Source organism: Mycolicibacterium litorale, assembly GCF_010731695.1.
Lineage (GTDB): Bacteria > Actinomycetota > Actinomycetes > Mycobacteriales > Mycobacteriaceae > Mycobacterium > Mycobacterium litorale.
In genome coordinates, this window is the sequence record NZ_AP022586.1 from 2,343,874 (window position 1) to 2,456,401 (window position 112,528).

The 112,528-nt window shown below is 69.7% G+C and carries 114 protein-coding genes (1 of these 114 cut by a window edge); 34 read left to right on the forward strand and 80 right to left on the reverse strand.

Features of this window, described 5'->3' with window-relative positions:
- Window positions 1-3: 3 nt before the first annotated feature.
- Window positions 4-921: an allantoinase PuuE gene (gene puuE, locus G6N30_RS11045; protein ID WP_134052715.1), complete on the reverse strand. Its 918-nt coding sequence runs from the start codon at window positions 919-921 to the stop codon at window positions 4-6.
- Window positions 922-1,028: 107 nt separating this feature from the next.
- Here puuE and G6N30_RS11050 point away from each other — a divergent pair, with 107 nt between their 5' ends.
- Complete coding sequence (locus G6N30_RS11050; protein WP_134052717.1) at window positions 1,029-2,369, forward strand: cryptochrome/photolyase family protein; 1,341 nt, start codon at window positions 1,029-1,031, stop codon at window positions 2,367-2,369.
- A gap of 72 nt (window positions 2,370-2,441) precedes the next feature.
- A complete protein-coding gene (locus tag G6N30_RS11055) occupies window positions 2,442-2,696 on the forward strand; it encodes a DUF2631 domain-containing protein (protein WP_134052718.1) in 255 nt (84 codons plus the stop codon).
- Here G6N30_RS11055 and G6N30_RS11060 read toward each other — a convergent pair.
- Together G6N30_RS11060 and G6N30_RS11065 are read right to left on the reverse strand one after the other, a co-directional pair.
- A complete protein-coding gene (locus tag G6N30_RS11060; protein ID WP_234880102.1) occupies window positions 2,693-3,259 on the reverse strand; it encodes a hypothetical protein in 567 nt (188 codons plus the stop codon). The genes G6N30_RS11055 and G6N30_RS11060 overlap by 4 nt on opposite strands.
- A 117-nt stretch (window positions 3,260-3,376) precedes the next feature.
- On the reverse strand, window positions 3,377-4,810 hold the full coding sequence (locus G6N30_RS11065) for a WS/DGAT/MGAT family O-acyltransferase (RefSeq protein ID WP_134052722.1): 1,434 nt from the start codon (window positions 4,808-4,810) through the stop codon (window positions 3,377-3,379).
- Window positions 4,811-4,987: 177 nt separating this feature from the next.
- Here G6N30_RS11065 and G6N30_RS11070 point away from each other — a divergent pair, with 177 nt between their 5' ends.
- On the forward strand, window positions 4,988-5,671 hold the full coding sequence (locus G6N30_RS11070; protein ID WP_134052724.1) for a DUF427 domain-containing protein: 684 nt from the start codon (window positions 4,988-4,990) through the stop codon (window positions 5,669-5,671).
- On the opposite strand, the gene G6N30_RS11075 is transcribed toward G6N30_RS11070, so the two are convergent.
- Window positions 5,658-6,578, reverse strand: a complete 921-nt coding sequence (locus G6N30_RS11075) for an LLM class F420-dependent oxidoreductase (RefSeq protein ID WP_134052726.1) — start codon at window positions 6,576-6,578, stop codon at window positions 5,658-5,660. The genes G6N30_RS11070 and G6N30_RS11075 overlap by 14 nt on opposite strands.
- A 117-nt stretch (window positions 6,579-6,695) precedes the next feature.
- On the opposite strand from G6N30_RS11075, the gene G6N30_RS11080 reads away from it, so the two are divergent.
- Window positions 6,696-7,628: an LLM class flavin-dependent oxidoreductase gene (locus G6N30_RS11080; RefSeq protein WP_134052728.1), complete on the forward strand. Its 933-nt coding sequence runs from the start codon at window positions 6,696-6,698 to the stop codon at window positions 7,626-7,628.
- Here the strand turns inward: G6N30_RS11080 and G6N30_RS11085 are convergent, their stop codons facing one another.
- Window positions 7,629-8,810 (reverse strand): acyl-CoA dehydrogenase family protein, encoded by a 1,182-nt coding sequence (locus tag G6N30_RS11085; protein ID WP_134052730.1) that lies wholly within the window; start codon window positions 8,808-8,810, stop codon window positions 7,629-7,631.
- Between the two features lie 85 nt (window positions 8,811-8,895).
- Here G6N30_RS11085 and G6N30_RS11090 point away from each other — a divergent pair, with 85 nt between their 5' ends.
- Window positions 8,896-9,378, forward strand: a complete 483-nt coding sequence (locus G6N30_RS11090; protein ID WP_134052732.1) for an SRPBCC family protein — start codon at window positions 8,896-8,898, stop codon at window positions 9,376-9,378.
- A 12-nt stretch (window positions 9,379-9,390) separates the two neighbouring features.
- Here the strand turns inward: G6N30_RS11090 and G6N30_RS11095 are convergent, their stop codons facing one another.
- The 8 genes from G6N30_RS11095 to G6N30_RS11130 are packed head-to-tail and all read right to left on the reverse strand — an operon-like array spanning window position 9,391 to window position 16,652.
- Window positions 9,391-10,317 (reverse strand): alpha/beta hydrolase, encoded by a 927-nt coding sequence (locus G6N30_RS11095; RefSeq protein ID WP_134052734.1) that lies wholly within the window; start codon window positions 10,315-10,317, stop codon window positions 9,391-9,393.
- An 8-nt stretch (window positions 10,318-10,325) separates the two neighbouring features.
- The gene (locus G6N30_RS11100) at window positions 10,326-10,733 is read right to left on the reverse strand and encodes a hypothetical protein (RefSeq protein WP_134052736.1); all 408 of its coding nucleotides are present in this window, start codon (window positions 10,731-10,733) and stop codon (window positions 10,326-10,328) included.
- Complete coding sequence (locus tag G6N30_RS11105) at window positions 10,730-12,253, reverse strand: flavin-containing monooxygenase (RefSeq protein WP_134052738.1); 1,524 nt, start codon at window positions 12,251-12,253, stop codon at window positions 10,730-10,732. The genes G6N30_RS11100 and G6N30_RS11105 overlap by 4 nt, the downstream gene beginning before the upstream one ends.
- On the reverse strand, window positions 12,250-12,972 hold the full coding sequence (locus G6N30_RS11110; RefSeq protein ID WP_134052740.1) for an SDR family NAD(P)-dependent oxidoreductase: 723 nt from the start codon (window positions 12,970-12,972) through the stop codon (window positions 12,250-12,252). The genes G6N30_RS11105 and G6N30_RS11110 overlap by 4 nt, the downstream gene beginning before the upstream one ends.
- Window positions 12,969-13,754: an HpcH/HpaI aldolase family protein gene (locus tag G6N30_RS11115; protein ID WP_134052742.1), complete on the reverse strand. Its 786-nt coding sequence runs from the start codon at window positions 13,752-13,754 to the stop codon at window positions 12,969-12,971. Before G6N30_RS11115 ends, G6N30_RS11110 begins: the two co-directional genes overlap by 4 nt.
- Window positions 13,751-14,716: a zinc-binding dehydrogenase gene (locus G6N30_RS11120; protein ID WP_134052743.1), complete on the reverse strand. Its 966-nt coding sequence runs from the start codon at window positions 14,714-14,716 to the stop codon at window positions 13,751-13,753. The genes G6N30_RS11115 and G6N30_RS11120 overlap by 4 nt, the downstream gene beginning before the upstream one ends.
- A gap of 2 nt (window positions 14,717-14,718) precedes the next feature.
- Window positions 14,719-15,933 carry a cytochrome P450 gene (locus G6N30_RS11125; RefSeq protein WP_134052745.1) on the reverse strand — a complete coding sequence of 405 codons (1,215 nt, stop codon included), beginning with the start codon at window positions 15,931-15,933 and terminating at the stop codon, window positions 14,719-14,721.
- Between the two features lie 14 nt (window positions 15,934-15,947).
- A complete protein-coding gene (locus G6N30_RS11130) occupies window positions 15,948-16,652 on the reverse strand; it encodes an NIPSNAP family protein (protein ID WP_134052747.1) in 705 nt (234 codons plus the stop codon).
- Window positions 16,653-16,766: 114 nt separating this feature from the next.
- On the opposite strand from G6N30_RS11130, the gene G6N30_RS11135 reads away from it, so the two are divergent.
- The 3 genes from G6N30_RS11135 to G6N30_RS11145 are packed head-to-tail and all read left to right on the forward strand — an operon-like array spanning window position 16,767 to window position 18,791.
- Window positions 16,767-17,585: an SMP-30/gluconolactonase/LRE family protein gene (locus G6N30_RS11135; protein ID WP_134055159.1), complete on the forward strand. Its 819-nt coding sequence runs from the start codon at window positions 16,767-16,769 to the stop codon at window positions 17,583-17,585.
- Window positions 17,585-18,397, forward strand: a complete 813-nt coding sequence (locus G6N30_RS11140) for a thioesterase family protein (protein WP_134052749.1) — start codon at window positions 17,585-17,587, stop codon at window positions 18,395-18,397. The genes G6N30_RS11135 and G6N30_RS11140 overlap by 1 nt, the downstream gene beginning before the upstream one ends.
- A 16-nt stretch (window positions 18,398-18,413) precedes the next feature.
- A complete protein-coding gene (locus G6N30_RS11145; RefSeq protein WP_134052752.1) occupies window positions 18,414-18,791 on the forward strand; it encodes an NYN domain-containing protein in 378 nt (125 codons plus the stop codon).
- 20 nt (window positions 18,792-18,811) lie between these two features.
- Here the strand turns inward: G6N30_RS11145 and G6N30_RS11150 are convergent, their stop codons facing one another.
- Window positions 18,812-20,065: a cytochrome P450 gene (locus G6N30_RS11150; RefSeq protein WP_134052754.1), complete on the reverse strand. Its 1,254-nt coding sequence runs from the start codon at window positions 20,063-20,065 to the stop codon at window positions 18,812-18,814.
- 38 nt (window positions 20,066-20,103) lie between these two features.
- Between G6N30_RS11150 and G6N30_RS11155 the strand changes: the two genes are divergently transcribed.
- Window positions 20,104-20,631, forward strand: coding sequence for a TetR/AcrR family transcriptional regulator (locus G6N30_RS11155; RefSeq protein ID WP_134052756.1), 528 nt, complete (start codon window positions 20,104-20,106; stop codon window positions 20,629-20,631).
- A 12-nt stretch (window positions 20,632-20,643) separates the two neighbouring features.
- On the opposite strand, the gene G6N30_RS11160 is transcribed toward G6N30_RS11155, so the two are convergent.
- The gene (locus tag G6N30_RS11160; RefSeq protein ID WP_134052758.1) at window positions 20,644-21,813 is read right to left on the reverse strand and encodes a CaiB/BaiF CoA transferase family protein; all 1,170 of its coding nucleotides are present in this window, start codon (window positions 21,811-21,813) and stop codon (window positions 20,644-20,646) included.
- 103 nt (window positions 21,814-21,916) lie between these two features.
- On the opposite strand from G6N30_RS11160, the gene G6N30_RS11165 reads away from it, so the two are divergent.
- The 4 genes from G6N30_RS11165 (at window position 21,917) to G6N30_RS11180 (ending at window position 25,831) form a co-directional block, all read left to right on the forward strand.
- Window positions 21,917-23,077 (forward strand): phosphotransferase, encoded by a 1,161-nt coding sequence (locus G6N30_RS11165; RefSeq protein WP_134055161.1) that lies wholly within the window; start codon window positions 21,917-21,919, stop codon window positions 23,075-23,077.
- A gap of 88 nt (window positions 23,078-23,165) precedes the next feature.
- A complete protein-coding gene (locus G6N30_RS11170; protein WP_134055163.1) occupies window positions 23,166-23,720 on the forward strand; it encodes a TetR/AcrR family transcriptional regulator in 555 nt (184 codons plus the stop codon).
- A 186-nt stretch (window positions 23,721-23,906) separates the two neighbouring features.
- Window positions 23,907-25,403, forward strand: a complete 1,497-nt coding sequence (locus tag G6N30_RS11175; protein WP_134052760.1) for an aldehyde dehydrogenase family protein — start codon at window positions 23,907-23,909, stop codon at window positions 25,401-25,403.
- Window positions 25,400-25,831 carry a nuclear transport factor 2 family protein gene (locus G6N30_RS11180; protein WP_134052762.1) on the forward strand — a complete coding sequence of 144 codons (432 nt, stop codon included), beginning with the start codon at window positions 25,400-25,402 and terminating at the stop codon, window positions 25,829-25,831. Before G6N30_RS11175 ends, G6N30_RS11180 begins: the two co-directional genes overlap by 4 nt.
- Before the next feature lie 15 nt (window positions 25,832-25,846).
- On the opposite strand, the gene rlmN is transcribed toward G6N30_RS11180, so the two are convergent.
- Entirely contained in the window at window positions 25,847-26,956 is a 1,110-nt protein-coding gene (rlmN, locus tag G6N30_RS11185; protein WP_134052764.1) for a dual-specificity RNA methyltransferase RlmN, read from the reverse strand.
- 13 nt (window positions 26,957-26,969) lie between these two features.
- Entirely contained in the window at window positions 26,970-27,821 is an 852-nt protein-coding gene (locus tag G6N30_RS11190; protein WP_134052766.1) for a LysR family transcriptional regulator, read from the reverse strand.
- A gap of 154 nt (window positions 27,822-27,975) precedes the next feature.
- Between G6N30_RS11190 and G6N30_RS11195 the strand changes: the two genes are divergently transcribed.
- Window positions 27,976-28,968 carry a DMT family transporter gene (locus tag G6N30_RS11195; protein ID WP_407664725.1) on the forward strand — a complete coding sequence of 331 codons (993 nt, stop codon included), beginning with the start codon at window positions 27,976-27,978 and terminating at the stop codon, window positions 28,966-28,968.
- On the opposite strand, the gene G6N30_RS11200 is transcribed toward G6N30_RS11195, so the two are convergent.
- From G6N30_RS11200 to G6N30_RS11215, 4 genes are all read right to left on the reverse strand, one after another.
- A complete protein-coding gene (locus G6N30_RS11200; protein ID WP_134052768.1) occupies window positions 28,859-29,713 on the reverse strand; it encodes a phosphatidate cytidylyltransferase in 855 nt (284 codons plus the stop codon). The genes G6N30_RS11195 and G6N30_RS11200 overlap by 110 nt on opposite strands.
- 26 nt (window positions 29,714-29,739) lie before the next feature.
- Window positions 29,740-30,297 carry a ribosome recycling factor gene (frr, locus tag G6N30_RS11205; protein WP_134052770.1) on the reverse strand — a complete coding sequence of 186 codons (558 nt, stop codon included), beginning with the start codon at window positions 30,295-30,297 and terminating at the stop codon, window positions 29,740-29,742.
- A 46-nt stretch (window positions 30,298-30,343) separates the two neighbouring features.
- The gene (gene pyrH / locus G6N30_RS11210; RefSeq protein WP_134052772.1) at window positions 30,344-31,102 is read right to left on the reverse strand and encodes a UMP kinase; all 759 of its coding nucleotides are present in this window, start codon (window positions 31,100-31,102) and stop codon (window positions 30,344-30,346) included.
- 130 nt (window positions 31,103-31,232) lie between these two features.
- Window positions 31,233-31,913, reverse strand: coding sequence for a class I SAM-dependent methyltransferase (locus G6N30_RS11215; RefSeq protein ID WP_134052774.1), 681 nt, complete (start codon window positions 31,911-31,913; stop codon window positions 31,233-31,235).
- A gap of 37 nt (window positions 31,914-31,950) precedes the next feature.
- On the opposite strand from G6N30_RS11215, the gene G6N30_RS11220 reads away from it, so the two are divergent.
- The 3 genes from G6N30_RS11220 to G6N30_RS11230 are packed head-to-tail and all read left to right on the forward strand — an operon-like array spanning window position 31,951 to window position 34,492.
- Entirely contained in the window at window positions 31,951-32,385 is a 435-nt protein-coding gene (locus tag G6N30_RS11220; RefSeq protein ID WP_134052776.1) for a MarR family winged helix-turn-helix transcriptional regulator, read from the forward strand.
- An 11-nt stretch (window positions 32,386-32,396) separates the two neighbouring features.
- Window positions 32,397-33,362 carry a 2-hydroxyacid dehydrogenase gene (locus G6N30_RS11225; protein ID WP_134052778.1) on the forward strand — a complete coding sequence of 322 codons (966 nt, stop codon included), beginning with the start codon at window positions 32,397-32,399 and terminating at the stop codon, window positions 33,360-33,362.
- Window positions 33,359-34,492 carry a glycerate kinase gene (locus G6N30_RS11230; protein ID WP_134052780.1) on the forward strand — a complete coding sequence of 378 codons (1,134 nt, stop codon included), beginning with the start codon at window positions 33,359-33,361 and terminating at the stop codon, window positions 34,490-34,492. The genes G6N30_RS11225 and G6N30_RS11230 overlap by 4 nt, the downstream gene beginning before the upstream one ends.
- 28 nt (window positions 34,493-34,520) lie before the next feature.
- On the opposite strand, the gene G6N30_RS11235 is transcribed toward G6N30_RS11230, so the two are convergent.
- The 8 genes from G6N30_RS11235 to rpsB all read right to left on the reverse strand — a co-directional run bounded on the left by G6N30_RS11235 (window position 34,521) and on the right by rpsB (window position 43,869).
- On the reverse strand, window positions 34,521-36,536 hold the full coding sequence (locus G6N30_RS11235; protein ID WP_134052782.1) for a primary-amine oxidase: 2,016 nt from the start codon (window positions 36,534-36,536) through the stop codon (window positions 34,521-34,523).
- Window positions 36,537-36,543: 7 nt separating this feature from the next.
- Window positions 36,544-38,064 carry an APC family permease gene (locus G6N30_RS11240; protein ID WP_134052784.1) on the reverse strand — a complete coding sequence of 507 codons (1,521 nt, stop codon included), beginning with the start codon at window positions 38,062-38,064 and terminating at the stop codon, window positions 36,544-36,546.
- Between the two features lie 15 nt (window positions 38,065-38,079).
- Window positions 38,080-38,802: an ABC transporter ATP-binding protein gene (locus G6N30_RS11245; protein ID WP_134052786.1), complete on the reverse strand. Its 723-nt coding sequence runs from the start codon at window positions 38,800-38,802 to the stop codon at window positions 38,080-38,082.
- Between the two features lie 2 nt (window positions 38,803-38,804).
- Window positions 38,805-39,371, reverse strand: a complete 567-nt coding sequence (locus tag G6N30_RS11250; RefSeq protein ID WP_134052788.1) for an ABC transporter permease — start codon at window positions 39,369-39,371, stop codon at window positions 38,805-38,807.
- Complete coding sequence (locus G6N30_RS11255) at window positions 39,371-40,543, reverse strand: ABC transporter permease (RefSeq protein ID WP_134052790.1); 1,173 nt, start codon at window positions 40,541-40,543, stop codon at window positions 39,371-39,373. Before G6N30_RS11255 ends, G6N30_RS11250 begins: the two co-directional genes overlap by 1 nt.
- 114 nt (window positions 40,544-40,657) lie before the next feature.
- The gene (locus G6N30_RS11260) at window positions 40,658-42,070 is read right to left on the reverse strand and encodes an amidase (RefSeq protein ID WP_134052792.1); all 1,413 of its coding nucleotides are present in this window, start codon (window positions 42,068-42,070) and stop codon (window positions 40,658-40,660) included.
- 93 nt (window positions 42,071-42,163) lie between these two features.
- Window positions 42,164-42,991: a translation elongation factor Ts gene (gene tsf, locus G6N30_RS11265; protein ID WP_134052794.1), complete on the reverse strand. Its 828-nt coding sequence runs from the start codon at window positions 42,989-42,991 to the stop codon at window positions 42,164-42,166.
- 11 nt (window positions 42,992-43,002) lie between these two features.
- The gene (gene rpsB, locus G6N30_RS11270) at window positions 43,003-43,869 is read right to left on the reverse strand and encodes a 30S ribosomal protein S2 (protein ID WP_134052796.1); all 867 of its coding nucleotides are present in this window, start codon (window positions 43,867-43,869) and stop codon (window positions 43,003-43,005) included.
- Window positions 43,870-44,147: 278 nt separating this feature from the next.
- On the opposite strand from rpsB, the gene G6N30_RS11275 reads away from it, so the two are divergent.
- Together G6N30_RS11275 and G6N30_RS11280 are read left to right on the forward strand one after the other, a co-directional pair.
- On the forward strand, window positions 44,148-44,660 hold the full coding sequence (locus G6N30_RS11275) for a M23 family metallopeptidase (RefSeq protein WP_134052798.1): 513 nt from the start codon (window positions 44,148-44,150) through the stop codon (window positions 44,658-44,660).
- A 66-nt stretch (window positions 44,661-44,726) separates the two neighbouring features.
- Window positions 44,727-45,695: an LLM class F420-dependent oxidoreductase gene (locus tag G6N30_RS11280; protein WP_134052800.1), complete on the forward strand. Its 969-nt coding sequence runs from the start codon at window positions 44,727-44,729 to the stop codon at window positions 45,693-45,695.
- 49 nt (window positions 45,696-45,744) lie between these two features.
- Here G6N30_RS11280 and G6N30_RS11285 read toward each other — a convergent pair whose 3' ends face one another.
- The 10 genes from G6N30_RS11285 to G6N30_RS11330 all read right to left on the reverse strand — a co-directional run bounded on the left by G6N30_RS11285 (window position 45,745) and on the right by G6N30_RS11330 (window position 56,476).
- Window positions 45,745-46,380, reverse strand: a complete 636-nt coding sequence (locus G6N30_RS11285) for a cyclase family protein (protein ID WP_134052802.1) — start codon at window positions 46,378-46,380, stop codon at window positions 45,745-45,747.
- A complete protein-coding gene (locus G6N30_RS11290; RefSeq protein ID WP_134052804.1) occupies window positions 46,373-47,740 on the reverse strand; it encodes a purine-cytosine permease family protein in 1,368 nt (455 codons plus the stop codon). The genes G6N30_RS11285 and G6N30_RS11290 overlap by 8 nt, the downstream gene beginning before the upstream one ends.
- 27 nt (window positions 47,741-47,767) lie before the next feature.
- Window positions 47,768-48,670, reverse strand: coding sequence for a tyrosine recombinase XerC (locus G6N30_RS11295; protein WP_134052806.1), 903 nt, complete (start codon window positions 48,668-48,670; stop codon window positions 47,768-47,770).
- 31 nt (window positions 48,671-48,701) lie between these two features.
- On the reverse strand, window positions 48,702-49,862 hold the full coding sequence (locus tag G6N30_RS11300) for a lactate 2-monooxygenase (protein ID WP_134052808.1): 1,161 nt from the start codon (window positions 49,860-49,862) through the stop codon (window positions 48,702-48,704).
- A 49-nt stretch (window positions 49,863-49,911) separates the two neighbouring features.
- A complete protein-coding gene (locus G6N30_RS11305) occupies window positions 49,912-50,772 on the reverse strand; it encodes a siderophore-interacting protein (protein ID WP_134052810.1) in 861 nt (286 codons plus the stop codon).
- A 62-nt stretch (window positions 50,773-50,834) separates the two neighbouring features.
- Window positions 50,835-51,956 carry a DNA-processing protein DprA gene (gene dprA, locus G6N30_RS11310; RefSeq protein ID WP_134052812.1) on the reverse strand — a complete coding sequence of 374 codons (1,122 nt, stop codon included), beginning with the start codon at window positions 51,954-51,956 and terminating at the stop codon, window positions 50,835-50,837.
- Window positions 51,953-53,464 carry a YifB family Mg chelatase-like AAA ATPase gene (locus G6N30_RS11315; protein WP_134052814.1) on the reverse strand — a complete coding sequence of 504 codons (1,512 nt, stop codon included), beginning with the start codon at window positions 53,462-53,464 and terminating at the stop codon, window positions 51,953-51,955. Before G6N30_RS11315 ends, dprA begins: the two co-directional genes overlap by 4 nt.
- Window positions 53,464-53,829, reverse strand: a complete 366-nt coding sequence (locus G6N30_RS11320; RefSeq protein WP_134052816.1) for a YraN family protein — start codon at window positions 53,827-53,829, stop codon at window positions 53,464-53,466. The genes G6N30_RS11315 and G6N30_RS11320 overlap by 1 nt, the downstream gene beginning before the upstream one ends.
- A 124-nt stretch (window positions 53,830-53,953) precedes the next feature.
- Window positions 53,954-55,135: a Cmx/CmrA family chloramphenicol efflux MFS transporter gene (locus tag G6N30_RS11325; RefSeq protein ID WP_134052818.1), complete on the reverse strand. Its 1,182-nt coding sequence runs from the start codon at window positions 55,133-55,135 to the stop codon at window positions 53,954-53,956.
- A 357-nt stretch (window positions 55,136-55,492) separates the two neighbouring features.
- Entirely contained in the window at window positions 55,493-56,476 is a 984-nt protein-coding gene (locus G6N30_RS11330) for a S1C family serine protease (RefSeq protein WP_134055167.1), read from the reverse strand.
- A 220-nt stretch (window positions 56,477-56,696) separates the two neighbouring features.
- Here G6N30_RS11330 and G6N30_RS11335 point away from each other — a divergent pair, with 220 nt between their 5' ends.
- Window positions 56,697-57,521 carry a DUF1206 domain-containing protein gene (locus tag G6N30_RS11335; protein ID WP_134052820.1) on the forward strand — a complete coding sequence of 275 codons (825 nt, stop codon included), beginning with the start codon at window positions 56,697-56,699 and terminating at the stop codon, window positions 57,519-57,521.
- A gap of 63 nt (window positions 57,522-57,584) precedes the next feature.
- On the opposite strand, the gene G6N30_RS11340 is transcribed toward G6N30_RS11335, so the two are convergent.
- Window positions 57,585-57,974, reverse strand: coding sequence for a hemophore-related protein (locus tag G6N30_RS11340; RefSeq protein WP_308205076.1), 390 nt, complete (start codon window positions 57,972-57,974; stop codon window positions 57,585-57,587).
- 416 nt (window positions 57,975-58,390) lie between these two features.
- Here G6N30_RS11340 and G6N30_RS11345 point away from each other — a divergent pair, with 416 nt between their 5' ends.
- The 4 genes from G6N30_RS11345 to G6N30_RS11360 are packed head-to-tail and all read left to right on the forward strand — an operon-like array spanning window position 58,391 to window position 64,517.
- Window positions 58,391-59,407 (forward strand): iron ABC transporter substrate-binding protein, encoded by a 1,017-nt coding sequence (locus tag G6N30_RS11345; protein WP_134055169.1) that lies wholly within the window; start codon window positions 58,391-58,393, stop codon window positions 59,405-59,407.
- On the forward strand, window positions 59,408-60,988 hold the full coding sequence (locus G6N30_RS11350; protein ID WP_134052825.1) for an ABC transporter permease: 1,581 nt from the start codon (window positions 59,408-59,410) through the stop codon (window positions 60,986-60,988). It abuts the gene before it with no gap.
- On the forward strand, window positions 60,985-62,031 hold the full coding sequence (locus G6N30_RS11355; protein WP_134052827.1) for an ABC transporter ATP-binding protein: 1,047 nt from the start codon (window positions 60,985-60,987) through the stop codon (window positions 62,029-62,031). Before G6N30_RS11350 ends, G6N30_RS11355 begins: the two co-directional genes overlap by 4 nt.
- On the forward strand, window positions 62,028-64,517 hold the full coding sequence (locus G6N30_RS11360; RefSeq protein WP_134052829.1) for an AMP-binding protein: 2,490 nt from the start codon (window positions 62,028-62,030) through the stop codon (window positions 64,515-64,517). The genes G6N30_RS11355 and G6N30_RS11360 overlap by 4 nt, the downstream gene beginning before the upstream one ends.
- On the opposite strand, the gene G6N30_RS11365 is transcribed toward G6N30_RS11360, so the two are convergent.
- From G6N30_RS11365 to G6N30_RS11435, 15 genes are all read right to left on the reverse strand, one after another.
- Window positions 64,486-65,301: an acyl-CoA thioesterase gene (locus G6N30_RS11365; RefSeq protein ID WP_134052831.1), complete on the reverse strand. Its 816-nt coding sequence runs from the start codon at window positions 65,299-65,301 to the stop codon at window positions 64,486-64,488. The two genes, G6N30_RS11360 and G6N30_RS11365, sit on opposite strands and share 32 nt — an antisense overlap.
- Complete coding sequence (locus G6N30_RS11370) at window positions 65,298-66,515, reverse strand: CoA transferase (RefSeq protein ID WP_134052833.1); 1,218 nt, start codon at window positions 66,513-66,515, stop codon at window positions 65,298-65,300. The genes G6N30_RS11365 and G6N30_RS11370 overlap by 4 nt, the downstream gene beginning before the upstream one ends.
- Window positions 66,516-66,535: 20 nt before the next feature.
- The gene (locus G6N30_RS11375; protein WP_407664747.1) at window positions 66,536-68,605 is read right to left on the reverse strand and encodes a thiamine pyrophosphate-dependent enzyme; all 2,070 of its coding nucleotides are present in this window, start codon (window positions 68,603-68,605) and stop codon (window positions 66,536-66,538) included.
- A 150-nt stretch (window positions 68,606-68,755) separates the two neighbouring features.
- Window positions 68,756-69,916 (reverse strand): acyl-CoA dehydrogenase family protein, encoded by a 1,161-nt coding sequence (locus tag G6N30_RS11380; RefSeq protein ID WP_134055171.1) that lies wholly within the window; start codon window positions 69,914-69,916, stop codon window positions 68,756-68,758.
- Between the two features lie 40 nt (window positions 69,917-69,956).
- Complete coding sequence (locus G6N30_RS11385; RefSeq protein WP_134052837.1) at window positions 69,957-71,186, reverse strand: amidohydrolase family protein; 1,230 nt, start codon at window positions 71,184-71,186, stop codon at window positions 69,957-69,959.
- Window positions 71,183-72,229: an FUSC family protein gene (locus G6N30_RS11390; RefSeq protein WP_134052839.1), complete on the reverse strand. Its 1,047-nt coding sequence runs from the start codon at window positions 72,227-72,229 to the stop codon at window positions 71,183-71,185. The genes G6N30_RS11385 and G6N30_RS11390 overlap by 4 nt, the downstream gene beginning before the upstream one ends.
- On the reverse strand, window positions 72,229-72,720 hold the full coding sequence (locus tag G6N30_RS11395) for a (2Fe-2S)-binding protein (RefSeq protein WP_134052841.1): 492 nt from the start codon (window positions 72,718-72,720) through the stop codon (window positions 72,229-72,231). Before G6N30_RS11395 ends, G6N30_RS11390 begins: the two co-directional genes overlap by 1 nt.
- On the reverse strand, window positions 72,713-73,588 hold the full coding sequence (locus tag G6N30_RS11400) for an FAD binding domain-containing protein (protein ID WP_134052843.1): 876 nt from the start codon (window positions 73,586-73,588) through the stop codon (window positions 72,713-72,715). The genes G6N30_RS11395 and G6N30_RS11400 overlap by 8 nt, the downstream gene beginning before the upstream one ends.
- Window positions 73,585-75,846: a xanthine dehydrogenase family protein molybdopterin-binding subunit gene (locus G6N30_RS11405; protein WP_134052845.1), complete on the reverse strand. Its 2,262-nt coding sequence runs from the start codon at window positions 75,844-75,846 to the stop codon at window positions 73,585-73,587. The genes G6N30_RS11400 and G6N30_RS11405 overlap by 4 nt, the downstream gene beginning before the upstream one ends.
- Before the next feature lie 41 nt (window positions 75,847-75,887).
- Complete coding sequence (locus G6N30_RS11410) at window positions 75,888-76,667, reverse strand: ABC transporter permease (protein ID WP_134052848.1); 780 nt, start codon at window positions 76,665-76,667, stop codon at window positions 75,888-75,890.
- On the reverse strand, window positions 76,664-77,515 hold the full coding sequence (locus tag G6N30_RS11415) for an ABC transporter permease (protein ID WP_134052850.1): 852 nt from the start codon (window positions 77,513-77,515) through the stop codon (window positions 76,664-76,666). The genes G6N30_RS11410 and G6N30_RS11415 overlap by 4 nt, the downstream gene beginning before the upstream one ends.
- A complete protein-coding gene (locus G6N30_RS11420; protein ID WP_234880104.1) occupies window positions 77,512-78,318 on the reverse strand; it encodes an ABC transporter ATP-binding protein in 807 nt (268 codons plus the stop codon). Before G6N30_RS11420 ends, G6N30_RS11415 begins: the two co-directional genes overlap by 4 nt.
- Before the next feature lie 39 nt (window positions 78,319-78,357).
- Entirely contained in the window at window positions 78,358-79,341 is a 984-nt protein-coding gene (locus G6N30_RS11425) for an ABC transporter substrate-binding protein (protein WP_134052852.1), read from the reverse strand.
- Window positions 79,342-79,399: 58 nt separating this feature from the next.
- Window positions 79,400-79,687 carry a hypothetical protein gene (locus G6N30_RS11430; RefSeq protein ID WP_134052854.1) on the reverse strand — a complete coding sequence of 96 codons (288 nt, stop codon included), beginning with the start codon at window positions 79,685-79,687 and terminating at the stop codon, window positions 79,400-79,402.
- On the reverse strand, window positions 79,684-80,682 hold the full coding sequence (locus G6N30_RS11435) for an LLM class flavin-dependent oxidoreductase (RefSeq protein ID WP_179965579.1): 999 nt from the start codon (window positions 80,680-80,682) through the stop codon (window positions 79,684-79,686). The genes G6N30_RS11430 and G6N30_RS11435 overlap by 4 nt, the downstream gene beginning before the upstream one ends.
- 95 nt (window positions 80,683-80,777) lie before the next feature.
- On the opposite strand from G6N30_RS11435, the gene G6N30_RS11440 reads away from it, so the two are divergent.
- Window positions 80,778-81,383: an SRPBCC family protein gene (locus tag G6N30_RS11440; RefSeq protein WP_234880105.1), complete on the forward strand. Its 606-nt coding sequence runs from the start codon at window positions 80,778-80,780 to the stop codon at window positions 81,381-81,383.
- A 2-nt stretch (window positions 81,384-81,385) separates the two neighbouring features.
- Here the strand turns inward: G6N30_RS11440 and G6N30_RS11445 are convergent, their stop codons facing one another.
- The 3 genes from G6N30_RS11445 to G6N30_RS11455 form a co-directional block, all read right to left on the reverse strand.
- Window positions 81,386-81,847 (reverse strand): RidA family protein, encoded by a 462-nt coding sequence (locus G6N30_RS11445; RefSeq protein ID WP_134052856.1) that lies wholly within the window; start codon window positions 81,845-81,847, stop codon window positions 81,386-81,388.
- Window positions 81,844-82,575, reverse strand: coding sequence for a GntR family transcriptional regulator (locus G6N30_RS11450; RefSeq protein WP_134052858.1), 732 nt, complete (start codon window positions 82,573-82,575; stop codon window positions 81,844-81,846). The genes G6N30_RS11445 and G6N30_RS11450 overlap by 4 nt, the downstream gene beginning before the upstream one ends.
- 66 nt (window positions 82,576-82,641) lie before the next feature.
- Window positions 82,642-83,415, reverse strand: a complete 774-nt coding sequence (locus G6N30_RS11455) for an HAD-IIA family hydrolase (protein ID WP_134052860.1) — start codon at window positions 83,413-83,415, stop codon at window positions 82,642-82,644.
- A 90-nt stretch (window positions 83,416-83,505) separates the two neighbouring features.
- Here G6N30_RS11455 and G6N30_RS11460 point away from each other — a divergent pair, with 90 nt between their 5' ends.
- Window positions 83,506-84,672, forward strand: a complete 1,167-nt coding sequence (locus G6N30_RS11460) for a serine hydrolase domain-containing protein (protein WP_234880106.1) — start codon at window positions 83,506-83,508, stop codon at window positions 84,670-84,672.
- A 16-nt stretch (window positions 84,673-84,688) separates the two neighbouring features.
- Here G6N30_RS11460 and G6N30_RS11465 read toward each other — a convergent pair whose 3' ends face one another.
- The 4 genes from G6N30_RS11465 to rplS all read right to left on the reverse strand — a co-directional run bounded on the left by G6N30_RS11465 (window position 84,689) and on the right by rplS (window position 87,116).
- Window positions 84,689-84,994 (reverse strand): DUF2469 domain-containing protein, encoded by a 306-nt coding sequence (locus G6N30_RS11465; protein ID WP_011559372.1) that lies wholly within the window; start codon window positions 84,992-84,994, stop codon window positions 84,689-84,691.
- Between the two features lie 75 nt (window positions 84,995-85,069).
- Window positions 85,070-85,789, reverse strand: a complete 720-nt coding sequence (locus G6N30_RS11470) for a ribonuclease HII (protein WP_134055179.1) — start codon at window positions 85,787-85,789, stop codon at window positions 85,070-85,072.
- Between the two features lie 93 nt (window positions 85,790-85,882).
- A complete protein-coding gene (gene lepB / locus G6N30_RS11475; RefSeq protein WP_134052864.1) occupies window positions 85,883-86,722 on the reverse strand; it encodes a signal peptidase I in 840 nt (279 codons plus the stop codon).
- A gap of 52 nt (window positions 86,723-86,774) precedes the next feature.
- A complete protein-coding gene (gene rplS / locus G6N30_RS11480) occupies window positions 86,775-87,116 on the reverse strand; it encodes a 50S ribosomal protein L19 (protein WP_059093674.1) in 342 nt (113 codons plus the stop codon).
- 321 nt (window positions 87,117-87,437) lie between these two features.
- Here rplS and G6N30_RS11485 point away from each other — a divergent pair, with 321 nt between their 5' ends.
- Window positions 87,438-88,364, forward strand: a complete 927-nt coding sequence (locus tag G6N30_RS11485) for a serine hydrolase (RefSeq protein ID WP_134052866.1) — start codon at window positions 87,438-87,440, stop codon at window positions 88,362-88,364.
- On the opposite strand, the gene trmD is transcribed toward G6N30_RS11485, so the two are convergent.
- Genes trmD through rpsP form a run of 4 tightly spaced genes read right to left on the reverse strand, consistent with a single transcriptional unit; the run spans window position 88,361 to window position 90,368 of the window.
- A complete protein-coding gene (trmD, locus tag G6N30_RS11490) occupies window positions 88,361-89,044 on the reverse strand; it encodes a tRNA (guanosine(37)-N1)-methyltransferase TrmD (RefSeq protein WP_134052868.1) in 684 nt (227 codons plus the stop codon). The genes G6N30_RS11485 and trmD overlap by 4 nt on opposite strands.
- Window positions 89,045-89,057: 13 nt before the next feature.
- Entirely contained in the window at window positions 89,058-89,579 is a 522-nt protein-coding gene (gene rimM, locus G6N30_RS11495) for a ribosome maturation factor RimM (RefSeq protein ID WP_134052870.1), read from the reverse strand.
- Between the two features lie 16 nt (window positions 89,580-89,595).
- Window positions 89,596-89,838 carry an RNA-binding protein gene (locus tag G6N30_RS11500; RefSeq protein ID WP_003928628.1) on the reverse strand — a complete coding sequence of 81 codons (243 nt, stop codon included), beginning with the start codon at window positions 89,836-89,838 and terminating at the stop codon, window positions 89,596-89,598.
- 8 nt (window positions 89,839-89,846) lie between these two features.
- Complete coding sequence (gene rpsP, locus G6N30_RS11505; protein WP_134052872.1) at window positions 89,847-90,368, reverse strand: 30S ribosomal protein S16; 522 nt, start codon at window positions 90,366-90,368, stop codon at window positions 89,847-89,849.
- A gap of 180 nt (window positions 90,369-90,548) precedes the next feature.
- Here rpsP and G6N30_RS11510 point away from each other — a divergent pair, with 180 nt between their 5' ends.
- Window positions 90,549-91,190: a class I SAM-dependent methyltransferase gene (locus G6N30_RS11510; RefSeq protein WP_134052874.1), complete on the forward strand. Its 642-nt coding sequence runs from the start codon at window positions 90,549-90,551 to the stop codon at window positions 91,188-91,190.
- 3 nt (window positions 91,191-91,193) lie between these two features.
- Here G6N30_RS11510 and G6N30_RS11515 read toward each other — a convergent pair whose 3' ends face one another.
- Window positions 91,194-91,613, reverse strand: a complete 420-nt coding sequence (locus G6N30_RS11515; RefSeq protein WP_134052875.1) for a nuclear transport factor 2 family protein — start codon at window positions 91,611-91,613, stop codon at window positions 91,194-91,196.
- Between the two features lie 30 nt (window positions 91,614-91,643).
- On the opposite strand from G6N30_RS11515, the gene G6N30_RS11520 reads away from it, so the two are divergent.
- Entirely contained in the window at window positions 91,644-92,519 is an 876-nt protein-coding gene (locus G6N30_RS11520; RefSeq protein WP_134052877.1) for a D-alanyl-D-alanine carboxypeptidase family protein, read from the forward strand.
- Between the two features lie 102 nt (window positions 92,520-92,621).
- Window positions 92,622-93,449, forward strand: a complete 828-nt coding sequence (locus G6N30_RS11525; RefSeq protein WP_134055181.1) for a D-alanyl-D-alanine carboxypeptidase family protein — start codon at window positions 92,622-92,624, stop codon at window positions 93,447-93,449.
- Window positions 93,450-93,475: 26 nt separating this feature from the next.
- Here the strand turns inward: G6N30_RS11525 and G6N30_RS11530 are convergent, their stop codons facing one another.
- On the reverse strand, window positions 93,476-94,144 hold the full coding sequence (locus G6N30_RS11530) for a response regulator transcription factor (protein ID WP_134052879.1): 669 nt from the start codon (window positions 94,142-94,144) through the stop codon (window positions 93,476-93,478).
- Between the two features lie 131 nt (window positions 94,145-94,275).
- On the opposite strand from G6N30_RS11530, the gene G6N30_RS11535 reads away from it, so the two are divergent.
- The 3 genes from G6N30_RS11535 (at window position 94,276) to G6N30_RS11545 (ending at window position 96,694) form a co-directional block, all read left to right on the forward strand.
- Window positions 94,276-94,557 (forward strand): GlsB/YeaQ/YmgE family stress response membrane protein, encoded by a 282-nt coding sequence (locus G6N30_RS11535; RefSeq protein ID WP_134052881.1) that lies wholly within the window; start codon window positions 94,276-94,278, stop codon window positions 94,555-94,557.
- Window positions 94,558-94,660: 103 nt separating this feature from the next.
- The gene (locus G6N30_RS11540) at window positions 94,661-94,999 is read left to right on the forward strand and encodes an STAS domain-containing protein (protein ID WP_234880107.1); all 339 of its coding nucleotides are present in this window, start codon (window positions 94,661-94,663) and stop codon (window positions 94,997-94,999) included.
- A 96-nt stretch (window positions 95,000-95,095) separates the two neighbouring features.
- On the forward strand, window positions 95,096-96,694 hold the full coding sequence (locus tag G6N30_RS11545; protein WP_134052885.1) for a diflavin oxidoreductase: 1,599 nt from the start codon (window positions 95,096-95,098) through the stop codon (window positions 96,692-96,694).
- Here the strand turns inward: G6N30_RS11545 and G6N30_RS11550 are convergent.
- From G6N30_RS11550 to ftsY, 6 genes are all read right to left on the reverse strand, one after another.
- A complete protein-coding gene (locus tag G6N30_RS11550; RefSeq protein ID WP_134052887.1) occupies window positions 96,691-97,800 on the reverse strand; it encodes an amidohydrolase family protein in 1,110 nt (369 codons plus the stop codon). The genes G6N30_RS11545 and G6N30_RS11550 overlap by 4 nt on opposite strands.
- Window positions 97,800-99,368, reverse strand: coding sequence for a signal recognition particle protein (ffh, locus tag G6N30_RS11555; RefSeq protein ID WP_134052889.1), 1,569 nt, complete (start codon window positions 99,366-99,368; stop codon window positions 97,800-97,802). Before ffh ends, G6N30_RS11550 begins: the two co-directional genes overlap by 1 nt.
- A gap of 53 nt (window positions 99,369-99,421) precedes the next feature.
- The gene (locus G6N30_RS11560) at window positions 99,422-101,923 is read right to left on the reverse strand and encodes a [protein-PII] uridylyltransferase (protein WP_134052891.1); all 2,502 of its coding nucleotides are present in this window, start codon (window positions 101,921-101,923) and stop codon (window positions 99,422-99,424) included.
- A 66-nt stretch (window positions 101,924-101,989) separates the two neighbouring features.
- Window positions 101,990-102,328: a P-II family nitrogen regulator gene (locus G6N30_RS11565; protein WP_011559357.1), complete on the reverse strand. Its 339-nt coding sequence runs from the start codon at window positions 102,326-102,328 to the stop codon at window positions 101,990-101,992.
- 33 nt (window positions 102,329-102,361) lie between these two features.
- The gene (locus G6N30_RS11570; RefSeq protein ID WP_134052893.1) at window positions 102,362-103,702 is read right to left on the reverse strand and encodes an ammonium transporter; all 1,341 of its coding nucleotides are present in this window, start codon (window positions 103,700-103,702) and stop codon (window positions 102,362-102,364) included.
- Window positions 103,703-103,875: 173 nt separating this feature from the next.
- Window positions 103,876-105,267 (reverse strand): signal recognition particle-docking protein FtsY, encoded by a 1,392-nt coding sequence (gene ftsY, locus G6N30_RS11575; protein ID WP_134052895.1) that lies wholly within the window; start codon window positions 105,265-105,267, stop codon window positions 103,876-103,878.
- A 73-nt stretch (window positions 105,268-105,340) separates the two neighbouring features.
- Here ftsY and fni point away from each other — a divergent pair, with 73 nt between their 5' ends.
- Window positions 105,341-106,348 carry a type 2 isopentenyl-diphosphate Delta-isomerase gene (gene fni, locus G6N30_RS11580; RefSeq protein WP_179965623.1) on the forward strand — a complete coding sequence of 336 codons (1,008 nt, stop codon included), beginning with the start codon at window positions 105,341-105,343 and terminating at the stop codon, window positions 106,346-106,348.
- Between the two features lie 6 nt (window positions 106,349-106,354).
- Here fni and smc read toward each other — a convergent pair whose 3' ends face one another.
- The 6 genes from smc to G6N30_RS11610 all read right to left on the reverse strand — a co-directional run.
- Entirely contained in the window at window positions 106,355-109,942 is a 3,588-nt protein-coding gene (gene smc / locus G6N30_RS11585) for a chromosome segregation protein SMC (RefSeq protein WP_134052899.1), read from the reverse strand.
- 15 nt (window positions 109,943-109,957) lie between these two features.
- A complete protein-coding gene (locus tag G6N30_RS11590) occupies window positions 109,958-110,242 on the reverse strand; it encodes an acylphosphatase (protein ID WP_134052901.1) in 285 nt (94 codons plus the stop codon).
- Window positions 110,226-110,642, reverse strand: coding sequence for an OsmC family protein (locus tag G6N30_RS11595; RefSeq protein ID WP_134052903.1), 417 nt, complete (start codon window positions 110,640-110,642; stop codon window positions 110,226-110,228). Before G6N30_RS11595 ends, G6N30_RS11590 begins: the two co-directional genes overlap by 17 nt.
- A gap of 82 nt (window positions 110,643-110,724) precedes the next feature.
- Entirely contained in the window at window positions 110,725-111,582 is an 858-nt protein-coding gene (gene mutM / locus G6N30_RS11600; protein ID WP_134052905.1) for a bifunctional DNA-formamidopyrimidine glycosylase/DNA-(apurinic or apyrimidinic site) lyase, read from the reverse strand.
- Between the two features lie 6 nt (window positions 111,583-111,588).
- Complete coding sequence (rnc, locus tag G6N30_RS11605) at window positions 111,589-112,296, reverse strand: ribonuclease III (protein WP_134052907.1); 708 nt, start codon at window positions 112,294-112,296, stop codon at window positions 111,589-111,591.
- A protein-coding gene (locus tag G6N30_RS11610) for a YceD family protein (protein ID WP_134052909.1) crosses the window boundary here: on the reverse strand, window positions 112,293-112,528 show its final stretch. Its footprint extends 331 nt past the window's final position; only the last 236 of its 567 coding nucleotides appear in the window; its start codon lies beyond the right edge, outside the window; the stop codon is at window positions 112,293-112,295. The genes rnc and G6N30_RS11610 overlap by 4 nt, the downstream gene beginning before the upstream one ends.

A 112,528-nucleotide genomic window follows, 5' to 3' on the forward strand; every position in this document is an offset into this window, starting at 1 on the left:
GGCTCATCCGGGCGGGAAGTGCTCGATCCAGTGCCGGGCGATGTCGGCGCGCCGGGTGATCCAGACCTTGTCGTGCGACTGCACGTGGTCGAGGAAGCGTTCGAGCGCCGCCGTGCGGGCGGGACGTCCGACGAGCCGGCAGTGCAGGCCGATCGACAGCATCTTCGGGCTTCCGGCCTCCCCCTCGGCGTAGAGCACGTCGAAGGCGTCGCGCAGATGAGTGAAAAACTCGGTGCCGCTGGGGAATCCGCCGGCGACCGCGAACCGCATGTCGTTGGTGTCCAACGTGTAGGGCACGACGAGATGGTCCCGTCCGTGCACCGCGGTCCAGTACGGCAGGTCGTCGGCATAGGAGTCGGAGTCGTAGAGAAAGCCGCCGTGCTCCACGACGAGGCGACGGGTCTGCGGTGAATCGCGGCCGGTGTACCAGCCCACCGGGGCGCTGCCGGTGAGCTCGGTCAACAGGGCGACCGCCTCCGCCATGTGCGCGCGTTCGACCTCCGGCTCGACGAGTTGGTAGCTGATCCACCGCAGGCCGTGACAGGCGATCTCGTCGCCGCGTTCGGTGAACGCCGCGACCGCCTCGGGGTTGCGCGCCAAGGCGAGCGCCACCCCGAACACCGTGAGCGGCAGGCCCCGTCGTTCGAAGACCCGCAGCACACGCCACAGGCCCGCCCGCGAACCGTATTCGTAGAACGACTCCATACTCATGTGACGATTCGGGAACGCCTGCGCCCCAACGATTTCCGACAGGAAGGTCTCGGATGCGGGATCGCCGTGCAGAACGCTGTTCTCGGCGCCCTCCTCGTAGTTGAGCACGAACTGCACCGCGATGCGGGCGTCGCCGGGCCAGCGCGGGTGGGGAGGACGGGGCCCGTAGCCCACCATGTCGCGCGGATAGTCGGCGGCGCTGGCAGTCATGGTGGGGATTCTGGCAGGCGTCGCACCAGTGCGCCGGGTCCGCGAGGGTCACGATTCCGTCATCGGCGCCGGGTTTCCCACGCCGGGCAGCGGGGCAGCAACTGGTCATGCCCACGGTGTTGTGGTTCCGCCGCGATCTGCGGCTGCGTGATCTGCCGGCTCTGGTCGACGCGGCGCAGGGTGACGGCCAGGTGCTCGCCTGCTACGTCCTCGACCCCCGGCTGCACAGGTCGTCGGGACCACGGCGGCTCCAGTATCTGCACGACGCGCTGCGCGACCTGCGCGACCAGCTCGGCGGACGGCTGCTGGTCACCCGGGGCCGCCCCGAGGAGCGCATCCCCGCCGTGGCGAGGCTCGTCGGCGCCACCGCGGTGCACGTCTCCGAGGACTTCACCCCCTTCGGCCGGCGCCGCGACGAGGCCGTCCGCGAGGCGCTGGGCGATGTCGCGCTGGAAGCGTCCGGTTCGCCCTACCTGGTGTCACCGGGACGCATCGCCAAGGGGGACGGATCGCCCTACAAGGTGTTCAGCCCGTACTTCACGGCGTGGCGCAGACACGGCTGGCGGGCGCCGGCGCAGAGCGGTGAGGAGACGGCCGGCTGGATCGACCCGGCCGACGTGACCGGCGCCGGAGACCTCGAGGCCGACATCCCCGACAACGGCGTCGCCCTCGACATCCCGTCGGGTGAGCGCGCCGCGCTGCAGCAGTGGCGAGCGTTCGTCGCCGACGACCTCGACGGCTACGCCGACACCCGCAACCGGCCCGACCTCGACGTCACCAGCCGGATGTCGGCGCACCTGAAGTTCGGCGCCATCCACCCCCGCACGATGGTCGGCGACCTCGGGCGCGGCGACGGCGCACAGGCGTACCTGCGGGAACTGGCGTTCCGCGACTTCTACGCCGCGGTGCTCTACGAGTGGCCGCACAGTGTGTGGTGGAACTGGAACACCGGGTTCGACGCGATCAGAGTCGACGAGGGCACGGTGGCCGAGGAACGCTTCGATGCGTGGAAGCGGGGCCGCACCGGATTCCCGATCGTCGATGCGGGCATGCGTCAGCTCGCCGAGATCGGATGGATGCACAACCGGCTCCGGATGATCGTCGCGTCGTTTCTGGTCAAGGACCTGCACCTGCCATGGCAGTGGGGGGCGCGCTGGTTCCTCGACCAGCTGGTGGACGGCGATATGGCCAACAACCAGCACGGCTGGCAGTGGACGGCGGGCTGCGGCACCGATGCAGCGCCCTTCTTCCGGGTGTTCAACCCGTCGACACAGGGCGCGAAGTTCGATCCCGACGGCACGTACGTGCGGCGCTGGGTGCCCGAGCTGCGCGAGGTGGCCGACGTGCACTCGTTGGGCGCCGACCGACCCGAGGGCTACCCGGCCCCGATCGTGGACCACGCCGGCGAGCGGGCCGAGGCGCTGCGCCGGTACGCCGAGATCAGCTAGGGCACGCCGGTTACGACACACCGTCGTATGTCAGAATGTGCCCAGTTGCGATTCGACTGTGAGGAGCACCCTGTGGCCAACACCGAGGTGGAACGACACACCGGCGTCGACGTCGAGGACGTGCCGTCCGCGGAGTGGGGCTGGAGTAAGGAGAACCCGCGGGTCATCCACATCGCACTGCTGCTCGGCGCCGCTTTCCTGCTGGTGATGCTCCGCGGCAACCACACCGGTCACGTCGAAGACGCCTTCCTCATCGGCTTCGCCGCCCTGCTGGTCGGCTGGGTCGCGCGCGACTGGTGGATGCGCCGTCGCGGCTGGACCCGCTAGCCGCCGGCCGCGATCAGGTCGGAGTCGACGGGGCGGTAGCCCCCACACAGCAACAGTTCGGTCTCGTCCGCGCCGTGCGGGCAGTCCGCCGCGGCCAGCGCGTGGCGTTTGAAGATCCGCGCCGCCGCGCTGAGCCGGTACCGCACCGGCTCGCCCCGGCCGCCCAGGTGATCCGGCCAGCGCCCACCGAAGAGCACCACTTCGGTGCGTCCGGACGTCAGCGCGCTGCGCACCTCGTCGCGTAGGCATCCGTCGGAGACCACCAGACCCGCCGAGACCGCCAGACCCACGGGAACCGCCTCGGCGGTGCCTTCGGCGCCGGGTCGGAGCCGGTGGCCCCGCACGCCCAGCACCTGCAGCGGGCGCAGATCGCCGGCCTCGAGCAGCCAGGCGTGGACCCGCCATCCGGCCATCGCCCGGTCGAACATCCACCCGCCCGCGGAGCGGACCACGTCGGCGGGATCGGCGCCCAGCACGTCGAGCCGGTACTCCAGCCGGGTCGCCGCCGCGCCGGCGATGCGCGAGGGGCGGTTCGCGTCGTCGATGAGGCGAGACTGGGTCACCACTGGCAGCTCCGTTCAGCGTCGGATGGATGGCCCCAGCGTGACACTATCGCGACGATCTGTAAAGTCTCGATTCAGTCGCCGAACATCACGGCCGCGTCGAGCGAGCCGGCGCGGTCACGGCGCGGCGCCCGCGAAGGGCAGCGCTGCGGGCACATCGGTGAGCGGGCCGGTGATCCCTGCCGCAGCACGTAATTCAGCGAACGACCGCACCATGGCATGGGTCGCCTCGTGCGGATCGTCGAGGGTCTGGTCGTCGGTGAGCACCGAGATGCTCAGCTGGTCGACGTAGCTCCACACGGTGATGTTCATTCCGCTGCCCACCACCAGCGGTCCGACGGAATAGATCTCGTCGACGGACGCGCCGGCGACCAGCCCGAGTTCGCGCGGACCCGGAACGTTGGAGATGGTCAGATTCATGATCATGCTCGATTCACGCCGCTGGGACTGCCACCGGAAGACGGGCGGGACCAGCCGCGGCGGCAGATAGTTCAGCCAGGATGCGATCACGGTCGGGCCGAGGAGGTGGTGGTTCTCCTTGGCGATCTGTGTCGCCACCGACGTCAACCGCACCCGCTCGAGCGGATCCTCGACGTGCACCGCCAACGACGGTGTCATGTAGGAGAACTCGTTGCCCGACAAACGGTCCGGTGAGGTGTTGAAGGCGATCGGCACTCCGGCGATCAGCGGTGCGTCGGCGCGCCCGTCGTAGCGCAGCTGCAGTTCGCGCAGCGCACCGGCCGCGGTCGCCAGCACGATGTCGTTGAGCGTCACACCGAGTGTGCGGGCCAGCAGTTTGGCGTCGGCGAGCGCCACCGGCGCGGTGGCGAAGCGGCGCGCCGGGGTGACGACGTGGTTGAGGAAAGTCCGAGGCGGCGCGAAGTTGCGCGCGAGATCGGGTTGGGCGCCGCGCTCCCTGCCCTTGCGGTAGACCTGCGACACCCCCGCCGCCGTGTCGCGGACCAGTGCGGGCAGTCGGCGGATCTGCCGCAGGTGGTCCTCTCCGGCCGCGCGCAGCAGTTGGGCCGGGCTGTGCGCCGTGTGGCCGGTCGAGTCGTCCTCGCACCCGACCGGGCCCTGCGGGGAGATCACGCGCGACATCTGATTGGCCGACGCGACCCCGTCGGCCAGCACGTGGTGCACCTTGTGCACGATCGCGACCCGGTCGCCGGTCAACCCCTCGACGACGTACATCTCCCACAGGGGTTTCGACCGGTCCAACGGTGTGCTGGCGATCCGGCCGATCAGCTCGTCGAGCTCACGCCGCCCACCCGGGGCGGGGACCTCGACGAAGCGCAGGTGGTAGTCGAAATCGATCGTCGGGTTCTCCACCCACATCGGATGGTGCAAACGCCCGGGGATCTCGACCAATTGCCGCCGCAGCGGGGGCAGCGCGAGGAGCCGGGGCGCGGCCACCTTCCGCACGAACTCGTGGCTGTATCCCCCGGCGACCTCGGAGATGTCGAGCACGCCGACCTTCAGCGTGTGCATGTGGATCTCGGGCGTCTCGCTGTAGAGCATCAGGGCATCGACGCCGTTGAGTCGCTTCACACTTCACCCCGTCCGTCGTTGTCACCATCGTGTGCCCCCGGCTGGCGAATCTCACACACTGTGTCACGCCGGCCGCCGCTGCGCCGCCCACACGATTCGGTCCGGCCGACGTCTCACGTGACAGTGAGGCGGTATTTTGTCAATCCACGAGCCCGACCACCGCCCGAGGAGCGCAGCATGACACTCACCGCCGGACGCGGTCCGCTGAGCGCCGATCCCGCGGGATGGTTCAGTCCCCCGCTGCCCGACGGCGCGGTCTACGCCGAACCGCACCCTCGGCGCGTCGTGGCGGTGCGCGCGGGCCGCACCGTCCTGGACACCGAGGACGTGGTGATGGTGCACCGCCGCGGTCACCCGCTGAGCTACGCGTTCCGGCCCGACGCCGTCGCAGATCTGCCGCATGAGCCCGCCGCGGAGGCGCCCGGATACGTCTACGTGCCGTGGGATGCGGTGGACACGTGGTTCGAGGAGGGCCGGGAACTCGTCCACTACCCCCCGAACCCGTACCACCGGGTGGACTGCCGACCGACCGAACGCGGTCTGCGCGTCACCGTGGCGGGCACGGTGCTGGTGGACACGAGGCGCACCGTGGCCGTGTTCGAGACCGCGCTGGCGCCGGTCCTCTACGTCGATCCCGCGCACGTGCGGGTCGACGCGCTCCGTCCGAGCGCCACCACCAGCTACTGCAACTACAAGGGGTGGGCGACGTACTGGTCGGCGGTGGTCGACGGCGCCGTCGTCGAGGACCTCGCCTGGTCGTATGCGGAGCCGTTCGCCGAATGCGCCGTCATCGCAGGGTTTTTCAGCTTCGACGCGACGCGGGCCGAGGTGCGCGCCGAGCTGCCGGTCAGCCCCGTTTGATCACCTGGGTACCGAACCGGTCGAGCACCTCCCGCGCATGGGCCACGCTGTCACCGGGGATCGTCACCTGAAGCCAGGTCACGCCCAGGCGCTCGAGCGCCGCGACACCCTCGAGGTAGCGGTCGGGGTCGAAGTCGTCGCCGCCGGGGTCGCCACCGCCGAGGTTGGTGAACGTGACGTCGATCGTGGCCGGGTCACGTCCTTCGGCGTCGCACCGGCGGCGCAGATCGTCGATCGCCTCGCCCAGTCGTGACACCGAGTCGAGGGGCGCGGTGCGTGCGGTCTGCGCCAGCACGGCGGGCGCCGGAAACGGACACCAGCCGTCGCCGAACGTCACGACGCGGGCGCGAGCCGCGGCCGTGTTGCCGCCGATCCAGATCGGCGGGTGGGGTGCGCTGAGCGGACGGGGATGAGCGGTGATGCCGTTGGCGCGGAAGTGCCGGCCCTCGAACGAGACGTCGTCGGACGTCCACACCGCGCGGATCACCGACAGCGCCTCGGTGAACAGGTCGGCGCGCTCCTCGTAGTCGACGCCGAGCGCGGCGAACTCGCGTTTGAGATAACCCACGCCGACCGCCAGCGTGAACCGTCCGCCGGAGAGCAGGTCCAGTGTCGCACCGGATTTCGCGACCACGAACGGGTTGCGGTACGGCAGCACCACGATGTTGGGGATCAGGCGCAGTGTCGTGGTGTGGGCGGCCGCATACCCCATCGCCACGAAGGGGTCGAGCGCGTCGTGTCCGCCCGCGTCGAGCCAGCGCTGGGTGGGCGCCGGGTGGTCGGTGAAGCCGAAGCCGGCGAATCCCGCCGCCTCCGCCGCCATCGCCACCGCGGCCACCCCTTCCCCGGTCACGAACTCCGGGTTGTAGGGATGGGTGTGCATGGGGTGGGTGATGGTGAAGTGCACCTCGCGCTCCTCGCTTCGCCGGACGGGCCGTCGGCATCGTTGTGCCGACCGTCTGATGAGAATACGATTCTCGTCGACGGCGAATCCCACTTTCGCCGAGGTGGGAGCACGCAGGTCATGGCGGATCTGGACGTCGGTGTCTATGTGCCTCAGATCGGATTCACCTACCGTGACATGCTGCACCGGGCGCTGCGGTGCGAATCCCTCGGCATCGGTTCACTCTGGCTCTACGACCACCTCTACGCGCCCGGCGCACCGGAGTACCCGTCGATGGAGGCCTGGACCCTGGCGACCGCGCTGCTCTGCGGCACCGAGCGACTGCGCGTCGGACACATGGTGCTGTGCAACCAGTTCCGGCATCCCGCCGTGCTGGCCAAGATGGCCACCACGCTCGATCACATCTCGGGGGGCAGGTTCCAGTTCGGCATCGGCAGCGGGTCCATCGAGGACGAGCACCGGCGGGCGGGGCTGGAGTGGGGTTCGTTCGCCGAACGGTCCGAGCGCCTGGCCGAGACGCTCGAGATCGTCACCCAGGCGTTCGCGATGGGCCGGATCGACGCACAGGGCAGGCACTACCGCGTGCGTGACGTACCGATCACCCCGGGACCCCGCGAGGGCGCCCGGCCGCCGATCGTCGTCGGTGGGGTGGGCGAGAAGTACACGCTGCCGCTGGTCGCCCGGTACGCCGACGTCTGGAACGTGCCCACCTACGCGCTCGGCGATCTGCGCCGCAAGGTCGAGGTGCTCCGCGGGATCTGCGCGGACGTCGGCCGCGACCCCGACACGATCGTGATGTCGGTCGAGGTGGTGATGGCGCTCGCCCGCGACGACGCGTCACTGCCCGAGGTCCGCAGGTTGGCCGAGAAACGTTTCGGCGGTAAGGGTTTCGGATTGCACGACGGTGGCCTGATCGGCACCGCGCCCGCGATCGCGGACCGCCTCCACGAACTCGCGGACATCGGTTTCACGCAGGTGGTGCTGTTCACCCACGACCGCGCCTCCGACGAGACCCTCGACCTGCTCGCCGGGGAGGTCATCGCGCGGCTGTAGTCAGCGCGGGGGCGAGTAGTTCGGCCGGCCGAGCCCGAGCGCGTGCTGGGCGATCATGTTGCGGAACACCTCGAGGGTGCCGCCGTAGATCCCGGTCGGTCCCGCGAGGCGGAACACGTACTCGGCGCCCCCGTCGTCGGCCGCACCCGGCGCCCCTGCCGGTAGGGCCGCCGCCGCGCCCAGGACGTCCATCAGATCCGGCGAGACGTCGCGCATCGTCTGGGCGATCGCCACCCGGCCGAACATCTCCGGCGTGCTCATCGCCGCCTCCATCCGGGCGATACCGCGACCCAGCCGGTAGGCCACCGAGGCGTCGTCGATGCGTCGGCGCCCCGCTGCGTCCGGCGTCGCCACGCCGGCCGCGACCCGGTCCACCGCGTCGGCCATCACGGTGATGTGCTCGGTCATGACCGCGATCTTCTGCAACCCGTCGGCGTCGCGTTCCACCGTGCCGTGTTCGACGTCGAGCGCACCGCGCAGCACCGACCACCCGGCGTTGACGTCACCGACGCGGTAGCGGTCGCTGATCCGGACGTCGCTGTAGTAGGTGATGTTGGTGCGGTCACCGTCGACGGTGCGGATCGGCTGGATCTCCACGCCGGGCGAATCGAGCGGCAGCAGGAACATGGTGAGGCTCTTGTGCTTCGGCGCTGCCGGGTCGGTGTTGGTGATCAGGAAGACGTAGTGCGCGTTCTGGGCATTCGACGTGAACATCTTCGAGCCGTTGACGATCCAGCCGTCCCCGTCGCGCACCGCCCGGGTCTTGCATGTCGCGACGTCGGAACCACCCTCGGGTTCGGTGTAGCCCAGGCACAGCCGCAGCCGGCCGGAGACGACACCGGGTATGACCTCGTCCGCGAGTTCGGGTGAGCCGAACCGTTCGACGGTGTGCGCCACCATCGCCGTGGTGCCCCAGTGGAACCACGGGGTGTGCGCCCGTCCGATCTCGAGATCCCAGATCCGCCGGCGCACCGGCGAGAAACCGCCGTCGGCCTCGCTGCGGTAGTCGGCCGCGAGATATCCCGCGTCGCCGAGCGCGAGGTGGACACCCTCGTCGAAGTTCTCGCCGGTAGCGCGGTCGCGCGCGCGCACCTCGTCGGTGACCACCGCGGCCAGGAACTCCCGCAGTTCGAGCTGGAAGGCCCGGTCCTCATCGGACAGGTCGACGACGGAGAAGTCCATTCCCTGAGCGTGACATTCGTTCCGCCGTCTGTAAAGGTGAGGGGACACCCGCGCCGCGGTCGGCGCCGCACAGGAAGGCAGGCTGTTGGGCATCGTCACGACCAGTTCGGACACCGCGTTCACCCATGCGCCCGAGGTGATCTACGACTTCGTCACCAACCCCGCGAACTGGACCAAGACCTACCCCGGCAGCAGCTACGTCGGCCGCCTCGAGAAGCTGCCGTTGCAGGTCGGTGACACCTGGGAGGAGGGTGGCCCCGACAGCGACAAGATCTTCACCTGGCAGCTCGCGATGGCCGTACGCCCGCGACAATGGGTGTTCACCTCGGTCGGCCGCCTGGGCCACGACCGGGATGGCAACGGCGGCATGGACGGCCGCATCACCGTGGAGTACCAGTTCACCGAACCCGGCGCAGGCGTCACGCTGTTCGGTAGGACGATGACGATCGAGGCGCCCAAGAGCGCCCCGATGCCCGACGGGTTCTTCCGGATCGTCAACCCCGCGAACATCGACCGCTACCACGCCGCGGTCGCCCGGGAACTCGACGCGCAGCGTGTCACCGCCTGACGTCATCGAGGGTCAACCGTGCAGAGCCCGCCTCAGGGCAGCGGTCTGCAGATCGAGCAGTTGCCGACTGATGTCCCAGTCCGGCAGCAGCGAGTCGAATCCGTGGCACGTCCCGGCGAACACATGCAGTTCGGTCGAGACACCGGCGTGGAGCAGGCGCTGCGCGTAGCCGAGCGCTTCGTCCCGCAGCGGGTCGAGTTCGGAGCAACTGATGAACGCCGGGGGCAGGCCGGCAAGGTCGGCGCTGCGCGCGGGAGCCGCCCCGCCGCCTGTGGTTCCGGTGTGGAGGTAGTGTCGCCACATCTGCTCGGCGGCGGGGCCGTCGAAGCCGGGTGTCGCGGTGAACTCCCGCCGTGACGGGGTGGGCTGGTCGTCGAGCACCGGTTGGTGCAACAGCTGGAACACCACGGGTGGGGCGCAACCCGTCGCGGCCGCCTGTGCCAGCCGCGCCGCCAGCGCTCCCCCGGCGCTGCTGCCCGCCACCGCGATCCGCGACGCGTCGACGCCGAGGCCGGCCGATTCCGCGGCCACCCAGCGCAGCACCGTCAGCACGTCGTCGAAGGCGGCCGGATACGGGTGCTCGGGGGCCAGCCGGTAGTCGACCGAGACGACGGTGCACTGCACCCGCCGGGCGAACTCGACACACTGCAGGTGGTCGGTGTCGAGGTTGCCCAGCACGAAGGCGCCGGAATGGCAGTACACCACCGGCGGTGCGACCCCGCCACGGTAGATCCGGACGCCCACCGTCTTCCGCTCGAATTGCGCTGTGCGGTCCTCGATGTCGACACCGGACGCGTCGATGGCGGCGGCGGCCTCGCGTCGCCGGCTGTCGAGTGACTGCCGGACCGCGTGCAGTGTGTTCGGCGACAAGTCGGTCCTGGCGGCCGCGAACCGTCGCAGGGCAGGGTGCAGCCGCGCCACCACATCGGGTTCTGTCATGTCCTGGCTCAATGCTCGTTCTGTGCGCCGGCGCCCGTCAGCGCGTAGGCCGCGACCACACCGAACAGCGATGCGCTGAGCGCGGTGGTGGTCCTGGTCCGCGCGTCGAGCGCGGGTGAGCGCAGCGCGGTGGCCACCTCGACGGCGGTCAGGCCGATCGTCGCTGCGAGTACCGATTTCGCGCCGGCGCCGCTGACCAGGATGGCGCCCAGCGCGGCTTCGCGCATCGAGTACATCTGGGTGAGGTGATGCCGCTCGGCGACGGTGTCCGTGGACCTGCTACCGGGTTCGGACGCCGACGTGCCGCTGAGGCGATTGGGCGCGATCGTGCCGACGATCCCCACTCCGAGCATGAGCGCGCCCATGACACCCTGGACGCGGCGGGAAGTGGAAGCACTGGCGGGAATGGTCATCATGGCGAGCTCCTCGTGAGGTCGGTGTGCGTGTGCACGGCGATGGGCGGTACGTGGGCCGGTGGGTCGAACGTGTAGTCGGCGGAGCGGAATCGCCGGGTGATCGCCCAGAACGCGCGGGCGCTGCGTGGCCACTGGGTGACCACGCGGCCGTTGGCCGCGCGAAAGTAGTTGCTGCACCGCGTGGTCCAGACGGTCCCCGACATCCAGCCGTCGATCTTGGCGATGTAGTCGACCATCGTCTGCGGCCGCACCGCAACATAGGTCCTGCCTCGGCGGCGCAGGTGCTTCAGCGCCCGCACGATGTAGCGGGCCTGCGCCTCGAGGATGAAGATCACGCTGTTGGACCCGACATTGGTGTTGGGCCCGTAGAGCATGAAGAAGTTCGGGAACCCGGGCACCGCCATCCCCAGATAGGCGTACGCACCGTCGCGCCACTTGTCCCGCAGCGGCCCGTCCTCGCCGACCACCTCGATCTGGCCCAGATAATCGGCCGCGGCATAACCGGTCGCACATACCACCACGTCGACGTCGAGCTCGGTGCCGTCCTCGGTGATCAGGCAGCCGGCCCGCAGGGCGCGGGCGGCACTCGACACGACCTCGACGTGCGGTTGGGTCAGGGCCTGCAGGTAGTCGTTCGCGAACACCAGCCGCTTGCAGCCCAACGGGTGCGCGGGTGTCAGGGCGCGCCGCAGGTCTTCGTCCGGCACCGTCGCCTCGAGCACCCGGGTGGCGATGCCGGTGAACTCCTGCGTCTTGTCGCTGCCGTGCTCGATGACCGAGATGTTCCGTTCGCTGCGCAACCACAGCCGCGTCCGGTAGATGCGCTTGGCGAGCGGGATGTGGGAGAACACCCACTTCTCGCGATCGGTGTACGGGCGGTCGGGTTTGGGCAGGATCCACGTCGGCGACCGCTGCACGGAGTACACCTTCGCGGCGACCTTGGCGACCTCCGGAAGCAGCTGTGCTGCAGTCGAACCCGTGCCCAGCACTGCCACCCGTGCACCGCCGAGGTCGACCGAGTGGTCCCACCGTGCGGTGTGCATCACGACACCAGTGAACGGTTCCTCCTCCACCAGGTCCGGCATCACCGGCTGGGTGAACATGCCGACCGCGGAGACCACCACGTCGAAGCGGTGGCGCTCACCGTCGGTGGTCAGCAGTTCCCAGTCCCGCGACACGGCATCCCAGCGCGCGGAGACGATCTCGGTGCGCAACCTCAGGTGGTTCTCGAGTTGGTGTCGGCGCGCACACGTCTCGAAGTACTCGAGGATCTCCGGTTGGGCCGACCACAGCCGCGACCAGTCGGCGTTGAGGTCGAAGGAGTAGGAGTACAGGTGCGACTTCACATCACAGGCCAGACCCGGATAGGTGTTGATCCGCCAGGTGCCGCCGACCCCGTCCTCGCGGTCGAAGATCGTGAACTGCTCGAATCCGGCTCTCTTGAGGAAGATTCCGAGCGCCAGACCGCCCGGGCCGGCGCCGATGACTCCGACGGACAACTGTTTCGCCAACGCACTCATCCGATCTGCAGGCTCTGGCCGCCGTCGACGACGAGTTCGCATCCGGTGATGAACGACGCCTGCTCCGAGACCAGGAACGCCACGGCGTCGGCGATCTCCCCGGGTCGGCCGATCCGGCCCAGGGTCGCTCTGGCCGCCAGCCTGTTCTGCGTGTGCGGATCGAGCATGGGGGTTTCGACGGGTCCGGGCAACACGGCGTTGACCCGGATGCCCGACGGCGCGAGCTCCGCGGCGGCCACCTGGGTCAGCCCGCGCAGCGCCCACTTCGAGGATCCGTAGGCGGCGTGGTGCGGAAAGGGCCGGATCGCACCGGTGCTGCAGGTGTTGACGATGGCGGCGCCGTCGGTCCGCCGCAGCTGCTCCACCACCGCCTGGATGCCGAGGAACGGTCCCAGACAGTTCACCCGCCAGCTGTTCTCGAAGCCCTCCGGCGTCTCGTCGACGATCGCCGCGCGGTGCAGGATCCCGGCGTTGTTCACCAGCGTCGTCAGCGCGCCGAACCGCTCGACGGTCTCGGCCACCGCCGCCGACCACTGCTGCGGTGAGGTGACGTCCATTCGAATCGGGATCACCGCCTCTCCGTATCCCTCGACACTGGAGCGCAGTTCGTCGGCCCGCACGTCGCAGGCGGCCACCCGGAATCCGTCGGCGTGCAGCCGCGCCACGATCGCCGCGCCCTGGCCGCGTGCCGCGCCCGTGACGAGGGCCACCCGGTTCACCGGTAACCTCCCGTGGTCTGTGCGTCAGGCGGTTCGGTGGCCTTCGCCTCGGCCAGGTGCACGGCCGCGCCGCGCCGCAGCGCCTGGGACTCCGAGGCGAGGGTGATCATCTGAAACCCCATGCGGGCCGCGTGGTTTCCGAGCGCACCCGTACCGGCGTGGACGCCGGCCACCAGATTCCCGGCGCGCGCGGCGGTCACGATCTGCGCCATGGCGTCGCGGACGTCCTGCCTGCGCCACGCCGACGTCGGGTCGTGGCCCATCGAGATGGCCAGATCGGCGGGGCCGACGTAGAGACCGCTCAGACCCCGCACCGCGCTGATGTCGGCGAGCGCGGCGACTCCGCGGGCCGTCTCGATCATCGCGAACACGTTCACCCGCCCCTCCAGCTCGGACGGGACATGCCCGAGCCCGGCCCGCAGCGGCCCGAAACTCCGCACCCCGGCAGGCGGGTACCGGGTCGCGGCGACCGCGGCCGCCGCCTCGCCGGCCGATTCGACCATCGCGATCACCACCGCGTCGGCGCCGGCGTCGAGCACCCGGCCGATCGGCGCGGCGTCCGCGGTGGGTAGCCGGACCACGGTCGCCACGGGCACGTGCGCCAACCGCCGCAGCATCATCGCGGCGGCGGCGTCGTCGAGATATCCGTGCTGCAGGTCGATGCCGACGTAGTCGTATCCGGCAGTCGCGAACTCCTCGGGCCCGATCGCGGTCGGGCCGACCACCCAGCCGCCGAAGATGGGCGATCCCGCATCCAGCGCGGCGTGCACCCGGCCGGTCATCCGACGATCGCGATCTTGACCCGGCCGGGAGTCGGCAGGCAGGCCAGTTCGAACGCTGACTGCACGTCGGCGACGCCGAACGTGTGGGTCACATAGGTGGGCAGCAGCGCGGGGTGGGTCCTGACGAATTCGTCGGCGGACGACAGCATCCGCCGGCGCTCGAGCGTGACACCGGATTTCAGGGTGAGGTTGTTGCGCAGCATCAGCCGCATGCTGATCGGGTAGGTGTCGTCGTCGGCGACGCCGAAGTAGAAGACCGTTCCGCCGAGCGCGACCGCCTCGATCGCATGGTTCAGCGTGGCCACCTGATGGCCGACGGCTTCGATGACCACGTCGGGCCTGTCCTCGCCGAGGTGGCTGAGCCAGCGATCACTGGTCGCCCGCACCACGGTGTCGACCCCGAACGTGGGTCCGACCGCGGTGCGGTCGATGGGGTCGACCCCGGTGACATGCTGGGCGCCCGCGGCTTTCGCGACGTAGGAGAACAACAGCCCGATGGAACCCTGTCCGATGACGGCGACGTGGCGGCCACTCAGGTCGGGAAGCTGTTCGGCCGCGTACAACACGCACGCCAGTGGTTGCAGCGCGACGGCGTCGTGGGGCGAAAGCGCGGGATCGTAGGCGGCCAGGCCTTCGCCGTCGGCGACGACGAACTGCATCAGACCGTCGAATCCCGAGGCCCAGCCGACGACGCGGTCACCCGGCCGGTGCGCCGGGTGCCGGCTCGCCACGACCTCGCCGACGATCTCGTGGATCGGGAAACCGTTCATCTCCGCGGCGCTGACGCCGGTGTCGCCGGGGAGCCTGCCCTTGGCACCGCGGAAGGCGGGCAGGTCGCTACCGCAGATCCCCGCCGACAGGAACCGCAGCAGCACCTGTCCGTCGCCGAGCCGATCCGCCGACGGCTCGGGCAGGTCCAGCTTCTCGAAGGTGTACGGCGCCACCAGCCGATACGCCCACACGGTCAGACCTCGACCGGCACGTTGTTCCAGCCCCACTGGAAGCTCGACGGCGGGCGCGACGCATGGTCGGTGTCCACGCCGAAATCCGGTACTCGCCTGAGCCATTCGGTGACCATGACGGTGATCTCCAGGCGGGCGAGGTGGACGCCGAGGCAGAAGTGCTGTCCGCGGCCGAACGCCAGCATCCGCTCGATTCGCCGGTCCCAGACGAATTCGTCCGGCTCGGGATACTCCCGCTCGTCGCGGTTGGCCGACGCCAGCAGCGTGATGACGCGCTGTCCGGGTTCGATGGTGGTGCCGTGAATCGTGAACGGTTTACGCACCGTGCGGGCGAACCACTGCGCGGGTGCGCAGAACCGGATCATCTCCTCACGCGCCACGGGTACGTTGGCGGCCGGATCGGCGCGCACCTGCGCCATCTGAGCCGGCCGGCGTTCGAGCTCCCACAGCCCGTGGGCCACGATCTTCGGCACCGTCTCGGTTCCTCCGATGAAGACACCGAGCATCTGCACGGCGGCCTCCATGTCGGTCAGCGGTGTCCCGTCGGGTTTGCGGTAGTCGAGGAGCGCGTCGGCGATCGGCATGTCCGCACCGGACCGGTCGGCGCGCCGGCGCTCGACCAGCGGGGTCAGGTATTCGAGATAGCCGGGGCGGGCATTGGCGACGTCGACGCCGCTGCCGGGCTGGGCCAGGCTGCCGGCGTTCACGGTGGCGAGTACGTCGGAGGCGAGTTCTGTGGGCAGGCCCAGCAATTCGCACACCATCGTGGCGGCGACCATTCCGCCGTAGTCCTGGGTGAGGTCGAACCGTCCCTGCGGCAGCAGTTCGTCGAGGCGCTCGCTGGCCAGTTCCCGGATCCGGTCGGCGAGCCGGCTGACCGACCGTGGCCGAAAGGGCCCGGATGTGCACCGCCGCACGTCGGTGTAGACGGGGGCGTCGAAGTTGGCGTGGAACGGCATGGGAGACAGCGGCGGATCCGGTACCGGGCCGCTGTTGTGGGTCCCCAGCACCGCGGTCGACGGCAGGGTGCCTTCGGAGGCGACGAATGTCCCGTCGTTGACCTCGAGCACGTGCCAGATGTCGTCGAACCGCGAGAGCGCGTAGGTGTCCCACTGGTCCACGTAGTAGAGCGGGTACTCGTCGCGCAATGTCCGGTAGAACGGCAGCGGGTCGGCCATCACGGCCGCGTCGAACGGATCGTAGGAGAACGGTCGCATCAGCGCTGCCCCGTTCACTGCAGCGGGGAGGGCGGTAGGGCCTGCAGGATGGAGTCCTCCCACCCGTCGCGCAACGCAGGCGCGACGCTCATCCAGGTGACGATCTCCGCAGGAGGGCTGTCCTTCCACGACGGATAGTGCTCGGCGAAGCAGTCCCATCCGCCGTCGAGCGCCCAGTAGTGAATGACCTCGTTGAATCGGAAGGTCGTGATGAACGATCCGAGCCAGCGCTTACCGGTGCGCTCCGACCACGGCACGTAGAGGCGTTCCAGTTCGCGGATGTAGTCGTCCTGGCGGCCGGGTTTGGTCTGCATGATCTCCTGGATCACCACGCCCGCACCGAATTTCGCGTCCTGAAGTTGGGCGAGCGTGCGGTTGCTACGGCCGGCGTACATGATCCGGCCCTCGCCCGAGGAGCCGGTCTCGGCCAGGAATCGCGACCAGGCGGTCGCGGCGTCGGCATGGGTGCCGCCGGCTCGTTGCGCCGTGCCGATGCGGGCGTAGTCGGCGAATGCGTCGATCTCCCAGATGATCGTGACCTGGGGCCAGTGCCCGTTGTACGGCGTGCTCTCCCAGATCGCGAAGAGCCGGGCGCCGAGCTCGGCCATCATCGGGTGGTAGACGTTCTGGAAGGTCTCGGTGAAGCGATCACTGCGTCCCGACCCCAACGCGATCGTCTCGTGGAGGTAGAGCAGGGTGTGGCTGTAGTACTTCTTCATGGCGCGCCAACGCCGCAGGTGGTTGACAGTGGCACCTAGGGAGCGTGACACTTGTCGCGTGTTTTGTAAAGGTGTGATGTGACGGCACGCGAAATCGCCGACGAAGCAGGGCTCGTGGCGCTCGAACCACTGGCCGACGGGTTCTGCTTCGGGGAGGGCCCGCGATGGTTCGAAGGGCTGCTGTGGTTCTCCGACATGCTGGGCGAGGCGGTGCACACCGTCGACCTCAGCGGGTCGATGACCACCCTGGCGCTTGCCGGCCACGCACCGTCGGGACTCGGTTTCCGCCCGGACGGGTCGCTGCTCATCTCCTCCTCCAGGCACAGGCAGGTGCTGCGCTATGACGGTGAGACCGTCGCGGTCGTCGCTGACTTGACCGGCCTGGTGCCCGCCGATCTGGGGGACATGGTCGTCGACGACGCGGGCCGCGCCTACATCGGGTCGCAGGCGCGCAAGGACGGGGTCATCGTCCGCCTCGATCCCGACGGAACACCGACGGTCGTCGCCGACGAACTCGACTTCCCCAACGGGATGGCGATCACCGAGGACCGCACGACGTTGATCGTCGCCGAATCGACCGGGCGGCGCCTCACGGCGTTCCCCGTCGACGCCGACGGCAGCCTGGGTGCCCGCCGGGTCTTCGCCGACGGACTCGACGGACCACCCGACGGCATCGCGATCGACGCCGAGGGCGGGGTCTGGACCGCGATGACCCTGGCCCACCAGTTCCAGCGGGTGGTCGACGGTGGCGACGTGACCGATCGCCTCGACGTCGGTGAGCGCATCGCGATCGCCTGCGCGCTGGGCGGCCCCGAGCGGCGCATGCTGTTCCTCGTCACCGCCACCGACGCCTACCCCGAACGTCTTTCGGGCACCCGGCTGGCGCGCATCGACACCACGATCGCCGACATCGCCGGGGCGGGGCTGCCCTGATGTCGGATTCGTACTACGAGTTCGTCGGTGCGGACACCTACGGCGAGAAGTTCGTCGCCACCGATCTCGTGCGCAGCACCTGGTCGGCGGCGATCCAGCACGCGGCACCGGTGTCCGCGCTGCTGGTGCGCGCACTGCAACGCTGTGAACCGCGCGACGACACCCGGCTGAGCCGCGTGATGGTCGACCTGCTGGGCCCGGTGCCGGCTGAGGGCGACCTCTGGGTCAGCGCGCACCTGGAGCGGACGGGTAAGCAGATCGAACTGGTCAGCGCGCAGATGTCGGCGCCGGGCCCCGACGGCGCACCGCGGCCGGTGGCGCGGGCGAGCGGATGGCGGCTGCAGCAACGGGACACCACGGAGGTGGAGCACGCGGGCGCACCCCCACTGCGCCCGGTGTCGCAGGCCCGCAGCCGCGACATGGCGAAGGACTGGGACCGCAACTACGTCCACAGCCTCGACTGGCGCTGGCTCACCAGACCGCTGAACGACGGGCCGGGCGAATCGTGGATCACTCCGACCGTCGACCTCGTCAAGGGCGAAGCGATGACACCGCTGGAGCGGTTGTTCGCGGTGGCCGACGACGCGAACGGCATCGGCGCGAAACTCGACATCCGCCGGTGGACGTTCCTCAACACCGACCTGGTGGTCCATGTGCACCGGATCCCGGAGGGCCGGTGGATCGGCATCCGGGCCGAAACCAGTTACGGGCCGGACGGAATAGGCACCACGAGCGGGACGCTCTTCGACGAGAGCGGCCCGGTCGGCGCGATCCAGCAGTCGGTACTGGTGCGGCCACGACCCAGCCCGTAGCGCCTAGGCTGGTGCGGTGCGGTGGATCGTCGACGGCATGAACGTGATCGGCTCCCGCCCGGACGGGTGGTGGCGTGATCGCCGCGGCGCGATGGGCCGTCTCGTCGTTGCGCTCGAGGAGTGGGCGCGTACCGAATCCGCCGAGGTGACGGTGGTGTTCGAGAAGCCGCTGTCGCCACCGTTGACCTCCGACACCGTCACCGTCACCAATGCGCCGGCCTCCGCGCCGAACTCGGCCGACGACGAGATCGTCCGCCTGGTGCACGCGGCCGATGATCCGGGTGAGATCCGCGTCGCGACGTCGGACCGCACGCTGATCGAGCGGGTGCGCGCCGCCGGCGCGTCGACCTATCCCGCCGATCGCCTCCGAAACGACATCGATCCCGGGTCGTGATCCGGCATGGTTCCCCCGGCTCAGCGGACGACGGCCGGAAGGCGTTTGACGCCATGGACGAACGTGCTGTGGAGCAGGTCGGGCTCACCGAACTCGATGTCGTTCAGTCGCGTCAGCAGCTCCCGGAACAGTTGCCGCAGTTCGGTTTTGGCCAGCTGATGGCCCAGACAGAAGTGCGGTCCGCCGCCGCCGAAGCCCAGATGCGGGTTCGGTGACCGGCTCAGGTCGAAGACCTGGGGATCGGTGAACACCGCCTCGTCGCGGTTCGCCGAGCAGTAGAACAGCCCCACCTTGTCGCCCGCGCTGACGGGCGCGCCGTTGATCTCGGTGTCGGCGGTGGCGAACCGCGCGAACTGCAGGACCGGGGTCGACCACCGAATGAATTCCTCGATCGCGGTGCCGATCCGGCCGTCGAAGTCCGCGGTCAGCCACTCCCGCTGGGCGCGATGGTGCCAGAGCGCCAGCATCGCGTGCGTGGTCGTCTGCTTGGTGGTGTCGTTGCCTGCCGAGGCCAGCAGGATGAGGAACGCGCCGATCTCCTCGTCGGTCAACCGTTTCCCGTCGACCTCGGCGTTGACGATGCTGGTCATCAGGTCGTCACCGGGGTGGCTGCGCCGGAATCTGGCGAGTTCTACCCCGGTGGCGGACAGCAGCATGATCTCGTTGACCGTGTCGGCCGCGCGCTCCTCGAGCGTGCTGTACTCGTCGTCGCTCATCGAGAACAGCTTCTCGGCGGCGTTGGCCACGGCGGGCTGGTCGGCCGCGGGCACGCCGAGCATCTCCATGATGGTCAGCATCGGCAACCGCGCCGAACACGCCGCCACGAAATCGATTTCACCGGCTCCGACGAGGTCGTCGACCACCGCGACCGCGTTGTCGTGGATCTGTTGTTCGATCCGCCGGACATTGCGCGGGGTGAACGCCGAGCTGATGAGTCGCCGGTACACGGTGTGTTCGGGTGGGTCCATCGTCAGGAAGAACGACGCGAAGCGCTGCACTTCCGCCGGCATCGGGTCGAGCGCCACCCCCTGCGCGGAGGTGAACAGTTCGGGATGCTGGCTGACGAACACGATGTCGGCGCGCCGGGTGACCGCCCAGAACCCCTCTTCCTCCATCGGGAACAGCGACGACAGCGGGCGATGCCAGCTCAGCCCGCCGGCCGCACGCAACTGCGCGAACACCGCGTCGCGGCGGGGGAACGGCTGCTGCCAGAACGACGCCGAGGTGATGTCGACCGAGCTGAACTCACGGGCCGCCGCTGATGGGGACGTCACCGAATCAGCGTGACAGTTGACGCAAAATTTGTAAAGCTATGGCGGTGACCCCGGGGGCGCGCGACGAGAACACCACCCGTGAGCGGATCCTGGCCGCCACCGCAGAGGTGCTCGGCCGCAACGGGATGACGAAGCTCAGCCTGTCGCAGGTCGCCGCGCAGGCCAGGGTGTCGCGGCCCACGCTCTACCGCTGGTTCCCCTCGAAGCAGGATCTGCTGGCGGCCTTCGTGGTGTGGGAGCGCTCGATCTACGAGCGCGCGGTCGCCGCGGCCGCCGACGATCTGCCCGCCGGCGAACGCCTGGACGCCGCGTTGCGCATCATCGTGGAATACCAGCAGTCCTATCCGGGCCTGCGCATGGTCGACATCGAGCCCGCGCAGGTCATCGACCGCCTCTCTCACATCCTTCCGCGCATGCGTGATCGGTTGCAGCGCAACATGCCCGGCCCCGACGCCGCGGTGGCCGCGTCGACCGCGGTGCGCGTGGCGATCTCGCACTATCTCGTGCGCAGTGACGACGGCGACGATTTCCTCGCGCAGTTGCGCCACGCCGCCGGACTCACGTGACCGGGCGTCCGGTCAGGTGAGCCACGCCGCCTGCGGATCGGCCAGCACGTCATCGGTGTGTTCGCCGAGCCGCGGTGCCCCGGAGCGTGGCGCGCACGGCGTGCCGTGGAAGTCGGCGGGTGTGGCGACCATCGGAACGGCGCCGTCGCCGTCGGGCACGTAAACGGCTCCCCCTGCCTCGTGGAACTGGTCGTCGGAGACCACGTCCTCCAGTGAGTTGATCGGCGACCAGAACAGATCCGGTTCGGCCGCGAAGATCTCCGCCCACTCGGCCAGCGGCCGGGTGGCGAAGACGGCGTCGAGTTCGGCGATGAGTTCCCGTGCGTTGACCGCACGTGCTCGGCCCGTGGCGAACCGGTCGTCGGTGAGCCAGTCCTCGCGTTGCACGCTGCGGCACAGCGCCGGCCAGTGCCGCTCCCCCTCCAGGCCGACGATCCAGAACCGGCGTCCGTCGCGCGCGACGTAGTTGTTCATACACGGGTTGCCCATCGATTCGCGCTGACCGATCGCGATTTGCCGCCCGGTCAGCAGGAACGTGTTGAGGTCGAAACTGATCGTGTAGGCGCCCTGCCGGTAGAGCGACGTGGTCACCAGTTGGCCGGCTCCGGTGGTGGCCCGCGACACCAGCGCCGCGCACACCGCGGCCGCCAGCGTCATTCCCACCGAATGGTCCCCCATGCCGCCACGCTGGAACGGAGGGTCCTGACCGGGAGGGGTGAGCAGATGCGCCAGCCCGGCGCGCGCCCAGAACGCGGCCACGTCGTACGCCGCGCGGTCGGCGTCGGGTCCGGCCGTGCCGTATCCGGTGATGAGTCCGTAGACCAGCCGCGGGTTCCCGGCGGCGACGCTCTCGAAGTCCAGCCCGAGCCGGCGCAGCGCGGACGGCCGCACGTTGGTCACGAAAACGTCTGCGGTGCGCAGGAGTTCGCGCACGACGGCCTGCCCGGGCGCTGAGGTCAGATCCGCGACCACACTGCGTTTGGACCGGTTGTCCATCTCGAACGGCGGGTTCACCTCGTCGCCGAGTCCGAGCATCCGCCCGAACGTCCGCGCCGGGTCACCGGACGGCGGCTCGACCTTGATCACGTCCGCACCCCAGTCGGCGAGGATTCCGCCGGTGGCGGGCGCGGCGACCCAAACGCCCAGCTCGACGACCTTGACACCGTCCAGTGGTCCGGACATCGGCACTCCCCTTTGACGTACGACGAAACTGGTTTACAGTCTGAAGCTCATTTGTAAACCGCCCCGAGTATGGTGGCCCAAGGAGGCTCTCACGGTGACGAACATGTTCGGTATACCGGCACGCGCCGCGTGGGCCGTCAACCGGGCGACACTGGCCGTGGGCCTGACCGCACACCTCGGCCGCGGGGTGCAGCGCGTGGTGACCGACGCCGTCCTGCGGGGCGCGCGACGGTTCCCCCGCGCGGTCGGCGACCTCGACGCGCCGACGCTGGGCCGCCTGATGAATGCCGCCGTCGCCTCGGTGTCGGTGATCGGCGGCGACGCAGGCACTTCGTCGCGGGCGCGGCTGGCGCTCACGGGTGAGAACGTCCCCGAGACGGTGTTCGTCAAACTGCCCGCGGAGACCGCCGGGACGCGGCTCATGGGTGAACTCGGCCGGCTCGGCGACACCGAGGTGCGCTTCTACCGGCAGCTGCGACCGGAGCTGAGCGGCGCGCCCACCGCGTACGGGTCGGCGTTCGACCCGGTCACCGGCCGGTTCGTCCTCATCCTGGAGGATCTGCCCGCCGAGGAGTGCCGGTTCCCCGACACCCTGCACCCGTTGCACCCCGACGAGGCGGCGCTCGTGGTGGAGCTCCTGGCACGTCTGCACGCGACGTTCTGGGGGCGGCTGGCGGCGCCCGGCGTGCGGGGCCCGCTCGACTGGGTGTATTCGCCGTCGGCCGACGACACCTCGATGCTCACCGGCCGCCTGCTCAAGATCTCGGCGCGCCGGATGGCCGAGCGCACCGACATACCGGTGCACGTGGGCCGTTTCATCGACGACAACTACCGGGCGGTGGCGCGGCTGATCGACGAGCCGCCGCACACGATCATGCACGGCGACGCCCACCCCGGAAACGTCTACTTCCGCAACGGCGCAGCCGGGCTTCTCGACTGGCAGGCGGTCCGCCGCGGACATCCGAGCCGCGAACTGTCCTACACATTGGTCACGAGCTTGACACCGGCCGACCGGCAGGAGTGCCAGCGCGAGCTGCTGGACACCTACCGCCGCGCGCTCGCCGCCCACGGCGGTCCCGAGCTCGACCGCGAGGACCTGTGGCAGCGGTACCGTCAGGCCGCGCTGTACGCCTATGTCGCCGCGCTCATCACCGCAGGGTTGGGCGGCCTGCAGCGAGACGACATCGCACGGGAGGGCCTGCGCCGCGGTGTGGCGGCGCTGGAGGACCTCGAGACGGTCGCGCTGCTGAAGAAATCGTTGTGATTCGCAGCGGACGGGCCTCGCGGATGACACGATGCGGCGTTACAGGCTCTACGATCTGTGGAACACCCCGTCACTCGAGGCCTTGGACGTGAACGAACCACTCACCGCCCGGCGCGACGCCGCCGAATTCGACGATTCGTCGACGCAGCACCGCATTCTGGCGGCCACCGCCGAGGTGCTCGCGCGGAGCGGTCAGACGAAACTGAGCCTGTCGGAGGTGGCGTTGCAGGCGGGTGTGTCGCGGCCGACGCTGTACCGCTGGTTCGCCTCCAAGCAGGAGCTGCTCGACGCGTTCGGACGATACGAGCGGATGATGTTCGACCAGGGCATCAGCAAGGCGACCCAGGGCCTGCGGGGAACCGAAAAGCTCGACGCCGCGCTGCGTTTCATCGTGTCCTATCAGCAGTCCTACTCTGGTGTCCGGCTGGTCGACATCGAACCCGAGGTGGTCATCGCGCAGTTGTCGCGCATCATTCCGCTGATGCGGGCGCGGCTGGAGAAACTCCTCTCCGGACCCAATGCGGCGGTCAAGGCCGCCACGGCCATTCGCGTCGCGGTGTGCCACTACATCGTGCGCAGTGACGACGGCGACGAATTCCTCGCTCAGTTGCGCCACGCGGTCGGCATCAGAAACCAGGACTAGTCGCCGTTCGGTCAATCCCCACCTCCCGCAAGCGAACTCGCCGGCCGAGTGGGGCGCCGCCGGGCGTGCGGCTCACACCGACCAGCGGCGGGGTCGACACCTCACGAGAATCGCCCCCTTGGAAAATGAGAACGGTATTTCCGCCAATCGCCTGACGCTTCGGGCGTTGTTTGTAACGCTAGGCACATGACGACTGTGGAGACCGAATCCGGCGTGCTCGCCGGTGACGAGCGGATGTTGATCGACGGCGAACTGCAGCTCACCAGCAGCGGCGCCACCTTCGAGGTGATCCACCCGGCCAGCGAGGAGGTGGCCGGGCAGGCCACCGACGGCACGGTCGACGACATGGGCCGGGCGGTGGCCGCCGCGCGCCGGGCATTCGACGAGACGGACTGGTCTCGCGATCTGGAGTTCCGCCACCACTGCCTGACCCAGCTGCACGAGGCGCTCGAGCGGAACAAGGAGCGGCTGCGCCGCATCCTGATCACCGAGGTCGGCTGCCCGGTGACAGTCAGCGGCAGCCAGATCGAGAGCCCCATCGAGGAGGTCAAGCACTGGGCCGACCACGGGAAGAACTTCGAGTACCTGGTCGACACCGGTGTGCACCCCACACAGCTGGGCCCGGCGCGGCGCAAGATCCATTACGAACCGGTCGGCGTGGTCGGCGCGATCACACCGTGGAACGTGCCGTTCTACCTCAACATCGCCGAGACCGTGCCCGCGCTGATGGCCGGTAACACCGTCGTCCTCAAACCCGCCCAGCTGACCCCGTGGTCGGGTAGCGAGTACGGCCGCATCGTCGCCGAGGAGACCGACATCCCGGCCGGCGTCTTCAACGTCGTGGTGTCCAATGCCAACGAGGTCGGGGCCGCACTGTCGGCCGACCCGCGCGTCGACATGATCACCTTCACCGGGTCCACCGCCACCGGGCGGGCGATCCTGGCCGCCGGCGCGCCGACGGTGAAGAAGACGCTGCTCGAACTTGGCGGCAAGTCGGCGCACATCGTCCTCGACGACGCCGACTTCAACGCATGCCTGCCGTTGGCGGCGATGATGGCGTGCGTGATGTCCGGCCAGTCCTGCATCCTGCCGAGCCGGATCCTGTTGCCGCGCAGCAGATATGAGGAGGGCCTCGAGATCCTCAAAACCATGATGGAAGGGTTCCCGGTCGGCGATCCGTGGACCCCGGGCAACATGCAGGGCCCCCAGATCAGCAAGACGCAGCGGCAGAAGGTGCTCGGTCTGATCCGCTCCGGGATCGACTCCGGCGCCCGCTTGGTCACCGGCGGCGGCGTTCCCGAGAATCTGCCCGTCGGCTACTACACCCAGCCCACGCTGCTGGCCGACGTCGATCCCGATTCCCAGGTGGCCCAGGACGAGATCTTCGGGCCCGTGCTGACCGTCACCCCGTACGACACCGACGACGACGCCGTCGCGATCGCCAACAACACGATCTACGGGCTGTCCGGTGAGGTGTCCAGCGGCGACGTGGACCGTGCGTTCGCGATCGCCACCCGGATGCGCACCGGCAACGTGACGATCAACGGCAAGAGCCATTTCGGCATCACCAGCCCGTTCGGCGGCACCAAACAATCGGGGCTCGGCTACCGCAACGGCGAAGAGGGCTACAAGGAGTACCTCGAGGCCAAGACGATCGGTATGCCGGACACGGCGGCGCCGTGAATCAGGCCGGAGTGAACGATCCGGCGGAGATCGCCGCGCTGCTGTATCGGTACGCCCGCGCGGTCGACACCAAGGACTGGGAGCTCTACCGGTCGGTCTTCACCGACGACGCGCACATCGACTACTCGTCGGCGGGGGCGATCGTCGGCGGTCGCGACGAGGTGGTCGACTGGTTCGCCGCGAACTTCGGGGTGCTGCCGTGGACCATGCACTACATTACTAACATCGAGATCCTCGAGAGTGCCGGCGACACCGCGCGGGTGCGGGCGATGTTCTACAACCCCATGCAGCTGCCCGGGATGTCGGACATCAGCTCCTGCGGCGGCTACTACCACCACGAGGTGGTGCGCACCGCCGACGGCTGGCGCAGCCGACGCCTGCGCGAGGAGAACGTCTGGTTCACCAACGCACCGGCGCGCACCGGCTGACGGGCCCCGCGCCGATCAGCCTTCGGCGGCCAATTGCCCACAGGCGGCGGCGATTTCGCGGCCGCGGGTGTCACGCACCGTGCAGGACACGCCGCGTTCGCGCACGCGCCGGACGAATTCGCGCTCGACCGGCTTGGGGCTCGCATCCCACTCGCTGCCCGGCGTCGGGTTGAGCGGGATGAGGTTGACGTGCACGAGCGGGCCGAGCGCTCCGTGCAGGCGCTTGCCGAGCAGGTCCGCGCGCCACGGCTGGTCGTTGACGTCGCGGATCAGCGCGTACTCGACGGACACCCGGCGACCGGTGACGTCGGCGTAATAGCGTGCGGCGTCGAGTGCTTCGCTGACCTTCCAGCGGTTGTTGACCGGAACCAGCGTGTCGCGCAGTTCGTCGTCGGGGGCGTGCAACGACAGCGCCAGCGTGACGTTGAGCCGTTCGTCGGCGAGTTTGCGGATCGCCGGCGCCAACCCGACCGTCGACACCGTGACCGACCGCGCCGAGATGCCGAACCCGTTCGGTGACGGCGCGACGATGCGACGCACCGCGGCGACCACCCGGTTGTAGTTGGCCAGCGGTTCGCCCATCCCCATGAAGACGATGTTCGACAGCCGTCCGTCCCGGGCGATCCCCTCCCCGTCACGGTCGCGCAGCTCGGCGGCGGCCGCGCGCACCTGCTCGAGGATCTCGGCGGTCGACAGGTTGCGCATCAGCCCGCCCTGTCCGGTGGCGCAGAACGGGCACGCCATACCGCAACCCGCCTGCGAGGAGATGCAGACGGTGTTGCGGTCGGTGTAGCGCATGAGCACCGATTCGAAGTTCGCTCCATCGTGGGCGCGCCACAACGTCTTTCGCGTCTCACCCGCATCGCATTCGACGGCCCGCACGATCGACAGGAGGTCGGGGAACAGCGCCTCGGCCGTCTGTGCGCGTACCGCGGCGGGCAGGTCGGTCATCAGCTCGGGATCGGCGATGAGGCGACCGAAATACTGGTTGGCCAGCTGCTTGGCGCGGAACGCAGGCATGCCGAGTTCCGCCACCGCCGCCGCGCGCCCGTCGTCGTCGAGGTCGGCGAAGTGCCGCGGCGGCATTCCCCGTCGCGGTGCGTCGAAGACCAGGTTCTGTTTCATCGTCCGTCCAGTATCAGGTTTGGTCGGTCAATACGTCGCGTACCGCCTGCTCGACGGCGGCCAGGATCTCCCGCTCGACGCCGTGACGGCCCCGCACGAACACCGAGGCGCGGCTGGTGGGCGGCAGTCCCTCAGCCAGGCACAGGCCGTCGGGCAGCCGTCCGATCATCGGCAGCAGCGCGACCCCGAGCCCCGATCGCACCGCCGCCAGCAGGCCGGACAGGTCCGAGCTCTCGGCCGCGATGCGGTAGGCCAGCCCGAGACGGTCGAGTGCGACGAACGTGGGCTCGCGCAGCGTGCACGGCTCGGAGTACATGACCACCGGAAGCGGGTCGGTGGCCGACGCCGCGAAGCTGCGCGCGGAGATCCACTTCAGCGGAACCATGCCGGACGCGTGGGCCGGATCGAGACCCGAACCGTCGAGCATCACCGCCAGGTCCAGTGTTCCGTGTTCGATGCCGTCGGCGAGCATGACGTTGCGGTCGAGGCGGAACCGTAACCGCCAGTCGGGCAGCCGCTCCCCCAGCGCCGCGGTCAGGCCGGGCAGCATCACGTCGGCGCCGTGTTCGGTGGCGCCGATCAGCAGCACACGTTCTTCGGCGGCACCCAGATCGCTCAGCGCGGCGTCGTGCGCGGCCAGGATCGTGCGGGCGTGGGCGAGCACGCGGTAGCCCAGCTCGGTGAAGGCGACTCCGCGGCCCGAACGCTCGACGATCGGCGCGCCGACCACCGCTTCGATACGCCGGACATGCTGGCTGACCGCCGACTGCGTGAGGTGCAGGACCGCGGCCGCGCGGTGAAATCCACCACAGTCGGCGACCGCCACGACGCTGCGCAGCGGCGCGATGTCGAGCACCTGAGCCATGCCGTCACCGTACTCCGATCAGCACTGACGATCAAAAAGCGCGCATACGAGCCGCACTTCTGTCAGGGCCCCCGTAACCGATCACTCACAGCGATCGATCGCGATCGCCGTTATTCGTTGGACCGCGCCGTGCCGGACGCCGACCATGGCACCCATGGCACCCATGACGCCCATCCGGATGCCGCTGCGTACCGCGTCGGCCGTGACCGTCACCTACGCGCTCGGCTACCCGATCGGCAACCTCGCCGTGCACGCGATGACGCCGATGGCCGTCCTGGCATTCCGCTTCGGGCTGGCGTCGATGATCCTCGGCGTGTGGGCGGCCGTCAGCAGGGTGGGGTTCCCGACCGGCCGCAAGCTGGGCCACGTCGCCGTCACCGCACTGCTCATGCAGGCCGTGCAGTTCTGCGCGCTGTACTACGCCATCCAGAAGGGCGCCCCCGCGGTGCTGTGCGCGGTCGTCATCGCGATCAACCCAGTCGCGACCGCACTGCTGGCCGCCGGCTTCCTGCGGGACCGCCTGCACGCCGGCCGCATCGTCGCGCTGGTGCTGGGCGTCGCGGCGGTGCTCGCCGCGTGCGCGAGCCGGCTGGTCGACGAACACGGCGTCGACCCGGTCGTGCTGCTCCTGCTCGTCGCGCTGCTCGGCCTGTCCGCGGGTGGGGTCTACCAGCAGCGCTTCTGCGCCGACGTCGACTTCCGCGCCTCCAGCGCCGTGCAGAACGCGGTGGCGTTCCTGCCCGCGCTGGCGTTGACGCTGACCACGCCCTTCGAGGTGCACGACACCACGAGGGCCGCGTTCGCCGTGGCCGGCGTCGTCCTGCTGAACGCCACCCTCGGCCTGTCGCTCTACGTCCGGGCCATCAACCTGCACGGCGCGTCGGCGGTCGCGATGCTGTTCTGCGTCATCCCCGCCGTCGCGGGCGTGATGAGTTGGTTCATGCTCGGCGAGCGCATCGACGTCGGCATCGGCATCGGGTTGGTGCTGGGCGCATTGGCCTGCTGGCTCAACGCCCGGACGTCACGGCGCCGGAGCGTCACGCCAGCAGCGTCAACACGATCCAGGTCGCCACAGCTGACGGCAGCATCCCGTCCATCCGGTCCATCATCCCGCCGTGGCCCGGCAGCAGATTGCTCATGTCCTTGATGCCGAGGTCGCGCTTGAACTGCGACTCGATCAGATCGCCGAGTGTTCCGGTGATCACGAGCATCAGCCCGAGCGCGACGCCGGCCCACCACGGCTTGTCCAGCAGGTAGACCACCGCGAGTACCGAGGCGGTCCCACCGAACAACAGCGAACCGGCCAGGCCCTCCCACGACTTCTTCGGGCTGATCGCCGGCGCCATCGTGTGCTTGCCGAACAGCACGCCGGCCACGTAGCCGCCGATGTCGGAGAACACCACGCCCAGCATCAGGCAGAACACCCGGTTGGCCCCGTCGTCCGGGTAGATCAGCAGCGCACCGAAACTCGCGAACAGCGGAACCCAGGTCGCCAGGAACACCGCGGCGGCGATGTCGCGGGAGTAGTTCTGCGGGGCGTGGTTGAGACCCTGTCCCACGAGTCGCCAGATCATGCAGACGACGACGGTCGCCGCGAAGCCGCCGAGCGCTCCGGCGGGCCCGAACGGCCACGTCAACCAGAGCGTCGCCTGACCGCCGACGAGCAGCGGGATCATCGGCATCCGGTAGCCGGCCTCGGTCAGCCGCTGGCACACCTCGTAGGTGCTGACGGCCACGGCCGCCGCGACCAGCGCCAGCCACAGGTACGGCGCGAACAACAGGATGGCGATGAGGCCGCCGCCGAGCGCCACCCCCACGGCGATCGCGGCGGGGAGGTTGCGCCCGGCACGCGACGACTTCTTCGGAGGCTCGTCGACCGGGGTTTCTGACACGGGATCCGCTTGCTGCTGGAAGGCCACTAGACCTCCAGCAACTCACCCTCTTTGTGCTTCACCAGATCGTCGATCTGGCTGGTGTAGGTGTGGGTGGTCTTGTCGAGGTCCTTCTCCGCGCGGCTGACCTCGTCCTCGCCGGCCTCGCCGTCCTTCTTGATGCGCGCCAGTTCCTCCATCGCCTTGCGGCGGATGTTGCGCACCGACACCTTGGCATCCTCACCCTTGGCCTTGGCCTGCTTGACCAGGTCGCGGCGGCGTTCCTCGGTCAACTGCGGGATGGACACGCGGATGATGTTGCCGTCGTTGGTGGGGTTGACCCCGAGGTCGGAGTTGCGGATCGCGTCCTCGATATTGCGGAGCTGGCTGGCCTCATAAGGCTTGATCACCACCATGCGCGCCTCGGGGACGTTGATGCTCGACAGCTGGGTGATCGGGGTGGAGGCGCCGTAGTAGTCGACGTTGATCCGCGAGAACATGCCGGGGTTGGCGCGGCCGGTGCGGATCGACGCGAGGTCGTCGCGCGCCACCGACACCGCCTTCTCCATCTTCTCCTCGGCATCGAAGAGGGTTTCGTCGATCACTGTCTGTTCTCCCGTCGCTACGTTCGCCCGGCGCCGCCGCACCCGTTCAGGTGGTGACCAGTGTTCCGATCTTCTCACCCGCGACCGCGCGGGCGATATTGCCGTCGACGAGCAGGTTGAAGACGAGGATCGGCATGCCGTTGTCCATGCACAGTGAGAACGCCGTCGCATCGGCCACCGCCAGCCCCCGATCGATGACCTCACGGTGGGTGATGGCCGTGAGCAACTCGGCATTCGGTTCCTTGCGGGGGTCTGCGGTGTAGACGCCGTCGACGGCCTTGGCCATCAACACGACCTCCGCGCCGATCTCCAGCGCCCGCTGGGCGGCGGTGGTGTCGGTGGAGAAGTACGGCAGCCCCATACCGGCGCCGAAGATCACGACACGGCCCTTCTCGAGGTGGCGGACCGCCCGCAGCGGGATGTAGGGCTCGGCGACCTGGCCCATCGTGATGGCCGTCTGCACGCGGGTGTCGATACCTTCCTTCTCCAGGAAGTCCTGCAGCGCCAGGCTGTTCATCACCGTGCCGAGCATGCCCATGTAGTCGCTGCGCGTCCGTTCCATCCCGCGCTGCTGCAGCTGGGCGCCGCGGAAGAAGTTCCCGCCGCCGATGACGACGGCGACCTGAACACCGCTGCGCACGACCTCGGCGATCTGGCGCGCCACGAGGTGCACGACGTCGGGATCGAGGCCGACCGCCCCGCCACCGAACATCTCACCGCCCAGTTTGAGCAGCACTCGCGTGTACAGCGGCCGGATCTCGCCGACTGTCGCGCCGGCGCCGTGGGTGTTGTTCGGCTCCGACATCGGTCTTGCGGCCTCCTCGCTACGACGTACCGGGCGCTCCCCCAGGTGGCACACCCATCCTGCCTCATGCGGGGTCGCCGATGTGGCCGGGGCGGATGAATTCGCCCCGGCGACCGGTCGGCCGTGGTGGTCAGCCGAGGTGGGCGGAAAGCAGCCAGGCCGGCACCGACTTGCGCCCGTTCGGCTCGTCACGGATGTCGGTGAACCCCATCCCGGCCCCCTCGGCGACCTGCGGCGGGAAGTTGGCGTGGATGCGCGCGGGCCGGACCTCGTCGATCTGCCAGAACTTCCCGACCACGTCGCGCAGTTCGTCCTGCGTCACCGGGTTCGCCGGCCCCATCGACGGCACCCCGGCCGCGTCGAAGACCAGCACGAAGTAGCTCGCGCCGGGGGCCGCCGCGCGCACGATCGAACGCTGGTAGCCCTCGCGCAGTTCGACCGGCATGGAGTGGAACAGTGTGCTGTCGACGATCGTGCCGAACCGGCCGTCGTATCCGGTGAAGTCGCTGATGTCGGCGACCTCGAAGGTCGCGTTGGTCAGGCCGCGGCGGGCCGCCTCGGCCCGGGCCAGCTCGATGCCGGTGGGCGCCAGGTCGAGCCCGACGGTGGTGAACCCACGCTCGGCGAGGTACAGCGCCGTCGCCGCCTCTCCACAACCGGCGTCGAGCACGTCGCCGTGGAACCTGCCCGCGTCGATCAACGCCGCGATCTCGGGCTGCGGCTCGCCGATGCTCCAGGGCGGGCGCACCCCCTCGAATTCCGGGGCGTCGCCGCGGTAGGCCGATTCGAACATCTCTGCGGGATTGGTCATACACCCGTTGATATCAATCTGATTGATACATGTCAATATGCTTGATATGACGGATCCGCTCGAGGACCAGCCACTCGGCTTCCTGCTGTACCGGGTGGCCAACGCGCTGCGCGGTGACGTGTCCTCCTCCGTGCTCGAGCCGCTGGGGCTGAGTTTCCCGCAGTACATCTGCCTGCGGATGCTGTCGCGGCGCCCGGGCCGCTCCAACGCCGAGCTGGCGCGGGACACCGGCGTCTCCCCGCAGGCGATGAACATGGTCGTGCGGGCGCTGCAGGAGCGCGGCCTGGTCGACCGCCCCGACTCCGTCGCCTCCGGCCGGTCGCTGCCCGCGGAACTGACCGACCGCGGCCGGCAACTGTTGGCGCGCACCGACTCCGGGGTACGCGCCGCGGAGCGCCGGCTGATGACCGACCTCACCGACGCCCAGCGACGCGAGTTCAAGCGGATCCTCGTCGCGCTGGGATCTGACTAGAGTCTGGCGTCATGACGACACCGGCCGGGCATGTGTACGTGTCGCGGCTGCTCACCGACGGCGCCATGGCACGGCTGCGGGCGCTGGGCCTGCCCCTGCGCATCGGTGACGACAACCCACCCACGCGCGAGGCCCTGGCGGCCGGCATGGCCGGTGCCGCCGCGGCGGTGGTGACGCTGACCGAACGGGTGGACGCCGACCTGCTCGCCACCGCCGGCGACGGCCTGGCCGTGGTCGCCAACGTGGCCGTCGGCTACGACAACATCGACGTCGCGGCCGCCCGCGCCGCAGGCGTGACGGTCACCAACACCCCCGGCGTGCTCGACAACGCCACCGCCGACCACACGTTCGCGCTGATCCTCGCCGTGACGCGGCGGGTGGTGGACGGCGACCGGTTCCTGCGTTCGCGCGAACCGTGGATCTGGGGGCCCCGCATGCTGATCGGCCTCGACGTCAGCGCAGGGGCGACGCTGGGCATCATCGGCTACGGCCGCATCGGCAGGGCGGTCGCCCGGCGCGCCCGCGCCTTCGACATGACGGTGCTGGCCAGCACACGCAGCCGCACCTCCGGCGACGAGGACGGCGTCCGGTTCGTCGACACCGGCACCCTGCTGGCCGACAGCGACGTGGTGTGCGTGCTGACCCCGCTCACCCCGCAGACCCGCCACCTCATCGACGCCGCGGCGCTCGCCCGCATGAAACCGACCGCCTACCTGGTCAACACCGCGCGCGGCGGCGTCGTCGACGAGACGGCGCTGATCGACGCGCTCACCGCCGGGCGTATCGGTGGCGCGGCGCTGGATGTGTTCGAGAATGAACCCCATGTCAACCCCGCGCTGCTCGATGTCCCCAACCTGGTCCTCACCCCGCACATCGCCAGTGCCGGTGAGGCGACCCGCGATGCCATGGGCATCCTGGCCGTCGACAACGTCGCGGCCGTCCTGTCCGGCCGGCCCGCGCTGACCCCGGTCCGATGAAGATCGTGCTCGCGCCGGACTCGTTCAAGGAGTCCATGACCGCAGCCGAGGCCATCTCCGCCATGCGCGACGGGGTGCACGCCGCGATGCCGGACGCCGAATGCGTCGGGGTCCCGATGGCCGACGGCGGTGAGGGCACCGTCGACGCCGTGGTGGACGCGCTCGACGGGGAACGGGTCACCGTCGAGGTGGCCGACGCGCTGGGCCGACCGGTGCGTGCCACCTACGGCTATGTCGCCGCGCGGCGGCTGGCGGTGATCGAGATGGCCGCCGCGGCGGGGCTGGAGCTGATCGCCCCAACGGAGCGGGACGTGTTGCGCGCCAGCACGTTCGGTGTCGGCCAGCTGATCTCCCACGCGCTGGACCGCGGCGCCGCCGAGTTCCTCGTCGGGCTCGGCGGGTCGGCCACCAACGACGGCGGGGCAGGCATGCTGACCGCGCTGGGGATCGGGTTGTTCGACGCCGCCGGCGCCCCGCTGCCACCGGGTGGGGCGGCGCTCGCCGAACTCGAGCGCATCGACGTGACCGGGCTCGACCCGCGGGTGGCGGGCGTGCGCATCCAATTGGCCTGTGACGTCACCGCTCCCCTGCTGGGCCCCGGCGGTGCCAGCGCGGTGTTCGGCCCGCAGAAGGGCGCGACACCCGCCGACGTGGTTCGGTTGGAGGCCGCGCTGAGCCGCTTCGCCGCGGTCGCCGATGCCACGCAGGCGGACACACCGGGTGCGGGGGCCGCGGGTGGACTGGGTTTCGCACTGCTCGAATTCCTCGGCGCCACAAGCCGTCCCGGCGTGGAGGTCGTGGCCGAGACGGTGGGTCTGGAACAGGCGCTGCAGGGTGCGTCGTGGGTGTTCACCGGTGAGGGCGGTGTCGACGCGCAGACCCTGATGGGCAAGACCCCGTTCGGCGTCGCGCAGGTGGCGGCCCGCACCGGGGCGCGGGTGGTCATCTTCGCCGGCCGCGTCGGCGACGACGCGTCGGTGCTGCTCGACCACGGCGTCGACGAGATCGTGGGCATCACCGCACCAGGCACACCGTTGGCCGAGGCGCTGCGCACCGGACCGCAGTCACTGGCCCGCGCCGCCGAGGACTTCCTTCGCCGAGCAGACACAGAATCGCGTGGAAACGCCTGATCCCACGCGATTCTGCGTCTGCTCGCGGTTACGACTCCCGTGCGACGTCGGCGACGGGCAGACCGGCGTGGTGTGAGTGGCACGCCTTCGGCGGTGACGGCGGCAGATCCAGCGCGGGGTTGCCGTCGAAGAAGCCGACCGGCTTGAGGTGGAAACCGGTGTAGGCACACGGCATCACCGGCCAGTCCTCCGGTCGCACCACGTGGTGGGCGCCGACGGTGTACCAGAGCACGACGTCGGTGTCCTCCAGCGGCGCGTCGTCGGCGATGTACTCCGGCAGACCCTGCACATCCGCTGACTGGTACATGTAGTCGCCCGCGGCGTACAGCTCGGCGGGGTCGTACTTGGTCACCCACAGGTTGTGCTGGACGAACCGCGCCCGGTCGTAGATGTGGGAACCCTCCTGCACCATCACCGGCACGACGTCCTTCGGGGTCAGTTTGTAGGCCACCGCACTGCCGAGTTCGTTGCGCTTCGACGGGTTGGCGACCTTCCAGTACCTGCCGGTCGACCAGTCCCAGTCACGGGCTCCCTCGGCCTCCGAGGCGACCAGCGTGTCGCGGGTGATCCACGCATTGTGGTGCGGGTTGAGCGCGGGATCCGGCTCGGGGATCGAATCCACCTCGTACACACTGTTCCCCGGGCCGTCGATGCTCATGTCCAGCCGGAAGTTGAAGAAGTGCTGATGGTTCGGGCCGTAGATGCCCGGCGCCACCATCTTGCCCCAGCGGGGCTCCTCACCGGGCTCGATGGCGCCGGTGGTCAGCACCCCCGACAGTTTGACCTCGACCTCCATGGAGGCGTCGTTGTAGAAGTACCAGAAGAACCCGTACTCGTAGTTCCCGACGGTGCAGATCATCGAGATGACCAGCCGCCGCGACCGACGCACCTCGACCTCGCCGGTGCGGAAGTCGGTGTGCTTCCAGGAAATCCCGTAGTCCTCCTCGTGCATGCAGATGGCGTTCGGGATCGTCACCGCGTTGCCCGCCGAATCGTTGACGGTCCCGTCGAAGTAGAAGATCTCCCCGAGACAGTCGCAGCCGAGGGTCAACGGGTTGGCCGAGAACCCCATACCGACCTCGCCCATGTCGAAGACGTTCTTGTTCCAGTGCGTCGGCGAGGTGTCGCCGTAGGGCACCACCATCTCCGACAGCGACGCGCGGTACACGATCGGCCGGGTCTCGCCGCGGTCGGTGTAGGTGATCTCGTGCAGCACAATGCCTTCGCGGGGATTGAAGCCCACCCGCATCGACCACTTCTGCCACTGCACTCGCCACCCGTCGACGGTGAAACTCGGGCCGTCGGGCTGGGTGATCTCGATCGGTTTGACGTCGTCGCGGAACTCGGTGAACGCCGGTCGGTTGTTCGGGTCGAACATGAACTTCTCGCTGTAGTTGCCCGCGGTGGGCGGTAGCGGCACCACCCCGTGGTCCTCGACGTCGACCACCTTCATGGCGTCGAGGTCCATCGTGACGATCAGACCCTCGACGGGCCGGGCGTATCCGTGTTCCGACGGGGCGGCCCGCATGAACGTCAGCGGACGGCAGATCAGCGGTGAGTTGTCGTAGTGGTCCTGCTGCCCGTAGTAGCCGGCCGGCCAGGGGTCGATCATCGCCAGGTCGAAGTCGGTGACGCCGCGCTTGCGCATCGCCTCCTGCCAGCGGGGGTCCTGCCGCACCACCTCTTCGACACCGGTCATGTGCTCGACGAGGTAGGACGGGAAGCGGCCGGGTATCGACTTCCACGAGTCGATGACGCGGGCCCCGAGGTCGACGATCGCCTCGTGGACCAGTTTGGCCGCGCCGTCGTACATGGTGGCGAACGCCCGGCGGGAGACGCCGTCGACGCCCTCGAACGTCAGCTCGGGGGTCTTTGCCGGCTCGGCGAGGGATATCATGACGAATTTCAGTGTGGGCGTTGCGTATTCGGAGTCCGTGATGATCGCCGCGGCGGCCTCGATCTCCGCGCCGGTGAGCGGGTCGAGCGGATAAGCCACCGAGCCGTCGGTGGCGTGTTCCTGGAGGACATTGCTGTTGACGGTCATATGGGTGTCAACCCCTTTCCGGGTCGGGCGATTCGGTGTTGTTGAGGTCGAGAACCGCCAGATGGGCCAACGCGTCTTCCTGGTTGACCTTCCGGGCCGCGCGGCGGCCGAAGTAGTACACGACGGCGCCGAGGACGAACATGGCCACCGAGATGCCCCCGACCCAGCTCATCCAGGTGCCCTCGGGCACGTCGATCCAGGGCTCGGCGAACGAGTAGTAGATGCCCGCACAGGTGGCCAGGCACCCGATCACGACCACCGTCCACACCGCGGCCATACCGCCGGGGATGCGCCAGAAGTCCTCGCTCGCATAACGGTCCGCGTACCTGCGGCGTGCGATCACCAGCGGGATGAAGAAGAAGAATCCGGAGATCAGCCACACCACGCTCAACCCGCCCTGCAGGTAGACCGTCACGTTGGCCATGCTGCTCTGTGAGTAGAGCGCCACGATGATCAGCGACGACAACGTGCCCTGGACCAGGACGGCGGTGACGGGGTTGCGGGTGCGGGGATTGAGGTGGGTGAAGATCCGCGGCAGGTGGCGCTCCAGACCGGACACGAAGATGAGCCGTGAGTACGCCACCTGATAGGTGACCAGGGCGACGAAGACGATGACGGCCAACAGGATCGCGGCGATCTCCATCAGTCCGGGGAAGCCCGACACGTCGAGGTTGCCCACGACGCCGGTGACCGGATCGATCTCCTCGGCCGGCAGCACCATGATCGTGCCGAGCGTGGTGAGCAGGTAGATGCCGACCAGCGCGGCCGAACCCCACCCGATCATCTTGGTGGCGCTGCGCTTGACCGAGAGGAACTCCGCGCCCATGTTGAACGGGGTCTCCACGCCCACGAGGTACAGCAGCACAGTGCCGTAGAGGAATCCCGCGACGGCGAAGTTGGGCACCAACGCCTCCGAGGCGCTGAACGGTGTGGCCGGCCCGCCGTTGCGCACGGTGAACAGCACGGCGCAGACGAAGATCGTCACGGTGAGCGCGGCGTACACCACGAAGGTGACGTTCATGATCTTCTGATTCGCGGCAAGTCTGACCAGCGCCATGCCGATGACCGTCCACAGGATCACCAGCTGCAGGATGATCGACAGGGTCAGCCCGAGCTCGGCGTGGAAGGCCAACAGGACCAGCTGCAGCACGATCGCCGGCGAGCTGGCGGCGTTGAGGATGACGGGCACCCAGGACAGGTAGCCGCCCAGGAACGACATCTTCTCGCCCATCGTGCGGTACGCCCAGATGTAGACGCCGCCCTGTCCGGGCCACAGGTTGCCCAGCTCGGCGACCGCCAGCGCGGCGGGCACCAGGAACGTCAAGATGCCCAGCACCCACATGGGGATGGCGTTCCAGCCGCCACCGGCCATGATGGACGAGCCGGGAATCCAGCAGATGATGAAGACGTACGTCGCGGTGAGGCCGAACGTGCCCAGCACTTTCGGCAGGACCTGCTCGGGTACGAGTTCGGTGGTGAGAAGCGCGTCGCGCTGGTGGGGCGGCGTCGCCTCGAGTTCCGCGGTCATCAGGGCCCTCCAGGGTCAATGGACGATGTGTCCGTCTTTCATTCGGACGACACGGCTCGCTTCGTCGGCCACCGTGGGATCGTGGGTGCTCGCGACGACCGTGACGCCGAGCGTCGAACACAGGTCGCGCAGCATGCGCACCACCGTCTCCCCCGTGCGGTGGTCGAGATTGGCGGTCGGCTCATCGGCGAGGACGAGCGTCGGGTTGCTGATCAACGAGCGCGCGATCGCGGTGCGCTGTTGTTCGCCCCCGGACATCTTGGTCGGTTGATGGTGGATGCGGTGGCCGAGGCCGACGAGTTCGAGTAGTTCGATCGCTCTGGCGCGCAACGCTTTGCGATCGTAGGGCTCGAACATCAGCGGCAGCTCGACGTTCTCGACCGCCGACAGGAACGGGATGAGGTTGTAGCTCTGAAAGATGAAGCCGATCGTGTCGTGGCGCAGGGCGGCGAACTGGCTCTCGGTCAGGGTGCGGGTGTCGCGACCGGCGACCGTCACCGAACCCTTCGTCGGCCGGTCGAGCCCGCCGATGATGTTGAGCAGCGTGGATTTCCCGCTACCACTGGGGCCCATCAGGCAGACGAACTCACCGGGCATGATCGTCAGATCGGCGGCGACGAGCGCGCGCACGACCTCGTCGCCGAGCTTGTGCAGTTTCCACACGTCGGCGATCTCGATGACCGGCTGTTGCGGTGGAGTGGCCGCGTCGTTGTCGTGGCGTTCTTCGATGGCGGTCATGTCTAGCCTCCTGCGGTCAGGGAGCGGATCGGGGGCCGCGACGCGGCCGTCCAGGTCGGGAGAATGCTGGTGGCCACTGCGGCGACGATGCTGACGCCGATCGCGATGGCGGCGCCCGCGAGCAATCCGCTCGTCGCGACGCCGCCGGCGGCCAGCCCCGTGATACCGAGCACCGTCCCGGTAAGCGCCGCGAGCGCGGCGCCCACCAGCGCACCGAGGACCGCGGCGATGACGGGTTCGACGAGCAGCGCCACGACCACCGGCAGGCGCGGAATCCCGTTGGCGGCCAAGACACCCAGCTCGCGGGTGCGGTGGGCGACGGTGCGGGTGGTCGCTACCGCCACCTCGACGACACCGACCAGCAGCACGCTGACGGCGATGAGGACGACGGCCCGGTTGAGCTCGCCGGCGTGGCCGAGTGACGCGGACCGCTCCCGGATGCCCTCGGACATGCCGAACACGATCACCACCAGGAATGCCCCGGTCGCCGTGGTCACGACGGGCAGCACCATCTCGCGGATGCGGCGACGCGCCGACAGCCACCCGTAGGACAGACCTCTGCGCACCACTAGCGGGCTCCCAGCAGATCGACCGGACGTTGTTGCAGCAGCCGGTGGACGGGTACGAGTGCGCCGACGATGGCCATCGCGGGGATGAACGCGGCGACCATCCCCGCGGCCTGGGCCCAGGCCACGGGTGTCGCGATTCCGGGAATCACCAGTGCCACAGCAACCCCCGCGCCGAGTACGCCGACGAGGTAGGCGGCGATGAACACGAGCGCGGATTCGACGAGGAAGAAGTACAGCACCTCGTCGGCGAGCCCGATGCTCGACATGATGCCGAATTCGCGTTTGCGTTCGGCGACCGCGGCGAGGAACGACGACAGCGCGATCACGAACCCGAGGGCCAGTCCGATGGTCGAGATCAGGCCGAGGGTCGAACTGGTCACCTTGCCGGAGAACAGCGCGGAGAACTTCTGCTCGAACGACAGCGGGCCGGTGCCGCCGACGGTGTCGTAGATGAGGCCGCCCCCGTGTGGATCCGGGGCGAGCGACGGATCGGCTGTCGACTCCAGCCCGGTGGCCGCGCTCAACTGCTGGGCGAGGTCGCGGCGGTTCTCCTGCCCGGCAGGGGCGTTCACCGTCCACCAGCCGTGGTCGCCCACCACGGCGCCGGCGACCGAGGTGGACACCGTGACCGACTGTCCGGGTCCGGCCACGTCGGCGACGAGGTCCCGCCCGCCGACGTCGACGTGGTCGCCGGGACCCACGCCGAGGCGATCGGCCAGCGCGGAGCCGAAAGCCGCTTGCCCTGAGGGTGTCTCGTCAGATCCGCGCAGTGACACCGGGACACCGTCGACCTCCGCACGACCTGACAGGATGCGGGTCGCGGACCATCCGGCGGGGACGTCGATCTCGGGGGCGGCGCCGTCGGCGATCATCGCCTGGGCGTCGGGGTCGTAGTGCACCCCGGCGGCCGGCACCACCCACAGGTGCGCCTCGCCGAGCACGTCGGTGACCGAATCAGCCCCGGTGATCGCGAAACTCGACGAAATCGTGCGCACCACCGTCACACAGGCGATGGCGAGCGCGATGCCGAGCACCGACAGCACGAACCGCTCGGGCCGCCGTCGGATGTTGGCCAGCGCGAACCGGACGAGACACCCGAAGGTGTTCCCGGAAGCCGACGCGATCCCCGGCGAGCGAGTAAGCGCTGCGTTGTTGACCTGACTGGTCTCCACAAGCAGCGATGGTGGGATCGAGTTGTTTCACTCACCGCTGCTTGCGGTGTCGCTGAGGTTAACTCCGCCCCGACGTGGTTACGTCGGCGTGTCCGTTCGCAACGGATTTCGTCGTCAGGCGGCGTCCTGCAGCCGGCGCCGGGGCCGGGCCTCCTCGAGTTCGTAGGCCAGTTCCAGTAATCGGGCCTCCTGGCCCACCGTCGACGCGAACATGATGCCGATGGGCAGGCCGCTGTCGGATTCGCCCAGTGGCAGCGAGATCGCGGGGTCGCCGGTCGCATTCTGCAGCGGCGTGAACGCCACCCAGTCGACCAGTCTTTCGATGATCTGGTCGTAGTCGGCCGTGGGGTCGAGATGCCCGATCTTGGGCGGGGCCTCTGCCAGCGTCGGGGTGAGCACCACGTCGTAGCTGCGCCCCAGTGCGGCGGTGATGCGGCGGGTGCGCGCGAGCCGGGCCGTCGCGAGCGGCAAGCGACGCAGGTTGCGCGCGGCATGGGCCTCCAACCCCAGGGTGAGGTTGTCGAGGCGGGTGCGGTCGAAGCTGCGCCCGAACGTGCGCCGTCCACCGCGGACGAGGGCGAACGACAGGAAGGACCAGTACAGCAGGAAGTCGCCCATGAAGTGCTCCGGTACGGGGTTGTCGATCGGGGTGACGCGGTGCCCCATTTCCTCCAGCAGCGCAGCGGTTTTCATCGTGACGTCGCGGACCTCGGGGCCGGCTTCACGGGCGATCGAATGGGTGCACACCGCGATGCGCAGCCTGGCTCGGCCGGGCCCGGTGACGTCGCCGACCGGCGGCAGCTTCGGATTGCGGTACACCCGTTCCATCTCGCGGTAGAACGCGGCGGTGTCGCGCACCGAGCGGGTGACGACGCCGTTGGCGACGATGCGCAGCGGCATCTGCCGCATGTCGCGGTCCAGCGGCAGCCGGCCGCGGGAGGGCTTCAGCCCGATCAATCCGTTGCACGACGCGGGAATCCGGATCGACCCGCCGCCGTCGTTGGCGTGGGCCATCGGCACCACCCCGGCCGCGACGAACGCTCCGGACCCTGAGGAGGACGCGCCCGCGGTGTAGTCGGGGTTCCACGGATTGCGCACCGCGCCGAGGCGTGGATGCTCCGCGGAGGCGGAGAAGCCGAACTCCGAGAGCTGCGTCTTGCCCAGGGGCACGAGCCCCGTCGCGAGGTAGGCACGAGCGAAGTCACCGTTGGCGAGCGCGGGGCGCGGATCCCAGGCGTCGGTGCCCTGCATGGTCGGCATGTCACCGACCGCGACGTTGTCCTTGATGTACGTGGGGACGCCGTCGAAGTAGCCGCCGTAGGACCGGGGTGCGCTCGCGCGCGCCCGGGCACGGTCGAACGCTTCGTAGGCCAGGCCGTTGAGGGCTGGATTGACCGCCTCGGTGCGCGCGATCGCCGCCTCGACGAGCTCGGTGCGCGACACCCGCCCCTGCCGCAGGGCCTCGACGAGGCCAACGGCGTCGAGGTCACCGAGGGCGTCGTCGGTGAAGGCGCTGATGCGAGTCATGCGCCGACGGTACCAATCCGTACCGTCGGCACAGGTGCAGATGCAGAAGTGCCCCGGAACTCTCGTTCCGGGGCACTTATGCGAATGATCGCGTCAGGCCTGGCCGACCTCGAAGCGGACGAACCGGGTGACGGTCACGCCGGCCTCGTCGAGCAGGGCCTTGACCGTCTTCTTGTTGTCGGACACCGACGGCTGATCGAGCAGCACGACGTCCTTGTAGAAACCGGTGACCCGGCCCTCGACGATCTTCGGCAACGCCTGCTCGGGCTTGCCCTCGTTGCGGGCCGTCTCCTCGGCGATGCGGCGCTCGTTGGCGACGACATCCTCGGGCACGTCCTCACGGGTGAGGTACTTGGCCTTGAGCGCAGCGATCTGCAGCGCGACCGCGTGGGCGGCGCTCTTGTCGTCGCCGGTGTACTCCACCAGCACGCCCACGGCCGGCGGCAGATCCGCGGCCCGCTTGTGCAGGTAGGTCTCCACCTGGCCGTCGAAGTAGGCGACGCGGCGCAGTTCGAGCTTCTCGCCGATCTTGGCGCTCAGGTCGGCGATGACCTGCTCGACCGTAGGGGCCGCCTGGTCGCCGGAAATGTGAGCGGCCTTGAGTGCGTCGATGTCGCTGGCCTTGGAGGCGGCCGCGGCGGCGACGATCTGGTCGGCCACCGACTGGAACTCCGCGTTCTTGGCGACGAAGTCGGTCTCGGAGTTCAGCTCGATCAGCGCGCCGTCCTTGGCGGCGACCAGGCCCTCGGCGGTCGCGCGCTCAGCGCGCTTGCCGACGTCCTTGGCGCCCTTGATGCGCAGCAATTCGACGGCCTTGTCGAAGTCGCCACCGGCCTCGACCAGCGCGTTCTTGCTGTCGAGCATGCCGGCGCCGGTCAGCTCCCGAAGCCGCTTGACGTCGGCAGCGGTGTAGTTCGCCATGTAAGCCTTCCCTAGGGGTTCTGGGCGATGGTGGGTTCGGTCTGGATGTCTGCCTCGGGCGTCCCGGGCGCGGCACCGGCCGCGGTGGGGGACGCCGTCGCGCCGGCGAGCAGTTCCTGCTCCCATTCGGCGAGCGGCTCAGCAGCCACCCCGTCCTGGCCGGCCTCGGCCTTGTTGCCGTTACCGGCGCCCGAACGGGCCTGCAGACCCTCGGCCACCGCGGCGGCGACGACCTTGGTCAGCAGCGCGGCCGAACGGATCGCGTCGTCGTTGCCCGGGATCGGGTAGTCCACGACGTCGGGGTCGCAGTTCGTGTCCAGGATCGCGATGATCGGGATGTTCAGCTTGCGGGCCTCGGCAACCGCGAGGTGCTCCTTGTTGGTGTCGACGACCCAGACGGCCGAAGGCACCTTCTGCATGTCGCGGATACCGCCCAGCGACCGCTCGAGCTTGTTCTTCTCGCGGGTCAGCATCAGGATTTCCTTCTTGGTGCGACCCTCGAAGCCACCGGTCTGCTCCATCGCCTCGAGTTCCTTGAGGCGCTGCAGACGCTTGTGCACCGTCGAGAAGTTCGTGAGCATGCCGCCCAGCCAGCGCTGGTTCACGTAGGGCATGCCGACGCGGGTCGCCTCTTCGGCGATGGACTCCTGCGCCTGCTTCTTGGTGCCGACGAACATGATGGAGCCGCCGTGGGCGACGGTCTCCTTGACGAACTCGTACGCCTTGTCGATGTAGGTCAGCGTCTGCTGCAGATCGATGATGTAGATGCCGTTGCGGTCGGTGAAGATGAACCGCTTCATCTTGGGGTTCCAGCGACGGGTCTGATGCCCGAAGTGAGCGCCGCTGTCGAGCAGCTGCTTCATTGTCACAACAGCCATGATTCGGCCATTCCTTATCTGTCGGTTGTCGCCCGGCGTCGGGTGATGCCGGGCCCTGGTGGCTGCTGGAGTGCCGGACCCGCTTTGCGACGGGACCGCCGGCATCCGGTACGACTGCTCGAGTCGAGGTGCAGACACGCGAAGTCAGTCCGCTCGATGCGAACTGCAGGTAGGAGTTTACACCGTCGGAACAGGTGCTTTGTCCACAGCGGACGCCTGCTCCACAGGGCTGCACTGTGACCCTGGCGCGATGGCGCGCGACCGCCTGAACTGGGCTGATGCGAGTGCTGGTGGCGTTGGTGGCGTTGGTGGCGGTGGCCGTCGCGGCGGCGGGCCCGGCGCGCGCCGACCCATCACCTGACGATGGCCGACTGGACTGGCCGCTGCGGCCGCGACCTGCGGTGGTGCGGACCTTCGACGCGCCGACCCCGAAGTGGCAGCGCGGACACCGCGGCGTCGATCTGGCCGCCACGGCCGGACAGCCCGTGTACGCGGCGCAGGCGGGCACCGTCGTCTTCGCCGGTGACCTGGCCGGCCGGCCGCTGGTGTCGATCGCCCATCCGGGCGGCCTGCGCACCAGCTACGAACCCGTGTCACCGTCGGTGCGGTCCGGGCAACTCGTGCACACCGGCACCGTCGTCGGCGAGGTGGTGGCGGGGCACGCCGGCTGCGCGAGGGCGGCGTGCCTGCACTGGGGCGCCATGTGGGGGCCGGCGTCGCGCGCGGACTACGTCGACCCGCTGGGCCTGCTGGCGGGCACACCGGTCCGGCTGCTGCCGCTTCGCCCATAGCGATTTCGGTGTCGTTGGTCGCGCTGAGCGCGACTGCGGACACCGAAATCGCGGAGAATCGGGGTCATGATCGCCAGCGCCGCCCACCTGTCGCGTCCGCTTCGATTCGGTCTCACCACCGCACTGCCCCGCGCCGGCGCGGACACCCGCGACTTCGCCCGCGCGGTCGAATCGGCCGGCTTCGACGTCCTCACCTTCGCCGACCATCTGGTGCCCGCGATGCCGCCGTTCAGCGGCGCGGCGGCCGCCGCGGTGGCCACCGAACGGCTGCACGTCGGAACCCTGGTGCTCAACAACGATTTCCGCCACCCCGTCGAGACCGCCCGCGAATCGGCCGGTGTCTCCACAGTGTCCGACGGACGGTTCGAACTCGGCCTGGGCGCGGGCCATATGAAATCGGAATACGACGCCGCCGGGATCCCATTCGACCGCAGCGGGATCCGCGTCGAGCGGCTCGAGGAGTCGGTCGGCATCATCCGCGCGCTGCTCGACGGCGATGCGGTCGACGCCGACGGTGCGCACTACCGGGTGCACACCGGCCCGGGTGCGCTGTTGCCTGCGCCGCCGCACCGGGTGCCGTTGCTGATCGGCGGCAACGGTGAGCGGGTGTTGCGACTGGCGGGCCGGGTCGCCGACATCGCGGGCTTCGCGGGCATCACGCACAACCACGACGCGACCGAGGTCGCGTTGACCCACTTCGGGCCCGACGGGCTGGACAACCGGATCGCCGTCGTGCGCGACGCCGCGGGCGACCGGTTCGACCAGATCGAACTCAACGCACTGATCCAGGCGGTGGTGGTGACCGGCGACCGGGAGGCGGCCGCGGCCGACCTCGCCGGCGCGATCAGCGGAGTCGACCCGGCCGATCTGCTGGACTCGCCGTTCGTGCTGCTCGGCACGCACGAGCAGATGGCGCAGATGCTGCACGACCGGCAGCAGCGGTTCGGGGTGAGCTACTGGACGGTGTTCGACGAATGGGGCGGCCGCCCGTCGGCGATGCCCGACCTCGCGGAAGTCATACGTTTGCTCCGCTGAGCGATTTCGGCGTGCGCGGTGGCGCTGAGCGCGACCAGCCACGCCGAAATCACGAAAGAACAACCGCACGCACCGGGGCACCGTCGGCGTCGATCGGTAGCGGGAAGAACCCGATCCGCACGCGGGCGGGCAGGCCGTCGAGATGGCACAGGTTCTCGACGATCAAGGCATCGGCGCCGAGCACCACCTGATGCACCGGAAAGTCGGCGCCCGTTTCGGTGGGATCGGGACTCAGGGTGTCGACGGCGAGCACCCGCATGCCACGGCGCAACAGATCCGTTGCGGCATCGGCGGACAGCGCCGGGTGGTCCAGCGCGGCGGCGCTGCCGAAGTGGGTCGCCCACCCGGTGTCGAACACCACGATCGGGGGCACATGCTCCGGCAGCCCGCCGTCGAGAACCGCCTCGATCTCGGGCAGGCCGTACGTCGCCCGCGGCGCCGGCGTTCCTAAGTGGACGATCAGCGCGTCACCGATCAATTCGCCCAGGGTGATCCGAGCTGTCGTCCGTCCGCCCTGGATGCAGTGTGATGGCGCGTCGAGATGAGTGCCCGTGTGTGAGCCCAGGTGCAGCGCCGCGACGTCGACGCCGTCGCGCGCCCGCAGCAGCGCCGGTTCGACGGCGACGGTGGGATCGCCGGGATAGACCTGCATGCCCGTCGCGATGGGATGGCTGAGGTCACGCATCCCGGACATCCGCCAGATGCACGCTGTCCGCGCGGGCCGCGCGTCGGGGCAGCATCGCCGACAGGTACAGCACGAAGGTCAGCGCGAACGCCGGGATGGTGGCGCCGACCGGACTGGGCCATACGTAGGCCAGCACGTAGGACGCGACAGCGCCGATCGCCCACGCCGCCACCGCGATCCAGTTCACGCCGCCGGTGTACCAGTAGCGGCCGCCGCGCCCGCGCAGCAGATCGGCGTCGTACGCCGACCGCTTGACCAGGTAATAGTCGACGATCATGATCGCGAAGACCGGGACGAACAAGGCACCGATGACCGTGAGGAAGTCGGTGAACTGCGTGAGCAGGCCGAGCCACGTCGATCCGAGGATCGAGATGAGCCCGAGCACCAGCGCCGTGGGCAGGTAGCGCAGACGCGCGCCGACGGGCGCGTTGACCACCGACGTGGTCATTCCGTAGACGACCATCGAGTTGGTGGCCATGACCGACAGGAAGATGACGATCGCCAGCGGCGCACCGAACGGCGCGACGATCGCGGCCGGGTCGAACGCGACGGCCTCACCGTTGCTGAGGATGACGTAGCCGATCGCCGTCACGCCCAACGTCATCGCCGTGACCGTCGACAGCGTGTAGCCGACACCGGACCCGACGATGCCCGCCCGGCTCGAGCGGGCGAGCCGGTTGAAGTCGGCGGACAGCACCGTCCACGAGATCGCGGTCGCGATGACGATGTCCAGCACGGTCACCGCGGTGTAGCCGATCGACGCGTCGACCGGAATGTCCTGGAACGCAGCGGGACTGAACTCCGTGAACGCGATGACGAAGATCCACGCGATGATCACCAGCATCAGCACCGCGAGCCACGGCTCCACCCGGGCGATGCCTTCGTGGCCGAGGATCGCGATCAGCACGACGACGGTCTGGCACAGCACGGAGAACAGGATCGGGCTCGAGAAGCCGGTGAGGTCCTCGACGAGGTAGTTCACGGTCACGCCGGCGAGCATCGCCTGCACCCAGCTCCACCCCATCAGGATCACGACGTTGGCCGCGACCGGCAGCAGGCTGCCGCGGGTGCCGAACGCGCCCCGCGTCAGCGCCATGGTCGGCAGGCCGGTGCGGGTGCCGATGTTGCCGACGAGCGTGAGGACCACTGCGCCGCAGACGGTGCCGAGCACGATCATCGTCAGCGCGGTCGCGAAGTCGACGGCGGGCAGCAGCAGCGTCCCCGTCAACAGTGTGGTCACCACGAGGTTCGCGGCCAGCCAGATCATCGCGATGCGGCCCAGTGACAGCGTGCCGCGGACGGGTCCGGCGTTGTCGGCCTGTTCTTCGAGACGGCGGTCGAGGCGGTGGTAGAGCGCCATCCGATGAAACTACGCCGAAACGATCCGTCAGGCGCGGGGATGCGCCTGGTCGTGGACGGCCCGCAGGCGCGCGACGGTCACGTGGGTGTACAGCTGGGTCGTCGCGAGTGTCGAGTGACCCAGCAGTTCCTGCACGATGCGCAGGTCCGCACCGCCTTCGAGCAGGTGGGTGGCGGCGCTGTGCCGCAGGCCGTGCGGACCGATGTCAGGTGCGCCGTCGACCGCGCCGACGGTCTGGTGCACGACGGTGCGGGCCTGGCGGGGGTCGAGGCGCCGCCCGCGGGCACCCAGCAGCAGGGCGGGGCCGGAGTCGGGGGTGGCCAGGGCCGGGCGGCCGTCGGCCAGCCAGGCCCGCAGCGCGTGGTCGGCCGGGTCGCCGAACGGCACGGTGCGCTGCTTGTCGCCCTTGCCGAGGACGCGCAGCAGCCGCCGGGAGGTGTCGACGTCGTCGATGTCGAGGCCGCACAGTTCACTGACGCGGATGCCGGTCGCGTAGAGCATCTCCACGATCAGCCGATCGCGCAGGGCAAGCGGATCACCCTGCTGCGCACCAGATTTCGCCGCATCGAGCGCATCGCGCGCCTGGTCCTGACGCAGCACCGCGGGCAGCGTCCGGCGCGCCTTGGGCAGCTGGAGCCGGACGGCCGGGTCGGTGGCCATCAGTCCTCGCCGGACCGCCCATGCGGTGAACGTCTTGACCGCCGATGTCCGCCGGGCCAACGTGGTGCGCGCGGTTCCGGCGGACGCCTGCGCGGACAGCCAGGCGCGCAGCAGCGGCAGCGTCAGGGCCGTGAGATCGGCGCCGGGTGACCGGTCGTCGACGAAGGCGAACAGCGACCTCAGATCGCCGAGGTATGCGCGCCGGGTGTGGTCGGAGCGGCCGCGTTCCAGCGCGAGGTATTGGTCGAACTCGTCGAGGACGGACTCCACGCCCCTACCGTGGCAGAGCCGTGGCGGGTGTCTAGCCGACGCGCCGCAGCGTGTCCGGGGTGAGATCGGCCAGCGTCGGATAGCCGTCGACGGCCATGGTGAGGTCGGCTTCGGCCAGCAGTGAGCGCAGCACGTGGACCACGCCGTCGACGCCGCCGAGCGCCAACCCGTAGGCGTAGGGCCGGCCGATGCCCACGGCGGTGGCGCCGAGGGCGAGCGCCTTGACGATGTCGGAGCCGCTGCGGATGCCCGAGTCGAACAGCACCGGCAGTCCGTCGGCCGCCTCGACGACGCCCGGGAGGCAGTCGATGGCGGGCAGACCGCCGTTGGCCTGCCGTCCGCCGTGGTTGGAGCAGTAGATGCCGTCGACGCCTTCGTCCTTGGCGCGCCGGGCGTCGTCGGCGTGGCAGATGCCCTTGACGATGAGCGGCAGCGTGGTCAACGACCGCAGCCACGGCAGGTCTTCCCATGTCAAAGGGTTGCCGAACAGCGACACCCACTTGAGCACCGCGCCCTGCGGGTTCTCCTCGGGCGGCTGCGCCAGCTCGGCGCGGAACACCGGGTCGCTGGTGTAGTTGGCCAGACAGCGGCCGCGCAGTTGCGGGAAGTTCGACGTCGACAGATCACGCGGCCGCCACCCCGGCACCCACGTGTCGAGGGTGACGATGATGCCCTTGTAGCCGGCGGCCTCGGCGCGTTTCACCAGGCTGGCGGCGAGCTCCCGGTCGGTGGGCGTGTACAGCTGGAAGAAGCCGGGCGTTTCGCCGAATTCGGCGGCGACGTCTTCGAGCGGGTCCTCGGTGAGCGTGGACACCACCATCGGCACCCCGGTGCGCGCGGCGGCGCGGGCCGTGGCGAGGTCACCGTGTCCGTCCTGCGCGCAGATGCCGATCACGCCGATGGGCGCCATGAAAACCGGTGCGGGCAAGGACAATCCAAAGAGATTGACCGACAGGTCGCGTTCGCGGGTGGCGCGGAACATCCGCGGCACCAGGCCCCAGTTGTCGAACGCGGTGCGATTGACCCGCTGGGTGCGTTCGTCGCCCGCCCCGCCTGCGACGTAGGAGTACACCGACGGCGGCATCGCGGACTGCGCCTTGGCCTCCCATTCCGCGAACGTCATCGGCAGGTTCGGCACGATGCCGGACAGCCCCTGCAGGTAGATCTCGAGTTGGTAGTCGCCGAATGCCATGCCCGTCAGCGTGCCAGCCCGCGCACCGCTGGGGGCGAAGACCCGCGTGTCAGCTCGCGGCTTCGGCCTTGGCGAGCTCCGCCTTCCACTGCCGGAAGGTCTCTTCGGTGCGGCCCCGCCGCCAGTATCCGGAGATCGACGACGCCCACTTGGGTTCCACGCCGCGCTCCTTCCGGATGTAGGGCCGCAGGTTGTGCATCACGGCCTGGGCCTCGCCGTGGATGAACACCTGCACCTGGCCGGCCGGCCACGCCGCCTCCTTGACCGCGGCGATCAACGGGGCGTGGTCGCCCGCGGCTTCCTCCGGGACCAGGTCGGCCCGTCCGCCGCGGTAGATCCAGCTGACCGAGACACCTGCCGGCGCCGTCAACTCCAGCTCGTCCTCGGGGCCGGCCACCTCGATGAACGCCTTGCCGACGGCGTCGGCAGGCAGCGCCTCGAGTACCGCGCTGATCGCGGGCAGCGCCGCTTCGTCGCCGGCGATCAGATGCCAGTCGGCCGCCGGGTCAGGGCTGTAGGCGCCGGACGGTCCCATCAGGTAGGCGCGCTGGCCCGGTTGAGCCGCGGCGGCCCACGGCCCGGCGACCCCGTGCTCGCCGTGGACGACGAAGTCGATCGTGAGCTCCCCGCGCTCCGGGTCGACCTTGCGCACGGTGTAGGTGCGCACCACCGGCTGCTTCTCCGGCGGGAGTTCCTTGAAGCTGTCGAGGGTCAGGGGCTGCTCGAGCGAGGACACGTCGACACCGTCGGGCACGATCACGAGCTTCACGTAGGCATCGGCGAAATCGCTGGGAGAGAACGTGTCGAAGCCGGGCCCCGTTCCGTTCCCGCCCAGCACCACGCGAATCATGTGACGCGCCAATTGCTCGGTGCGTACCACTTCGAACGTGTGGACCGGTCGTCCCGCCACGACTGCCTCCTGACTCTGCGCTGATCCCTCGACGATACGAGCGCGGCCGCCCGCTCAGTGACCTACCGTCGCCTGCTCATTCTCCAGCGGCCGCCCTCATGTACCACCAAGCCTGCCACCTCCAACGTCGCCAGCGCCCCCAGCACCTGGTAGGCGGGTATTCCGGCGCCGAACGCCACCTCGTCAGCCGTGCGCGCACCGCGCTTGGGCAGTGCGTCGTGGACCCGCCGTTCGGTGTCGGTGAGCGCGTCCAGCGGCGAGGTCGGCCGCTGTTCGACGGGCGCCAGCTCGCCCATGCGGCCGACCAGCTCGATGACCTCCTCGGAGCGAGACACCAGGGTCGCGCCCTCGCGCAGCAGCCGGTGGCACCCCACCGACGCCGCCGAGGTGACCGGCCCGGGCACCGCACACACGGAGCGACCGAGTGCCTCCGCCCACCCCGCGGTGTTGGCCGCACCGCTGCGGGCGCCGGCCTCGACCACCACGGTGGCGCCCGACAACGCGGCCACGAGGCGGTTGCGGGTCAGGAACCGGCTGCGGGTCGGGCGGCAACCCGGCGGATACTCGCTGAGCATCAGACCGTCCTGGGCGATCCTGCGCAGCAGCCCGGCGTGGCCCGCCGGATACGGCAAGTCGATACCGCCGGCGACCACCGCCACGGTCACGCCGTCACCGGCCAGCGCCGCCCGGTGCGCCGCCCCGTCGATTCCGAACGCGCCGCCCGACACCACCGCGACATCGCGCATCACCAGACCGGCGGCCAGATCCGCCGCCACATGTTCGCCGTATGCGGTGGCCGCGCGCGTGCCGACGATCGCCGCCGCCCGGACCGCCACCTCGTCCAGTCGGACCGGTCCGACCGCCCACAGCACCAGCGGCGAATGCCCCTGCGGGCGCGCGACGTTGCCGAACGCGACGAAGTTCAGCAGCGGCCACTCGTGGTCCAACGCGGTGATCAGCCGCCCACCCATACGCGCCAGCACATCGAGATCCGCCTGCGCACAGTCGGATTCGCGCCGCGCTTCGGTTCGTTGCCTCAGCCGGTCGTCGTCGAGGTCGCCGCGACGCACCTTGTCCGCGGCCGCCACCGGACCTACGCGGTCCACGAGCGCAGCGAGTTCCGGGCAGGGCGGTTCGGCGACGCGCGACAGGTACGCCCAGGCGCGTTCGACCTCGGTGCTCATCGCGCGCCCTCCACCTGACGAAAGCTCAGCGCCACGCCGACGTCCTCCTTGGTCGGCGAGGACCGCCCGGCGAGGTCGGCCAGGGTCCACGCGACCCGCAGGGACCTGTCCACGCCGCGAATGCTGAGTACGCCGCGTTCCAGCGCGGTCTGCAACGGCTCCATCGCCTCGGCGGACAGCCGGAACTTCCTGCGTAGCAACGGTCCGCTGACCTCGGCGTTGGTGCGGATGCCGTACGGCTTCCACCGTTGCGCGGCCGCAGCGCGGGCGGCCGCGACGCGTTCGCGCACGACGGACGTGGGCTCGCCGGCCTCCGGCGTGAACGCGCCGGCCCGCACCGGGTGCATCTCGACTCGCAAGTCGACCCGGTCGAGCAGTGGACCCGACAGCTTGCCGAGATAGCGGCGTTTGACTCCGCCGGGGCAGATGCAGTCCTTCGGGTCGGTGCGCGCGCACGGACACGGGTTCGCCGCCAGCACCAGCTGGAAGCGTGCCGGATAACGTGCGACGCCGTCACGGCGGGCGAGCCGGATCTCGCCGTCCTCCAGTGGCGTTCGCAGTGCCTCGAGCGCGCTCACCCGCAGCTCGGCGCATTCGTCGAGAAAGAGCACGCCGCGGTGGGCTCGGCTGACCGCGCCGGGCCGGGCCATCCCGGAGCCACCGCCGACGAGCGCTGCGACACTGGAGGTCTGGTGCGGCGCCACGAACGGCGGCCGAGAGATCAGCGGCGCCGCACCGGTCAACAGACCGGCCACGGAGTGGATCGCGGTCACTTCGAGCGATTCGGCTTCCGAGAGCGGGGGCAACAGCCCGGGAAGACGTTGCGCCAACATCGTCTTGCCAACACCCGGCGGCCCGGTGAGCATCAGGTGATGCGCACCCGCGGCGGCGACCTCGACGGCGAAGCGGGCGTGGGCCTGCCCGACGACGTCGGCGAGGTCGGCTGTCTCGTCGGGCGCCGCCGGCGGCGCGGCGATGCGCGGTTGCAGGTCCGCCTTGCCGGCCAGCCACCCGCGCAATTGGCCCAGGGTGCGCACCCCCCACACGTCGACGCCGTCGATCAGGCTGGCCTCCGCGAGGTTCTCACACGGGACGACGACATGCGGCCAGCCCTCGCGCTTGGCGGCCAGCACGGCGGGCAGCACCCCCTTGACCGGCCGGACCCTGCCGTCGAGCGCCAGTTCGCCGAGCAGCACGGACTTTTCGAGTCGCTCCCACTCCTTCTTGCCGTGGGCACTCATCACCGCGGCGGCCAGCGCCAGGTCGTACACCGATCCCATCTTCGGCAGCGTCGCCGGCGACAGCGCCAGCGTCAGCCGCGCCTGCGGCCACTCCGCCCCGCAGTTGGTGATCGCCGCCCGCACCCGATCGCGCGACTCCTGCAGCGCGGCATCGGGGAGCCCCACCAGATGCACCCCGGGCAGTCCGTTGCTGATATCGGCCTCGATCTCGACGATCACCCCGTCCAGGCCGACCACCGCGACCGAGAACGCCCGACCCAGCGCCATCACGCCACCCCCTCGAGGTGGTGGATCACCGGAACGCGTCCACCGAGACGCACCCCGATGACGTCGATGCGCACCGCCGCCCAGTGCTCGTCCTGCCCGGCCAGCCACAACCCGGCCAGCCGCCGCAGCCGCCGCACCTTCTGCGGCGTCACCGCCTGCGCCAGACCACCGAACCCGTCACCCGTACGGGTCTTGACCTCCACGAACACCACCGCCCGCGCGGCGGTGTCCACCGCGATGACGTCCAACTCGCCGTAGCGGCACCGCCAATTGCGTTCCACCACACGCATACCCAACGAGCACAGGTGCTCGACGGCCAAGTCTTCCCCCAGCGCGCCGATCGCCGCGCGTGTCCACGAAGTCATGACCCGACACTGCGCACACCCACCGACACCGCAGACGGCGCAGAACCGGGTTATCCCCAGCGGCGAATCCATCCACAGGCCGCCGGCGCCGACGTCCTCGATATTCAGCGCGCGCTTGTGTGGGTCATCGGATTACCTGGCGGTCGCGAGGCGCGATGACTCGCAAGAGAGGTAAGGCGATGAGCAACGCGAGCGCGACCAGGAGGCTGCTGACCCAGACCGGGCCGACCGCGCCAGCATGGCCGCCGAGAGTCACTGCTGCAACGGCCGGACCGCCAGCTGCGCCGATGTTGAGCGCCGCGGTCGCATACGAGCCGCCCATGGTGGGGGCGCCCGCCGCCTCATAGAGCACCCTGGTGATCAAGGTGCTGCCCAATGCGAAGGACAATGAGCCCAGTAGAAACACCAGGAAGAGAAGCGCGACAGGCTGAGCAGCGAAGGTCGCCAACGCCAGCCAGCCGAGCAACAGCAACGGGCCGCCGACTCCGATCACTATGCCGGGTCGCTGATCGGAGAGCCGTCCCGCGACGGCGACACCGACGAACGACCCAGATCCGAAGAGCACCAACGCAACCGAGACCCACAGCTCGCCCAGGCCGGCAGTATCGGTCACGATCGGCGCCAGGAAGGTGAACGTGGCGAAGGTGCCAGCGTTGACCAGGGCGCCGAGCAGCATGACCAGGGAAAGCCTGGCCGTCGTCAACTGGACGATCTCGGTCCGCAGCGAGCGGCCAGCCGACGTGTCCTGACCAGTCACTCCGGCATGGGCCGGGATGGCCGTCATGATGCCGACTGCAGCGGGAAGGCAGAGCAGTGTTATCGCCCAGAAGGTGGCCCGCCAACTGAGCAGGGTGCCGAGCAACGCGCCGCCGGGCACCCCAGCGATGGTGGCTACCGTGGTGCCCGAGAGCAGCACTGCCAGCGCGCGTCCCTTCTGGTTGGCTGGGACGAGCGTGGCCGCCACACTCAGTGCCACGGCAAGAAAGCCCGCGTTGGCCAGCGCGGCGATCACCCGTGTGACCAGCAGCGTCACGAAACTTGTCGTGAGGGCGCCCACGGTATGCGCAACGGCGAACGCCAGCACGAAGCCCAGCAGAGCTATTCGGGCCGGCCACCGGCGCGCGAGCGCCGCCATCAGCGGCGCACCGACGACCATCCCGATCGCGAACGCCGAGGTGAGAATCCCCGCCGCTCCGACTGACACGCCAAAATTGGCGGCGATATCCGGCACCAGGCCGGCGAGCATGAACTCCGAAGTACCCATGGCGAAGACCGCGAGGGCAAGCAGGTAGAGCGAAAGAGGCATTACAGACTCCGAGGTGAGGGAGAACGAGAAGGAAACGTCTCGTCACCGCGGCCAGCGCCCAAAGGTGCACGAAATGCCCGTCCAGCAATGACTGCCAGGAACGGACTACGAACTCAGCGGTTCAGGGGGCTGACGGCGTGACCGAAAGCCCCACCTTGGATGCCTCAGGGCTCGACATGGCGCGAACACTACTCAGATCACTGGTGGCCACGCAAAGACATTTCAGCAGGGAAAGCGCCCGCGTCGAGCTCGCCGTAGCGGCACCGCCAATTCCGTTCCGGTACACGCATAGTCGAGATCGCACAGATGCTCGACCGCCCCGTCCTCCCCCAGCGCGCGATCGCCGCTCGGCGCCAGTCAGCCGGCGCGTTCGCCGATCGTGACCGTCACCTGCTGCTGGGCCCGGCCACGCTGAACCGACATCGGCACCTGCGCGCCGGGTCGACTGCGGCGCAGCGCACTCAACAGGTCCTCCACACTGCGCACCGCATTCCCATCCAGCTCGGTGATCACATCCCCGGGCCGTACCCCGGCCGTCGCCGCCGGCGATCCGCGATCGACCCCGGTCACCAGCGCACCCTGCTCGACTGCCACCCCGAGACCGCGCCGAACCGAGGGCGTCAACTGCGTGATCGACACCCCCAGGTACGGATGCGCCGCGCGGCCGTTCTTGAGCAACTGGTCGGCCACGTCCAGCGCGGTGGCGGACGGGATCGCGAACCCCAGCGACACCGCACCCGCTGCCGGAGGGATGTACGCCTCGTTGATCCCGACCACCCGACCCTCGGCGTCGAGCAGCGCTCCCCCGGAGTTACCCGGAGAGATCGGCGCGTCGGTCTGGATGAGATCCACCAGCGACTGACTCTGCGCCGCCGACCCCGGGATGTCACGGTGCAGCCCGGAGATCACGCCCGCGGTCACCGAATTCTGGAAACCCAGCGGGCTGCCGATCGCCACCGCCCATTGGCCGGGCCGCGGTAGCTCGGTGCGGTACTCCGGCACCGGCAAACCGGTCCGCAGGCTGCGGACCACCGCCAGATCGGTCGGGACATCCGTCGCGAGTACGACACCACGGGCCTGCTCACCGTCGGCGAACTCCAGATCGACGTCCCGCGCGGTGCCGACCACATGGGCGTTGGTGACGATCACATCCGGTCGCAGCACCACCCCGCTACCCACGCCGTTGTCCAGTCGCACGGTCACCACACTCGGGCTGACCCGCTCGACCACATCGGCGAACCCCGCGGGCCCGAGGCCGGGAGCATCAGCGGCCTGCGTGGGTTGGGCGGATTGCGCAGCGCCGTCACCGTTTCCGGAACCGCACCCCGACACCAGCGCCATCACCGCTACGATCCCGAACGCCAGATACGTCTGCCGTGCCGCCACGACTCCCCCTCACCATGCGCTACGTCAGCAATTGGTCCGAACGACAAACTACGCGTACCGGTCTCGCGCGACCTCCCGTTTCGCCACTTGGCACCGTCCCGAGTTTCACTCCCGTCAAAAAGGGGGACCCGTAGCCATCCATTCGGGGGTGCACCGACGCAGGAGGTTTCAGACCATGAGCGCCAGACCCGGGTACGGCAACATGCACGGCGCCGTCAACAGGGCGACCGACAGCAACGCATTCGAGTACGCCGCGCGCGCCGGCTTCGCCGCGAGCGGTGTGCTGCACCTGCTGGTCGGCTACATCATCTTGCAGATCGCGCTGGGTAGCGGCGGCAACGCCGACCAGTCGGGGGCGCTCGCGACGCTGGCCGGCCAGACCGGCGGCAAGGTCGTGCTGTGGGTCGCCACCATCGGGCTGATCGCGCTGGGCCTGTGGCGGCTGGCGGAGGCATTCATCGGCTCCAAGCCGGGTGAGCGCGCCACCGGCGAGGACTCACCCGCCTGGAAGCGTGCCAAGTCCGTCGGCCTTGCGATCGCCAACTTCGCCATCGCGTTCTCGGCGATGCAGTTCGCAACCGGAAGCGGGCAGTCCAGCGGCCAGCAGAACTCCGGCATCTCGGCTCAGCTCATGCAATCCGGCTGGGGCAAGCTGCTGTTGGTGCTCGTCGGCCTCGGCGTCATCGCCGTCGGCGGCTACCACGTCTACAAGGGCGCCACGAAGAAGTTCTTCAAGGATCTGCGCGTCTCGGGCGGAACCGGGATCACCGCGGTCGGTGTCGCCGGGTACGTCGCCAAGGGTCTCGTGCTCGCCGGCGCCGGCATCCTGGTGATCGTCGCGACGCTGCAGGCCGATCCCGCGAAGGCTTCCGGCCTGGACGCCGCGGTCAAGACGCTCGGCCAGGCACCGTTCGGCAAGTTCCTGCTGATCGTCGCCGCCGTGGGCATCGCGGCCTTCGGCGCCTACAGCTTCGTGCGCAGCCGGTACGGCCGCATGTAGTCACCCCGAGACGACACCGCCGCCGCAGCATGTCGCTGCGGCGGCGGTTCGTTGTCGGGATTACTAGGCGAGCGCGTCCAGCAGCGCGCCCAGCTGGGTCGGCTGCACGGTGACGCCGCACTGGTTGCGCTGATCGATCAACGGCCGCGCGATGTTGCGCAGGTCGGTGAACTCGTTCGGGTGCGCGGTGAAGTACGCCCGCACCGTGGCGTCCGCCTCACCGGACGGCTGCGACGCCGCGCGGGTCAGGGCATCGTTGGCGCCCGGGTGAGTGCTCAGGTAACCACCGGCGGCGGAGAGCACGCCGCCCGCCGTGGTCGCGAAGCCGCTGGCGTTGCAGGCCGCCGGCTGGGCGGCCGCCGTCGGCAGCGCGATGGTGGCGGCGGCGACACCGCCGAGAGCGCATGCGGCAAATGCGCCGGCGATGCCGCGGCGCGCAGTCTTCGGGGACATGATCATGTCTGGTATTCCTCGTCTGTGTAGGGAACGGTCGCTTTCCCCCGCGACCCCGAGCCAACGTACCCGCGAAATCAGTGATCAATCTGGGCGCCAAAATGCCCTGGTCAGAATGCGAAACGCGTTACAGGTCGGGCCGTGACGTCCGCCTCAATCCAGCGTTGTTTCCTGAGCCGCGGATAAGGTCTCGGCGCCGCGTCTAAGAAAGCCGAAGCGCCTCTCAAGAAGTTGTGACCGCAATGTGACAGCTACCGAACCCCGATTTTCCGTCCATCGGCCTGCATCCGGCCGCGGTCGTCAGAGTGCGCAAGAGGAGAGAGCCGGCGGGAAGCGAAGGGTATCTTCACTTAGGTCAGCCTCAGGTAATGGCGCCGGTGGCGCGGGAAAGGAAGTCCTGGATGCGACCACGTCGGATACGACCTCGGTGGAGCACGATCGCGGCAGTCATGTCGGTCATCACGGTGGTGATGGGCCTGGCCGGCTGCTCGGGTTCCGACGAGTCCGACGACCTGCTGATCTACAACGCCCAGCACGAGTCGCTGACCAAGGAATGGATCGACGCCTTCACCAAGGAGACCGGCATCAAGGTGTCCTACCGCCAGGGCGGCGACACCGAACTCGGCAATCAGCTGGTCGCCGAGGGTGACGCGTCGCCCGCCGACGTCTTCCTCACCGAGAACTCGCCCGCCATGGCCGCCGTCGAGCGTGCCGGGCTGTTCGCCGACCTGGGCCCCGACACGATCAAACAGGTGCCCGCGCAATACCGTCCGGCCACCGGCAAGTGGACCGGTGTCGCCGCGCGCTCGACGGTGTTCGTCTACAACAAGAGCCGGCTGCGCCCGGAGCAGCTGCCGAAGTCGCTGCTGGACCTGCAGCGGCCGGAATGGAAGGGCCGCTGGGGTGCCCCGCCGGCGAAGGCGGACTTCCAGGCCATCGTCTCGGCCCTGCTGCAGTTGAAGGGTGAGCCCGCCACCGCCGAATGGCTGGCCGGCATGAAGGCCAACGCGGTCATCTACAACGACAACATCGCGACGCTGAAAGCCGTCAACGCCGGTGAGGTCGACGGCGGCGTGATCTACCACTACTACTGGTTCCGCGACCAGTCGAAGACCAAGGAGATCAGCGGCAACACGGCGCTGCACTACTTCAAGAACCAGGACCCCGGCGCCTTCGTCAGCCTGTCCGGTGGCGGCGTGCTCGAGTCCAGCGACAAGAAGGATCAGGCGCAGCAGTTCGTCGCGTTCATCACGGGCAGGGCGGGCCAGGAGGTGCTCGAGAAGGGCACGTCGTTCGAGTACCCCGTCGCCAGTGGCGTGCCGGCGAATCCGGCTCTGCCGCCCCTGGATTCGCTGCAGGCGCCGGCGGTCGACCCGTCGACGCTCAACGCCCAGCAGGTGACCGACCTGATGACGAAGGCTGGCTTGTTGTAGGTGGTCGCCGCCGCTCCCCCCGTTCCCGCGCCGACAGCCCCGGTCTCGCGGCCTGAGCCCGCGGCACGGCCCGGGCCGCTGGTCGCCGCGACTGTCGTGGTCCTCGTCGCCGCAACCCTGATCCCGCTGGGTTACGTGGCGTGGGGCGCGATCTCGATCGGCTGGGACCGGGCGTACGAACTGGTGGTGCGCCCACGTGTCGGGGAGTTGCTCGTCAACACCGTCGCGCTGGTCGCGCTCACCGTCCCGCTGTGCGTGGTGCTCGGCGTCGGCGTGGCGTGGCTGGTGGAACGCACCGACCTGCCCGGCCGGGCCGTCTGGCGTCCGCTGTTCGTCGCGCCGCTTGCGGTGCCCGCGTTCGTCAACAGCTACGCCTGGGTCGGTGTCATCCCGTCGCTGCACGGGTTGTGGGCCGGGGTGCTGGTCACCACGCTGTCCTACTTCCCGTTCATGTACCTGCCCGCGGCCGCGACGCTGCGCCGCCTCGACCCGGCGGTCGAGGAATCCGCACGCGCACTGGGATCCGGTTCGGCCGGGGTGTTCTTCCGTGTGGTGCTCCCGCAGTTGCGGCTGGCGATCCTTGGCGGCGGGCTGCTCATCGCGGTACACCTGCTCGCCGAGTACGGCGCGTTCGCGATGGTGCGGTTCGACACCTTCACCGTCGCGATCTTCCAGCAGTTCCAGGTCACCTTCGACGGTGCGGCGGGCAGCATGCTGGCCGGGGTCCTGGTGTTGTTGTGCCTGACGTTCCTGGTGGCCGAGGCCGCCGCGCGCGGCGGTGCCCGCTACGCCCGCATCGGCTCCGGGGCCCCCCGCGAGATCGCGCCGATCCGGCTGCGGCGCAACGCCGTACCCGCGGAGTTGGCGCTCGCGGGGCTGGCGGTGCTCGCACTGGGTGTGCCGGTGTGGACCATCCTGCGGTGGTTGTGGATCGGGGGTACCGAGGTGTGGGAGTTCGGCGCCATCGGTGCCGCACTCGGCCAGACCATCGCGCTGGCCGGGATGGCGGCCGTGCTGACGACGGTGCTCGCGTTCCCCGTCGCGTGGGTGGCGGTGCGCTCCAGCGGATTCCTGGCGCGCGCGGTGGAGGGCGCCAACTACGTCACCAGCGCGCTGCCCGGAATCGTCACCGCACTCGCCCTGGTCACCGTGACCATCCACGTCGCCCGCCCGCTCTACCAGAGCCTGGCGCTGATCGTTTCCGCCTACGTGCTGTTGTTCATGCCGCGCGCGCTGGTCAATGTGCGCGCCGGCCTGGCGCAGGTTCCCCCCGGCCTGGAGGAGGCGTCGCGGTCGCTGGGCTGCTCGCCGACGGCGACGTTCCTGCGCGTCACGCTGCGCCTCACCGCACCCGCGGCCGCGGCGGGCGCATCGATGGTGTTCGTCGCGGTCGCCACCGAACTGACCGCCACGCTGCTGCTCGCGCCCACCGGCACCCGGACCTTGTCCATGCTGTTCTGGTCCTACGCCAGCGAACTCGACTACGCGGCCGCCGCACCGTACGCACTGGTGCTGGTGCTGCTCGCCGTCCCGGTGACGGTGCTCCTGCTCGCTCAGTCCACGAAGGTGGTGGCGCAGTGAGCGCCGTACTGGAGGCCCGCGGCCTGGCGAAGAGCTTCCACGGCAGCACGGTGCTCGACCACATCGACCTCGACCTCGCACCGGGCAGCCTCACCGCCATCGTCGGGGCCTCCGGATGCGGCAAGACCACCCTGCTGCGGCTCATCGCCGGATTCGAGGCCCCCGACGCGGGCACGATCACGATCGCCGGCCGACAGGTGGCGAGCGCGACGAGCGCGGTACCGCCGCACCGCCGCAGCGTCGGATACGTCGCCCAGGACGGCGCGCTGTTCCCCCACCTGACCGTGGGACAGAACATCGCCTACGGCCTGCCCGGATCGGCCCGCAGCGCCGCGGTACGCGCACGGGTGGCCGACCTCCTCGAAACCGTCGCGCTGGGCGGTGATTTCGCATCCCGCCGCCCGCACCAGCTCTCCGGTGGGCAGCAGCAGCGCGTCGCACTGGCCCGCGCGCTAGCACGCGAACCCGACCTGATGCTGCTCGACGAACCGTTCAGCGCGCTGGACACCGGGCTGCGGGCCACCACCCGCAAGGCCGTCGCCGGTCTGCTCGCCCGGGCCGGGGTGACCACTCTGCTGGTGACCCATGACCAGGAGGAGGCGTTGTCGATCGCCGATCAGGTGGCGGTCATGCGCGACGGCCGCTTCACCCAGGTCGGTACCCCCGAGCAGGTGTACCGGCAGCCGGCGAACCGATTCACCGCCGAATTCCTCGGTGACTGCATCACGCTGCCGTGCACGGTTACGGCCAACGTCGCCGACAGCGTGCTCGGACGCATCCCGGTCGCCGCCGCCGAGGACGGTCCGGCGACGCTGCTGCTGCGGCCCGAACAGCTTGTCGCGACGGTGGTTTCGGACAGCGGACAACTCGACGCCGTCGGCACCGTCGTGGCCACCGAGTTCCTCGGTCACGACGTGCTGGTGACGATCGACCCCACCGGCGACACGGGACCGATCGTCCTGCGTCAGCACAGTCTCGACCCACCCCCGATCGACGCCAAGGTGCGCATCGACGTCGTGGGCGGCGGAGTGGTCTTCCGGTGACCGGGGTGCTGGAAGCCCTGCGCGGACACGGCGACCGGATCGCGGTGCTGACCGAAACCGAGCAGGTGTCCTACACCGGCCTGGCCGACCGGGTGGCGGACGCCGCAGGCCGCCTCGGGGACACCCGTCGCCTGGTCCTGCTCGAAACCCGCAACGACCTCCCCACCCTGGTGCACTATCTCGCTGCGCTCGCCGGTGGCCACGTGGTGCTGCCCGTCCCCGCCGGACGCGACCACCATGAACTCGCCGCCACCTACGATCCCGACGTCGTCATCGGCGCCGATGGGCTTCGCCAACGTCGCCCGGGCAGCGCCCACTCGCTGCACGACGAGCTGGCGCTGTTGTTGTCGACGTCGGGCAGCACCGGTTCGCCGAAACTCGTCCGCCTGTCACGGCGCAACCTGATCAGCAACGCCACCGCGATCGCCGAATACCTGGACATCCGCGAAACCGACCGGGCCGCAACCACTCTGCCGATGTCCTACTGCTACGGCCTGTCGGTCATCCACAGCCACCTGCTGCGCGGCGCCGCGCTCATCCTCACCGAACTCTCCGTGGTCGACGACGACTTCTGGACGCTCTTCCGGCGCCACCGCGGCACCTCCTTCGCCGGTGTCCCCTACACGTTCGACCTGCTGGACCGCATCGGCTTCGCCACCATGGACCTGCCGGACCTGCGTTACCTCACCCAGGCCGGCGGGCGGCTGGCGCCGGAGCGGGTGCGGCGCTACGCCGAACTCGGCGCGGCCCGCGGCTGGCAGCTGTTCGTGATGTACGGCGCCACCGAGGCGACGGCCCGCATGGCCTACCTGCCGCCCGAGCTCGCCGCCGACCACCCCGGCTGCATCGGCCGGCCGATCCCCGGTGGTGCGTTCACGATCGAACCGCTCGACGGCTGGCCGGCCGACGATGCCGCCGGCGAACTCGTCTACCGCGGCGACAACGTGATGATGGGTTACGCGTACGGCTCCGCCGACCTGTCGCGCGGCAACGAGGTGGACGCGCTGCACACCGGCGACATCGCCCGCCGCAGGCCCGACGGCCTCTACGAGGTGATCGGCCGCAGCAGCAGGTTCGTCAAGATGTACGGCCTGCGCATCGACCTGCAGCGGATCGAGACGGCGCTGCGCGACCACGGCGTCGCCGCGCTGTGTACCGACCTCGACGAGCGCCTGGTCGTCGCCGCGACCGCACCCCACCGACCCGCCGAGGTGGCCCGGCTGGCCGCCGACGCCGCCGGCATCCCGTCGAGCGCCGTGCGCGCGGTGGTGGTCCCCGAGCTGCCGATGCTGTCGACCGGCAAGCCGGACTACCCGGCGGTGCGCGCGATGGCCGATCCGCTCGACGACGCCACAGCACAGGCCGAGGACCTGCGAACGGTGTTCGCCGACGTGCTGCACATGGACCGCGACGCCATCGATCCCGACGCCAGCTTCATCGACCTCGGCGGCAACTCACTGACCTACGTGGCGATGTCGGTGCGCTTGGAGCGCGCGCTGGGCCGGCTGCCCGCCGACTGGCAACGGCTGCCGCTGCGTGACCTGCAGGGCCGCACGGCGCCCCGGCGCCGGTGGATCGCGACGCTGGAGACGAGCGTCGCGCTGCGCGCCGTTGCGATCGTGCTGATCGTCGGCTCGCACGCCACGCTGTTCGAACTGTGGGGCGGCGCGCATGTGCTGCTGGGCATCGCCGGGTACAACTTCGGCCGGTTCTGCCTGACGCCGGTCCCGCGCAAGGACCGGGTGCGCCATCTGCGTTCGACCATCGCCTGGATCGCGATCCCCGCGGTGGTGTGGGTGGCCGTCGCGCTGGTGGTGACCGATGACTACTACCTGTCTAACCTGGTGCTGGCCAACAAGATCCTCGGTCCACACGACAGCATGACGGCCGGGCGCCTGTGGTTCGTCGAGGTTCTGGTGTGGATCCTCGTGGCGCTGGCCGCGCTGTGCTGGATACCGGCGGCCGATCGGGCCGAGCGACGGTGGCCGTTCGGGGTGGCGGCGCTGTTCCTGGTGGCGGGGCTGGCGTTGCGTTACGACGTGCTCGGCCTGGATCTCGGCCGCGACGCCTGGTTCACGATGCTGGCGTTCTGGTTCTTCGCGGCCGGGTGGGCGGCGGTGAAGGCCACCAACCCGTGGCAGCGCCTCGCCGTCACGATCGCCATCGCGGTCGGGCTGTACGGGTACTTCGACAACCCCAACCGCGAGGCGCTGGTACTCGCGGGCTTCCTGCTGCTGATCTGGCTGCCCGCCGTCCGCTTCCCCGCCCGGCTGACCGTCGTGGCCGGTGTGATCGCGGAGGCGTCGCTGTACACCTACCTGACGCACTTCCAGGTCTACGCGGTGTTCGAGGGCCACCCCGCGCTCGGCGTCGCCGCGTCGATCGCCGTCGGGGTGCTCCTCACGCAGGCGGTGACGCTGGTGCGTCGTCGGCTGCGTGAGCGCAAGCCGAGCGTCAGCTCGGTCGCGGTTCCCGCTCCGCGATGAGCCCCTCCTGGACCAGGGTCGCCGCGACGACCCCGTCGGTGCGGACGAGGCTCGCCGTGATGACGCCGCGCCCCCGGGCGGCCGCCGGCGAGGACGACTCGAGCAGGTTCCACGCGTCGGCGCGCACCGGCTGGTGAAACCACACCGACGAATCGGTGGTGCCGCTGCGGTGGGTGCGCGCCCGCATCGAATGGCCGTGCACCTGCAGGGCGGGGTCGATCATGTAGAGGTCGGTGACGTATACCGCGATCAGCGTGTGCAGGAGCGGGTCGTCGGGCAGCGCGGCCGTGGCGCGCCACCACAGCCTGCGCACGAACTCCTCACCCGTGCCGTCGTCGGCGACGCGGATGTCGAGTTCGTCGAGCGGCACCGACGGTGCGGGCCCGGGCGGCCCGGTCCGGTCGAGGGCGTCAGGAGCGACAGAGGGCAGCGGGTGGCGGCCGTGTTCGGGGCCGGCCATCGGCGCCGCGAACGACACCGTCGCGGTCGTCAGCAGCCGCCCGTGCTGGCGGGAGTCCACCCGGCGCGCCGCGGTGGTGCGGCCGTCGTAGGTCGCCGTCACGTCGTAGTCGACCGCGTCGCCCGCCTCCCCGCCGCGCAGGAACTGCAGGTGCATGTTGGTCGGCAGACGGTCGGCGTCGACGGTGCGGGCGGCCGCGGCCAGGCTCTGCCCGGCGAACTGACCGCCGTACGCCCGCTTGCCCTCCGGTCCGCTCGGCGCACCGACGAAGGTGTCCGCACTTCGCCCCGCCGCGACGTCGAGCAGTTCGAGTAGTCGGCTCATGCGTCCGATCCCGTTGCCACCGAACCGGATCGGGTGAGCCGGTCGATCTCCTCGGCGGAGATGCCGAGCCACTCGCTGAGCACCGCCGCGGTGTCGTCTCCGAGGGCCGGGGCGGCGACGGCGGGTGGGTAGGCGCCGCCGAATGCGATCGGCAGTCCGGCGGCCAGGTGGCGGCCGACGCGCGGCTGGTCGAGTTCGGTGAACAGCGGGTTGCGGGTGACCCGGTCGCTCGCGGCCACCTCGGCGAAGCTGCGGTAGCGCTCCCACAGCACCGACGTGCCGGACAGGGCGCGGGCGACCTCGTCGGCGGTGTGGCTGCTGAACCACACGGTGAACAGCCCGGTGAGCGCGTCGCGGTGCCGGTAGCGCTCGCCCTCGTCGGTCAGGTCGGCCCCGAGCGCCTCACCAAGGGCCGCAACGGCATTGGTGGTTCCGGTGATCTCGGCGAGGTCACGGAAGTGCCGGTTGGTCAGCGCGACCACCATGAAGGCGGCGCCGTCGCTGCTGACGAAGTTCTGGCCGTAGGTGCCGTAGAGCGAATTGCCCACGCGCGGACGGGTTTCACCGTTCACCATCGCCTCGGTGAGCAGCGCCAGGTTGCCCGCGGTGGCCAGCGCCACATTCTCCAGGGGGATGCTGATCCGCGCGCCGGCACCGCCGGCGTCGCGGTGGCGCAGGGCGGCGGTGACCGCCAGTGCCACGTAGAGCCCGCACGACACGTCCCACGCCGGCAAGACGTGGTTGACCGGTGTGGCGAGTTCGGCCGGGCCGGTCACCAGGGGGAAACCCGTTGCGGCGTTGACGGTGTAGTCGACCGCGGTGCCGCCGTCGGCGCGGCCGGACACCTCGACGTGGATCAGATCGGGCCGGTGCTCGACCAGGGTGTCGTACGAATGCCATTGCCGCCCCGCAACGTTGGTGATGAGCACCCCGGCGTCGGCGATCAGCCGGGTCACCAGGTCCTGCCCCGCGGCGGATCGCATGTCCACCGCGACCGAACGCTTGCCCTTGTTCAGCCCGGCCCAGTAGATGCTGTCACCGGCGTCGGTGACCGGCCAGCGCCGGTAGTCGGCCGCCCCGCCGATCGGGTCGACGCGGATGACCTCGGCCCCCAGCTGTGTGAGCGTCATACCCGCCAACGGGACGGCGACGAAGCTGGAGATCTCGACGATGCGCACACCGGCGAGCGGCCGGACCGGATCCGTTGGCTGCATCCGCTCAAGTTAGCAAGCAGTCAGCCGCTCGCCGTGCGGGCCAGCTTGATGGCGGCCGCCTCGATGGTGTCCTCGCTCAGCAGCACCTGCAGCGCAGCGTCGCCGAGCGGGATGAAGCTGTCGCGGCTGGCGACGCGGTCGACCCGGCCGGTGTAGCCGTGGGCGAGCAGTGCGGCGAGCACGCCTTCGCCGACGCCGCCGGTCTCCCGGGTCTCGTCGACGATGAGCACCCGCCCCGTGGCGAGGGCTTCGCGCAGCATGTCCTCGACCGGCAGCGGCGCCAGCCAGCGCAGGTCGACGACGCGGGTGGCGATGTGCATGCTCGCGAGCCGCTCGGCCACCCGAAGACTCATCCACAGCCCGTTGCCGAAGGTGAGGATCGTCAGGTCGGCGCCGTCACCGTAGGTGCGCGCCCGGCCGATCGGGGCGGTCACACCCGACAGCGGCGCGAGCCACTGCTCGTCGCCGTCGGTGTGCAGATCCTTGGTGTGGTACAGCGCGATCGGCTCCAGGTACAGGCACACCGCACCCGCGCTCTTCGCCGCGGCCACGCAGGACTGCATCATCGCCGCGGCGTCGTCCGGGCGTGCCGGGGACGCGATCACGACACCGGGGATGTCGCGCATCGCCGCGATCGAGTTGTCGTTGTGGAAGTGCCCGCCGAAGCCCTTCTGGTATCCGTAGCCGGCGACGCGTACCACCATCGGGTTGCGGTACTGGCGATCGGCGAAGAACTGCAGTGTGGCCGCCTCACCACGGATCTGGTCGGCGGCGTTGTGGAAGTACGCCAGGTACTGGATCTCCGGGATAGGCAACAGGCCCGACACTCCGGCGCCCAGAGCGAGTCCGAGGATGGCCTGCTCGTCGAGCAGCGTGTCGAACACCCGCGCCTGACCGCACTTCTGCTGCAGGCCGCGGGTGACCCCGTACACGCCGCCCTTGCGGGCCACGTCCTCGCCGAAGACCAGCGTCTCCGGGTGGCGGGCCAGCGTGTCGCCGAGGGCGCGGTTGATGGCCTGCGCCACCGTCATCGGTGCGGCGTCGGTGGCGGGATACGGTGCGGCCGAGGCGGCGACCGCCTCGTCGAGGGTGTCGCGCAGCGGGCGCAACACAGCGTCGGCGCTGTCGAGCTGGGGCAGCTCGGCGACGTCCCGGGCCATGTCGAGTACCTGGCCGCGGGTGGCCTCGTAGCGCTCCAGCACCTCCTCGGGCGACAGGATTCCTTCGGCGACAAGCATTCTCGCGGTGTTCAGCACTGGGTCGCGGTCGAAGTCGGCGAGGATCTCGTCCGGTCGGCGGTAGGCCGGTTCGTAGTCGGACCCGGCGTGGCCCATCAGCCGCACGGTGGACAGGTGCAGGAAGGCGGGGCGGCGCTGTGCGCGCACCCAGGCCGCCGCCGCGCGGGCCGTCTCCAAGCTGGCGACCAGGTCGGATCCGTCGGCGGCGAAGTACTCGAGGCCTTCACGGTGGGCGTAGGTGCGCGCAACCCACCCGCGGGGGGTCCTGGTGGAGATCCCGATGCCGTTGTCCTCGCAGACGAACAGCAGTGGCATCGGCATGCCCTGGTAGGCGGTGTGCATGGCGGTGTTGAGCGCCCCGACCGCGGTGGAGTGGTTGACCGAGGCGTCGCCGAAGCTGCACACCGTGACCGCGTCGTCCGGCCATCGGCAGGGCACGTCGAGTTTGCGGGCACGGGCGGTCGAGAAGGCCACCCCGACCGCGCGCGGCAGATGGGAGGCGATCGTGCTGGTCTGCGGGATGATGTTGAGGTCCGCCCGACCGAACACCTTGTGCCTGCCACCGGAGATCGGTTCCTCGGTGGCCGCGACGAGGCCGAGCAGCACATCGCGCAGCGCTGTGGACAGTCCGTCGTCGACCTGCTGGGCGCGGGCGAGGAAGAAGCCGCCCGAGCGGTAGTGCAGCAGGGCCGGGTCGGTCGGCCGCAGCGCCGCCGCCACCGCCGCGTTGCTCTCGTGCCCCGACGACCCGATCGTGTAGTAGCCGCGGCCGTGGGCCCGCAGCCACCGGGCGGCCAGGTCGAGGTGGCGGCTGCCGAGCGCGGCGTCGAACACCGCGAGCGCGTCGCGCACCGTGACCGTGGATCCGTCGCGGACCGCGTCGTCACCACCCCGGCGCGAGTCGGTCGTGCGGGACAGGGCCGAGATCGTCGTCGTGAAGTGTTCGTCGACGGCTTCACGTTTCGTGCTGGCCACCGGGCCTCCTGAAGTAGCGCCGTACCGTCAGCGGAAGGCGGACATTCCCGTCAACGCCTGGCCGATGATCAGAGTATGCATCTCGCTGGTGCCCTCGTAGGTGAGCACCGATTCGAGGTTGTTGGCGTGGCGCATCACCGGATACTCCGAGGTGATGCCGCTGGCGCCGAGGATGGTGCGCGCCGTGCGGGCGATCGTCAGCGCCTCGCGGACACTGTTGAGCTTGCCGAGGCTGACCTGGTGCCCGGCGATGTCGCCGGCGTCCTTGCGCCGGCCCAGGTGCAGCGCGAGCAGCACACCCTTGCCGTACTCGAGGGTCATGTCCGCGAGCTTCTGCTGGGTGAGCTGGAATTCCGCGATCGCCCGGTCGAACTGCCGCCGTGAGCGCGAGTAGTCCAGCGCGGTCTCCAGGCAGTCGCGGGCGGCGCCGAGTGCGCCGAACACGATGCCGAACCGGGCCTCGTTCAGACAGCTCAGCGGCGCCCGCAGGCTGGTGGCGCCGGGCAGCCTTGCGCTGTCGGGCAGCCGCACGTCCTCGAGCACCAGTTCACTGGTGACCGACGCGCGCAGCGACATCTTCGACTTGATGGTGTGTGCGCTGAACCCGGGGGTGTCGGTGGGGACGGCGAAGCCGCGCACACCGTCTTCGCTGCGCGCCCACACGACCGCGACGTCGGCGACCGAACCGTTGGTGATCCACATCTTCGCGCCGTTGAGGATCCAGTCGTCCCCGTCGCGGGTGGCGCGGGTGCGCATCCCGGCGGGATCTGACCCGTGGTCGGGTTCGGTCAGCCCGAAGCAGCCGATGGCGGTGCCTGCCGCCATCCGCGGCAACCACTGCTGCTTCTGATCTTCGCTGCCGAAGGCGTAGATGGCGTACATCGCCAGCGAGCCCTGCACGCTGACCAGTGACCGGATGCCGGAGTCGCCGGCCTCCAGCTCGAGGCAGGCCAGGCCGTAGGCGACGGCGGAGGTGCCCGCACAGCCGTAGCCCTCGAGATGCATCCCGAGCAGGCCGAGATCGCCGAGCTCGCGGGCCAGTTCGCGGGCGGGCAGCTCGCCGTTCTCGTACCAGGTGGCGATCTCCGGGGCGATCCGGCGCTTGACGAGCGAGCGCACGCTGTCGCGGATCTGGCGCTCCTCCTCGCTGAGCAGCGCGTCGATCCCGACCAGCGCGTCGGGCGACATCGGTTCGGTCACGGTGCGGGACAAGGGATCTCCTCGGGTGTCAGCAGCAGCCGGTGCTGCGGGTGGCGGGGGCGGGTAGCCGCGCGGGCTGGGCGGTGGGGTGCTTCCAGGTGACCGCCCGGCTCGGCGGCGGCGTCTGCTGGCTGCGGGTCTCGACGAGCGCGACCCCGTCGACGAGGACGGTGGCGATGCCGGGAAGGTCACCGAGGGCGAAGCATTCGAGTGCGTCGGTGGCGACCGATCCGGTGATCGGCCCGAGCACGAGAAGGTCGGCCGGCCTGCCCTCGGCCAGCAGCCCGGTGTCCAGTCCGTGCGCGCGGGCGGTCTGGCCGGTGGCGGCGGCGACCGCGGCGACCGGGTCGAGCCCGCACACCGACGCGAGGTAGCAGATGTTGCGCAGCATGCCGCGCGGGATGACGCCGGTGCCGCCGGGGGTGTCGGTGCCCAGGGTGAGGCGGTGCACCTGGTTGTGCTCCGTCAGCTGTTCGGCGACGAACTTGGTGGCGCGGTAGTTGTTCGAACTGCACACCTCCACGTACGCCGACGGCAGGTCGGCGATGATCGCGGCGATGTCGGCGTCGGGTGCGGGGATGGGCCCGCCGGAGATGTGGCCGACGATGTCGGGCCGGACGGCCAGCACGACGTCGCTGCCCGCCACCCGGCTCGACCCCGAGCGGGAGACGCCGCCCGAGTGCATCTTGACGGTCATGCCGCGGTCGTGGGCCCATTGCATGTAGCGCTGGGCTTCCCCGTCGCCCAGCCGGTTCCAGTCGTAGAAGATGAACTTGAGCTGGTCGATGCCCTCGGCGTGGGCGCGGTCGAAGTGTTCCTCGGTCATGCCGGGGACGAGCAGCACCGTGCCGGCGTTGACCTTCACACCCGACGGCCGCATCCGGCCGGTGGTGTGCTTGGACGTGATCGCGATCGACAGCACGAGTTCCGGGGTGAGGGCGTCGAACGCCAGGCCCGGGATGTGCAGTTCTCCGGCGGAGACCATCGACGTGGTGCCGCCGTGCAGGTAGTTGCCGATCCATCCGATCGCGTCCTGCGCGGGCGTCCACTCGCCGAACGTCGGATGGACGTGGCCGTCGACCAGGCCCGGCATGACGGTGAGGCCGCCGGCCGAGAGCACCTGGTCCGGGGCGGGGTGGTCGGTTCCGATGCCGGTGATCACCCCGTCTTCGATGACGACGGTGGTGTCGCGCAGCGGGGCGAGGGCGGGGTCGCCGTGGATCAGCAGCCCGATGTCCTCCACGAGCAGTGTCGTCACGGCACCTCCTTACATTGGATTTTGTATACATTATCGGACCGCGCGGATCGGGGAAAGGCGGTCCACACCATCGGCACGACGAAGACGACCGCAACGACGATCGCCGCGCCCGCGAGGTTCATCGCGAGCCGCACCCCGCCCTCGTACCACGGGAACCAGTGCGGGTATTCGCTGACCACGAGCAGAACGGGCGGCCCGGTGACCGCCCACCACGTGTAGTTCACCGGCCGCAGAGCGACCGCCAGCAGGAACAGCAGCACCGTCACCGCGACCGCGACGGGCACCGCCGGGTGCGCGCCGAGCAGAACCGCGGCGAGCACGGCCCCGGCGGTGTTACCGCACAGCCGTTGCACCAGCCGGGTGCGGGTGGCCGGCCGGCCCGGCTGGATGGTGAGCAGCACGCTCGTCACCAGCCAGTGCCCGCCCACGAGATCGTCGGGCAGCCGGTCGGCAACAACCACGGCCACGGCGACGGCGGCGGCCACCCGGGCGGCGTGGGCGCGGTCCAGCACCCGCACCGCCGGCGCCTGCGGCTCGTCGCGGGGCCGATCCCGTTGTTCCGCAATCACCTTCGCGCCGGCCCACCACACCGTCCATGCGCCGAACACCGTGGCTGCCCCGATCGCGTAGGCGGGCAGATCGGCGATCGTCGGGTGCGCGCCGGCGTCGACCGCGATCAACACGACCGCGAGTCCGGCGGTCGCGCCGACACGATCGATCAACGCACCGGAGACCGCGGCGCCCACCGTCACCACGGCCAGGAGGGCGGGACGATCGACGGAGGCGACGACGAGGGCACCGCCGGCGAGCACCGCGGTCGCTCGCGCCGACATGGTCGCCAGCGCCGCACGCCCGGTCGTGGGCAGCGACGGGACGGCGGTGAGCACGAAGCCAAGCGCGAGCGCCGACCCGAGCTCGGGCCTGCCCCAGAGCTGCGGAACGACCAGCAGCAGCCCGAGGGCGCCGGCCAGCGCCGCGGCCATGCCCCACCTGCTGCGTCCCACCGGCCGCAGCAGCGCCGGCAGCGCGGCGCCGGTCCGCATCAGTCCGGCGGGTTGGCCGCGTCCAGCACGGCCTGCACGATGCCCTGGTAACCGGTGCAGCGACAGATGTTGCCCGACAACGCTTCCCGCACCGATTCCTCGGTGAGCGGTTTGTCGGCGTCGGTGTCGCGCAGCAACTCCACGGCGGTGACCAGGAAGCCCGGTGTGCAGAAGCCGCATTGCAGTCCACCGCGTTCGCTGAACGCCTCGCGCAGCCGGGCAGTCTCCTCGAACACCTCCAGCCCCTCGACGGTGTCGACGCGCGCGCCGTCGACCTGCGCGGCCAGTGTCAGGCAGGCCCTGGCGCTGCGGCCGTCGACGAATACGGTGCAGGCTCCGCACACCCCGTGCTCACATCCCAGATGCGTTCCGGTGAGGCCGAGTTCGTCGCGCAGGAAATCGGCGAGGGTGAGCCGCGGCGGCACCGACCGGGACACCGGCCTGCCGTTGACGGTGACCGACACGGCGACGGCCGCGGGACTCTCAGACATGGGCGGCCTCCTGTTCTCGCGCGGCCCGACCGGTGGCGGCGGTGAGTGCCTCGGTGAGCGCTTCGGCGCACAGCCGCCGCACATAGTCGATGTCCTCGGCCGCCGGTTCCGTGCGTGCCGACCACGCGTGCGCGAGGTCTCGCCACAGTGCCGGCGTCGGGCGCGCTCCTACGGCCTCTGCGCCGACGAACAGCAGCGGCCGGTCGGCGGCGCTGAGCACTGCCGCGCGCACCGCGTCCACGGTCCCGTCGGGGGCCAGGGTGAGCAGACACCCCGCCCCGGCGAGCCCGTAATCGCCGTGCTGCGGGGCGTATTCGGCGAAACCCCAGCCCTGGCCGGGCCGTATCGCCGGCACCGAGATCCAGGTCAGCATCTCGTGGGATTCCAGCCCGTTGGTGTAGAAGGAGACGAACATGTCCTCGGCGGCGACCTGCCTGCGCCCGGAGACCGCGGACTCGACGTGGAACGTCGCGCCGAGAACGAGTGTGGCCAGGGGCATCTCGGCGGCGGGATCGGCGTGGGCGATCGACCCGCCGATGGTGCCCCGGTTGCGGATGCCGACGTGGCCGATGTAGCGGGCCGCGTCGGCGAGCAGCGGTGCGCGCGCGGCGACCAGCGGGTCGACCTCGACGGTGCGGTGGGTGACCAGCGCGCCGAGGATGAGATCGTCGGTGTCGTCGAAGATCCGGGTGAGCTCGGTCAGCCGGCCGATGTCGATGACCGCCGACGGCCGGGCCAGCCGCAGGTTCATCAGGGTCAACAGCGACTGCCCGCCCGCCAGCAGTTTCGCGTCGGGGTGGGCGGCCAGCAGGTCGAGCGCCTCGGCCACCGAACCGGGCCGGCGATAGGCGAATTCGGCGGGCTTCACGAGGCCGCCCCGGCCAGCGCGCGGCACAGGTCGCCAGGGCGGATCGGCGTGCTGTCGACGTGGACGGCGCCACAAAGCGCGTCGTCGACCGCACCGGCCACCGCGGCGTAGACGGCGATCGTGCCGCTCTCCCCCGCACCGCGTACGCCGATCGGGTTGACCGGGGTGTCGACGTGGAGGTGTTCGACGGCCACGCGCGGCACGTCGGTCGACAGCGGCAGATGGTAGGCCGCGAACGTGGTCGAGAGCGGCTGACCCGCGTCGGAGTACCGCCACTGCTCGAACAGCGCACCGCCCAGCCCCTGGGCCACACCGCCGACGATCTGGCCTTCGACGATGCGGGGGTTGATCTCGCGGCCACCCTCGTGGGACACCGCGTAGCGCAACACCTTCACCAGGCCGGTGCGCCGGTGCACGCCGACGATCGCGGCGTGTACGCCCATCGTCCACGTCACGGTCTCGACCCGGAACACCGCGGTGACGTCGAGGGCCGCACCGCTCTCGGCGTCCCCGCCGACCGCCCTGGCGCGCGCGATCTCCAGCCAGCTCAGCATGCGTCGCCCGGCGCGGAACACGCCGTGCGCGTAGTCGATCGGGCCGTCCACGCCGAGCAGTCGCCGGACGTGCTCCATCGCGGCGTCGACGAGTTTCCCGGCCGCCTCGTGCACCGCGGAGCCGGCCAGGATCGCCGAACGGCTGGCGAACGTGCCGACCCCCTCGGGCAGCCGCTCGGTGTCGGCGGGTACGTAGCGCACGCACTCCATCGGCACGCCCAGCGCCTCGGCCGCCACCTGCGCGAAGACGGTCTCGTGGCCCTGTCCTGCGGCGGCCGCGCCCGCGGTGACCTCGAATCCGCCGTCGGAGAGCAGCCGGATGCGCGCGGTCTCGTGCGGTCCGCGGCCGGTGGCCTCCAGATACGACGACAGCCCGTAGCCGATGAGGTGGTCGGGGTGTTCGGCGGCGCACCGCTCGATCTCGTTGCGCGGCAGCAGGTTCGACACCGAGTCCAGGCAGGCGCGGTAGTCGCCGCCGTCGAAGGAGATCGGCACGCCGTCGCGGTACGGCAGCGGACGGGAGTAGGGCAGGTCGGCGGCGGTGAGCAGGTTGCGCCGCCGGATCTCCTCGGTGCTCAGCCCGATCTTGCGGGCGGCGGCGTCGAGGGTGCGCTCGAGGGCGAAGGTCGCCTCGGGCCTGCCCGCCCCGCGGTACTGCGCGGTGAGGGTTTTGTTGGTCAGCGCGGCGCGCCCGGTGATGTGGGCGGCCGGAACGCGGTACGGGCCGAGTAGGTGGATCGCGGTGTTGGCGACGATGCCCGCCACCCAGAGGCTGCCGGCGCCGATGTCGGCGATGAACGAGTCCTCCCAGGCCAGGATGTGGCCGTCGGCGTCGAGGGCCATGCGGGTGTGGTGGACCTGATCGCGCGCCTGGGCGCTGGCGATCAGGTGTTCCTGCCTGTCCTCCACCCAGATGACCGGGACGCCGGTGTGGCGGGCCAGTACGGCCAGCGCGATCTCCTCGGCGTAGACGTTGGCCTTGGTGCCGAAACCGCCGCCGACATCGGGCACCGCGACCGTGATGTCCTGCGGCGTCCAGCCCGTCACGGCACAGATCGCGTCGCGCACCGTGTGCGGGATCTGCGTCGAGGTCCACAGCTCCACCCGCTGCCGCTGGGCGTCGAACGCCGCACGCACGCCCCGGCCCTCGAGCGGGATCGCGCCGTGGCGGTTCATCCGGTAGGTGCCCTCGACGACGTGCTCGGCGCCGGCGAAGGCATGTTCGGGTGCACCGAACGAGAACTCCAGGCGCGCAGCCTCATTGCCGCCCAGGTGGCCGAACAGCACAGGGCTGTCGGGACCGAGGGCGGCCACCGGATCGGTGACGGCGGGCAGGGGCGCGTAGTCGATGGCGACCGCTTCCAGCGCGTCCTCGGCGCGGTAGCGGTCCTCGGCCACCAGCACCGCGATCGGTTGGCCGATGTAGTGCACCGTGTCGGCGGCCAGCACCGGCAGGCGCTGGTCGGCCAGGAAACAGTTCGTCGCCGCGGTGAACTCCGGGTTGGGGGTGGTCAGGGCCGGGATCGACGCGCCCGTCAGCCCGAGATCGGCCGCGGTGTAGACGCCGAGCACACCGAGCATGCGCGCCGCCGCGGCGGTGTCGATGTGGTGGATGCGGGCGTGCGCCTCACTGGACCGCACGAAGACCGCGTGGTGGGCGCCCGCCGCCCGGTCGGCGAGGAACCGGCCGCGTCCCGCGAGCATCCGATCGTCCTCACGCCGCCGCACCGAGCTGCCGATGTACCTCAATGGAGCCGTTTCTCCCACTGCCACAACGCCACCGAGATCGCGAACGAGATGGTGATCAGCAGCATGATCGTGGCCACCATCGATGGATAGTCGCCGTGGCTGTAGGACTGCAGCACCACCCGGCCCAGCCCGCGGCGGGTGGCGAAGAACTCCGAGAGCACCACGCCCACCACCGAGAGGCTGACGGCCAGCCGGATACCGGTCAGCAGCGGCCGCCGGATCGCCGGGAAGATGATGTGCACCAACGTCTGCCAGGCGTTCGCGCGCACCGACCGCGCGAGCTTCCAGTACACCCGCGGGATCTCCTGCACACCGGTGGAGACGTTGATCAGCACCGGGAAGAGCGCGAACAGCACACCCATCACGACCTTGGACCCGGAGAGGCTGAAGATCGGCAGCAGTACGGGATACAGCACGATCTTCGGGATGCCGTTGAGCATGATGATCAGCGGCTCGAACAGCGTTCGCAGCCACGCTGACAGACCCAACAGGAGCCCGATGCCGCCACCGACCGCGGTGCCGATCACGAACGCCAGGAACACCGCCTGAGCAGTCACCCGCAGATCGAACAGGTAGCTCGGGTCCGACAGGTTCTGCACGAGCACCGTGAACGTCTGCACCGGCGACGGGATGACGAAGGTCAGGCTGGACATGATCTCCCAGCCGATCACCACCACGACGGCCAGCGCGACCGCGCCGACGAACTGGTTGCTCAGTAGCGAGCGGATCCGATCGGACTTCGGTGCGGCGTCGCTGCGCGGCAGTGTGGCGGTCATGCCTTCCTCCCTCGCAGCAGGACCCGCTCGACGAGCGCGAGCAGCACCGTCAGGATCATCGACAGCGCCAGCACCACGGCGATGTAGGCGAACATCAGTGTGTTGTCGAAGATCTCGTAGAGGTACCGGATGCGGTAGCCGAGCCCGGCCTGGGCGGTGGTGAACTCCATGGCGATCGTGCCGATCAGCGCGTAGACCACCGCCAGGCGCAGCCCGGCGACGATGAACGGTCCGGCCGCCGGGATCGCGATGGCGAACAGGGTCTGGCGCGGCGAGGCCTTGAGCGACCGGGCCAGCTTCATGTACACCGGCGGCATCGTGTTCAGGCCGACGGCGGTGTTGAGCGCCATCGGGATCGCCGCCATGATCGTGGCCAGGATGATCACCGACATCGCGTTGATGCCGACCAGAACGATCATCACCGGATAGAACAGCACCAGCGGCACCGCGTAGAACGACACCAGGTAGGGCTCGAACACCCGGCCCACCAGAGGCAGCTTCCAGAACGTCAGACCCGCGGCGAAGCCGAGCAGGCTGCCCGCCACGATCGAGACGGCGACCTCCATGCCGGTGCGCCGGGCGTCCAGCCAGAACTGGGGGTCACCGAACAGGGCGGGCAGTTCCCCGAAGATCGTCGACGGAGCGGGCAGCACCCGCTCGCTCCACCACCCGGCGGCCGCGCCGATTTCGGCGAATACGAGGAACAGCGCGATGAGCGCGATCGTGGAGAGCACGCTGACCAGGGCGCCGCCCAGCTTGCGGGGACGGCGCGCGGTGCCGGGCTCGGTCGGATGCTGCTGCATGGTCTCGGTGGGCAGATCGTCTTCGGCCAGGTACGACGCCGTCATGTGGCCGCCGTCTCCTGCTGGCGGAACCCGCGCATCGACTCGGCCTGCAGCGACCCCCAGATGCGGTTGTGCAGTTCGTTGAAGCGGGGAGTCGACACCACACTGGCGTCCCGGTCGGCCGGCAGGTCGATGTCGACGACGTCGATGATCGAACCCGGCCGGTAGGACATCACCCACACCTGCTGCGACAGCAGGATCGCCTCGCTGATGTCGTGGGTGACGAACACGATCGTCTGGTGCGTGCGGGCCCAGATCTGCCGGACCTCCGCGCCGAGGAACAGCCGCGTCTGCTGGTCGAGCGCGGCGAACGGCTCGTCCATCAGCACCACTTCCGGCTGGACCGCCAGCGTGCGCGCGAGCGCGACGCGCTGCCGCATACCACCGGAAAGCTGTGAGGGATAGGACTTCTCGAACCCGCTGAGGCCGACGAGGTCGACGGCCTCCTTCGCCCGCTGGCGGCGCTGCGCCTTGGGGGTGCCGATCATCTCCATGGCGAAGCTGACGTTGTCCTCGACGGTGCGCCACGGCAGCGTCGAATCCTCCTGGAAGACAACGCCGATCTTGGGGTCCGGACCCGTCACCGTCTTACCGGCGACGCTGACGTGGCCGGTACTGGCCCGCTGCAGGCCGGCGATGACGGCCAGCAGCGTGGACTTGCCACAACCACTCGGCCCGACGATGGACACGAAGCTGCTGTGGGGCACGTCCTGGTCGATGCCGGTCACGGCGGTGACCTTGCCCGCCGGGGCGTCGAACACCACGGACACGCCTCGCATCTCGATGCCCTTGGATGTCGCGTTCACGAGTCTCCGATCGTGGTCAGGTGCGGTGGCGGTGTGTTCTCAGAACTCCGCGCGGGCGTCCTCGGGAAGGTACTGCTGATCGAGCACGGTGGCCCAGTCGACGGGCTCGGGAATCTGTCCGGCCGCGACCATGAGGTCGGACAGGTTCTTCAGGCCCTCGGGATCGACGGTCAGGGAGTAGCCCTTCTCGATGTCGGGGGTGTTGCGCAGCGCATCGATCATCACCTGCGGGCTGACCCCGACCAGCGGGCCGAGTTCGGCGCCGGCCTCGTCGGGGTTCTCGACCACCCATTTGTTGAGGCGGTCGGCGACGCGGAAGAAGGCCTTGACGTTCTCACCGTTGGCCTCGGCGTAATCGCCGTTGACCGCCACCAGATCGGCGGGCATGTCCCCGATGATGTCGCGCGACTTCACCAGGACCTCGGCCTTGTCGGTGGCCTGCTTGTCGGCGATGAAGGGCTGCATGGCCCATCCCGCGGTGATCTGTCCGGCCTTGGCGGCGGTCCAGTTGTCGCCCATCGGCCCGACGGCCTGGGCCTTGACCCCGAGCTTCTTCTCGAGTGCCTTGACGACCAGTTCGGTGGACGAACCCGCCGAGCTGAAGCCCAGCGTTGCGCCCTCGATCTTGCGCCCGGGCGGCGAGATCCAGGAGAAGTCGTTGACCTGGAACCACGGCGCGACGACCTTCAGGTTCGAATCGGCCTGCTTGGCGGCCAGCAGCACCGAGGTGTTGCCCGCGATGGCCATGTCGGCGTCACCGCTGGTGACGACGCGCATCGTGTTGCCGCCACCGCCGCCGGAGTAGAGGTCGACCTTCAGGCCTTCCTCCTCGAACCAGCCCTTGTCGATCCCGGCCTGCAGAATGGCCATGAAGGGCAGGCTGTCGACGCCGGTCGCCGAGATGCTCAACTCGTCAGTGCCCTGGGCGGCGGGTTCGGCGGATTCGTCCGCGCAGGCGGTGGCACCCATGAGGAGCGCACCGGCGGCGAGGAGGGCGGCAAAAGCTTTGGGGGACCAGATCATCGGACAACCTCCGGTAAACTGAATATTGGATACAGCATACGAACAGGTGTGATCTGGGTCAACATTTCACGCCCGTGGACCGGCGTGCCAATACGCCGGCCAGTTCGAGTCCCGCGGCGATTCCGACCATGGCGGCCGCGGCCGTCCATCGGGACCGACCTGATTCTCTCCGCGAATCGTCGTACCCGCGAGGCGGATTCGTCGTCCCGCCGCGCGGTGATCCGCTCTCCGGACTCACCGCCGCACCGTCGGCCGGTGTCAGCGTGCGCTTGAGCGGCGGCGGGGCGCCGGGCACCGGACTGCCCGGGGCAGGGTAGCGCGCCGCCGCGTCGGCAGGCTGGGTCACCGCGCGGATCCGTCCACGATCTCGGCGAAGGTGCGGATGGTGGGTGCGCGGCTCTGGCCGGGGCGGACGAACGGCACGATCGACACCTGGTCGACCCCGAGCGATTCGATCTCCTTGAGCCGCTGTGCGCACTCGGCGGGAGTGCCCGCCAGCGCGAACAGGTCGACGAGTTCGTCGGGCACCAGGTCGGCGTGCGACGCCTCGGTGTTCATGTGCTCGTAGTAGTTGTAGCTGTCGCGGATGCGGTCGATCGCCTTCTCCAGCGCGGGCTCCACCTTGGCGGGCAGCGGCCGGATCGCGACCCGGGAGACGTGCGCGCGCACCAGATCCCGCGCCTCGGTGCGGTCCTCGCTGATCGCGGTCGGCGTCCACAGCACGATGTGCAGGTCGTCGAGCGTGCGGCCGCTCTCCGCCGCTCCGGCTTCGATCGTCTTCAGCGCCGCTTCGATGAAATGCGGTGCGGTGCCGACCAACACGATGACACCGTCGGCGATGCGGCCCGACATGCGCAGGATCTTGGGCGCCGACGCGGCGATGTAGACCGGGATGTCCAGCGGCTCGGTGAGGTAGTTGAGGTGGAAGTCGGCCCCACTGGTCGCCTCCACCACCTTCTCGCCGCGGAACAGCGCGCGCAGCTGACGGATCGACTCCTCCAGCTCGGCGAGCTTCTGCGGTTTGAGACCCATGGTGCGCAGCGACGAGTCGCCGGTGCCGATGCCCAGGGCGACCCGCCCGCCGGTGAACTCGGCCAGCGTCGCCCAGGTCGACGCCAGCAGCGACGGGTGGCGGGTGACGGCATTGGTGACCCCGGTTCCGAACACGATGCGTTCGGTGCCGACGGCGGCCGCCCCCATCACCGTCGAGGACTCCCGCCAGATGTTCTGCGAGTCGCCGAACCACACGTTGTCGTAGCCGAGCGATTCGCACAACTGCACGTATTCGCACATGGCCCCGACGGGTTCGGTCGGGAAGAGACCGACTCCCTTGCTCAACACCTGCTCGACCTCCTACGGTTGGATATCGTATCCAATCGTAGGGTGGCCGTCCCGCCCCCACAACCGGAACGGGCGAACTCGTTCGAGAAGAGGAGATGCACGTGCGACTCGTCAACGAGTTCTCGGTGAACGCGCCGCTCGAGACGGCGTGGGCGACGCTGACCGACATCCCCAAGGTGGTCGAATGCATCCCCGGCGCCGGACTGGACCGCCGCGACGGGGACGACTACCACGCCAGTGTGGCGGTGAAGGTGGGTCCGGTCGGGTTGACGCTCGCCGGCACGGCCACCGTGGTCAGCCGCCGCGACGACGCCCACGAGATGGTGGTCCGGGGCCACGCCCGCGACCGCAAGGGCAACGGATCGGCGGAGGCGACGGTCACGATGGTGGCCCGCGACTCGGCCACCGCCGGCCATTCCGACGTCACGGTCGTCACCGACCTCGAATTGGGCGGGCGCATCGCGCAATTCGGCAGCGGCGTCATCTCCCAGGTGAGCAACCGGATCCTCGGCCAGTTCGTCAAACGGTTGAACGCGCTGATCACCGGAGGCTCCGAGGACCGGGCACCGGCCGCCGCGCGGCGGCCCGCACCGGCCGACGGGCGACCGCTGACGTCGGACAGCGCGTCCCTGGTGCTGACCATGCTGGCCGGTGTGCTGCTCGGGTTGGCGCTCGGGCGGACGGCGCAACGGCTGCGTTGACCTCAGCGGTCGACCGCGGCGACCAGTTCGAGTTCGACGCAGGCGCCGCCCGGGAGCGATGCCACACCGATCGCCGTGCGGGCATGCGCACCGCGGTCGGCCCCGAACACCTCGATCAGAAGTTCTGACGCTCCGTCGACGACCACCGGATGCGCGTCGAAATCCGTTGTCCCGCGGACATACCCGCGCAGGTGGACCAGGCCACGCACCGCGCCGAGCCCGGCCGCGGCTTCGACCGCACCGAGGAGGTTCAGCGCGGCCAGCCGGGCCTGTTCGGCGGCGTCGCCGACCGTCACGTCGGCGCCGACCACGCCGCGCAGGCTCGGCGCATCGGGTCTGCGCGCGGTGGCTCCGGAGACCCACAGCTGGTCACCGCACCACCGGTACGGGATGTAAGCACCCTTCGGCGGCGGCGGTGCGGGCAGCTCCAGACCCAGCTCCGCCAGCCGGTCTCGCGGCGTCACGACTGCCGGGCGGCTTCCTCCCGGGCGAACACCTCGTTGAGGTGGTCGACGGCATGCGAGCGGTGCTGGTGGTTGATCGCCACGGCCTTCTCGACGTCACGGGCCACCATCGCCTCGACGAACAGCACGTGCTCGCTGTTGACCTTCTCCAGGTCCATCAGGTGCGCGTAGAGCGGGCGGTACGCGTCGGCGGTGTTCCACAGCTGGGTCACCAGCCGCCTGGTACGGGCCATCCGGCTCACCTCGAACGGCAGGAAGTGGAACCGGCGGTTGGCCACCCCGACGGCGATCAGATCGCCCACCGCGGCGGCGCGGTCCATCTCGGCCATCTCCGCGCGCATCGCGTCGACGACCTCGTCGGTCAGCCGTGGCATGGCATCGCGGATCAGTTCCTCTTCGAGGATGTCGCGCAGCCGGAAGACCTCGAGCAGATCCTCCAGACCGAGCTTGGCCACCCGGTACCCGCTGTGCGGGACGTAGGTGATGTACTCCTCGGCCTCCAGCGTCTTGAGCGCCTCGCGGACCGGGATCCGGGACATGCCGAACTGCTCGGCCAGCGTCTCCTGGACGATCCAGCTGCCCGGTGCGAGCTTGCCGGTGGTGATGTCGCGGCGCAGCGCCTCGGCCACCGCTTGCTGCGCCGTTTTCGGCCGCACGAAGTCCGCGCGCGGCGCCGCACCCGCGTCGGTGCCGACGGGGGTGCGCTTGGTCGCGGTGCGCGGTGGCATGGGGACTCCCTTTCGCCGATATTGGATACTCTATGCGACCGGCGCGGGGGCGGCCAGTGCCGCGCGCTACACCAGGTCAATGGCTTCGGCGATGGACGGCAGCACCCGGCTGGGCCGGAACGGGTAACGCTCGACGTCCTCGATGGTCGTCGATCCGGTCAACACGAGGATCGTGTCCAGACCCGCCTCGATGCCGGCGACCACGTCGGTGTCCATCCGGTCTCCCACCATGACGGTGCTCTCGGAGTGGGCCTCGATGCGATTGAGCGCGCTGCGGAACATCATGGGATTGGGTTTGCCGACGAAGTAGGGCTCCCGGCCGGTGGCCTTGGTGATCATCGCGGCCACCGACCCGGTCGCGGGCAACGGCCCTTCCCCGGACGGGCCGGTCACGTCGGGGTTGGTGGCGATGAACCGGGCGCCGCCGAGGATCAACCGGACCGCCTTGGTGATCGCCTCGAACGAGTAGGTCCGCGTCTCCCCCAGCACCACGAAATCCGGTCCCACATCGGTCAGCGTGTATCCGGCTTCGTGCAGCGCGGTGGTCAGGCCCGCCTCGCCGATGACGTAGGCCGACCCGCCCGGCAGTTGATCGGCGAGGAAGGTCGCGGTCGCCAGCGCCGATGTCCAGATCGACTCCTCCGGCACGATCAGCCCCGAACGCGCCAGCCGGGCGGCCAGGTCGCGCGGGGTGAAGATCGAGTTGTTGGTCAGGACCAGGAAGGGCCGCTCCCGTTCGACGAGGCGGGCGAGGAACTCCGCGGCCCCGGGCAGCGCATGTTCTTCGCGGACGAGGACGCCGTCCATGTCGGTGAGCCAGCATTTGGCATTCGAACGCACGGCTTCAGTCTGTCAACTGTCCTGCGGGTACACCCGTCAATCGTCGATGCCGGCGCCGCGTGGCGGCCGGCCGCGGATAAGGTCGGCGGGGTGAGCGAGCCCGGCCGTGTCCCTCCCGATCTGACCCTCCACAACTGGCAGACCGCCCCCCACCTGCACTGGGCGTTCCAGCACCTGGCCGATTTCCTGCCCACGGCGCGGATCTCCCGGGGCGACGGGCCGGTCGCCGAACTACCGCCACGAGCCGTCGCGCTGTCCGACATCCCGTTACCCGGCGCGGCGAGCGTGGGCGAGGTGATGGACGCGACGGCCACCGACGGTTGGATCGTCACCCGCCACGGCGAGGTCCTCGAGGAGCGGTATCCGAGCGGAATGCTCCCCGACACCCCGCATCTGCTGATGTCGGTCAGCAAGACCCTCATCGCGACGGTGGCGGGCGCGTTGGTCGGGCAGGGCGCCCTGGTGCCCGACACCCCGGTGACGAACTACGTTCCGGCGCTGGCGAACTCGGGCTATGCCGGGGCGACCGTCCGGCACCTGCTCGACATGCGTTCGGGCATCGGGTTTTCCGAGGAGTACCTCGATCCGCTGGCCGAGGTGCGACTGCTCGAGCAGGCGATCGGCTGGGCGCCGCGCACCGTGCCCGACCTGCCCGACACCATGTACGGCTTCCTGCTGACCCTGCGTCAGGCGGGTCCGCACGGCGGCCCCTTCGATTACCGCTCCTGCGAGACCGACGTGCTCGGGTGGGTGTGCGAGGCCGCCGCCGGAGAGCGCATGCCCGCGCTGATGTCCGAACTGCTGTGGAGCCGTATCGGAGCGCAGACCGACGCGGTGATCGGCGTCGACCGCGAGGGCACCGGGATGTTCGACGGCGGCATCAACGCCTGCCTGCGCGATCTGGTCCGAGTCGGCACGTTGTTCGTGACCGACGGTGTCTCGCTCACCGGCCGGGAGGTGGTGGAACCCTCGTGGATCGCCGACACCCTGGCCGGCGGGGCGGACTCCCGCGCCGCGTTCGCCGCGGGCCGCGACACCGCGCGCTTTCCCGGCGGCATGTACCGCAACAAGTGCTGGCTGCCCTATCCCGGCGACGACGTGGTGCTGTGCCTGGGCATCCACGGCCAGATGATCTACGTGAACCGGCCGGCCGGAATGGTCGCCGCCAAACTGTCCAGCTGGGCCCTCCCCGAAGAGAACGACAAACTCATGGCCACGATCGCGGCGTTCGACGCGATCGCCGCCGAATTGAGGTGAGGATTGCGGTGAGCGCCTACTCGGGCAGCCGCAGTTCGGGTTTCTCCACCTCTTCGATGTTCACGTCCTTGAACGTGATGACCCGCACCTGTTTGACGAACCGGGCGGGCCGGTACATGTCCCAGACCCAGGCGTCGGCCAGCCGCAACTCGAAGTACACCTCGCCGTTGGCGTTGCGCGGCACCATCTCCACGCTGTTGGCCAGGTAGAAGCGGCGCTCGGTCTCCACCACGTAGCTGAACTGCCCGACGATGTCCTTGTACTCCCGGTACAGCGACAGCTCCATCTCGGTTTCGTACTTCTCGAGATCCTCGGCGCTCATCAGTGCTGCTGTCCTTCACGTCGGTATGGCACGGCCGGTGGCTCCTCGTGCGAGCGGCTCATCGCAATCCTCCCCCTACCCGAGTTCACAGTGCTGCCCGGGTTCAGCGTCGGTCAACGCCACGGCCACCTGCGGGGTACCCGCAGGAACCAGTCGCCGCACGTTGATGAACGAATAACGGTGCTGCGGACACGGGCCGAGCTCGGCGAGCGCGGCCGTGTGCGCGGGCGTGCTGTAGCCCTTGTGCTCGGCGAAGCCGTAGCCGGGATGTTCCTGCTCCATCGCCACCATCAACCGGTCGCGGCTCACCTTGGCCAGCACGCTGGCCGCGGCGATACAGGCCGCAGCCGCATCGCCGCCGACGACCGGCAGTGACGGCATCGGCAGCCCCGGCACCCGGAACCCGTCGGACAGCACGTAACCCGGTCGCAGCGAGAGGCCCGCGACCGCCCGCCGCATGCCTTCGATGTTGGCCACGTGTACACCGCGCCGGTCGACTTCCTCCGACGGGATGAACACCACGTGGTAGGCGAGCGCATAGCGGCGGATCAAGGGGAACAGCCGCTCGCGCTCCTTCTCGCCCAGCTTCTTCGAATCGTCGAGCGCGGCGAGGCTCTCCAACCGGTTCGGGCCCAGGACACACGCCGCGACCACGAGCGGGCCCGCGCAGGCACCGCGGCCCACCTCGTCCACGCCGGCCACCGGACCGAGCCCGCTGCGATACAGCGCGGACTCCAGCGTGCGAAGACCGGACGCTTTACGGATCACCGTGCGGGGCGGCCATGACGCCGGCAAGCTCAAGCCCTCCGCTCTTCGCGCAAGCGGTCACAGCAGGCCCCCGGCTGTTCGCGCAAGCGGCTCATCGCGATCTCCTACTGCGAGTTCGTCCTACTGGGTCGTATCGGCGGCAGTCTGCGGATCGACCGAGCCCACCCCGCCCCATCGCGACGGCGGCCAGGCGATGAACCGCGCCTTACCGATCACATTGTCCACCGGAATCGTGCCCGCTTCCGGGTCGCCGGTGCACAGCAGGCCGCGCTGGGCGTCCCCCGGCAGGTTCGTGCAGTGTGCGCGGGAGTCGGCCGAATGGGTGCGGTTGTCGCCCATCACCCACAGCTTGCCCTCGGGCACGGTGACCGGCCCGAACTCGTTGCCCAGGCAGGGGTACACGGCGGGGTCGGCCATCATCGTCTGCGGATCCAGATACGGCTCGTCGAGCCGCTTGCCGTTGACGGTCAGCCCGGTGGCCGCCCGGCATTCGACGGTCTGTCCGCCGACCGCGATGACCCGCTTGACGAGGTCGTTCTCGTCGGGCGGGACGAACCCGACCACCGACAGCGCGTTCTGCACGAAGCGCAGCGCGGGATTGTCCGAACGGATCGACTTGTAGCCGATGTTCCAGTTGGGCGGACCCTTGAACACGATCACGTCGCCGGGCTCCGGTTCGGAGAACCGGTAGGTGACCTTGTCGACCATGATGCGGTCGCCGACGCAGCCCGGACACCCGTGCAGCGTGGGCTCCATCGACTCCGACGGAATCAGGTAGGGCCGCGCGACGAACGTCAGCATCACGTAGTACAGGACGATCGCGATGGTGACCAGGATGGCCAGTTCCCGCAGGGCGGAATGCTTGCGGCCGGGCTTGTCGGCCTGCTCGCCGTCCGGGTCGGCGGCGGAATGCACCTTGCCGACGGTGTCCTCGGGCGTCGACTCGGCGCTATCGGTCACGGCTACAGACTAGCCAGCGGACCGACCGACGCCGTGTCAGCGCCGGCGCGGGTCAGCGCTTCTCCTTGATCTTGGCCTTCTTGCCGCGCAGCTCGCGCAGGTAGTACAGCTTCGCGCGGCGGACGTCGCCGCGGGTGACGACGTCGATGTGATCGATGTTGGGCGAATGCACGGGGAAGGTGCGCTCCACGCCGACGCCGTAGCTCTCCTTGCGGACCGTGAAGGTCTCGCGGATGCCCCCGCCCTGTCGGCGGATGACGACACCCTTGAAGACCTGGATGCGCTCCTTCGAGCCCTCGATGACCTTCACGTGCACATTGACGGTGTCGCCGGGGCCGAAAGCCGGGATGTCGTCGCGCAGCGACGCCTGATCGACGAAGTCCAGCGTGTTCATCGGTGACACTTCCTTGTTGCTTGCGGCGTGGGCAGGCTGTCACGGACAGCGCGTGCCGAGCCGGTGGGTACGGACGCTTTCGGGGCGTATCTCGCAGCGGACCGCAGGGCTGTACCCCACGTCCTGCGCGGACAACTGCTCAATTGTGCCAGACGGGCACCGGTCCAGTGAAATCGCGCCTCGGGACACCGGTCGGCGCCGGTCGTGCTGATCGGCGCCCGCGCGGGGTACACGTTAGGCTGGACTCACCGATTCGCGGCGCCCGGGTGCGCCGAATCGTTTCCCGCCGAAGGCGCCCACCAGCATTCGAGAAGGAGACATATGCGACGGCCGTCGGGGCTGTGGACGGCTACCGCCGCGACGATGGTCGCGGCAGTCGTCGTCTCGGGATGCGAAGCGCGCGTGTACGGCACGCCGCCGATTGCCGATGGACCACACCTCACCGTCGTCGCACCGCAGGGCACGCTGGCCCCGCTGCCGGAGGCCCCGCCCGACCAGCCGCCCACATCGTTCGTCGGGCTCGACGACCGGGCACGGCTGGCCACCGACCAGGCGGCCGAGGCGGGGGCCGACATCACCCTGCTCATCAAGGACCGCAACACCGGCCAGCTGGTGTCGAACGGAAATGGCCGCGGCATCGCCATCGCCTCGGTGGTGAAGCTGTTCATCGCCGACGACCTGCTGTTCAGCGGTAAGCCGCTGTCCCCCGAGGACCTCAAGTCCTTCCAGTCGATGCTGCGCAGCTCCGATGACAGCGCGGCCGAGGTGTTCTGGAACCGCGGTGGCGGCAGCTCCATCGTCACCCGCGTCGCACAGCGTTACGGGCTTGCCGGCACCCGTCCCCCCGGCAACGGCCGCTGGTGGAACACCATCAGTACGGCGGCGGACCTGGTGCGGTTCTACGACATGATGCTGTCCGGAGCGGGCGGCCTGCCGCGCGACAAGGCCGAGATGATCGTCAGCAATCTGGCCGCCTCCACACCCAACGGGATCGACGGCACCCAGCCCGGCGGGATCTACCCGCAGCGCTTCGGCATCCCCGAGGGTCTGCCCGCGGTGCCGGTGGCGGTCAAACAGGGCTGGATGAACGTCATCGGCAATGAATGGATGCATCTGTCGACCGGCCTCATCGGCGCCGACCGCCGCTACATCATGGTCATCGGATCCGATCAGCCCGCCAGTGCCGCCAACGCCCGCGCCACCATCACCCAGGCCGTCAAGACGATGTTCCCGGACGGCCGGATCTAGCTGTCGGACAACAGGTCCGGGCGCCGTTCCCGGGTCCGCGCGAGCGACTGTTCGTGGCGCCACGCCGCAACCTTCGCGTGATCGCCCGACAGCAGCACCGCGGGCACGTCCAGTCCTCGCCAACTCGGCGGCCGCGTGTAACTCGGCCCCTCCAGCAGCCCCGCCGAATGCGAGTCGTCGGCGTGGGAGTCGGGATTGCCGAGCACCTCGGGCAGCAGCCGCACCACCGCCTCGACCATCACCAGCGTCGCCGACTCACCTCCGGTGAGCACGTAGTCGCCGATCGAGACCTCGGCCACCCGCATCCGCCGGGCGGCGTCGTCCGCGACCCGCTGGTCGATGCCCTCGTACCGCCCGCAGGCGAAGACCAGATGCTGTTCGGTGCTCCACCGTCGGGCCGTGGCCTGGTCGAACAGGCGCCCCGCGGGGGTCGGCACCACCAGGAGCGTGTCGGCGGTGCACAGATCGTCGAGCGCGGCACCCCACACGGGGGCCTTCATGACCATGCCGGGTCCGCCACCGTAGGGCGAATCGTCGACCGAGCGGTGCACGTCGTGGGTCCAGTCGCGCAGGTCGTGCACGCCCAGCTGAACACGGCCCGACTCGATCGCCTTGCCGGGCAACGACTCTCGCAGCGGGTCGAGATAGCGCGGGAAGATCGTGACGACGTCGATGCGCACAGCTGGGTACCCGCTATTCCAGATCCAGCAGACCCTCGGGTGGATCGATCTCCACCAGGCCCTCGGTGAGCGACACCCGCGGCACCATCGCGGTGACGAACGGCACGAGGACCTCGGCTCCCTGGGGGGTCTTGACCGACAGCAGTTCACCCGCCGCGGTGTGCAGCACCTCGGCCACGGTGCCGATCTCCGCACCGTCGACGGTGCGCACCCGCAGACCTTCGAGCTGGTGGTCGTAGAACTCGTCGGGATCCTCGATCGGCGGCAACGACTCGGTGTCGACGAGGAAGATCGTCCCGCGCAGCGCGTCGGCGCCGGTCCGGTCGGAAACCCCGTCGATGCGGACCAGCAGCCGGCCGCCGTGCGGGCGGACCGATTCGATGACGAGGCGGCGTTCGGCGCCGCCCTTCGGAGCGCGGCCCCGCAGCTCCGCACCGGGAACGAACCGCGCCTCGGGTTCGTCGGTGCGGACCTCCACCACCAGTTCACCGGTGACGCCGTGTGCCTTGACGACCCGCCCGACTACGAGGTCCATGACCGTTGTTCGTTCGCTACTGGTCGGTGTCCACCACGTCGACGCGGATACCCCGTCCGCCGATGCCGGCGACCAGGGTGCGCAGCGCCGTCGCAGTGCGACCGCCGCGGCCGATGACCTTGCCGAGGTCGTCGGGGTGCACATGCACCTCGACCGTGCGCCCGCGGCGGTTGGTCACCATGTCCACCCGCACATCGTCGGGATTGTCGACGATCCCGCGGACGAGGTGTTCGACAGCGTCGACGACGACTGAACTCACCGCGGCACTCAGCTCTCGGCGGAGTCAGCAGCCGTGGCGCCGGCGATGGTGGCGTCTTCGCCCTCAGCGGCGGGCTCGGACTTGTCGGCCGAACCGGACGGATCGGCGGTCGCCTCGATGTCGGAAGCCGCCTTCTTGGCCGGAGCCTTCTTCTTCTTCGGCTGGGTGGCCTCGGTGCTGGGCCCACCCTCGGCCTCCGCCAGGGCGGCGTTGAACAGATCCAGCTTGCTGGGCTTGGGCTCCTTGACCTTCAGCGTGCCTTCGGCGCCCGGCAGACCCTTGAACTTCTGCCAGTCGCCGGTGATCTTGAGCAGCTGCAGCACCGGTTCGGTGGGCTGGGCACCGACGCCGAGCCAGTACTGGGCGCGCTCCGAGTTCAGCTCGATCAGGCTCGGCTCTTCCTTCGGGTGGTAACGGCCGATGACCTCGATGGAGCGGCCGTCGCGGCGGGTGCGCGCGTCGGCGACGACGATGCGGTACTGGGGGTTGCGGATCTTGCCCAGACGGGTCAGCTTGATCTTCACAGCCATGGTGAAACGATTCTCCTCAGGGGTTGCCACGCTGCAATTCGGCGAGCGGGCGGATTGCCCGATCCGGTTTTGCCTCGCGTGTGTGACCACCGCGCGGCCGGAGTCGCGGGCGGACAGCCGACCATTGTGCCAGACCGGCGCCTCCGCCCGGAAATCGCTCGACCGGGCACACTCGAGGCCATGACCTCACTTCGGCAGCGACTCCTGACCACCATCGCCGGCCAACTCGGCCGTCCGCACGGAACCCTCGGCGGAGTCGTCGCCGGCGCACTGAACCGCGGCAACGGGCAGGCGATCGCGACGGCAGTGGCCGCGGCGCAGGTCCCCACGGGCGGCGTCGCCGCCGACATCGGGTTCGGCGGCGGTGCCGGGCTGCGCCTGCTCGTCGACGCCGTCGGGACCGGCGGGACCGTCTACGGCGTCGAGATCTCCGACGACATGCTCGACCGGGCACGGCGGTCCTTCCGGGGTGACCTCGACAGCGACCGGTTGCGACTGGTCGAAGGATCGCTCACGGCATTGCCGCTCGAGGACGCCTCGCTCGACGCCGCGATCACCGTCAACACCGTGTACTTCCTCGACGACCTCGACGCCGTGTGCGCCGAACTGGCGCGGGTGCTCAAGCCGGCCGGGCGGGTGGCCGTCGGGGTGGGCGACCCCGACGCCATGCGGGCGCTGCCGATGACGCCGTACGGATTCCGGCTGCGGCCGGTCGCCGACATCGTCGCCGCACTCGAGCGGGCGGGGTTCGCCGTCGACGTGGAGACCAGGACCGACGGGCGGATGCCGCGCCACACGATCACCGGCCGGCGCGGCGACTGACGGTCACACCAGCTTGTCGAAGCACTTCTCCTCGACGCGACGAGCCATCCGCCACCCGTCGGCGGTGCGGACGAACTCGTCGACGTACCAGATCCCGACGAAGTAGACCTGCCCGGTCTCACCGCCCATCACCATCGGGTTGAAGCAGATGGCCCGCGACGTCGCCGTGTCACCGGAGATCCTGACATCGAAATTGCCCACCAGGTGCGAATACGCCGGGAAGTTGGGCAGCACCTCGGCCAGCCACTTCTTCACTTCGGGGTAGCTGCCCTCGACGCCGCCGGTGGCGCGGTAGTCGATGTGGGCGTCCGGGGTGAACACCCGGTCGAGGTCGTCGAACCGGCGCTGGTCGATCGCCGAGGAGTAGTCGACCATCAACTGCTGGATCTCCAGCCGGTCCGAGATTTCCGCGAGGCTCAGCATGACCTGATTGAACCCGATTAAGCTCCCGCCATGCACAGGCTCGTCATTCTGTTCGTCGCCATGCTGGCCGCGCTGGCCGTCACCGTCGCCCCGGTCGCCAGCGCGGACATCGACATCCAGCCGGTCGGGTCGGTGCCGATCCCCGCCGGTCCGGCCGAGGCGTGGATCGTCGCGGACATGGACACCGGGCAGGTGCTCGCGGGCCGCAACGACAACGTCCGCTACGCCCCGGCCAGCACGATCAAGACGCTTCTGGCCCAGGTCGTCCTCGACGAGGTGCCGCTGGACGCCACGATCGTCGCCGACGAGGCGGACACCCGGGTCGAGTGCAACTGCGCCGGGGTGGCGCCCGGGCGCTCGTACACCGCACGTCAACTGCTCGAGGGGCTGCTGCTGGTATCGGGCAACGACGCGGCCAACACGCTGGCGCGCATGCTCGGCGGCACCGACGTCGCGGTGGCGAAGATGAACGCCAAGGCGGCCGCACTGGGCGCCCACGCCACCAACGTGGTCACCCCGTCCGGCCTCGACGGGCCCGGCATGCCGTTCTGGTCCACGCCGCACGACCTCGCGGTCATCTTCCGGGCCGCGATGGCCGAGCCGGTCTTCGCGCAGATCACCGCGATGCCGTCCACGGTGTTCCCGACCAAGACCGGTGACGCCGTGCTGGTCAACCAGGACGAGCTGTTGCACCGCTATCCCGGCGCGATCGGAGGCAAGACCGGTTTCACCGACATCGCGCGCAAGACCTTCGTCGGCGCGGCCCAGCGCGACGGCCGCCGGCTGGTCGTGGCGCTGATGCACGGGTTGGTCAAGGAGGGCGGCCCCACGTACTGGGATCAGGCGGGTGCCCTGCTGGACTGGGGCTTCGCACTGGACCGCACCGCCAACGTCGGGACGCTGTGACCGGTCGCCAAACCGGATGACATTGACCCGCAACGATTTCGAGACCGTTCCGACGCATAGCCGGGGTTAGGCTCTGCGGCCATGGCCTGGTCGCGTGCGCGGATGTGGTCGCGCACGCTGGTCGCCGGCTGCGCGCTCACCCTGGTGTCGGCACTGTCGGTGGCACTGCCGACGCGAGCCGTCGCGCAACCGCAACCGGCCGGCACCGTCGCCCTTCCCCAGGGTCCGGCGCAGGCGTGGCTGCTCGCTGACCTCGACTCGGGCCGGGTCCTGGCCAGCCGCAACCCGTACGAGCCGCATGCGCCTGCGAGCACCATCAAGGTGCTGCTGGCGATGGTCGTGCTCGACCACCTCTCCCCCGACAACTTCGCTCGCGCCAACGCATCCCACACCCAGGTCGAATGCTCCTGCGTCGGGCTCAAACCCGGCCAGGCCTACACCACCCGCCAGCTGCTGGCGGCGCTGTTGATGGTGTCGGGCAACGATGCGGCCAACATGCTCGCCGACATGCTGGGCGGCCAGCGCGCCGCGGTCGCAGCGATGAACCGCAAAGCCGCACTCGTCGGCGCGAAAGCGACCAGGGCCTCGTCGCCGTCCGGCCTCGACGGGCCGGGATGGGAGTCGATCACCACACCGCACGATCTGGCTCTGATGTTGCGGGCCGCGCTGCAGTACCCACTGATCGCGCAGATCATGCGGTCCCCGTCGGCGTCGTTCCCGGGGAAGACGCTCACCAACCAGAACGAGTTGCTGAGCCGCTACCCCGGCGACATCGCAGGCAAGACCGGTTACACCAACCTCGCCCGCAAGACGTATATCGGTGCGGCACAACGTGGCAACCGCCGCCTCGCCGTGGTGCAGATGTACGGCACCGGGGATCTGTACGGCCAGGCGATCGGGTTGTTCGACTACGGCTTCGCTCAGCCCTAGGACGCGCTTCGCGACGGCAGCCCCGGTCAGGGCCCACCTTTCCAGTGTTCGATGCGGTTGTGATCGGGCGTGAAGCCGTGTTCGACGCCCCACAACACGGCCTGGGTGCGGCTCGCCACCCCGATCTTGCGGTAAATGGTGCGGATGTACGACTTGATCGTGTTCGGGCTCAGATACGTCAACGCCGCGACGTCGGCGTTGCTCTTGCCCTGGGTGATGAGGGCCAGGATCTCGGACTCCCGGTCACTGAGTCCCTCGCCCCGGCCGGGCCAGTCGAGTCCGACCGGGCCACGGGCCCGCGGCGGGACGTCGCTGATGACGGTCTCGCCGGCGTGCACCGCCTCCAGCGCCGCGACCAGTTCTCGCGCAGGCAGCGTCTTGGACAGGTAGCCGTCGGCACCTTTCTGCCGGGCGCTGGCGATGAGATCAGGGTGAAAGTTCCACGTGTACACCACGACTCGGCGAGCCCGCGGATTGGCGACCAGGACGGCGATCTCGTCGTGATCGGACTCGGGTTGGGCGAACGAGTCGTAGAGGACGATATCGACCGCGTCCTCCAAACCCATGTTGGCGTCGATCTCCGCCACGACGACGCGGTCGCGGTACCGATCGAACATGTTGGCCACGCCCATCAGCACGACGTCGTAATCGTCGACGAGCGCGACGGTGATCGGCTGATGGGGCGGCGGCGCCATGACTGCAGACTACCTACCTAGGGGTGTACCGCCACCCCCCTAAGGGGTGTGGAATGACTTCAGTGCCGGGAGACCACCCGACCGTCCGGATCGAAGCGCCCGTCGGCGCTCACCCTGAAAGGCTTCCAGCCATGATCGGACTCATCATCAGCCTCCTCGTCATCGGACTCATCGCCGGCGCCCTTGCCCGCCTGCTGGTTCCGGGCAAGCAGAACCTGTCGATCCCGATGACCATCGCACTCGGGGTCGTCGGTTCGTTCGTCGGCGGACTGCTCGGATACCTGCTGTTCCACAAGGACGGTGCGGAGGGGTTCTTCCAGCCGTCCGGCATCATCGGCTCCGTCGTCGGAGCTGTCATCGTTCTGGTGATCTGGCTGCGTGTCGGGGGTCGCAGATCGGTCCGCTCCCGGTAGGCCCACGCGGGCGCAGCAGAGGGATGCGATGGAGATGAGTGACGAACCAGTGTACGGGACAACGCATCTCAGTGATGGGCGCGTTCCCTCGCATGGTGACGGCTTGGCGGTCGAGCAGAGCTGGGTGCGGCGGACCGTGGTGCTCACGGTTTCGGGTGACCTCGACATGCTGACCGCTCCTACGCTGGCCGAAGCAATCCGGTCCGCAGCCCGACATGCGCCCACCGCGCTGATCGTGGACCTGTCCACGGTGCAGTTCCTGGCGTCAGCGGGGATGACCCTGCTGGTCACCACACAGGAAGAGCTTGCACCGTCGATCCGATTCGGTGTCGTCGCCGACGGCCCCGCTACCAGTCGGCCGCTGAGACTGGTCGGGGTGGACCGGTTCGTGACCCTGTACCGGACCCTCCCCGATGCCCTTGTCGCCGTCGCCGAGCGATGAGATCGACCGCCGGGTGCCGGACGGGCCCTCGACGGAGGCCCCCACGGCTCGAGCCATCGAAGTAAGGTCGCCCTAACTTGATGGAGGGAGCGATCGATGACCGGCCGACCGGACTTCTCGCTGATCGTCGGCTTCGGCACCGACATGGGCAATGCCGAGGACGCCGCGATGACGTTCGCCGAGGACTGCCAGGCCGTGGGCATCGACGCCGAGGCGATCGAACTCAACCAGGTCGAGATGGCCGACCTGCGGGCCGCGTCACACTTCGCGGTGGTCACCTCGACGTTCGGTGACGGCGAGTTCCCCGACAACGCCACGCTGTTCTGGGAGGCGATCAGCGCCGAGACCGCCCCGTTGGATCACCTGAGCTTCGCGGTCCTCGCGCTCGGCGACACCGGCTACGACCTGTTCTGCAACGCCGGAAAGCTGCTCGACGAACGCCTGGAGGCCCTCGGCGCGACGCGGATGGTCGAGCGCGTGGACGTCGACGGCTCCTACGTGCAACCCGCCAAGGCGTGGACCACCGACGTCCTCAAACTGCTGCAGGCCGCGCACGGCGACCAGGGCGCGCCCGCGCCGGACGCCGTCGTCGAGCCGGCTGCGCGGGAACGCCACCTGCCCGTCGACACGCACCTCACCGTCAACCGAGTGCTCACCGCCGCCGACTCCGACAAAGAGGTCCGCCACTACGAGATCGACCTCACCGGCTCTGGAATCGCCTACACCGCAGGCGATTCCCTTGCCGTGCACGCCAAGAACGACCCCGAGCTGGTCGACGCGATCCTCACCGCACTCGGCGCCCGCAGCGACCAGGCGGTCGCCGACCGCGACGAACCGCTGGGCACGCTGCTCACCGAACACCTCGAGATCCGCGCACCGTCGCGGGCCCTGCAGGCCCTGGTCGCCACGAGAACCCGCGACGCGGACGCCGCGGCGGCCCTGCGCGCCGAGGCCACCCCGACGCCCGGTGACTGGTTGTACGGGAGGGACGTCCTCGACCTGCTCCGGCTCGCCGACCTGAGCGTCGACGAGGTCGTCGACACGTTGCGCCCGTTGCAGTTTCGCGACTACTCGATCGCGTCGAGTCCGGTGGTCCACCCCGGCAGCGCGCACCTGACCGTGGCCACGGTCCGCTACACCTCGGGCGACCGCCGCCACGGCGGCGTGGCCTCGACGTTCCTGGCCGACCGCGGCCGGTCCCTGCGGGTGCACCTGCGGCCCAACCACGCCTTCCGGCTGCCCGCGGCCGACGTGCCGATCGTCATGGTCGGGCCCGGCACCGGTATCGCCCCCTTCCGCGGCTTCCTGCAGGAGCGTCAGGCCACCGCCGCGCCCGGGCGGTCGTGGCTGTTCTTCGGGGACCGCCACCGCGCGACGCACTACCTCTACGGCGATGAACTCGAGGGCTTCGCCGATTGCGGGACACTGACCAGGCTCGATCTGGCGTTCTCACGGGACCAGGCGGCGAAACACTATGTGCAGCACCGGATGCGGGACAACGCGGCGGAACTCTTCGCATGGCTGCAGGACGGCGCGCACATCTACGTGTGCGGCGACGCCGACCGGATGGCCAAAGACGTCGACCGAGCCCTGCACGAGATCGTCGCCGAGTGCGGCGGGTTGGACGCCGACGCGGCGCACGCGTACGTCAACGACCTGATCAAGACCCACCGCTACGTACGCGACGTGTACTAGCGGAACACCTTGCCGCCCAGGATCACCAGCGCCGGCTGGTTGACGACGGCCGCCCCGCGGCGCGGGTCGTCGGCGTAACAGACCAGATCGGCGGGGGCGCCGTCGACCAGGCCGGACCGTCCCAGCCAGTCGCGCGCATGCCAGCAGGCCGCGCCGAGTGCGTCGGTCGGGCTCATCCCGATGCCGCGCAGGGCGTCGATCTCGTCGCCGATGCGGCCGTGGGCGATGGTGCTGCCCGCGTCGGTGCCGGCGTAGATCGGGACGCCGGCCTCGCGGGCGGCCGCCACCCGCGGATAGGACCGCTGGTACAGATCGCGCATGTGGGCGGCGTAGGTGGGGTACTTGACCGCCTGCTCGGCGATGCCCGGGAAGTTCTCGAGGTTGATCAGCGTCGGGACCAGCGCGGTTCCGTGCTCCACCATGAGCTCGATGGTGTCGTCGGTCAGCCCCGTGCCGTGTTCGATGCAGTCGATACCGGCGTTGATCAGGCCCGGCAGCGCATCCTCGCCGAAGACGTGCGCGGTCACCCGGGCGCCGTTGGCGTGCGCGGCGTCGATGGCGCTCTTGAGGATCTCGTCGTCCCACAGCGGGGCCAGATCCCCGATCGACCGGTCGATCCAGTCGCCGACCAGCTTCACCCAGCCGTCACCGCGGCGCGCCTGCTCGGCGACGATGTCGGGCAGCTGCGTCTCGTCCTCCACGTCGACGGCGTAGCCCGCGATGTAGCGCTTGGGCTTGGCGACGTGGCGCCCGGCGCGGATGATGCGCGGCAGATCCTCGCGCTCGTCGAGGCTGCGGGTGTCCGTGGGTGATCCGCAGTCCCGCAACAGCAGGGCGCCCACCTGGCGCTCGGTCTCGGCCTGGGCCGCCGCCTCCTCGAGGCTCACCGCACCGCCGGGCACCGGGCCCAGCCCGACGTGGCAGTGCGCGTCGACCAGACCGGGCACGATCCAGCCGCCGTCCCAGACGGTAACGGCGTCGCGGACCGGTTCGGCCCGCAGGGACCCGCTGTGCCGACCCTCTTCGGGCGAGCCCTCATCGACGATCCACCACTCGACGGGTTCCTCGTCGGGCAGGCCGCGGCCCCGCACGTGCAGTGCGGGCATCAGTTCTTGGGGAACTTCAGCTTGCTCAGATCGAAGTCGGCCAGTCCGGGCGGCAGCTCGTCGAGCCCCTTGGGCATCTGCGACAGGTCCGGGAAACCGGCGGGCATCCCCGGCACCCCCGGCATGCCCGCACCGAGCGGATTGCGGTTCTTCGGCGGCGTCGGCCCGCGGCCGGCCTTCTTGCCCTTCTTGCCCTTGCCCTTGGCCTGTTTGCGGGTGTTCTTGCGCCCGAACGGCATTCCCATCTGGCCGGCCATCTGCGACATCATCTTGCGGGCCTCGAAGAACCGGTCGACGAGCTGGTTGACCTCCGACACGGTCACCCCGGATCCGTTGGCGATCCGCAGCCGCCGCGAGGCGTTGATGATCTTCGGATCGGCGCGTTCGGCCGGGGTCATCCCGCGGATGATGGCCTGTACGCGGTCGAGCTGACGGTCGTCGACGGCGGCCAGCGCATCCTTCATCTGACCCGCGCCGGGCAGCATGCCGAGCAGGTTGCCGATCGGGCCCATCTTGCGGATCGCCAGCATCTGCTCGAGGAAGTCCTCGAGGGTGAGCTCACCGCTGCCGATCTTGGCGGCGGCCGCTTCGGCCTGCTGGGCGTCGAAGACCTGTTCGGCCTGTTCGATCAGTGTCAGGACATCGCCCATGCCGAGGATGCGGCTGGCCATCCGGTCGGGGTGGAAGACGTCGAAGTCTTCGAGCTTCTCACCGGCGGAGGCGAACAGGATCGGCACGCCGGTGACCTCGCGGACCGACAGCGCGGCGCCACCGCGCGCGTCGCCGTCGAGTTTGGTCAGCACGACGCCGGTGAAGCCGACGCCCTCGCGGAACGCCTCGGCGGTGGTGACCGCGTCCTGACCGATCATGGCGTCGAGGACGAACAGCACCTCGTCGGGGTCGACGGCGTCGCGGATCGCCGCCGCCTGCGCCATCAGTTCCTCGTCGATGCCGAGGCGGCCGGCGGTGTCGACGATCACGACGTCGAAGTGCTTGGCCTTGGCCTCGGCGAGGCCGGCCGCGGCGACGGCGACGGGGTCGGCGGTCCCCTTCACCTCCGCCGCACCCGGTGCGGTGCCCGGGTGCGGGGCGAACACCGACACCCCGGCGCGCTCGCCGACGATCTGGAGCTGGTTGACCGCGCCGGGACGCTGCAGGTCACACGCCACCAGCAGTGGGGTGTGACCCTGGCCGCGCAGCCACTTCGCGAGCTTGCCCGCCAGCGTGGTCTTACCGGAACCCTGCAGGCCCGCGAGCATGATGACCGTGGGCGGGGTCTTCGCGAACGCCAGCGTGCGGGTCTGGCCGCCGAGGATGCCGACGAGCTCCTCGTTGACGATCTTGACGACCTGCTGGGCCGGGTTCAGCGCGGCGGATACCTCGGCGCCCTTGGCGCGCTCCTTGATGCGTGCGACGAACGCGCGCACCACCGGCAGGGATACGTCGGCCTCCAGCAGCGCGAGCCGGATCTCCCGGGTCGTGGCGTCGATGTCGGCATCGGTCAGCCGGCCTTTGTTGCGCAGCCCCTGCAGGGCACCGGTCAACCGGTCGGACAAGGATTCGAACACGGTCTCAACCCTAACTGTCAAGCGCAACTTCCCTGCGAGCGGACTCGCAGCGGTCAGCTCGCCTGTTCGGCCGGTTTGGGCGGCGGGGGCGGAGTGGGCAGCACCGCGTACAGGTCGCGCTCGAGGTCGGCGCGGATCGCCTGTCGCTCGGCGTCGGTGCCCGCGGCCAGCGCAGGAACCACGATGCCGAACACGTCGACCACCGAGGCGCCGAGCGTCGTCACCTTCGCCCACGCCACGTCCACACCGTCGCGTTCGAACACCGCGGTCAGCCGCGCCAACAGGCCGGCGCGGTCGATGGTGCGGACCTGCACGACGAACTCGCTCGGCGACGCGCCGGTGGACCACAGGACGCGGGGCGGGGCAGGCACGTGGTTCGCCGGAACCGCCGCGAGGATCTCCCCCGCCCTGGTGGTGCCGTACTGGGCCGCCTCCCGCTCGCGGCGTTCCAGCTCCCCGAGCACGTCGAGGTCCCCGTCGAGCGCGAGGATGAACTGCTGGCGCAGGAGCCCGGCCGCGGGTGGCGTCCCGAAGTGGGGCGACACCACGAAGGTGTTGATCGCCGAACCCTGATGGCTGTTGACCGACGCGGAGTGCACGCGCAGCGAGTTGAGCGCCAGCACGGCGGCGGCCTTCGACAGCAGACCGCGCCGGTCGGGGGCGATCATCGTCACGTGGTGGATGTGCGGGCTGTCGGCCGCGGTCAGCTCGACGTGGACACCCACCTGACCGGCCAGTTCGAGGTGACGCGGCTCGATCGGATCGGGCTGCGGGAGCGGTTCGCCGGCCATCACCAGCCGGCAGCGCCGCACCAGGTCGCCGATCAGCGAGGCCTTCCAGTCGCCCCACACCCCGGGTCCGGTGGCCAGCGAGTCCGCCTCGGCGAGCGCGTGCAGCAGTTCCAGGAGCACCGGGTCACCGCCGAGTTTGTGCACGACGCCGTCGATGACCTTCGGATCCTGCAGGTCCCGCCGCGTCGCGGTGTCGGGCAACAGCAGGTGGTAGCGCACCATCTTCGACAACAGCTCGATGTCCGAGGGCCACATCCCCAGCCGGGTGCCGATCTGCTCGGCGAGTTCGGCGCCGATGACGCTGTGGTCGCCGCCGCGGCCCTTGCCGATGTCATGGCACAGCGCGCCAAGCACCAGTAGATCGGGACGTGACACACGAGTAGTCAAAGCGCTTGCGCGCGAGACTGTTTCGACCAGATGCCGGTCGACCGTCCAGATGTGCACCACGTCGCGGGGCGGCAGGTCGCGCACCGCGCCCCACTCGGGGAAGAGCCGCCCCCACAGTCCGGTGCGGTCCAGCGCCTCGACGGTCGACACCACCGCGGGGCCCACCCCGAGCATCACGAGCAGATCCTTGAGTGCCTGACGCGGCCACGGGGTGCGCAGTTCGGGTGCGGTCTCGGCCAGCCGGCTCAACGTGGACACCGCCATCGGCATGCCGGTGGCCGCCGAGGCCGCGGCGACCCGCAGGATCAGCCCGGGGTCGCGCCCGGGCCGGGCGTCGCGGGCGAGGATGACCTCACCGGCGTACTCCACGACACCTTCGTCGAGGGGTCGGCGCACGGGCCTGCGCAACGCGGCGAATCCGCGGCGCGGCAGCGCGTTGGCGGCCGTGCGCAGCCCGGCGTCGACGTAGTAGCTGATGGTGCGCGCCGCATCGCTGAGCATGCGGGCCAGGTCGAAGCGGTCACCGATGCGCAGCGCCGCCCCGATCTCGTCGGCGTACTGGGCCAGCAGGAGATCCCGGCCGCGCCCGGAGATGCGGTGCAGTTCGGTGCGCACGTTGAGCAGCGCCAGATGCGCGCCGCCGAGGGTGCCCGTCGGCGAGGCGAGCGCCGGGCTGGGATAGACATCGGCCAACTGGGCGATGGCCAGCGCGTTGAGCAGTTGGACGTCGCGCAGGCCGCCGCGGCCGGATTTGAGGTCCGGCTCGGCGCGGTGGGCGATCTCACCGCTGCGCCGCCAGCGCGCCTGGGTGTGCTCGACGAGTTCGGCGAAGCGCGGGGCGATTCCGGTGCGCCACTGCCTGCGCGCGCCCCCGACGAGCAGTGACGACAGATCGGCGTCTCCGGCGATGTGGCGCACCTCCAGCATCGCGAGCCCGGCCGAGATGTCCTCGCCGGCGACCTTCAGCGCCTCGGGCACGGTCCGCACACTGTGGTCGAGCCGAATGTTGGCGTCCCACAACGGATACCAGAGCAGCTCGGCGACCTGGCTCACGACATCGGCGGGCATGTTGTCGTGCAGCAGCATCAGATCGAGATCGGAATAGGGCAACAGCTCACCGCGGCCCAGCCCACCCGTCGCGACGATGGCGAAGCCACTGGTCGCGGTGATGCCGATCTCGGTTGCCTTTGTGCCCAGCCAGAATTCGTACAGATCGAGCAGCGCGTCGCGCAGTGCGGCGGTGTCGAGTTGACGGGGTCCGCCGGCCAGGAGCTGCTGGGTGGCCTTCACCAGATCGGTGGCGGGCCGCAACGAGGCCGCCGCCGGCGCCGTCCATCTGGGGGCGCCGGCGGCGGATCGTGGTGGTCGTTCTGTCATTTCGGAAGTCCTCCCCCGGACCAGTGAGTGCTTACGGTGTCGAGCCGGGAGACGACCCCCTCGTCATCAGAGGGCGTCTGCCCCCCGCTCGCCGGTACGCACCCGGACCACGGTGTCGACGGGGCTCACCCACACCTTGCCGTCACCGATCTTGCCGGTGCGGGCCGCCTGCACGATGACGTCGACGACCTTGTCCACGGCGGAGTCGTCGACGATCACCTCGACACGGACCTTGGGCACGAAATCGACGGAGTACTCGGCTCCCCGGTAGACCTCGGTGTGGCCCTTCTGCCTGCCGTAGCCCTGCACCTCGCTGACGGTCATCCCCAGAATGCCCGTCTGCTCGAGCCCGGTCTTGACGTCTTCGAGCGTGAACGGCTTGACGATCGCAGTGATCAGCTTCATTTCGTCGGTCCCTTCCAAGAAAATTGTTGCCGATCAGACGAGTTCATAAGCCGTTTCCGCATGCTCGGTCTCATCGATGCCGGTGTCCTCGTCTTCCTTTGTCACACGCCAGCCCATCGGCTTGACGATGAAAGCGATGATCGCAGTCATCACTCCCGTAAAGACAACTGCTACCAGAGCGATCACGACCTGCACCACCAGCTGCTGGATTCCGCCGCCGTAGAACAGGCCCGTCTCGGTGGCCAGGAAGCCGATGCCGATGGTGCCCCACAGGCCCGCGACCAGGTGAACCCCGACCACGTCGAGCGAATCGTCGTAGCCGAACTTGTACTTCAGACCGATCGCGAGCGCGGACAGGATGCCGGCGATGGCGCCGAGGATCAACGAGCCGATCGGTGACAGCGATCCGCAGGCCGGGGTGATCGCGACGAGGCCGGCCACGATACCCGACGCGGCGCCGACGCTGGTGGCGTGACCGTCCCGGACTCGCTCGACCGCCAGCCAGCCGAGCATCGCGGCGGCGGTGGCGGCCGTGGTGTTGACCCACACCAGGCCGGCGAGCGCATCGGCGGCGCCCTCGGATCCGACGTTGAACCCGAACCAGCCGAACCACAGCAGTGCGGCGCCGAGCATCACGAACGGGATGTTGTGGGGACGGTAGGGAGTGCGGCCGAATCCGGCGCGCTTACCGATCAGGACCGCGAGCACCAGCGCGGCCATACCGGCGTTGATGTGGACCACCGTGCCGCCGGCGAAGTCGATGGGCGGGACGTTGGCCGCACCTTCGTCGGCGTTGTAGCCGAACAGCCATGACGCGAACCCGTTCTCGGCGCCCGACATCAGGCCGCCACCCCAAACCATGTGCGACAGCGGGAAATACACCACCGTCACCCAGATGCCGCCGAACACCAGCCAGGTGCCGAACTTCATCCGCTCGGCGACCGCGCCGCTGATCAGCGCGACGGTGATGACCGCGAAGGTCAGCTGGAAGGCGACCCAGACGATCGCGGGGACCGATCCGAACCCGCCGATCGGGTACAGCTCCTGGCCGCCGATCTCGCGCGCCTCCATCAACGGCATCAACCCGAACAGCGAAAACGGATTGTCGAAGATGCCGAGGATGTCGCTCTCACCGGTGTGCGCGGAGGCGAACGACATCGAGTAACCCCACAGCACGTAGATCACGCTGACCACGCCGAGGGCCCCGAAGGACATCATCATCATGTTGAGGACGGACTTCTGACGGGACAGGCCGCCGTAGAAGAACGCGACGGCGGGCGTCATCAACAGCACCAGTGCGGCGCTGGCGAGCACCCATGCGGTGTCGCCGCTGTTGAAGGCGGCGTACGCGTCGTCCGGTAAGGCTAAGACCACTTTGTGTGAACCTCCTGGGGGAATTCGCCGACGGATCGGCCTCCCGAGAAGACTCTTGTGCCCGCGTTTCACCGGTGATGCATGAGCGTTTCCGGAATGTGAACGCAGCGACCCACCCGGTTACGCTTATGTTTCCGACGAGCGGACGACGGTCGATCGCGCCGTGCGGGCCGTCAGCCGAGCAGCGCGTCGACGAACGCCGCGGGTTCGAACGGCGCGAGATCGTCGGGTCCCTCGCCGAGGCCGACGAGCTTGACCGGGACGCCGAGTTCCTCCTGCACGCGGAACACGATGCCGCCCTTGGCGGTCCCGTCGAGTTTGGTGAGCACGACACCGGTGATCTTCACGACCTCGGCGAACACCCTCGCCTGCGGGAGGCTGTTCTGGCCGATCGTGGCGTCGAGCACCAGCAGCACCTCGTCGACCGCGGCGCGCTTCTCGACGACCCGCTTGACCTTGCCCAGCTCGTCCATCAGACCGGTCTTGGTGTGCAACCGGCCTGCGGTGTCGACGACGACGACGTCAGCGCCGTTCTCGATGCCCTTGGAGACGGCGTCGAAGGCGACCGACGCCGGATCGGCGGCCTCCGGCCCGCGCACCACCTCGGCGCCGACCCGTGAGGCCCACGTCTGCAACTGGTCGGCGGCCGCGGCGCGGAAGGTGTCGGCGGCGCCCAGCACGACGCGGCGCCCGTCGGCGACCAGGACGCGGGCGAGTTTGCCGACGGTGGTGGTCTTGCCGGTGCCGTTGACGCCGACGACGAGCAGCACCGACGGTTTGTCGGCATGCGGCAGCGCCCGGATCGACCGGTCCATCTCCGGGTGCAGTTCGCCGACGAGAACGTCGCGCAGCACCGCGCGGGCGTCGGCCTCGGTGCGCACCGACTCGCTGGCCATCCGGGTCCGCAGCGCGGCGACCACCTTCTCGGTGACGACCGGGCCCAGATCGGCGATCAGCAGGGTGTCCTCGACGGCCTCCCACGACTCCTCGTCGAGGTCGCCGCCGCCGAGCAGGCCGAGCATGCTGCGGCCGAGCGCGTTCTGCGACTTGGCCAGCCGGCCGCGCAGCCGGTCCAGCCGGCCGTGCGTGGGCGCGATCTCCTCGACGGGCTCCGGCTCGGCTTCGGGCGTCGGCTCGGCTTCGGGCGCCGGCTCCGGCTCCGGTTCGACCAGTGGCTCCGGGGCGGGTTCGGCGACCGGTTCTGCGGGTACCCGCGGCGGGGCGGTCTCGACGGGCGGTTCGGGGAGCCGCACGTCGGCGATCGGGCGCTTGGGTGCGTCGCGCGGGATCGTGGCGTCGTCCCCGACCGCGGGCAGTCCGCTGGTGTCGATGCGGTCCTTCGGCCGGGCCGGCGGCGCCTGCGGTGGTGCTGACGATTGTGTGAACGTGATGCCGGAACTGGCCGTGTATCCGCCGGAGCGGTCGATCGGTGTGGCAGTGTCGGCTTCCGAGAGCCTGATCCGCCGGCGCCGGTAGCGGACCAGGCCAACCACGAGCGCAACGACGAGAAGAACGGCGATGACCGCGATTGCGATCCACACAGCCAGCGAGAGATCCAGGGTCACCCGGCCATTCTTTCAGGGTGGGTCTCAGGGTGGGTAACCGGTGACGTTGCGGCCCGTTGGCAGCGAAGACGGCATGCAGCTCCGCAAACGCCGTCACATCGACGTCTGCCTGCACGGACCGGTGGAGTACGAGACCGTCACGACCGGTTTCGAGGACTACCGGCTGCCCTACAACGCGCTGACCCAGACCTCGCTGAGCCGGCTGGAGCTCGGTACCGAATTCCTCGGCAAGCGGCTGTCGGCTCCCCTGCTGATCGGCGCGATGACCGGCGGCGCCGAACTGTCCGGGATCATCAACCGCAACCTGGCCACCGCCGCACACCGGCTCGGCGTCGGGATGATGCTGGGCTCCCAGCGCATCATGTTCGACAACGACGCGGTGGCGCGCAGCTTCGCGGTGCGTGACATCGCCCCTGACGTGCTGCTGATCGGCAACGTGGGGCTCGCCCAACTGTCCGAACCGGTGGTTCCGGCGCTGGAGCGCGCACTCGACCACGTCGGCGCCGACGCGCTCGCCGTGCACACCAACCCGCTGCAGGAGGCGATGCAGCGCGACGGGGACACCGACTTCACCGGTTCGATCGACCGGCTGCGCACGGTCGCCGCCACCCTGCGCAAGCCCGTGATGCTCAAGGAGGTCGGCCACGGTATCGGCGCCACGGCCGCCGCGGAACTGGTGGACTGCCCGCTGGCCGCCGTCGACGTGGCGGGTGCGGGCGGCACCTCATGGGCCCGGGTCGAGCAGCTGGTCCGCTACGGCGAGATCCGCTCGCCCGCGCTGGCCGAGTGGGGTATCCCGACCGCGCAGGCCCTGCTCGAGGTGCGGCGCACCCTGCCCGGGGTGGCGCTGGTCGCCTCCGGCGGTATCCGCACCGGCATGGACGCCGCCAAGGCGCTCGCGATGGGCGCCGACGTGGTGGCCGTCGCGCGTCCCCTGCTCGCGCCCGCCATCGAATCGGCCGATGCCGTGGTGGAGTGGTTACAGCACTTCATCGGCGAACTGCGGGTGTGCCTGCACGGGTGCGGGGCCGCGGACCTGGCGGCGCTGCGACGCGCGGGTGTGCAGCCGGCCGATTCCTAGCGCCGGCTACGCCTGCGTGCTGACCAGCTCCTGGCCGCGCATCCGCTGGGAGATCACCTGCGTGATGCCGTCACCCTGCATGGTGACGCCGTAGAGCGCGTCGGCGACCTCCATGGTCGGCTTCTGGTGGGTGATGACGATCAGCTGCGATCGCTCGCGGAGCTGTTCGAACAGGCTGATCAACCGGCGCAGGTTGACGTCGTCGAGGGCGGCCTCCACCTCGTCCATCACATAGAACGGTGACGGGCGGGCCCGGAAGATCGCCACCAGCATCGCCACCGCGGTCAGCGACTTCTCCCCACCCGACAGCAGCGACAGCCGTTTGATCTTCTTGCCCGGCGGCCGGGCCTCCACCTCGATGCCGGTGGTGAGCATGTCGTCGGGATTGGTCAGCAGCAGCCTGCCCTCGCCGCCCGGGAACAGGGTCTCGAAGACCTGGGTGAACTCCCGCTCGACGTCCGCGTAGGCCTCGGAGAACACCTGAAGGATGCGGTCGTCGACGTCGGCGATCACGTCGAGGAGGTCCTTGCGCGCGGCCTTGACGTCCTCGAGCTGGGTGGACAGGAAGTTGTACCGCTCTTCGAGCGCCGCGAACTCCTCGAGCGCCAGCGGATTGACCCGGCCCAGCTCGGCCAGTTCGCGTTCGGCGCGTTTGGCGCGGCGCTCCTGGGTGGGCCGGTCGAACGGCATCGGGGCGGGCGCGGTGACCTGCTCGCCGCGCTCCTTGGCCTGCTCGTACTCCGCCATCTCGAGTTCGGTGGGCGGCAGCGCGATGTGCGGTCCGTATTCGGCGATCAGGTCGGCGGGCGCCATGCCGAACTGTTCGAGCACGTTGGCCTCGAGTTGTTCGATGCGCAGCGCCGCCTGCGCCTTGGCCACCTCGTCGCGGTGCAGCGCATCGGTCAGCGTGGTGAGGCGCGCGCCGAGTTCGTTGACCTCCTCGCGCGCCTTGCTCAGCGCCGCGGCCCGCTGCTGGCGTTCGGCGGCCAGCGCGTCGCGGCTGCGCGACGCCGCGGCGACCACCGCGCTCAACCGCGCCGCGACCTGCCTGCCCGACTCCGCGACCGCGCCGGCGACCGCGGCGGCATGTTCGCGCGCCTGTTTGGCACGCTGGGCGCGCATCCGCGCCTCCCGTTCGGCCGCCGCCGCGCGGCGCAGCGAATCCGCCCGTCCGCGAACGGCATTCGCGCGCTCCTCGGCGGTGCGCACGGACAACCGCGCCTCCACCTCGGCGGCGCGGGCGGCTTCGGCGGCGGCCACCGAGGCCTGCCGGTCGACGGGTTCGACCTCGAACATCGGGGCCTGCTGGGCGTTGTGCAACCGGGTCTCGAGTTCGGTGAGTTCCTCGACGGTCCGGGTGCGGCCGGCCTCGAGTTCGTCGCGCTGCCGGATCAGCCGCTGCCATTCGTCGGCCGCGGCGCGGGCGTCCTGCCCGAGCCGGCCGAGCTGCTCGTAGATCGCCGAGATCGCGGCGTCGGATTCGTTGAGCGCGGCCAGCGCGTGTTCGGCCGCTTCCTGGCGGTCGTGCTGTTCGGCCAGCGCACCCGACAGCGCGGCGGCCAATTCGCCGACCTGCTTCTCCGACGCCTCGAGGTCCGCGCGTGCCTTGTCGATCTCCGAGGCGATCTCCAGTGTGCTGGGTTTGCGATCGGACCCGCCGCTGACCCAACCCGCACCCACGAGGTCGCCGTCCGCGGTGACCGCCCGCAACTGCGGCCGGTCGGCCACCAGATCCAGGGCGGCCGCCAGGTCGGCGACGATCGCGACGCCCGAGAGCATCGCGGTGACGGCGCCGCGCAGCCGCGCCGGGATGTCGACGACGTCGACGGCCCACACCACGCCGGCGGGCAGTGCGGGCGTCTCCGCGGTCGGCGTCTCCGGCCAGTCGCCCAGCACGATCGCGGCCCGGCCACCGTCGGATTCCTTCAGCGCGGCGACCGCGTCGCGCGCCGCACCCGAGTCCTCCGCCGCCAGCGCGTCGGCCGCCGCACCGAGCACCGCCGCCACCGCCACCTCGTGGCCCGGGCGCACCTTGACCAGTTCCGCGATCGAGCCGAAAAGCCCTGCGCCGCCGTGGTTCTGCTGCAACCAGGCCGCGCCGTCGCGGCGGTCGAGGCCGACCGCGAGCGCGTCGATGCGCGCCCGCAGCGAGGCCACCTGGCGTTCGGCGGCGCGTTCGGCGGTCTGCAGTTCGGCCACCCGCTCGTCGGCCTGGCGCAACGCCGCCACCGTGCGGTCGTGGTGTTCGTCCAGCCCGAGCTCCCCGGCGTCGAGTTCCCCGACGCGCGACTGCACGGTCTCGAACTCCGCCTGGGCCTGTTCGGCCTTGGCGGCGGCCTCCTCGATGCCGACCGTCAGCCGCGCCACGGTCTCGTCGATCGACTCCACCCGGGTGCGCATGGTGTCGACCTGACCGGCCAACCGGGCCAGACCCTCACGCCGGTCCGCCTCGGCGCGGGCGGCGGCCATGTGCGCGCGCTCGGCGTCCGCGGCGACGCGCTCACGCTCGGCCAGTTCGTCGCGGGTCGCCTCCAACACCGCGCGCGACTCGGCCAGCTCCTCGAGCAGTTCGGCCTCGTGCGCGGCCATGTGGTCGGCCTCGGCCTCCATCTCGTCGGGGTCGCGGCCGGTCGACGGCTCCGGTTCGGCGTCGAGCAGCTGGGTGCGTTCGGTGGCGATCCGCACCGTGGCGCTGACCCGTTCGGCCAGTGCGGAGAGCCGGAACCAGGTCTGCTGCGCGAGTTCGGCACGTTCGGTGAGGTCCGCGACCGCGGTCTCGTGCCCGTCGAGTTCGGCGGTGGCGGTCTCGAGCCGGGTGGTGATCTCGTCGTGCTCGCGGCGCAGCATGGTCTCGGTCTGGTGGGTGTTGTCGAACTCCGAGCGCCGGCTCACCAGGTCGTCGGCCGCCAACCGCAGCCGGGCGTCGCGCAGATCGGCCTGGATGGTCTGCGCCCGCCGCGCCATCTCCGCCTGTCGGCCGAGCGGTTTGAGCTGACGGCGCAGTTCGGTGGTCAAATCGGTCAGCCGGGCCAGGTTGGCCTGCATCGAGTCGAGTTTGCGGACCGCTTTCTCTTTGCGTTTGCGGTGCTTGAGCACCCCGGCGGCCTCCTCGATGAAGGCGCGGCGGTCCTCCGGACGCGATTCGAGGATCTCCGAGAGCTTGCCCTGCCCGACGATGACGTGCATCTCGCGGCCGATGCCCGAATCGCTGAGCAGTTCCTGGACGTCCATCAGGCGGCAGTGGCTGCCGTTGATCTCGTACTCGCTGCCGCCGTCGCGGAACATCCGGCGGGTGATCGACACCTCGGAGTACTCGATCGGCAGGGCGTTGTCGGAGTTGTCGATGGTGACCGTGACCTCGGCACGGCCCAGCGGGGCGCGCGACGACGTGCCGGCGAAGATGACGTCCTCCATCTTGCCGCCGCGTAGCGTCTTGGCGCTGTGCTCGCCCATCACCCAGGTCAGCGCATCGACCACGTTGGACTTACCCGACCCGTTGGGGCCGACCACACAGGTGATCCCCGGTTCGAACCGCAGAGTCGTCGGCGCCGCGAAGGACTTGAAGCCCTTGAGCGTCAGACTCTTCAGATGCATGACGTGCCAGACTACCTAGCGCTCGCGGAATCCGGTGATGTGCTCGCGCGCGTCCGACCAGTCGGCGATGACCTTGTCGACCCGGCCCGGCGTGTCGCCGCCCTCGAGCAGGGCGAGCAGCCGCTCACAGGCGGCGCGCGGCCCCTGGGCCACCACCTGCACGCGGCCGTCGGGCTTGTTGGCCGCGAACCCGGTCAGCCCCAGTTCGAGCGCCCGCGAACGCGTCCACCAGCGGAAACCGACGCCCTGGACGTGGCCGTGCACCCAGGCGGTCAGCCGGACGTCAGGCTCGTCCGACATCTTTGGTCTCGAACGTGACCTTGGTCCCGGACTTCAGCGTGCGACCGACCGTGCACACCTGGTCGATGGCGCGCTCGACGACGGTCAGCAGGCGGGCCACCTCGTCGTCGGAGAGGCCGGACAGGTCGACCTCCAGCGACTCCTCGAGCAGCGGATAGCGCTCCTGCTCGCGGTCGGCCGGGCCGGAGACGCGGATCGTCGCGGCGTAGTCGTCGCCGAGCCGGCGGCGCAGCGGGCTGTCGCTGCTCATCCCGCTGCAGGCGGCCAGCGCGATCTTCATCAACTCGCCGGGGGTGAACACCCCCTCGACGTCCTCCGATCCGACCAGCACCTCGGCACCGCGTGAACTGCGCCCGGTATAGCGGCGCACACCCGTGCGCTCCACCCACAGATCCGTCATGGCTCATTTCTACAACGCCGCCGAAACTGCTCACAGATCGCGCATCCGGCCGCTGATGCGATCTCCCCGCAGTCTCAACGAATCAGGTGCGGCGAATCCGCGGGCGGGGCTGACAGCGCGGACAGTAGAACGACGAGCGGTTCATGAACTTCTCGCGGCGGATGATCGCTCCGCACCGCCGGCACGGCTCACCCTCGCGGCCGTAGGCGTCCAGCGACCGGTCGAAGTAACCGGACTCTCCGTTGACGTTGACATAGAGCGAGTCGAACGACGTGCCGCCCTGCCCGAGTGCCTCGGTCATCACCTCGGCCGCCGCGTCGAGCAGCTCCCCGAGCTGCTTGCGGGTCAGCGCCGACGCGGGCCGGGCGCCGTTGACCTTGGCCCGCCACAACGCCTCGTCGGCGTAGATGTTGCCGATGCCGGATACCACCGTCTGGTCGAGCAGCTGGCGTTTGATCTCAGAATGCTTGCCGCGCAACACTTTAACGACCGCATCGCGGTCGAACAGCGGGTCGAGCGGATCGCGCGCCAGGTGCGCGACGGGCATCGGGACGTCGGTGCCGTCGACGGTGACCATGTCGGCGAGCAGCCAGCCGCCGAAGGTCCGCTGATCGACGAAGCTCAGCGCCGTCCCGTCGTCGAGCAGCGCGGCGATGCGCAGGTGGTCTTCTTTCGGGATCGGTCCGAGCAGCATCTGTCCGCTCATCCCGAGGTGCACCACCAGCGCGGCACCGTCCTCCAGCGTCAGCCACAGATACTTGCCACGCCGTCCGGTACCGGTGATGCGCGCATCCAGCAGCCGGGCCGTCAGATCGGCGGGGCCGGCCTCGTGGCGCCGCACCGCGCGCGGATGGTGCACCCGCACCGCGGCGATCGTCTTGCCGGTGACGTGCGCGTCCAGGCCGCGCCGGACGACCTCGACCTCGGGTAGCTCGGGCATGCGGGGCTACGACTTGTCCAGCGCCGTACTGTCCAGCGCCGTCCACGCGGCCGCGGCGGCCTTGAGTTCGGCCTCCTTCTTGGTGCGACCGACACCCCTGCCGTATTCGATGTCGGTGACGAGCACCGACGCGGTGAACTCCTTGTCGTGGTCCGGGCCCGTCGAGGACACCACGTACGACGGGGCGCCCAGCCCGCGGGCGGCGGTGAGTTCCTGCAGGCTGCTCTTCCAGTCCAGACCGGCGCCCAGGGTGGGTGCGGTGTCGAGCAGACCAGCGAACAACCGCAGGATCACCTCACGCGCGACGGTCAGCCCGTACTCGACATAGATGGCGCCGAGCAGGGATTCGACGCCGTCGGCGAGGATGCTCGACTTGTCGGCGCCGCCGGAGTTCTCCTCGCCCTTGCCCAGCAGCAGATACGCGCCGAGACCGTCGTCGGACAGTTTGCGGCCGACGTCGGCGAGCGCCTGGGTGTTGACGATGCTGGCCCGCAGTTTGGCGAGGTCCCCCTCGGACCGGTCGGGGTGGCGGTGGTAGAGCTCCTCGGTGATGGTCAGGCCGAGCACTGCGTCGCCGAGGAATTCGAGGCGTTCGTTGGTGGGCAGGCCGCCGTGCTCGTACGAGTAGCTGCGGTGGGTGAGCGCCATGGTGAGCAGATCGTCGGGCAGGTCGACGCCGAGCGCCGCCAGCAGCGGCGAACGGTCCACCGTCACTTGTCGTCTCGTTCCAGCAGGCCGCTGAGCTTGGCCCAGCGCGGGTCGATCGTCTCGTGGTGGTGGCCCGGTTCGGCGGTGTTCAGCGCGATCCCGCATTCGGCGCACAGCCCCGCGCAGTCCGGCCGGCACAGCGGCGCGAACGGCAACGCCAAGCCGACCGCGTCGATGATCGGTTGCTCGAGGTCGACGGTGTCCGGCACGCCGATGGCACCGACGCGACCCACCTCGT

What these genes read in the sequence shown, in the direction of transcription:
- puuE (WP_134052715.1), bottom strand. Translation starts at nt 921, where the DNA reads ATGACTGCCAGCGCCGCCGACTATCCGCGCGACATGGTGGGCTACGGG.
- G6N30_RS11050 (WP_134052717.1), top strand. Translation starts at nt 1,029, where the DNA reads ATGCCCACGGTGTTGTGGTTCCGCCGCGATCTGCGGCTGCGTGATCTG.
- G6N30_RS11070 (WP_134052724.1), top strand. Translation starts at nt 4,988, where the DNA reads ATGACACTCACCGCCGGACGCGGTCCGCTGAGCGCCGATCCCGCGGGA.
- G6N30_RS11080 (WP_134052728.1), top strand. Translation starts at nt 6,696, where the DNA reads ATGGCGGATCTGGACGTCGGTGTCTATGTGCCTCAGATCGGATTCACC.
- G6N30_RS11085 (WP_134052730.1), bottom strand. Translation starts at nt 8,810, where the DNA reads ATGGACTTCTCCGTCGTCGACCTGTCCGATGAGGACCGGGCCTTCCAG.
- G6N30_RS11095 (WP_134052734.1), bottom strand. Translation starts at nt 10,317, where the DNA reads ATGACAGAACCCGATGTGGTGGCGCGGCTGCACCCTGCCCTGCGACGG.
- G6N30_RS11100 (WP_134052736.1), bottom strand. Translation starts at nt 10,733, where the DNA reads ATGATGACCATTCCCGCCAGTGCTTCCACTTCCCGCCGCGTCCAGGGT.
- G6N30_RS11105 (WP_134052738.1), bottom strand. Translation starts at nt 12,253, where the DNA reads ATGAGTGCGTTGGCGAAACAGTTGTCCGTCGGAGTCATCGGCGCCGGC.
- G6N30_RS11115 (WP_134052742.1), bottom strand. Translation starts at nt 13,754, where the DNA reads ATGACCGGCCGGGTGCACGCCGCGCTGGATGCGGGATCGCCCATCTTC.
- G6N30_RS11125 (WP_134052745.1), bottom strand. Translation starts at nt 15,933, where the DNA reads ATGCGACCGTTCTCCTACGATCCGTTCGACGCGGCCGTGATGGCCGAC.
- G6N30_RS11130 (WP_134052747.1), bottom strand. Translation starts at nt 16,652, where the DNA reads ATGAAGAAGTACTACAGCCACACCCTGCTCTACCTCCACGAGACGATC.
- G6N30_RS11140 (WP_134052749.1), top strand. Translation starts at nt 17,585, where the DNA reads ATGTCGGATTCGTACTACGAGTTCGTCGGTGCGGACACCTACGGCGAG.
- G6N30_RS11155 (WP_134052756.1), top strand. Translation starts at nt 20,104, where the DNA reads ATGGCGGTGACCCCGGGGGCGCGCGACGAGAACACCACCCGTGAGCGG.
- G6N30_RS11160 (WP_134052758.1), bottom strand. Translation starts at nt 21,813, where the DNA reads ATGTCCGGACCACTGGACGGTGTCAAGGTCGTCGAGCTGGGCGTTTGG.
- G6N30_RS11165 (WP_134055161.1), top strand. Translation starts at nt 21,917, where the DNA reads ATGTTCGGTATACCGGCACGCGCCGCGTGGGCCGTCAACCGGGCGACA.
- G6N30_RS11175 (WP_134052760.1), top strand. Translation starts at nt 23,907, where the DNA reads ATGACGACTGTGGAGACCGAATCCGGCGTGCTCGCCGGTGACGAGCGG.
- rlmN (WP_134052764.1), bottom strand. Translation starts at nt 26,956, where the DNA reads ATGAAACAGAACCTGGTCTTCGACGCACCGCGACGGGGAATGCCGCCG.
- G6N30_RS11190 (WP_134052766.1), bottom strand. Translation starts at nt 27,821, where the DNA reads ATGGCTCAGGTGCTCGACATCGCGCCGCTGCGCAGCGTCGTGGCGGTC.
- G6N30_RS11195 (WP_407664725.1), top strand. Translation starts at nt 27,976, where the DNA reads ATGGCACCCATGACGCCCATCCGGATGCCGCTGCGTACCGCGTCGGCC.
- pyrH (WP_134052772.1), bottom strand. Translation starts at nt 31,102, where the DNA reads ATGTCGGAGCCGAACAACACCCACGGCGCCGGCGCGACAGTCGGCGAG.
- G6N30_RS11215 (WP_134052774.1), bottom strand. Translation starts at nt 31,913, where the DNA reads ATGACCAATCCCGCAGAGATGTTCGAATCGGCCTACCGCGGCGACGCC.
- G6N30_RS11220 (WP_134052776.1), top strand. Translation starts at nt 31,951, where the DNA reads ATGCTTGATATGACGGATCCGCTCGAGGACCAGCCACTCGGCTTCCTG.
- G6N30_RS11225 (WP_134052778.1), top strand. Translation starts at nt 32,397, where the DNA reads ATGACGACACCGGCCGGGCATGTGTACGTGTCGCGGCTGCTCACCGAC.
- G6N30_RS11230 (WP_134052780.1), top strand. Translation starts at nt 33,359, where the DNA reads ATGAAGATCGTGCTCGCGCCGGACTCGTTCAAGGAGTCCATGACCGCA.
- G6N30_RS11235 (WP_134052782.1), bottom strand. Translation starts at nt 36,536, where the DNA reads ATGACCGTCAACAGCAATGTCCTCCAGGAACACGCCACCGACGGCTCG.
- G6N30_RS11240 (WP_134052784.1), bottom strand. Translation starts at nt 38,064, where the DNA reads ATGACCGCGGAACTCGAGGCGACGCCGCCCCACCAGCGCGACGCGCTT.
- G6N30_RS11245 (WP_134052786.1), bottom strand. Translation starts at nt 38,802, where the DNA reads ATGACCGCCATCGAAGAACGCCACGACAACGACGCGGCCACTCCACCG.
- G6N30_RS11260 (WP_134052792.1), bottom strand. Translation starts at nt 42,070, where the DNA reads ATGACTCGCATCAGCGCCTTCACCGACGACGCCCTCGGTGACCTCGAC.
- tsf (WP_134052794.1), bottom strand. Translation starts at nt 42,991, where the DNA reads ATGGCGAACTACACCGCTGCCGACGTCAAGCGGCTTCGGGAGCTGACC.
- rpsB (WP_134052796.1), bottom strand. Translation starts at nt 43,869, where the DNA reads ATGGCTGTTGTGACAATGAAGCAGCTGCTCGACAGCGGCGCTCACTTC.
- G6N30_RS11275 (WP_134052798.1), top strand. Translation starts at nt 44,148, where the DNA reads ATGCGAGTGCTGGTGGCGTTGGTGGCGTTGGTGGCGGTGGCCGTCGCG.
- G6N30_RS11280 (WP_134052800.1), top strand. Translation starts at nt 44,727, where the DNA reads ATGATCGCCAGCGCCGCCCACCTGTCGCGTCCGCTTCGATTCGGTCTC.
- G6N30_RS11285 (WP_134052802.1), bottom strand. Translation starts at nt 46,380, where the DNA reads ATGCGTGACCTCAGCCATCCCATCGCGACGGGCATGCAGGTCTATCCC.
- G6N30_RS11290 (WP_134052804.1), bottom strand. Translation starts at nt 47,740, where the DNA reads ATGGCGCTCTACCACCGCCTCGACCGCCGTCTCGAAGAACAGGCCGAC.
- G6N30_RS11300 (WP_134052808.1), bottom strand. Translation starts at nt 49,862, where the DNA reads ATGGCATTCGGCGACTACCAACTCGAGATCTACCTGCAGGGGCTGTCC.
- dprA (WP_134052812.1), bottom strand. Translation starts at nt 51,956, where the DNA reads ATGAGCACCGAGGTCGAACGCGCCTGGGCGTACCTGTCGCGCGTCGCC.
- G6N30_RS11315 (WP_134052814.1), bottom strand. Translation starts at nt 53,464, where the DNA reads ATGGCGCTGGGTCGGGCGTTCTCGGTCGCGGTGGTCGGCCTGGACGGG.
- G6N30_RS11320 (WP_134052816.1), bottom strand. Translation starts at nt 53,829, where the DNA reads ATGACTTCGTGGACACGCGCGGCGATCGGCGCGCTGGGGGAAGACTTG.
- G6N30_RS11325 (WP_134052818.1), bottom strand. Translation starts at nt 55,135, where the DNA reads ATGCCTCTTTCGCTCTACCTGCTTGCCCTCGCGGTCTTCGCCATGGGT.
- G6N30_RS11330 (WP_134055167.1), bottom strand. Translation starts at nt 56,476, where the DNA reads ATGGCGCTGGTGTCGGGGTGCGGTTCCGGAAACGGTGACGGCGCTGCG.
- G6N30_RS11335 (WP_134052820.1), top strand. Translation starts at nt 56,697, where the DNA reads ATGAGCGCCAGACCCGGGTACGGCAACATGCACGGCGCCGTCAACAGG.
- G6N30_RS11340 (WP_308205076.1), bottom strand. Translation starts at nt 57,974, where the DNA reads ATGTCCCCGAAGACTGCGCGCCGCGGCATCGCCGGCGCATTTGCCGCA.
- G6N30_RS11365 (WP_134052831.1), bottom strand. Translation starts at nt 65,301, where the DNA reads ATGAGCCGACTACTCGAACTGCTCGACGTCGCGGCGGGGCGAAGTGCG.
- G6N30_RS11370 (WP_134052833.1), bottom strand. Translation starts at nt 66,515, where the DNA reads ATGCAGCCAACGGATCCGGTCCGGCCGCTCGCCGGTGTGCGCATCGTC.
- G6N30_RS11380 (WP_134055171.1), bottom strand. Translation starts at nt 69,916, where the DNA reads ATGTCGCCCGACGCGCTGGTCGGGATCGACGCGCTGCTCAGCGAGGAG.
- G6N30_RS11390 (WP_134052839.1), bottom strand. Translation starts at nt 72,229, where the DNA reads ATGCGGACCGGCGCCGCGCTGCCGGCGCTGCTGCGGCCGGTGGGACGC.
- G6N30_RS11395 (WP_134052841.1), bottom strand. Translation starts at nt 72,720, where the DNA reads ATGTCTGAGAGTCCCGCGGCCGTCGCCGTGTCGGTCACCGTCAACGGC.
- G6N30_RS11405 (WP_134052845.1), bottom strand. Translation starts at nt 75,846, where the DNA reads ATGCTCGCGGGACGCGGCCGGTTCCTCGCCGACCGGGCGGCGGGCGCC.
- G6N30_RS11410 (WP_134052848.1), bottom strand. Translation starts at nt 76,667, where the DNA reads ATGACCGCCACACTGCCGCGCAGCGACGCCGCACCGAAGTCCGATCGG.
- G6N30_RS11415 (WP_134052850.1), bottom strand. Translation starts at nt 77,515, where the DNA reads ATGACGGCGTCGTACCTGGCCGAAGACGATCTGCCCACCGAGACCATG.
- G6N30_RS11425 (WP_134052852.1), bottom strand. Translation starts at nt 79,341, where the DNA reads ATGATCTGGTCCCCCAAAGCTTTTGCCGCCCTCCTCGCCGCCGGTGCG.
- G6N30_RS11440 (WP_234880105.1), top strand. Translation starts at nt 80,778, where the DNA reads ATGCACGTGCGACTCGTCAACGAGTTCTCGGTGAACGCGCCGCTCGAG.
- G6N30_RS11450 (WP_134052858.1), bottom strand. Translation starts at nt 82,575, where the DNA reads ATGCCACCGCGCACCGCGACCAAGCGCACCCCCGTCGGCACCGACGCG.
- G6N30_RS11465 (WP_011559372.1), bottom strand. Translation starts at nt 84,994, where the DNA reads ATGAGCGCCGAGGATCTCGAGAAGTACGAAACCGAGATGGAGCTGTCG.
- rplS (WP_059093674.1), bottom strand. Translation starts at nt 87,116, where the DNA reads ATGAACACGCTGGACTTCGTCGATCAGGCGTCGCTGCGCGACGACATC.
- G6N30_RS11485 (WP_134052866.1), top strand. Translation starts at nt 87,438, where the DNA reads ATGCGACGGCCGTCGGGGCTGTGGACGGCTACCGCCGCGACGATGGTC.
- rimM (WP_134052870.1), bottom strand. Translation starts at nt 89,579, where the DNA reads ATGGACCTCGTAGTCGGGCGGGTCGTCAAGGCACACGGCGTCACCGGT.
- rpsP (WP_134052872.1), bottom strand. Translation starts at nt 90,368, where the DNA reads ATGGCTGTGAAGATCAAGCTGACCCGTCTGGGCAAGATCCGCAACCCC.
- G6N30_RS11510 (WP_134052874.1), top strand. Translation starts at nt 90,549, where the DNA reads ATGACCTCACTTCGGCAGCGACTCCTGACCACCATCGCCGGCCAACTC.
- G6N30_RS11515 (WP_134052875.1), bottom strand. Translation starts at nt 91,613, where the DNA reads ATGCTGAGCCTCGCGGAAATCTCGGACCGGCTGGAGATCCAGCAGTTG.
- G6N30_RS11520 (WP_134052877.1), top strand. Translation starts at nt 91,644, where the DNA reads ATGCACAGGCTCGTCATTCTGTTCGTCGCCATGCTGGCCGCGCTGGCC.
- G6N30_RS11525 (WP_134055181.1), top strand. Translation starts at nt 92,622, where the DNA reads ATGTGGTCGCGCACGCTGGTCGCCGGCTGCGCGCTCACCCTGGTGTCG.
- G6N30_RS11530 (WP_134052879.1), bottom strand. Translation starts at nt 94,144, where the DNA reads ATGGCGCCGCCGCCCCATCAGCCGATCACCGTCGCGCTCGTCGACGAT.
- G6N30_RS11535 (WP_134052881.1), top strand. Translation starts at nt 94,276, where the DNA reads ATGATCGGACTCATCATCAGCCTCCTCGTCATCGGACTCATCGCCGGC.
- G6N30_RS11545 (WP_134052885.1), top strand. Translation starts at nt 95,096, where the DNA reads ATGACCGGCCGACCGGACTTCTCGCTGATCGTCGGCTTCGGCACCGAC.
- G6N30_RS11550 (WP_134052887.1), bottom strand. Translation starts at nt 97,800, where the DNA reads ATGCCCGCACTGCACGTGCGGGGCCGCGGCCTGCCCGACGAGGAACCC.
- G6N30_RS11560 (WP_134052891.1), bottom strand. Translation starts at nt 101,923, where the DNA reads ATGACAGAACGACCACCACGATCCGCCGCCGGCGCCCCCAGATGGACG.
- G6N30_RS11565 (WP_011559357.1), bottom strand. Translation starts at nt 102,328, where the DNA reads ATGAAGCTGATCACTGCGATCGTCAAGCCGTTCACGCTCGAAGACGTC.
- fni (WP_179965623.1), top strand. Translation starts at nt 105,341, where the DNA reads ATGCAGCTCCGCAAACGCCGTCACATCGACGTCTGCCTGCACGGACCG.
- smc (WP_134052899.1), bottom strand. Translation starts at nt 109,942, where the DNA reads ATGCATCTGAAGAGTCTGACGCTCAAGGGCTTCAAGTCCTTCGCGGCG.
- G6N30_RS11590 (WP_134052901.1), bottom strand. Translation starts at nt 110,242, where the DNA reads ATGTCGGACGAGCCTGACGTCCGGCTGACCGCCTGGGTGCACGGCCAC.
- G6N30_RS11595 (WP_134052903.1), bottom strand. Translation starts at nt 110,642, where the DNA reads ATGACGGATCTGTGGGTGGAGCGCACGGGTGTGCGCCGCTATACCGGG.
- mutM (WP_134052905.1), bottom strand. Translation starts at nt 111,582, where the DNA reads ATGCCCGAGCTACCCGAGGTCGAGGTCGTCCGGCGCGGCCTGGACGCG.